The sequence below is a fragment of the Desulfobacterales bacterium genome (assembly GCA_030066985.1).
Taxonomy (GTDB): domain Bacteria; phylum Desulfobacterota; class Desulfobacteria; order Desulfobacterales; family JAHEIW01; genus JAHEIW01.
On record JASJAN010000016.1, the window covers coordinates 1 to 102027 of the forward strand.

Consider the following 102027-nt stretch of genomic DNA (forward strand, 5'->3'; position numbering starts at 1 on the left):
CCCGAAAGCCTTCATCACTCACGCGGCGTTGCTGCGTCAGGGTTTCCCCCATTGCGCAAAATTCCTCACTGCTGCCTCCCGTAGGAGTCTGGACCGTGTGTCAGTTCCAGTGTGGCTGATCATCCTCTCAGACCAGCTAACCATCGTTGCCTTGGTAGGCCATTACCCTACCAACAAGCTAATGGTACGCGGGCTCATCTCCAAACAGAAGCTTCCGAGGAGAGGCCACCTTTGATCTCAAAAACTTAAGTAATTGAGATGTCATTCGGTATTAGCATCGCTTTCGCAATGTTATCCCCAATTCGGAGGTAGATTACCCACGCGTTACTCACCCGTACGCCACTTTACTAGTTCCAGCAAGCTGAAACGTTCTCGTGCGACTTGCATGTGTTAGGCACGCCGCCAGCGTTCATTCTGAGCCAGGATCAAACTCTCCAATTAAACTATGAAATATTGTGTTGGAAACACAATACATTTACGTTGACCCGACTTACATACGCGTCACTATTTAGTTTTCAAAGATCAAATCGCCCCCAAATGAAGGGCGGTTGCAATAAACGGCGTAAAAAGCCGGCATTGCGACTTTTCAAATATACTATTTGGTTGTATTTTGTCAACACTTTTTATCGGATTTTGAGCTGTGTTGACGTCTTGTCAGTCACAGATGATAAACGGCGAATTTAGCGTTAAGAAAGAAGTTTGTCAACAAAAAAAGTACAATTTTTTAAAAAATTTGTAAAAAATGGGCGCCTAAGATTGCCCATAGTTCTTTAAGGTTTTCATCAGGGACTAACGGAGTGCTGGAGTATTGGAGTGTTGTTAAAAGACATCCAACCTCTACACATTACTCCAGTACCCAAGTACTCCAACACTCCTATTTTATTCGTTTTAAACCTACCGAAGGTGCAGCCTTATTTTAGAATAAAATAAACGGTTTGAAGGGGCTATTTTCGAACCTCAATTTTATGGAAACGCTTTTTGCCGGAACGAAGCAGAATCGTTTGACTATCGTCTACATCGGCATTGCTGACTTGATAGTCAAAAGATTCGACGCGGATACCATTTATATAGGCCCCGCCCTGCTCGATCAAGCGCCGCGCAGCACCGCCGGAATTGGCCAGTCCCACCTGATGAAACAGTTTAAAGGCGGGTATGCCGGCTTTAAGGGTTTGAAGATCCAACGAAGAAGTTGGCACTGAGGTATCATCGGCACCCACTTCGCCTCGCGGTAAGGTGCTGGAGGGTAAAATTTCAGCGGGTATTTGCCGTGCGCCAAACATACTTGCGGCGGCCTGATGCGCCTCGAAGGCCGCCTGGCTGCCATGCGCAAGATGCGTGGCCTCAAAGGCGAGAATGGCCTTGGCACTGTTTAGATCGGCACCGCTTAACTGCTCAATCCGACGAATTTCATCCATGGGCAAGAAGGTAAACAACGCTAGAAAGCGCGCTACATCTCTGTCGTCGGTGTTGATCCAGTATTGATAGTAATCATAAGGTGAGGTTTTGGCCGCATCCAGCCAAATGGCGCCTTTGGCTGTTTTTCCCATTTTTTCGCCACCGCTGGTGGTAATCAGGGGAAAGGTAATACCGAATGCCGATCCCTGGTGAACCCGGCGAATCAATTCAACGCCGGCAACGATATTGCCCCATTGATCGCTGCCGCCCATTTGGATTTGGCAGTTGTGATTCTGAAATAACTCTAAGAAATCGTATGCCTGCAGAACCATATAATTAAATTCAATAAAGGTCAGGCCCTCTTCGGAGTCCAAACGGATCTTATAGCTTTCAGCCTTGATCATGCGGTTTACCGAAAAATGGCGACCGATATCTCGCAAAAACGGAATATATTTCAATTCGGTCAGCCATTCGGCATTATTGAGCATCAGCGCCTTACCGCCTTTAAAATCAAGAAAATGGGAAAGCTGCTTTTTGATTCCCTCTGCATTTTCCGCTAAGGCTTCCAGCGTCAGCAACTGGCGCATTTCTGTTTTCCCGGAAGGATCGCCGACCATGCCTGTGCCCCCACCGATCAGAGCGATGGGACGGTGCCCCTGCCGCTGCATGTGAGCCAGTGACATGATGGGCACCAGGCTGCCAATGTGCAAACTGGCGGCCGTGGGATCAAACCCTATGTAACACGTCACGTTGCCCCCATCGAGGCATTCTCTTAGCTCCTGATCATGCGTGATCTGTTCAATAAAACCGCGCTCTTCTAAAACATCCAGAACATTGGCCATGCATACTTTCCTTCCCTAAAAAATGAATTTTAGATGATTAGCTCGGCAAGACATGTACCTTTTAATAAAGTATAATTGAAAGCTTGTCCAACTGAAAGTAAACCCATCATAGCCGCCAGCCAAAGCTTAGATCTTGTTCGAGGGCTCCCGCACTTTGCGCGGGATTTCGCATCTGAATCTAATGTAATAAGGTGCTCAAACGGCGCATTGAGATTTAACCGCTGCGGAGCAATATAAAAAAATGAATTTTCGATTTATTAATGGATTTTGAATCTCGATTTAATTGAATAATAGCCGTCAGCCAAAGCTTAGATCTTGTTCGAGGGCTCCCGCACTTTGCGCGGGATTTCGCATCTGAATCTAATATAATAAGGTGCTCAAACGGCGCAACGACGGAGCGATATGATAAATTAATTTTCGATTTATAAATGTGAGATTTTTTCGTTGAGCAAGGCCGCACAAGGGTTTTTTCCTGCGGCGTACTGTTCGTACGTCGCAGGGTAAAACCCGCGGAGAACGCAGCTCAGCGGAAAAAGATTCTATTAGAAATCGAAAATTCTATTTGTTGGCGTATTCGACTGCCCTGGTCTCTCTAATCACCGTCACCTTAATCTGCCCCGGGAAGGTCAAAGATTCCTCTATTTTTTTGGCGATATCACGGCTGACCAGAAAGGCTTCTTCATCGGAGATGATTTCGCTTTCCACTATGACCCGCAATTCCCGACCGGCTTGAATGGCATAGGTATTGGAAACACCTTTAAAGGAATTCGCAATATTTTCAAGATCCTCCAGACGTTTGATGTAGTTTTCAAGCAGCTCCTTACGTGCACCGGGCCTGGCACCGGAAAGTCCATCGGCTGCTTGAACCAGCAGGGCCAGAACCGAATTGGGCGTCACATCTTCATGGTGGGCCGCAACTGCATGAACAACTTTCGGGGATTCATTGAATTTTTTGGCCAGACGGGATCCGATAATCGCATGCGGCCCTTCAACCTCATGATCAATGGCCTTGCCAACATCATGCAGCAATCCCATTCGGCGAGCCATTTTTGCATTGAGCCCCAGCTCAGAAGCCATGATCCCGGCAAGAAAGCCGACCTCTATAGAGTGTTGCAATACGTTCTGTGCGTAGCTAGTTCGGAACTTCAACTGGCCCAGGGTTTTAATCAGCTCATTGTGAATACCATGAACGCCCAAATCAAAGGCTGCCTGCTCGCCGGCTTCTTTAACGGCGATGTCAACTTCCTGACCGACTTTTTTAACCACATCCTCAATGCGGGCCGGGTGAATTCTGCCGTCTGAAATAAGTCGCATCAACGATAAGCGTGCTACTTCTCGTCTGACCGGATTAAAGCCTGATAGAATAACGGCTTCAGGCGTATCATCGATAATTAAATCCACGCCGGTGGCAGCTTCGATGGCGCGGATGTTACGCCCTTCTCGGCCGATAATCCGGCCTTTCATTTCATCACTGGGCAACTGCACAACCGAGACGGTGCGTTCGGCAACATATTCTCCGGCATAGCGTTGAATGGCAGTTGCCAGAATCTTTTTGGATTTACGGTCTGCACGCTCTTTGGCCTCATTTTCAATTTTTTTGATGATACGCGCCCCTTCATAGCGGGCCTCATTTTCCATCGCACGAATCAGAAGCTCTTTTGCCTGTTCAGCCGATAGCCCTGATATCTTTTCAAGCTGCTGTTTTTGTTCCTCGACCAGCTCTTCGTATTGCAGTTCCTTGCGCTGAATTTCGTTATCTCTTTTTCGCAGCTTCTTTTCTTTGCGCTGAAGCTCGCGGGCTTTGCGCTCATTTTGATCGATCTTACGATCGATATTTTCCTCTTTTTGCATCAGATGCGATTCGCGCTGCTTAAGCTCTGAACGCGTCTCTTTGGTCTCCGAATCAAAATCGCTTTTCATTCTAAAATGCCGGTCTTTTATCTCCAGATCGGCTTCTTTTATAAGGGTTTCGGCTTTTCGTTTGGAATCTTCTATCAGTTGTGTGGCCTGTCCTTCAGCAACCTTCATTTTTTGGGCTGCAATCTTTCCTTTTACCCAAAAAGCAATGGCGAAACCGGCGCCGAAACAGATAATGACAATGATAATATCAAATGCGCTCATATCTTACTCCCTGAAAACCCCTAATGAAAGCGCCTGCCCTTTACAGTCGTTTTCATCAGCACGTTTTTATATGTTGGTCAGCATGCAACCATCTGCGGTTGGATGCGAACTAACGCGTTTTTACCTGCTGGGGCTGAAACCCTTTGCCTATTTGGTTCAGTATCGATAACCAAGGGCTTTGTGAAAACGCGATAGATGTTTTGATGTACTGTTGAGGTGGAGCAGATGTGCACGGAGATTCGAAGAAGAAAAAAGTTGGACTGCGAGGGTTAACCTTAAAGGCGGTCATCAGCCCAATAAGATGTCATGCAACCGCCACCGGCCAGTGGGAATTTCAATCTCGACGAACAAAAGAAGACCCCCACCAAGATGCCGTGTTGGCAGGTCTTTGAACCTAAGTTCAAAGTGGGTGCCTCATAATTTCATCAGGCTTTTCTGAACCAGCAGAACATGCACACCGAAACCAGCGAAGGCTCCCAGAAGATAGCTGTTGGGTCAAAGAATAACTCCCAATCACGGACACGGTAGGGGCAAAAATGGTATTTTAAAGCGCGCTAATCAACCGCTATTAATGGCCGCCTGAAAGGATTTTACATCTTTTCAGGATGTCTGGCGGTCTGGGTTGCGGAGAACCGACGGGCGCTTCCTTTCTTAGCTTATTCATTCTACAACTTGTCGAACCGCTTCTCACTTTTGTGAAACGCAATCATCCAACTGGCGAATCAAATTCAGCGAACGTTCTGACAAATCCTGCCAAAACTTCAAATGACGGTTTTCAAGCTCCAAATTTTGATGGGCGATGTTCAACGCTGCCAGCATCAATGTGGTCAAGTTCGAATCCGCAGAAGATTGGGCGGATCGCTGAGTTTGAATACGTGACACTTCTTTGACAAGTACATTCGCAATTTCTTTGGCCTGCTGAACGTCCGCTTCGGCCTTAAAAGTATGTTTTTTCCCAAAAAGCTCTATGGTTACAAGTTGTTCCAATGAATATTAAATCTGCCTTTCCGCTTTTACTAACCCATATCCGACGGTCAAGGTACGCTAAACTTCAATGATTTCCTCAATTCTAACCAACAAACTATCAATCTTTGAACGGATCAAAGCCTTTTCTCGCGCATGGCTTTTTTCAGCCTCGATCTTACCTAAAAGCTCCTCCTCTAGGCTTTTAATTTTATTTTTAAGTTCTAAATTGGCAGCCTCGTTTTCTCTGCAAATCGAAATCAACTGTGCAACCTTTTCTTCAATTTGGTTGAATTGGTCAGAAAGAATTGCATTATCCAAGGCTTAACCTCACAAATATTTTTTGTTACTATAAGCTGCATTCTCAAAAAAAGTCAAGCGATATTCATCACCCGTTTTTCATTGCTCGCTCAACATTTTTTAACTCACTAATCGTGTTGATACCGGTAACCTCCACAGGATCGTCACCGGTCACAACCCCCATTTGCTTTTGACTATAATAGGCAATTTTAATAATATCGGTAAGATACATTTCGCCCTGCGCATTGTCTGCCTTAATTTTAGGCAACGCTTCTGATAAAATTTGCTTTTTGACGCAAAAAATGCCCGTATTAATGAGCCCGATGCGTTTTTGCTCATCGCTGGCATCGGATTCCTCCACAATGGCCTGCAGGTTGCCGCCCGCATCCAATACCATGCGGCCATAGCCGGTCGGATCCGGCAGTTTGACCGCCAAAACGGTAATATCCCTATTTTCAGCCAGATGAGCTGCGACCAGCGTCTGGATGGTGTGCGCCTCAATCAGGGGCACATCACCGCACAGAATCGCCACCTCCTCACAGGCATCCGGTATGTAAGGCAGGGCGCACAGGACCGCATGCCCGGTGCCAAGTTGCTCATTCTGGTAGACAAATTGGAAAGCGCCCTGTTTTGACACCGTTTGGCGAACTTCGTCGGCCTGATGGCCCACCACCAGGATCACGTTGTTACCGGCAACCTTTTGGGCCGTTTCAACAACGTAATGGATCATCGGTTTGCCACAAACTTCATGTAAGACCTTGGCTTTGTTTGATTTCATGCGGGTCCCCAAACCCGCAGCCAGTATGACAACTGCAATATTTGAATTCATATCTATCAGTTTAACTGTCAAAAGGAAAAAGGGCAAACCCATTTTTCTGGGTTGCCCTTTTTTCAAGTAATCAAATGAACAAAGATAAGATTCAGCTGCGACACATATTGGCCGCCCTTAATTTACGCCTGCGACTCGGATGCGAACCGTGGCCCTTTCCAAAGCAGCGCGGGCACGCTGAAAATCGATATCTTCCCGGGAGCGATCTTCGGCCAGCCGCTTTTCGGCTCGTGCAAGCGCCTCTTTGGCCCGGCTAACATCAATGTCGTTGCTGACCTCGGCCGATTCCGCCAGCACGGTCACTTTATCCGGCAGCGCTTCGGCAAATCCGCTGCTGACAAAGACAAAATTTTCCTTTCCAGCCGCATTAGTATAGCGGATCATACCGGTCTTTAATGTGGTCAGGAAAGGGGTGTGCCCACTGAGAACGCCAAATTCCCCCAGCGACCCCGGTGAGGCAACAATCTGCGCTTCCTCGCTGACAACAATCTTTTCAGGCGTTACCACTTCTAAATGTATATTTGCAGCCATATCGTTTCCTCAGGATAAGTTTACGATCAATAACTATTCGGCTTCAGCCATTTCTCGGGCTGCTTCCAGAACCTCTTCAATGCCACCGCGCATATAAAAAGCCTGCTCGGGAATTTCATCGTGTTTGCCTTCACAGATTTCTTTAAATGCCCTGACGGTGTCCTCGATCTTAACGTAAACCCCGGGTTTATTGGTGAATGCTTCAGCAACATGGAACGGCTGTGACAAGAAGCGCTGAATCTTTCGAGCCCGTGCCACGGTGACCTTATCTTCATCGGATAATTCTTCGATTCCCAGAATAGCGATGATGTCTTGTAGCTCTTTGTACTTTTGCAGAATCTGCTGTACCTGACGCGCCACTTGATAGTGTTCGTCACCGATATAGGAAGCATCCAGGATCCGTGAGGTGGAATCTAGGGGATCGACTGCGGGGTAAATTCCCAACTCAACGATTTGCCGTGATAGAACCACTGTGCCGTCCAGATGCGCAAAGGTGGTTGCCGGTGCCGGGTCGGTCAAGTCGTCCGCCGGTACGTAGACGCACTGCACAGCCGTAATGGAGCCTTTGTCAGTGGAGGTAATGCGTTCCTGCAATTCCCCCAAGTCAACAGCCAACGTTGGTTGATAACCAACAGCGGAAGGCATGCGGCCCAGCAAGGCCGAAACTTCGGAACCGGCCTGGGTAAAACGGAAAATATTGTCGATGAAGATCAAAACGTCCTGGCCTTCTTCATCACGGAAATATTCAGCTGCCGTCAAGGCTGAAAGCGCCACACGAGCTCTGGCTCCGGGCGGTTCGGTCATCTGTCCGTAAACCAAAGCCGCTTTGGGCAACACGCCGGAATCTTTCATTTCGTGATACAGGTCGTTGCCTTCACGGGTGCGCTCACCCACGCCGGCAAACACCGAGATACCACCGTGCTGCATGGCGATATTATGCACCATTTCCATCATAATAACGGTTTTGCCAACACCGGCTCCGCCGAACATACCCATTTTGCCCCCGCGCGGAAAAGGAACCAGCAGGTCGATGACCTTAACCCCGGTCTCAAGAACTCGCACGGTGGTATCCTGTTCGGTAAATTTCGGCGCTTCCCGATGGATGGGCAACAACTTCTCCTGACTCACCGGGCCCAATCCATCAACAGGTCGCCCGACCACGTTGAGAACCCGTCCCAGCCCGGCTTCGCCAACCGGCATCATGATCGGTTTTTCGGTGTCTTTAACCGGCATCCCCCGCACCAGACCGTCGGTAACGTCCATGGCGATGGTCCGGACGACATTATCACCCAGATGTTGGGCCACCTCCACCACCAGATTGTCTTCTTCGTCGTTGATAGCAGGATTGCTAATGGTCAGTGCCGAATAAATGGTCGGCAGTTTTCCCTGCTCAAATTCTACGTCAACAACAGGTCCCAATACCTGTAAAATTTTACCAATGTTCTCTCCCATCGAAAAACCTCCGTTTTAGTTATTTGTTACTGGTTATTTGTTATTCGACGGACCATTAACAAATAACGATTAACGATTAACAATTTCTATCCTTTGAGCGCTTCGGCACCGCCGACAATATCCATTAATTCAGCCGTAATGGATGCCTGACGGGCTTTGTTATAGATCAGCGTCAGGTTTTCAAGCATATCGTTACAGGCCTTGGTGGCATTGTCCATCGCCATCATGCGCGCGGCATGCTCGCTGGTCGAGGTTTCTAACAAAGCGCTGTATAACTGGACATAAACATTTCGGGGCAGCATTTCGCCCAGTAATGCATCCGTTGACGGCTCACAGATATGTTCCGGTAAATATGCACCAGCCGTCGCACTTTCTTCGGTTTCCTCGGTTTCGATCGGCGGGATCGGCAGCAGCTGCTGCAAAACCGGTATCTGCCTCGCCATACTGACAAATTCGGCATAGATGAGATAGACCTCATCGTAAGTGTCCGCCAAAAAAGCATCGACCAGCTGTTTACCGGTCGTGGAAGCCACATTAAACCCAACAGTGGTGCCGACCACACCCAGCTGTTCGCTGTCGATCTGAAATTTTTCTTTGCGGCACCAGTCGCGGCCCTTTTTGCCGAAATTGGTAAATGAAAACGCAATGTCGGCCCCGGCTTTTTCTTTCATAAAGGCCGCGGCTTTTTCAATCAAATTGACATTGAAACCGCCGCACAACCCTCGATCGGAGGTGCACAACACCACGTGCACATTCTTGACCTGCTCCTTGGGCACCAACAGCGGATTGGTCTCTTCGCCGGCCCTTTCGGCCAAGCTTCCCAGCACCTCGGCAAATTTGCCGGCATAGGGGCGAAACGCTTCCATTGCGGTCTGGGCCCCGCGTAACCTTGAGGCTGCCACCATGTTCATGGCTTTGGTGATCTGTCGGGTCTTTTTTACCGCTGAAATCTTTAACTGAATATCTTTTAACGTCGCCATACAATCAGCCTTTGTAAGTTTGAAACTTGAAACTTGTCACTCGAAACTTTCAAAAAACCATCTTTATAAGGGCCTTAATTGGTCTCTGGGAATATCAGTTTTGATTCGATCAAGTTTCCAGTTTCCAATTTCGAGTTTCTACTTAATTGTATCTTTAAACTCTTCGTCGTAGGCTTCCAGAGCCTGTTTCATCTGGTTTTCGAGATCTTCGCTGATTTCCTGCTTTTCGGCTAACTCCGTAAAAACGGCCGGATAGCGGTCTTCAATAAACGGATACAATCCGGCTTCGTATTTAGCCAGAACATCAATCGGTAAATCATCGAGAAATCCCTTGGCCCCTGCGAAAAGAATGGTCACCTGTTTTTCCATCGGCAGGGGTTGATACTGAGGTTGTTTTAAGATTTCAACCAGCCGCGCCCCGCGGGTCAGTTGCCTCTGAGTGGCCTTATCCAGATCACTGCCGAAAGCGGCAAATGCTTCCAGTTCACGATACTGGGCCAGATCCAGGCGCAGGGTGCCGGCAACCTGTTTCATGGCCTTAACCTGTGCGGCCCCGCCAACACGCGATACTGAGAGCCCCACGTTGATGGCCGGACGCACACCGGCGAAAAACAGGCCCGGCTCAAGATAGATCTGGCCGTCGGTAATGGAGATCACGTTGGTCGGAATATAAGCGGAAACGTCACCGGCCTGGGTTTCAATGATCGGCAGGGCGGTCAGCGAACCGGCCCCCAGCTCGTCATTAAGCTTGGCGGCCCGCTCGAGCAGACGGGAGTGATTGTAGAAAATATCGCCCGGGAAAGCCTCACGGCCTGGCGGACGCCGCAAGAGCAACGACACTTGACGATAGGAGGCGGCCTGTTTGGATAAGTCATCATAGATGATCAAGGCATGCTGTTTGTTGTCCCGGAAATATTCCCCCATAGCGCAACCCGCATAAGGCGCGATATATTGCAGGGTCGCCGGGTCACTGGCACAGGCCGATACGACGGTGGTATATTCCATGGCACCGTGCTTTTCAAGTACGGCATGCACCTGGGCCACGGTGGATTTTTTCTGACCGCAAGCCACATATATGCAGTACACATCGGTATTTTTCTGAGCCAAGATTGCATCGATGGCACAGGCGGTTTTGCCGATCTGGCGGTCCCCGATAATGAGTTCACGCTGCCCTCGTCCCACCGGCGTCATGGCATCGACCGCTTTGAGGCCCGTGTAACACGGTTCATGAACGCTTTTTCTAGCAATGACACCCGGAGCAACCATCTCCACGCGGCGGTGCTCTTTTGCGTCAATCGGTCCTTTGCCGTCCAAAGGCTCGCCGACAGCCGATACCACCCGGCCCAGCACGGCTTCACCCACCGGCACCTGAGCAATACGGCCGGTGCGCTTGACGATATCGCCTTCTTTTATGTGAACGTCTTCTCCCATAATGGCCACACCCACATTGTCCTCCTCAAGATTGAGAACCAATCCGAGAATGGCACCTGGAAATTCCACCAGTTCAAGCGCCATGGCATTTTCAAGCCCATAAATTCTGGCAATGCCGTCACCCACCGATAACACGACACCGGTTTCGCTGAGCTCAACCTTTTTGTCGTAATCGGTAATTTGCTCTTTGATAATCTGACTTATTTCTTCAGCTTTTAATTCCATTAGACACCCTCACCCCTTTTTAAAGTTTCTCTCAAATTTGATAATTGCGTCTTGATACTGCCATCCCAGACAAGGTCCCCGATTTTGGTGACAATACCGCCAATCAATTCGGGATCTTTTTCAACCTGCAATATAATGTCCATATTGGTTTTTTGGGATAACGCCGTTCGAATTCGCTCCACCGTCTCTGCGGGCAGATCGGTGGCCGATACCACACTGGCCCGGCCAATGCCATTCAGCTCATCGGCCAGTTTTTTATAAAGATCGTCAATCGTACCAACAAACGCCATGCGGCCCTTGTCAAACAGCAGCAGAAGAAATGATTTCATCGTGCTGGAAAGACCCAGCTTATCTAAGACTGTTTGCAGGACGTTGCGGCGGACAGAGGCCTCATAAAGCGGGTTGGTAACCGCCTGGTTGAGCGTTTCATCTGTTTCCATGAGCTTTGCAAATCCACTGAGTTCCTTTTGATAAGCATCGGTTTGCCCATCTTCTTTGCTGATCAGCAAAAGCGCCTTGGCATAGCGCCGGGCGACAGCCAGATTTTTCATTACGCCACCACCTTATCTAAATATTCGTTTACGAGTTTATCTTGATCTTTGTCGGTGATTGTCTGTTTGAGCAACTCTTCGGCTTTGACCAGAGACTTTTCGACCACTTCCTTTTGCAGCTCTTGTCTGGCTTTGCTAAACTCATGCTCAATGTTGCGTTTTGCCTGGAGCTGCAGTTTTTCAGCCGTTGCCTCGGCCTCCTTTAATATTTTGGCCTTGGCTTCATTGCCCTGCTGGATGTAGCCTTGAACAATTTTTTCAGCTTCATTCTCCAGCTGGGATAATTTCTCATTGTATTGCGCCAGTTTTTTTTCGGCTTCGGCTTTTTGGGTTTCTAAACTCTCCAGCTGTTCCTTGATGGTTTTCACACGTGAGCTTAAGGCCTGGGAAATCGGTTTGCGCAAAACGAAAATGAGAGCAATTAGCAATACCACAAAGTTCATGAGCCGCCAGGTATCTGTTTTAACCCAGCCTTTCCCTCCACCCCCTTCACCGGATGCTGCCAGAGCGGCAACCGCAGAAAGGCACAAAAGCGAAATCAAAACGCCCATTAGAATGCGCCGCCACAATTCAGAAGTCTTCATGAGACCGTCCTCCCTAGTATTTTTTGGCAGATATCATCGGCAAATTCTTCCACTTTGGTTTGCAGTGCAGCTTTGGCGGTTTGGGCTTCCTGGGAAATCTTCTGGCGGATATCTGCCATTTCCGCTTGGGCTTTTTCATTAACTTTGGCAATAATCTCTTTTTCTTCCTCAGCAGCCGTCTGCAGCAAAGATTCCTTTTCACTCAGGCCTTTGGTCCGGGCCTCTTTTATGCCTGCGGCAAAAGCCGCATCTTTTTCCGCGGCATCATCATTATAGGTTTGGATGCTGCGCTCGAGACCGTCCATTTTTTCTTTCCGTTGGCGCAAAATATTGCGAATCGGACGGTATAAAATGCGGTTTAAGATCCACAGAATAAAGAGAAAGTTGATAATCTGAATAAAAACGGTCCAATCCGGCATGACGGTAACACCGCCGCCGCCCTCTCCCGATGCTGCCAGGGCCATAGACGCTGATAGCAACAACAGCTTAAGCAAAGTTACCACAACGATAGCGGAAAATTTGCGGTTTCCACCGAAAATTCTCATTGAGAAATCCTCCGTCGATAATTTTTTAAAAAACGGGTCTAAATGGTTTGATTCATGACAAAAGGATGGTTTGGCTCGGCGGTCTATAACATCCCGCCCAAGGGGTTGTCAAAGGATTTTTTGCAAATTTTATGGGTCTTGGGAAAGCTCTGATCTAGCGGGATTTGGCGGCGCAGATAGGGGCTTTTTAAGGGCATCCAGTTTGGTCCTCATGGCACACTTACCGTTAAATCTCCCCCCGGGTTCAATCGAAATAACCCCTGCCTGGATACTGCCGTTGAGCTGGCCCGGTGGCCGCACCTCAATTCGCTTTTGGGCGTCGATGGTGCCGGAGACTGTGCCCATGATGATGATCGACTCCACAAGGATATCCGCCTCAATGACGGCTTTCTCGCCGACAATCAGGGTACCGTTTTTGCTTGTGATTTTACCGTTCACCCGACCATCCAGTCGCATGGTGCCCTGAAATTCGACGTTTCCCTCTATGCCAGAACCAAATCCGATGAAAGTTGATATGGACTCGATCTTCTTTTCATTTTTCATCAGCTGTGCTTACCTCCCGACAACATAAGACTGCCGCATACCGGTTTTAGAAACAGGGCGATCGGATGCCGCATCTTACTTCCGTCAGTCGAGCATAAACCGTCGCATACTGACATTGAGCAACAGGCCAATGCCGATGGCAGTGGTCAATACCGAGGACCCCCCGTAACTGACAAACGGCAGCGGCACGCCCACCACCGGCAACAGACCCATGGACATACCGATATTAATGATGACCTGCCAGAAAATCATTGCCGTCACCCCGACGGCCAAAATCGTCCCGAAAGGTTCTCGGCAGGCGTGGGCCACATTCAAACCCCATATGATCAAAATGAGAAATAAAAGTATCAAGGTGGCTGATCCCAGAAACCCCCATTCTTCAGCCAAGACGGAAAATATAAAATCGGTATGTTCTTCCGGTAGAAATGACAGGGCGTTTTGTGTTCCTTTTAAAAATCCTTTTCCGCCCAGCATTCCAGATCCAATGGCAATTTTGGACTGGATGATATGATAACCGGCGCCCAGCGGGTCTCGGTCGGGATCCAAAAATGTGAGAATACGCTGTTTTTGATAGTCCTTTAAGAAAAACCAGATGAGTGGAAACATGACCGCCCCAGAGCTGATCAGATAGATAAAGGAACGGCGCTCAATTTTGACAAAAACGGTAATGGCGCCGGCAATCAGCACCACCAGGCCGGCTGTACCCAAATCTGGTTGCATCCCGATTAGGATAACCGGCAGCATGATGATCATTAAGGGACGCACCAACTCTCGCAGGGTGTATCCGCTTGATTTGGCATCCTTGGAATAATAGCGCGCCAATGCAATGATGACGGCAATTTTCACCAGCTCTGAGGGTTGAAGCGATACCGGACCAAAAATCAGCCAGCGGCGGGATCCGCCGGCATATTTTCCGATAAATAAAACTGCCAGTAAAAGGGCTATACAGCCTAAATAAATCGGCTGGGCCCAGCGATCTAACAGTTTATAGTTAAACAAAAAGGTGGTTATCATCGCCACCAGCCCAATCGAAAACCACAACATTTGCTTGAAGAACATTACTTTTTGGGGGGCCGGCGTCTCTGCCGTTACCGCACTGTAGAGTGTAATAAGACCAACGCAGCCGATCAGCATGGCCACACCCATCAAACCCCAATCAAAGTATTGTACTAATCTGCGATCAAACATTTTTTTTCGCTTTCGCTTCAAATTAGGTGCCAGGTGTCGGCTGTCAGGTGTCAGGGTCTATTAGAAGGGCTGACACCTGATACCTGACACCTGATACCTATTGGAGGCCGGTGGCCGAGCCATCTTCTCTGATGCTATTGGCCGCCGTTTGAGTTGCCATCTGCGAACCGACAGGTGGTTGACGCAAAAACGTCTTTATCATTTCTTTGGCAATCGGTGCTGCCGCACCGGAACCGTGTTCACCATGCTCGACAACCACTGCCACAGCGATAGTCGGTTTATCAGAAGGCGCATATGCGATAAACCAGGCATGCGATCGCAAATGAGCGGGCATATCTTCTTCAGCCATGGATTCATTATCTTTGCGGCTGATGACCTGGGAAGTACCCGTCTTACCGCTAATTTCGATATCGGCCAGACGGCTACCGCGGGCTGTTCCGTTTTCGCTGTTGACGACCTTCCACAAACCCAGCTTGACTAGCTCCAGATGGGCAGGACCGACCGGGAGTTTTCCAATCATTTTGGGTTGATTTTGCTGCACGCTGTCACCATCCATCTGTTTAATGTTGTCCAATATCATGGGGCGGTATCGATCGCCGCCATTGGCCACAGCACCAGCCAAAACCGCCATCTGAATAGGTGTTGCCAGATTAAACCCCTGGCCGATGGCAATCGACAGGGTTTCACCCTCTTGCCAGGGCACACCGGTGCGCCTTTTTTTCCAGGCCGCCGTGGGAATCAGACCCTGGGCTTCATGATCCAGCTGAACGCCGGTGGGAGCGCCCAGTCCAAAGGCCTTGGCATACCATGCCAGGCGATCGACACCGAGAAGCTGTCCGACCTGATAAAAATACACATCACAGGATTCCTCGACAGCTTTGACAATATCAACCTTTCCGTGTCCGCCCTTTTTCCAGCAGCGATAAACCCGATTGCCGAATCGGTAATGCCCGGGACAATGATAAACGCTTTTATCGTCGATGACACCTTCTTGCAGTCCGGCAAGCGCTGTTATGATCTTATAGGTGGAGCCGGGAGGATATTCGCCCTGGATGGCTCTATTTGACATGGGTCTGAACGGATTTGAGATCAGAGAGTCCCATTGTTCACGAGTGATACCACCCACGAATGAATTTTGATCAAATGTAGGGCTGCTGGCCAAGGTCAAAATTTTGCCGGTTGCCGGCTCAATGGCCACCGCCGCTCCAACCACGCCATCCAGCAAAGCTTCGGTACGGTGCTGCAATTTTTGATCAATCGTCAAATAGACATTGTGCCCGGGTTCAGCTTCAACGGTTTTTAAAACTCTGACCACCAGGCCATTGGCATTGACCTCAACCTGGCGCCCGCCCCGTTTGCCCCGCAAGGCGTTCTCGTACATTTTTTCAGCGCCAAACTTGCCGATCAGATCCCCGCTGCGGCAATCCGGATATGAACCGCTTTTGAGCTCAGCAGGGCTGATTTCACTCAAATAGCCAATCAGATGCGCTGCTTGGCGCTCATAGATATAGTTGCGCCGCAAATTGGTATCAACTGAAACACCCGGTAGATCGAATTTTTTGACCTCGATCGACGCCAGTGTATCGCGACCGACATCCTGTCGGAGCAATAGCGGGCTGTAAGCCGATACGCCCCGCGTCTGTTTTATCTGAGACAAAAGCGCGTCGGCGGGCGTTTTAAGATGAATTGCCAATCTCTCAAGAGTCAGGTTCAACGGATCAGCATCTTTGAGGGTAATGTTCACATCAAAGGAAGGTCGGTTGTCCACCAAAAGATCGCCGTTGCGGTCGTAGAGTCGGCCGCGGGGGGGATCGATACTTTGCAATCGGATGCTGTTGTTCAAGGACAAACGTCGGTATTCATCTCCCATGATGACCTGCAGGAAAATGAGCCGAATCATCAGCACGACAAAGACCGCCAGGGCGCAGACAATTACACCTGTAATGCGCTGTTTGTACCAGTCGGTATCTGCTGTTTTTAAGTACTTATCCATAAGCGTTGGGCGGTGGCGTAGCGCCATCCCACTGAATGTTGAACCGTTTGGCAAAAGCCAGCAGAATTAATAAAAATAGGGGGCCGGTGGCCAGCGCCCATAAAAACTGCTGGGAGATAACGATCCATGCATCTGCCGGCAACTGCTCCGCCGGCCTGAAAAATGTAAAGGTGGCAATCATTAACAGGTTTTCGATTAAAACGGCTGTGACCACAACCACCGACAAAAGAAATTTATTGCTCACCCGCAGAAACCGGATAATAAAGCGAACCCCAATAAACAACCACAAATAAAAGGTCATATGCAACCCAAATGGACTTCCGGAAAGATTGTCCATGATCAACCCCAGTACTAAAACAAATGGTAGGCTCTCGCGCAGTGGAAGGCAAATACTGATAAAGATCACAAAGGGGATCAGCAGATCATACATACCGCCCAATCCGGGAATATAAGGCAAAATGGTGGTTTGGACGATCAGCAATAGCAGGCAGGTGCCGATATAAAAACCGTATCTCATTTTTGACTCGCAAAAGTCTGCGTTGGCGAACGAAGAATAACCAAAACTTCTTCCAGTTTTTCATAATCAACAAAAGGGGTGACGCTAACGTCGTAGAAGATGTCTGAGTTGCGTTGGCTGATATCCGATACGCGCCCGATGCGCAGCCCCTTTGGATAAACACCGTCCAATCCGGATGCGATCACCGTATCGCCGATCTGCAAGTCATGTTTGCGCAAAACAAATTCAAACCGAAATTGATCGGCGGATTCACCTTTAATGATACCCCGCGCCCGCGAGCGCTGCACCAGGGAATCAACGGCGCTATTGCGATCAACAAGCAACATCACTTTAGAATAATGGCCGGCTGTTTCAATCACTTGACCGACAATACCGGTCGGCAAAACTACCGGCAATCCTTTCTGCATACCATCTGATGTGCCTTTGTCGATAATAATGGTTTTAAACCAGCCGGAGGGATCTTTTCCAATAACTTCGGCAGGCACAACTGGATTGGTCGGCGCTTTTTGGAAATTGAGCAGATCCCGCAGCCGGGAATTGGCCATATCGGTTTCAAGCCATTGATTGTTTTTTCCAATAAACTGATTTAACGATTTTTTTAGATTTTCGTTCTCATGGGCAACTGCGACCAGAAAAAAATAACGCTCCCAGATATCCCGCGCAAAACGAATTGATCGGGTAACAACCTCCTGAAACGGAGAGACCACTGAAAGGCCCACGCGACCTAATCCAAAGGTCGATTGGCTTTTGCTGGAAAATGAAAGGAGGATGACATTGACGGTAATCAGAATGATAACGCCAACGATTAGAACCATCTTTTTGGAGAACATAACGCTTTATTTATTTTAGCAACGCTATAAGAACTCAGCTGACCACTACTGCCTTAAGAATTTCAAGATTATCGAGGGCCTTCCCCGAGCCCAGCGCCACTGTAGATAATGGGTCTTCGGTGACCGTAACCGGCAAACTGGTTTCCTCACGTATGAGTTTATCCAGATTCTTCAGCAAGGCACCCCCTCCGGTCAGAATAATACCTCGATCAACGATGTCGGCAGATAATTCAGGTGGTGTCTGTTCGAGGGCAATTTTCACTGTCTCAACTATGGCATCAATCTGTTCGGAAATGGCAATTCGTATTTCTTCCGAGTCGATCGATAGGATCTTGGGAATTCCTGAGGCCAGGTCACGGCCTTTGACTTCAATGGTTTCCAGATTCTGAGAATCCGGATAGGCATTGCCGATTGAGGTCTTAATCATTTCAGCCGAGCGCTCACCAATCAGCAAATTATATTTACGTTTGATATACTGAATAATGGCTGCATCCATTTTATCACCGGCAACGCGAACCGAACGGCTGTAAACAATTCCTTTCAGCGAAATCACGGCTACCTCAGTGGTGCCACCACCGATGTCCACCACCATGTTACAGGTTGGTTCGGTGATGGGAAGACCGGCCCCGATCGCAGCTGCCATGGGCTCTTCAATCAAAAAAACCTCTCGGGCACCGGCGGATTCAGCTGATTCTCTGACAGCGCGCTTTTCAACCTGGGTGATGCCCGATGGTACGGCAATGATAATCCGCGGTCGAACAAAGGTGCGTCGGTTGTGGACCTTATGAATAAAATGACGCAACATGGCTTCGGTCACTTCAAAATCAGCAATAACGCCATCGCGCATCGGGCGGATGGCCAATATATTTCCGGGTGTTTTGCCCAACATGTTCTTGGCTTCCGATCCGACAGCCAACACGCGGTTGCGGGATCGATTTCCGGTGCTGACCGCCACTACCGAAGGCTCGCTTAAAACGATGCCTTTTCCCTTTACATAAACAAGCGTATTGGCAGTGCCCAAATCAATGGCCAGATCATCTGAAAACACACCCAAAATTTTATCGAAAAATAAATTCATTCGGAAAGGCCTCGCTGTAAAGAATAGTCTTAAAAATTAAATGGATGGTAAAACAGATTTATTGTAACATGACAAGCAAAAATAATCATTAAAAAATTTAAGACCTCAACGTATTCATGATCGTGTCGTGCAAATGGGGTCTGAACTTTTTAATACGCTTATTTTCACGTGTGGGGTGTACGCGATTGGTCAGCAATATGACAATGACAGACTGCTCAAGATCCATCCAAAAAGAAGTGCCGGTAAATCCCAGATGCCCGACGCTATAGACTGAAAAATTTTGGCCGCAACTGGCATCTTTTATGCGCGGCATATCAAATCCCATGGCCTTATCGGTACCGGGCAAACGTTTGAAAAATTGATGCAGCACTTCTTGGTCAAATAAGGTATCGTCCTTCTGCCCTTGATAGGTGCGCAGCAGTTCAGTCAAAAGCAGGTGAACATCTTCAGCGGTTCCAAAAAGACCGGCGTGACCCTCAACGCCGCCGACTGCAAACGCATTTTCATCATGCACGCGTCCGATTATAATTTCACGGCGCCAGGCACAATTTTCAGTAGCCGCAAAAGAGCCCTGGCGCTCACTACTGTTGTGGTCGATAAAATAGAGATTTTCAAGACCCAGTGGACGGTAGAATTTTGCAGTGACAAAATGATCCAGGCGCCGGGTGCTGATGTGCTCAACCAACCATGCCAAAATCATAAACCCCAGATCACTGTATAGAACTTCTTTACCGCTGGGCTGGACCAGGGGCTCGTTCACTAAAAGTTGACGCAGCTCGTCCCGGCGCGAAGCCAAGGCGATCCTATCGAGTTGCTTGTAATACGGCCGGTAGTCCGGAAGACCCGCATTATGATAGAGTAAATGTTTGAGCTTAATCTTGGCTTTATCACCTTCCCTAAATTCAGGTAACAGCTCACCAAGCGTATCTTCTAGATCGAGTTTGCAATCCTGCACCAGCCGCATCACCGCCAGGGTCGTTGCCAGAGGCTTGGTCAAAGAAGCCAGATCAAATATGGTGTTTGCGGTCACCGGCGTTTGCTTGTGGAGATGTGCCAGCCCGTAAGCCTCTGAGAAAACAACCGCTGTCTCGCTTGAGACCAGTAAAACCCCGCCGGGAAAGATCCCGCTATTAACAGCTTGTTTCATCAATCTGTCGACAGATTCCATTTCCATTTTACTACTATTTACTTTAGGTTTCAGGTGTCAGGTTTCAGGGACGAATAGAAGGGCTGAAACCTAATAGGGACATCTGAAACCAGTTTTTTCCTGACACCTGACACCTGAAACCATATTACTATTGACAACGGGCGACTAACAACTAACCGATGGTTGCCGGTTGGCTGAAAGAAAGAAGCTGCTTGTCCGTATCCAAAGTGGCGGTCATGCCAAAAGGAACGGTTTGATTTTGCGTTCCATGACCGATATCAAAACCAGCCAGAATCGGAATGGAAAGGTCCTGGAAATGCTCCTGGAAGATTTGGTAAATTCCGTCCAATGCGCCACAATCCTCAAAGTTGCCAAGAACCAGCCCGGCAATGCCGTCAAAGCACCCAGCCAATTTCATCTGAGACAGCATGCGGTCAATGCGGTAATGCGCTTCACCCCGATCCTCCAGCAACACAATATGGTTCTTGTAGTCAGTTTCAAAGGGCGTTCCCAGCAGATGACACAGGGTCGCAAGGTTGCCGCCAGTAACGGGCCCTTTTGCCCGACCCGTCTGAATCACCATGCCGGCAGCAGCGGCAATTTCAAGCGGCGCATCGGATGCAATGGCGGCCATCATAGCGCTGCGGGTTAGCTCCGGTGCGCTTGCAAGGGGAGTCACCATCGGGCCATGAAATGTCACCAACCCGGCGTGATGGGTAATTGTCGCCAGCAAGGCGGTAATATCACTGTAACCTACGAAAATTTTCGGATGACTGCGGATGACGTCAAAATCAACCAACGGCAACATCCGCAAACAACCGAATCCGCCGCGAGCGCAAACGATCGCCTGAACGTCCGGATCTTCAAAAAGCTGATGGACCAGCCGGGCTCGCTGTGCATCGGTGCCGGCCAGATACCCGGTGCGGTCAAATATTTCATCGGGGACCCGGGTCTGAAAACCCATGGCTTCCAGGGCGCTCAGGCCCTGCCTGAAAGTATCGCGCTCAAAAGGGCCGGCCGGTGCCGCAATACCAATGGTGTCACCGGGCTTTAATCGAGGCGGGCGGATGGGTTTTTTGTTTGATGGAGTCATATATTTTTTTATATTCAGAGGACAGAAGTCAGAGGACAGATGACAGGTGATGAATGTACGATGAGTCCCTCTTTCTGACCTCTGTTTTCTGTTCTCTGTCTTCTGTCAGATATTGACATCTCTTCAACCGGATGCTAATGATTAACGCCTGTGTCGGGGCGTAGCGCAGTCTGGTAGCGCACTTGAATGGGGTTCAAGGGGTCGGAGGTTCAAATCCTCTCGCCCCGACCACATCCTAGTATAACAAAAAAAGCGGTATAGCTAAATGGCTATCCCGCTTTTTTTGTTGGCTATGATTTGAGGACCTGCGACCCCGTCCCAGTATTACATGAAACCGAATTTCACACTCTATGCTGATACCAAAAGTGCAATACCAAAAGGCGGAAACGGGTGACAAGATCAGTTGATTTCTCCGGTTTGCATATACCGCGTAATCTTGCCGTCGGTGTAGGCCTGATTAAAAGCTGCAACAACAGCCGGATCAAACTGGGAGCCGTTGCCTTCATTGATGATCTTGAGAATAACCTCATCGGCCATTTTTTTACGATAGGCCCGATCGGATGCCATCGCATCGTAGACATCGGCCACGGATAAAATGCGGGCCAAAAAGGGTATATCCTCTTGCCGAATACCATCGGGATATCCGGTACCGTCAAATCGCTCATGATGGCATCGAATAATCTGTCTTTCTCTTTCCCACAATCCCAATTGTTCAAGAATGTTGGCGCCAATGACCGGATGCGCCTTAATTTTCTCAAATTCTTCCTCGGTCAATTTGCCGGGTTTTAAAAGGATGTCATCGCGGATGCCGATCTTACCGATATCATGCAGATGCCCGGCAAAATTGAGAATGTCCAACTCCTCTTTAGTACATCCGAGTTGTTTACCGATTACGATTGACAGCCCTGTAACACGGCTTGAATGCTGCTGAGTATACAGGTCTCTTGCTTCAACCGCTTTTACGAATGCGTATAGGGTGGCAAAAAGATTTTCGTAGATATTTTCGTACAGGGCCAGGTTTTCAATGGCTTGCGCGGCACTTTGGGCCAAAAAGGACAGATAATACAAATCTTTTTCGCTGAATCGTTTCGCCCCCTGCGTCACCATTGCGGTTATCACGCCAAAAACCTTGTTTCTGATCTTCAACGGCACAATCATGGCGGATTTGATCTCAGCCGGCAAACCGTTATTGGCCTTATTTTGAGCGATCAACAAGGGAATCTGATCTGAGACAACTTCCATTATCAGCGTAGAATTTACCGGTGGGGAATTGCCCCCAAACGGTATCGGCGGCACCTGACAGACCTTTGCTGAGCCGGGCCTTGTACAAAGACCGCTGGACAAGGCCGAAGACGATACCTGAACCGGTTCCTGAAGGGCCTCATTAATCACGTATAAGCCGGTCCTGTCCGCATGGGCAATCGTGAGGGCAAGATCCACGGCTCGCTTGAACACATCATTGCTAGAGCCTATGGCCGTAAATTGGCTCATTATTTTGTTAAGGATGTTCAGCTCCTTGACTTTGACCATTAGCTCCTGGTTCAGATTCTCCAGACGCTGTTTGCCTTCGACCTCTTTTTTCAGAAGGATATTTTCCACAAACATATTGCGCTGCTGCATCACACGCTGCACGCTTAATTCCATCTGTTTCAAATTGACCGGCTTGATTAGAAAATCAACCACTCCGTTTTTAATTGTCTGGATGGTATTTTCCAGGGATGGATAACCGGTCATCACAATAACCGGCATGGTATTATCGAGATTTCTGATTTTTTCGGCCAGCTCAAGACCGTTCATTTTGGGCATATTAATATCGGTAAAGCAGCAGTCGACCCTCTCATCGGAGAGAATTCTTAGGGCCTCATCACCGGTGCGGGCGGTGCGGGTTTGATACCCTTTGCGTTGAAAGTATTCACTGGATACGCTTAAAATACTTTCTTCGTCATCGACAAACAATATGGTCTCTTTTTCGGGACTATCCATGGCGTGAAACCGTCAACACCCCATTCGGCTGTTATTTTATTAATTTATTTAATTTCAAAAGGTTATAACCAGATATAGCTGTCAAAACCTCTGGATTTGATATCGACACTTTACGCAAAAACTTTAGCCGCCAGGGTCATCGGCGGTATGGTAGGTATTGCCATATGCCCGAATTCGTGCCAGAAGGTGTTTTTGAAGTGCGCCAACCAAAGATTGATAGGACAACAGCACCATTATATCGTCCTTGTGCTCGTCCTCGTGCCGGTCCTCGGAATATGGCTCGTAAAAACCTTTTGAGAACGCGGACGACGAGGAGGATGATTCGGTTAAAAAAAACACATTCTTGAACAATGAAAATGAGCGGCATAACCAAACATCAAAAATATTCAAAGGGGCCACCTGAAACATCAAAACCCTTGAACATTTGCCTCCTAAGTTATCGCTGCAATCCCCATTGCGGTGGGCAGGGCGTTTATTTAAAAAATCTGAGCCGCGCCCTGAAGGACCTGGGACATCACGTAGAGGTCGTTGTTGGCCCGCCAAAACCGCAGTTGGATGCAGATATTCCCTGCTATCAGATTCCATCGCTGGACCTTTATAATCCGGAACACTTATTCAGAACGCCGTCACTCAAAGAGCTGCGTCAGCCCATCAATTTAATAGAATGGCTCGGGGTCTCCACCATGGGCTTTCCCGAGCCATTTATATTCGGGTTGCACGCTCGCCGCTACCTGCGCACAAAGCGGCGCGTTTACGATATCATCCATGACAACCAGGGGTTGTCCTATGGCCTGCTGACCATAAAAGACTGGCTGCCCACGGTTGCCACTATTCACCATCCCATCACCATCGATCGTAAAATTGCGATTCGCTCAGCTGCAAATATATGGCGCAAGATACAGCAGTGGCGCTGGTACTCGTTTTGTGGGATGCAAAAACGCGTTTCCAGAAAAATTTCCCATATCATCACCGTATCCAGAACCGCACGCGATGATATCGCCCGTGATTTTAAAATATCAACCAGGCGATTTAGAATCGTACCCAACGGCATCCGCACCGATCTGTTTTACCCCATCCCTGAAATCGCCCGCGAAAAATACAGACTGATTGTCACTAACAGCGCCGATATGCCCCTGAAAGGACTTTTTTACCTGCTGCGGGCACTTTCAATCGTTGGGCAAACGCTGCCGGTCAAACTGACAATTGTCGGGTCAACCCACAAAAACGGATACAGCCAGAAATTAATCCAAAAACTGGGAATTGGAGATCGCGTCACCTTTACGGGTCGGATTACCCACGACCACTTTGTGCGTTTGTACGCAAGAGCAACCGCAGCAGTTATTCCATCCGTCTATGAAGGGTTTGGTTTGCCTGTCGGCGAAGCCATGGCCTGTGGTGTACCGGTCATTAGCACCACTGGTGGCGCTTTGCCGGAAGTCGTCGGAGACGCCGGTGTTTTGGTGCCCCCGGCTAACGCACAAGCGCTCGCCGATGCAATTTTAACTATTCTGCAACGACCGCAACTGGCCCAAAGATTGAGCCGTGCCGGCTATCAAAGGGTTCAGCGACATTTTACTTGGATCAAAGCCGCCCAGAAGACCGTCAACGTATATCGCGAGGCTATTGGTGCTCACCGTTAATTTTGATAGATTGAGTATCAAGCCGGGTTACCGCATTCTGGATATTGGATGTGGTTCGGGTCGTCATACCTGTGCCGCTTACCGGTGTAGAAATGCGTTTGCCATCGGTGCGGATCTAGACGCAGTCGAACTCGGCGCGGCCAAAAAGCGATTGCAGTTTCACGAAAGCATCGGCGAAAATGGCGGCGGCATGTGGGGTTTAACGCGCGCAGATGTAGGTGTTTTGCCATTTGAAGACAATTTCTTTGACCTCGTGATTTGCTCAGAAGTCCTGGAGCACGTTTCAGACGATCGTCGCGCTGCCGGTGAGATGATTCGAGTGTTAAAACCAGGGCACAATCTGGCAGTCAGCGTCCCGCGTTTCTGGCCGGAAAGCATTTGCTGGGCGCTTTCAACAGCATACACAAGCTCAGACAACGGCCATATCCGCATATATCGCAAAAAAAAGCTCATTGCTTTGCTCGAAAACTTGGGCGTAAAACACTGGGCCGTTCATTATGCCCATAGCCTGCACACCCCCTACTGGTGGTTGAAATGTCTGCTGGGGCCAGATCGCACAGACTCGACCGCCGTAAATCTTTACCATCGTTTTCTGACTTGGGATATCATGAAACAGCCAAAGCTTGTTGCCGGATTGGACAAATTGCTCAATCCGCTATTGGGAAAAAGTCTGGTGGTGTATTTTAAAAAAAGTTGAGCTGGTTTGCCCGTAAGCCGGTTAGCCGGTAAATAATATGATCTGATATGTTTCCGATTTTAACGGGCTCAATCCGCCGGAGACGGACTCAACCGGCCAGCCTGAAGGGGTGTTAGGTAATTTGGAAGACCTTTTCAGATTGATGGCTGAAGATCCCCAAAGAAGATACGGGGTTTATTTTTTGCGTTGCAACACCCCCAGGGTTCGGATCATCGCTATGGCAGTAAACTGACCGCTGGCCAACGCCAGATCGAAAACGCGACGGGGTGCCTGCCCCCCATCAGACGGGTCAATGAAAATATCATGCACCAGCAGATAGCCATCCGGTAAGATGTGGGGGTACCAGGCGGTAAAATCGCTAAGAGCAGTTTCCATGGAATGTCCTCCGTCGATAAAAACCATTCCCAGCGGTGTGGCCCAGTGCCGTGCAGCCACATCCGAACGACTGACCATTGCCACCACCGTATCCTCTATATTGGCCTTCTGAAGGGTTTTGCGAAACTCGCAAAATGTGTCCACCCTGCCCGATTGGGGATCAAACAGAACGGGATCAAAATAGGCCTGACCCGGCTGTTGTTCTTCAGAGCCGCGGTGATGATCGATGGAAAAGAGGATGCTGCTGTTCTTCTGGCAGGCCATACCGATGTAAATCGTCGATTTGCCGCAATAGCTGCCAATCTCAAGACAGGGCCCCAGTTGGCTGGCTTTGAGCGCGGTATCGTACAGGCAGCGCCCCTCATCTTCGTGGAGAAAGCCCTTGGTTGCTGAAACTAGTTCTCTGTCAATATTCATGCTCAGCTTTTATTAGGGGTGTCGGGTGGCGGGCTTTATAGTTCCGCCGTTGGCGGTTCTGGTGTCAGGTTTCAGGTTTCAGGGACAAATAGAAGGGCTGACACCTGAATCCGCCTGCGGCGGAACACCTGAAACCTGCGGCTGAAAGCCGCTAAGATTTCCGGTCATAACTGGTGACCAGAACCTCTCTGGGTTTGGCGCCGTCTGAAGGGCCGACGACACCCTCTTTTTCCATCTTTTCGATAATGCGTGCGGCACGATTGTAGCCGATTCGCAAATGGCGCTGAACCATGGAGATAGAAGCCTGTCCGTTCTTGGTGACCAGCGCCACTGCATCATCATAGCGCTCATCATATTCATCATCGTCAGCTTCAGCGGGCTGCATGGCGGCGGCCTCAGTTACCTCTTCATCGTACTCCGGTTTTTCCTGACCTCTTAAAAAAGCGGTGATTTGACTTAACTCGTTTTCAGAAATATAGGCACCATGAATACGCTGCAATTTTGCCGTGCCCGGGGGCAAAAACAACATATCCCCGCTACCCAGTAAATTTTCGGCACCGACGGTATCGATGATCGTTCGCGAATCGGTTCGAGAAGATACTTGAAATGTCAGACGGGTCGGGAAATTGGCTTTGATGATGCCGGTTAAGACATCGACAGAGGGTCGTTGGGTGGCCAAAATGAGATGAATGCCGGCGGCACGTGCCATCTGGGCCAGTCGTGTCAGCGCCACTTCGACATCCCGTGAAGCAAGCATCATCAGGTCGGCAAGTTCATCTATGACAATAACAATATAGGGCAGCGGTTCCGGTGCCTCTTTGTCAGCCGTTTTTGAGGCTTTGGCTATCTTGTTGTTATACTGCTTGACGTTACGGGCGGTCATCTCCGACAGCAGCTCGTAGCGGTGCTCCATTTCGCGCACCGCCCAGAAAAGCGCATTGGTGGCTTTTTTTGGATTGGTCACCACCGGTGTGATCAAATGGGGAATGCCATCGTAACTGGACAATTCAATGCGTTTGGGGTCGACCATGATGATTTTAACTTCACCGGGCTTGGACTTGTATAGCAGGCTGCAAATCATCGCATTTAAGGCCACACTTTTACCGGTGCCGGTGGCGCCGGCGATCAGCAGATGGGGCATTTTTTCCAATTCCGCAACGACGGGGTTGCCGACAATATCCTTTCCCAGACAAAGGGTCAGTTTAGATTTGGACTTTTCAAAAACACTGGACGCGATAATGTCTTTGAACTTAACCACCTGGCGATCGGTATTGGGAACCTCGATCCCAATGACCGCCTTGCCCGGAATCGGCGCCACGATGCGAATACTGGTTGCTCGCATGGCCAGCGCTAAATCATCCGTCAGGTTGACAATTTTATTGATCTTGACACCGGGGGCCGGTTCATACTCAAAGGTGGTAATTACCGGCCCGGGGGCGACCTCAACCACTCTTCCCTGAACACCGAAATCTTCCAATTTTTTTTCAAGCAGTTGCGACTGCATCCGTAAATTTTCACTATCGGCTGAACCAATTTGAAATTCCGCGTCTTCTAAAAAATTAATGGATGGCAACTGGAAGCCCTTGCCGGATTTCATGAACTTAAATTCCTCCTGTTTGGGCGCTGGTACGGGCTTAATGGGTTTAGGGCTCGTGGCCTTAATTTTTATTTTCTTGGCTTTGGCACGCTTGGACTTGCGATCAACTTGGGCAAATTTCTTTGACCGCTCCCGGCGTTCCTTTCCTTTTAAATAAAGGGTCTTTATGCGATCCGCGATAGCCGTAATCCACTCCCAGCAGCGCAGACAAAAGGCGATCAGCGAAAAACCGGTTGCCAAAATAAAGCCGACGATCCACAGCAAAACTAAAATAATCAAGGCGCCGGTAAAATTGGTATATTGGGTAAGGAAGGATTTTAACGGAATGCCAATAAGGCCGCCGGCCGAAAAATGGTTGCCAAACAACAGGTAGGCATCTTGACGCAAGGCCAGCAGGCTGCCGGTGGTGACAACCAGCAGGAGGCCGCCGATGAGCGTCGAAATTTTGGCCTTCATTGGATGATCGCCAAAAAAATGAATACTGGTCAACAACAACAGTAGCGGAATCCAAAATGCGCCGAGCCCAACGAGACCGATCAAAATACCGGCAAGATGCGCCCCCAGCCTGCCAAATAGGTTATGGATTTCACCCGCGGCTTTGGCATTGTGAATCGACGGATCATCTGGACTGAAAGATAACAGACTGATCAGGGTGAAAATAACTAAAAAGAAGCAAAAGATGCCGATGATTTCTTTGCGCATAGGATTGGGTCTATTGGGTGGTTACTTTTGTCTGGGCACTTTTGACGATGTTCGGTTTCAATATTCCAGTGTTGGTATGTATTAAGGTTTCGGGTGTCAGGTGTCAGGTGTCAGCGTTGATCCGAAGGACTGACACCTGAACACTGAAATCTGAAACCTTGGCTGCTGGCTAACGGCCAGCAGTCAATTACACTTCCATAATAAACGGAAGTATAACTGGCCGGCGGCCGATGGTAAAGAAAAAATATTGCCGTAACGCGGTTTTAATCTTTGATCGGATGATATCCACCCGATTTTTTATCTCCGGTGTCACCTCTTCGACGATCTCCAAAACAACACACTGGGCATCTTCCAGCAGGTGGCCGCTTTCGGTTTCAAACACAAATCCTTTTGAAATAAACTCCGGGCCATAAACCACAACACCCGTGTCTTCGTCAAATGCCATGGTGACCGCCACCATGCCGTCTTCTGACAACACGCGGCGCTCTTTTAATACGCTGCGGCCGACATCGCCAATGCCCTTGCCATCGATGAGCACCCGGCCCGTTGTGACCCGTCCGTTCAGGCGGCCACCGGTTTTGTCAAATTCTACAATTTGACCATTTTCCGTCAACAAGATATTTTCTTTGGGTATGCCGACGCCCTCGGCCAACCGCGAATGTAAAATCAAGTGCCGGTACTCTCCATGAATCGGTATAAAATACCGGGGCTGGGTTAATTTGATCATCAGTTTAAGTTCTTCGCGAAATGCGTGCCCGGAAACATGAATATCAGATATTTTCTCGTATATAACATCAGCGCCTTTGCGATAGAGATTGTTGATAATCTTGGCGATGGCCTTTTCATTGCCGGGAATGAATTTAGAGGATAACACAACCGTATCCCCCGTTTTTATGGTGATGTGCTTATGGGTGCCGGCTGACATTCGGGCCAACGCAGACATAGGTTCTCCCTGGGTCCCGGTGGTAACGATGATCAGCTCCTCATCATTATATTCGGCAAGCTCATCGATTGAGATGACATCGTAAGCGCCCGTGTCCAGATAGCCTAGCTCGGTGGCAATATGAACACTGGCTTCAATACTCTTGCCATCAAAGATGATTCTTTTCCCGTTTGCTTTGGCGATATCCAAAATGACTTGAATACGGGCAATGTTGGAGGCAAACAAGGCCACGATCACACGCCCACTGCTTTCGGTAATAATCCGCAGTAAGGCCCCGCATATTTCCTTATCGGTTATGGGATATCCTTCCCGTTCCACATTGGTGGAATCGGACAACAGGGCCAATACCCCCTCTTCCCCGAGTTTGGCGAATTTGTTAACGTCCGTGGCCATCCCATCCGTAGAACCATAACCAATTTTAAAATCACCGGTGTGGATGATGCGGCCTAAAGGTGTCTGAATGGATATGCCCACGCCGTCCAAAACGCTATGGCCCACACGTATAAAGTCCAAGGTAAACGGTCCCAATTTTAGGGTTTCATCCGGTAATATGGAATGCATGTCCATTGGACCACCGAGCTCATATTCTTCCATTTTTTTGCGAACCAAACCTAACGTAAACGGTGTTCCGAATACCGGGGCCCTGACCTCCTTTAGCAGATAGGGTAGAGCGCCGATGTGATCCTCGTGAGCATGGGTTAGGACGATGCCCGCTAAACGGGATTCGTTCTGCCGCAGATATTCAATATCCGGAATGACAAAATCCACGCCCAGCATATAATCTTCGGGAAACATCAATCCTGCGTCGACCACAAAAAGCGTGTCCCCGTATTCAAATACCATCATATTCAGGCCAATTTCACCGAGACCGCCGAGCGGAATAATTTTTAACATGCCTTCCGATCCATTTCACTGTTTTCAAGATTGTCGCAAATGACGCGACGAACACGCGCCATCAGCGCTTCTTTGGTATCGTGGGTATAGGTTGAGGTGTCGATCGGCTTATGGACTCGCAACCGAATCTGACCCGGGTTAACACGAAACTTGCCTTTGGTCATGATCGCACGTGCGCCGCTGATGACCACCGGAACAATCGGCACACCGGAATCAATGGCCATCACAAAACCGCCTTTCTTAAAAGGTTGGATCTGAGCGTCCCGGCTACGCGTCCCTTCCGGAAAAATCAGCACCGATATACCATTTTTTATTTTTTCAGCTGCCGCCTGCAGACTTCTAATGGCTGACTCTCGATCGTTGCGGTCAATACTGATATAGCCTGCCTTGCGCATGGCGTGACCAAAGATCGGCACCTTAAACAACTCCATCTTGGCCAACCATCGAAACTGAACCGTAAGATGGCCGAGCAGAACCGGTATGTCAAAGTTGCTCTGATGATTGGGCATATAAATATAAGGACGTTGCGCATCGATATCCGCAAGTCCTTCGACCGTGACCTTGATACGGCTGACCACCAGGATGGAGCGCCCCCAATAACGGGCAATTTTGTGCAGAGGATTGCCGCTTTTGACAAAAAAAGAAAGCACGATGACCATTGTGCCCAGCACAAAAGTTGCCAAAACAACCCAGACCGTGATGTAAATTGTGCGTATCATCTCAATAAGTTCCGGCACCTGAGCAACCATTTTCAGGACAACTTGACAATCACCGTGATATCGCGAGACCGACAACCTCTTTTATAATCATAATGATTGCATCGGTTTGTTCGATTCCTGATACGGGTAACCGGTCCGGTTGGGCCCAGAAAACATCAGGTGATCACGCCTAAACGTTTGAATATGGCATCCACCTGGTCGATCAACCAATTCCGTTGCCGCTCCTCCGCATATCCGATGCAGGCACACCGAATCTTTTTTTTGGTGCGCACCAACAGCTCAAGGACCAGCCGGTCTTCCTGCAGGTCAATCGCAGCATTAAAAGGCTGACAGTCCGTATGCTGTTGCTGAATATCCGTCAACATATCTGCTGCCAATGGTACCCAGTAAATACTCCCCATTTCCACCGGACCATATTTTTCATCCAGGTATTGTTTTACCTTTTGATGGTCCTCGGGTCTAAGCTCATCGATTAGGTATTGTTTCATAATACAATGCGTCCCACTTAACCGCTCGCCAACGGATTTGATTTTTAGATCATTCGCCGTTGCAATCTGCACTTTAACATCTGTCGATCGGCTGAAATGCTGGTCGACTGCGTTTCCCTGAATCCTTAGAAATCTAAACGGATTCGATCCGCCGGCAGCGGGCCAGGCCATGGGCCCCGGATACAGATTTTGAGATTACTTCTAACATAGTTTGTCCTTGCTAGCAAGGTGCAGTCAGGCCCGCAAGCATCTATTATTGATGACAATTTAGCCCAAAACAGATCCGATCTGCCATGATTCATCAGAAGTTGTCATGTCATATATGACCAAACTGGCATCGGCCCAGAGAATCATGAGGGCGCCAGCTTGTTGAGAAAACGAGGATATTGATTTGGATGCGAAGAGACAGTCGGTGGGAGTCAACATTCCCGGTCATTCGGGCAAGGAAATTATAGGGTATCCATAAAGAAGACCCTCTGATCCGGGCTGTGGAACGCAACCACGGGGCAGAGGGTCAAAAGCAAGTTAAATCTCTTCTACCGTAATCGCAGCCTCTTCACAGACCTCGACACAGCTTTCGCAGCCCAGGCATTCATCCGCATTCACGGGTTGGGATTTCCCATCTTCCAGTTCAAAAACTTCAACCGGACAAACATCAACGCATTCTTCGCAGCCTGTGCATTTTTCTTGATCAACGACAACATTAAAAGCCATTATAAAAGTCTCCTTTCGAATTTAGGATTTGATTAAGGTGATCAACCCACCTTGGATTCTATTAAAGAAAATGTCAATATACCAATTGGAAAAGCGAGTCAAGACTTGATGGCATTTTTTGCAAAAATTAAACAGAACAAACCTTTTAAATAAAACCAATTGATTGTCACTGATCAGAGTTATCAGAGGGTTACGCCCAATGCCAGCAAGTCCGTTACGGGCAGCGCTCGATGAGTCCTAGTATCGTGTTCTTAATGCCAGGCGTCTGATTGAACTTGTTAATGTCCGCGATAGGTGATTTTATAAACCGCGCAAATAATTGGGCAGGCGTACATTCAGGCCAGCGGCAAACAGAAAGCTTGAATTGGGCAGCCTGTTGTGGCAGCGGCGGCCTGGAAGCAAGGGCGTTTTCGGTGAATGGCTCTCCGGATTCAAGCCCGTTTTTTATCTGCTGGCAAAGGGCTTCCCGCCAGTCCATCAATGCCTGGTCGCCTGAGGCAAGGGCAGGCAAACCATTGAATTCAAATATTTTATTTTCCGACATCAGTTCTTCAACCAGAGAATTAAAGATCGTTGGGCTGCTGGTGACCAAAAATCCAGTATTGATCGGTTTCTCCAAAAACAGATGAATCCAGGCCTGCAGTCGATCCAGTGGCATGTAATCACCCGGTTCATGAAATTTAATTTCAGCAGTCAGCCGCGGGGGCGCAGGCTCACCATTCTTTTTGCCGCTCAAGTTTTTCAGCAAGTCTTCAGAACAGCGATCTGTTTCCTCCAATTCCTGCTGCAATTCGACATTTTGCCGATCGAATTCCTGGGCAAATTCCAAAAAAACCCGAGCTTTTAAGAGAGCCTCCGGATGCGCTAGCCCGTTATTTGGCTGCTGGTCCGTTTTCAGATCGGCCACAATTTGCGAGGCAGACGTTTCATCGAAAAATGGAATTGCGTCTGGCTGATTCCAGAATGCTTTGAGGTTTCCGGCATCAGCATGCAGATGCGCAAATTGCTCAAAAGCGCTGACAACCTCGGTAAATTTCTTATCTTCAAACGGCACCGGCACACAGATGTGCATGACATTATTTTCGGCCCAGGGTTGCATTTCAGCCGGCAGCTCCTTACCTGAGGGCTGATAAACATGAAAATGCCCGAATCCGGCCGTCAAAACTTCCGCAACCCATTGCGGCACATAGGTAAAGGGGAAATAGATCGGCTGTATCATTTCGTCTTGTCGCTCCTGTGTCTAATTGTGATCAGATAGCTTATAAAAAGGTGTCAGTGTTCAGGTGTCAGTCCCTCCGATCAACCCTGAAACCTGACACCTGACACCTGAACCGCCTCCGGCGGAACTTTTGAATTTGAAACCTTAACTCTGATCCTGAACCGGTATGCCGCGTGATTTGAGCTCTTCTCTGATTTTATCTGCCAGGTCCCATTTCCCCGCTGCGCGGGCCTTTTCTCTTTTTGTAAACAGGCCTTGTATATCTGGATCAGCATAGGCATCAAAGAAACGACATACCTTCAATACAGCGTCAATGCTGCGAAAACCATCCACGATTTTAGTGGCGTCGGTTGAATTCAGTTGTTTATTAAGGATGAGGGTATTCACTTTTTTAACAATCGTAAAAACTGCAGCCAGGGCTGCAGATATATTTAAATCATCGTCCATTGCACTCGTAAAACCGTTTTTCAGGTCATAAAGCAACTGTTCAATATCCGCATAACCATCCCCGTGCTTAACACAACGCAGACTGGAAATGCAGCGATCCAGACGATCAAGCGCACGGCCGGCATTTGCCAAGCGTTCTTTTGAAAAGGGTATGGGTTTGCGATAATGGCTGGATAATAACCAAAAACGAATGACCCGACCGGAATAGCCCATATTGACCAGATCTGCGACCGTTAAGCCGGCCGCTTGCTCATCTAGTTTCTTACCATCCATGAGCACGCGGTTACAATGGACAAAAAACCTGGCCAGCGGCTTACCGGTTATAGCAGCAGCGATCGCATTCTCATTTTCGTGGTGAGGAAAGACCAACTCCCGGCTGCTGGTATGGATGTCAAAATGCTCCCCTAAATATTTCATGGAAATGGCCGCTGATTTAATATGCCAGGAGGGTCTTGCATTTCCCCATTGCGTTTTGACAAAGATGCCCCGTTTTAGCTCTGATAGTTTAGACCGCTTAAAAAGGGTAAAATCACGTGGGTTTAGCTTTTCATAGTCTTCCAAATCAACCGTGGCCCCAACTTTGATTTTATTGATATCGATCCCTGAAAGCCGGCCGTATTCCTCGAGCCTGGAGATGTCAAAATAGAGGGAGCGCAGTTTTTCATAGGCAATGCCCTTTTGCACCAATTTCTCCCCCAAAGCCACCATGTCATCAACATGCTGACTGGCCTGGGCGTAAACATTGGCAGGGGTAACCCCTAAAACGGTTAGGTCCTTCTTGAATTTGGCAATGTTTTCTTCCGTAAATTCGTCTAGCGCAACACCCTGTTTTTCGGACCCGCTGATGGCTTTATCATCGAGATCGTTGATATCGGTCAAATGATGGACCGCATAGCCGCGGTGCTCCAGATAGCGGCATAACAAATCGGCAAATACAATCCGGCGCATTTCTCCGAGATGAGCGCGGGCATGGGCCGTCGGACCGCAGGAGTAAACCGAAACCTTTCCCGGGACCTGAGGTTCAAACACTTCTTTTTTGCGGTTGATCGTATTAAACAATTTCAGGGAAATTTCATCATGAACGGCAAACAGTGAAGTGCTTAAATAGCGCTCACCGTTGTCCGGAAAAATGACAACCAGTGTGCCTGCGGTCATTTGTTCCGCGACTTTGCAGGCGCCGGCCATAGCAGCACCGCTGCTCATTCCGACAAAGATGCCTTCTTCTCTGGCCAACCGTCTGGCCATTTCGTAAGCGGTTTCATCTTCGATGTTGATTTTTTGATCCAGACGTTTCTTGTCAAAAATTTCAGGGCAGTAGGCTTCCTTCATGTTCTTTAATCCCTGAATTTTATGGCCCAAATACGGTTCGACACCGATGATTTGTATGGTCGGATCATAAGTCTTCAATTTTTTTGAAACGCCCATTAAGGTTCCGGTCGTTCCCAAAGTGGCGACCAAAGTGGTCACCTGGCCGTTGGTCTGACGCCAGATTTCCTCCGCCGTTCCGTGGTAGTGCGCCAGCCAGTTGGCTTCATTATTGAATTGGTCGGGCAGAAAATAGGTGTCTGGATTTTCACGGGCCAGTCGATAGGCCTCGTCAATAGCGCCATCGGTGCCCAAATGGCCGGGGGTTAAAAGAATGTCGGCGCCCCGGGCCTTTAGTATCTTCTGGCGTTCAATGCTGACGGCATCTGACATGACCAGCAGCAACCGGTATCCCTTGACCGTACAAACCAGGGCCAAGCCGATACCGGTATTGCCGCTGGTAGGCTCAATGACAATTTTTTTAGGAGTGAGCTCCCCTGAGCGTTCGGCAGCCTCGATCATCCAAAGGGCGGCACGATCTTTAATAGAGCCGCCGGGATTAAAATATTCCAGCTTGGCCAGCATCGTTATGGTGGGGTTCGGATTTAGTTTTTGGATTTTAACCAGGGGCGTGTTGCCGATGGCGTCCAGTATAGAATTGCCCATTGTATCTGCTTATGATGTCAGTAGCGTTGTTGTTGTTTTCAATTTACGTCCCGAAAAGGTTCAACCTTCAGCCGGCACCTCATTTGATTAAAGGTGCTAATATCTTGCTAATGTCAGCAAAGACCCGATCCGGGCTCTGGGCAGCATCGATAAGGTGAAACCGCTGCGGTTCACGCTGTGCCAGCTCGAGGTAACCGTTGCGAACTTTTTCATGAAAGGCCAAGGCCTCATTTTCAAAACGGCTTTCATGCCCCTTCCGCTGGCCGCTGTTTAATTGCTGCCAGGCGCGCTCCAAACCCTGTTGCGGCGAAAGATCCAGCAAAAAGGTGATATCCGGTTTTAAATTATCAAACAACATGCGGTGTAAATCCAGCAATAGCTCAACGCTGAGTCCTCTGGCAAATCCCTGATAGACCACCGTCGCATCAAAATAACGGTCGCAAATGAGGGTTTTGTCTGCCGCCAAAATGGGTTCGATCATTTCATTTATATGCTGAGCGCGATCCGCTAAATACAGCAATAATTCGGTCATCGGTGACAAGGTATGATTCTCAGGGTTCAGTAAGATTGAGCGTATATGTTCACCAATAACCGTCCCCCCCGGTTGGCGGGTTGTCACGCACTCGAATCCCCTTTCGGCAATAAAACGGGCCAAACGGTCGATCTGTGTTGTTTTGCCCGAACCTTCGATACCTTCTAATGTGATAAACATGGCATTCACTGCTTTTGCTTTTGTGGTTAAACCCTAATTTTTATGCTGCTTAAGAATTTTGCCTTTTTTCAAATTTTCAAGCACATCGTAATCTGTTTGATCACACTTAATCGGCGTGATCGAAATGAAATCTTTGCACAATGCAGAGCCGTCAATATCGATAGACTTTCCCTGGGGCAGAGAATCACACCCCTGCCAGTAATAAGTTCGCTCGCGCGGATCGATGCGCTTATCGATGTATTCAGGGAAAAAATCCATATCCAGCCGACTAAACTGCACACCGGCTATTTTCGATAAAGGAAGGTTGGGGATATTCACGTTTAAAAAGGTGCCGGGCGGCAGCCCGCGGGCGGATATGTCCTGGGCCAGTTGCGCGACAATAACGGCAGCCGTATCATACGATTCCACTTGACGGCTGTGAATGGACACCGCAATTGCCAAGATGCCGTACATTGTCGCCTCTTTAGCTGCTGCCACCGTACCGGAATAATTAATATTGACCCCCACATTGGCTCCCGGATTAATACCGGATATCACTAAATCCGGTTTGGTTTTCAAAAGCTCGAGCACGGCAAATTTGATGCAATCTGCCGGCGTGCCAGAGACGGCATAGCCTTCAAAAGCATTCGGAATCGACACTTTATGCGCACGCAGGGGGTCATTTAAGGTAATACCATGACCGACCGCACTTTGTTCGCGGTCAGGAGCAATGACCTCTACATGGTGATCCGGTGACAGGTGCGCATATAACGTTGCCAAGCCCGGCGCATATATTCCATCGTCATTGGTTAACAGAATATTCATCATGATTCACAAAAATGGATCCTTTGGGTGTTGGGCCAACCCAGTTCGTGCAGGCTAGCATGGCGGGATCACCAGATTGGCACTTCAACCCGCTTGTGCAGAACCCATCGCGGGAAAAGGTTTGGCGAACCACACTTCTTGGAAACGAATTGAATGGACAATTTGGATGGGTCTTGTGAAACTGTTTAGGCAAAGACCGCTAAGATGAGCACCCAATTGACTTTCCGACGATATCTTGACATATTTAACCATTCTGGTTGTATATCCCAAATTCTAATTATATTCAAGGCATATAGACGAATCCGGGGTCTTGCGGGTGTACCCATGACCCCACAAAAATCAGAGCTGAATGGTTCATCTCAAATCGAAGCACAAATGCAGGAGAACTTAATTTCAGCTGAAACGGTTGAAACATTTGGGTTCGATTTTCTTCTATAAAATACGCTGCCTGACCGCTTTCCTCGGCTGTATGATATTGGCTGCTGTCGCCACACCGCTACCGGCGGCAGCCCAGCTATTGCAATTGGAGCCCGAACAGATTTTGGAGGATAAGCGCCGGCTACCCTGGGAACTGCATGCCGAAGAGGTGGCCTACGACCGGCAGCTGGACCAATATATGGCCAGCGGCAATGTGCAGATAGCCAGGGGCGATATCCGCTTGACAGCCGATTTTATTCGGTATGATCACAAATCTCAACGCGCATTTGCCAGGGGAAACGTCCGGCTGGTCGTTGGCCAGGATATTCTGACCGGCAGCTATCTGGAGATCGATCTTGACAACCAGGTGGGGTTTATCGAAGATGCGTATTTGTATTTAAAAGAAAACAATTTCCATATCACAGCTGAAAAAATCGAAAAAACGGGTAAAAAAACCTATCGGATGGATCAAGCCACCCTGACGACCTGCGATGGACCGCAACCCAGTTGGAAAATCAATGCCCGGGACGTTAAAGTTAAAGAGGATGGTGCCGGCACTGCGAAACACGCCGTGCTGCGCGCCAGAAAGGTACCGGTTCTGTATACGCCTTTTTTCTATTATCCGGCAAGAAAAGACCGCCAGAGCGGCTTTCTGATGCCCGAGTTTGGGCAGTCCGATCGCAGGGGATATCAATATAATCAGCCTTTTTTCTGGGCCATTTCAGAAAGCACAGATGCCACCTTTTACGGCCATCACATGTCGAACCGCGGCATAAAGCCCGGCGCCGAATTTCGCTATTACTTGAGTGAGCAAACCAAAGGTACCTTCATGTTAGATGGCTTAAAAGACGACAAGACCGATACCGGCGGTCAATCCAGCAATGACTATGGATTTAGAGACGCCGGAGAAGAAGTCTTGCGCAGAAATGACAATCGCTATTGGTTTCGCATGAGTCATCATCAACCGGTTCCGCTGGGATTTTTTGCCAAGCTGGATTTAGACATTGTCAGAGACCAGGACTATCTGCGTGAATTTAGGGAAGGCTATATGGGGTATGATGACACCAACCAATATTTTCGCGCAAGATTCAATCGACAGCTTGACGACTATAACGATCCGATTCGAACCAACCGCTTGAATTTGAATCGGCTGTGGCCCTCGTTTAGTCTTAATTTTGAGCCGCGCTGGAACGATGATATCCGACGAAACGGCAACACCAGCGGTACCCTGCAGCGATTGCCCTTGATCTCATTTGACGGTAGCAAACAAAAAATTTCGACGTCACCTTTCTATTTTGATCTGGCTTCACAATATGACCATTTCTGGCGTGACACCGGTCAACGGGGGCAGCGTTTTGATATCCAGCCCCGACTTTATTTGCCTTTTCGCGTGCAAAATTATTTGACCATTGAACCCTCTGCAGGATACCGCCAAACCATCTATCGCCTGGATAAAACAAACTTTGATGACCAAATCAACGACGACCGCTGGTCCCATCGGGAAATATTTGACACCCGCTTGGAACTCTTTAGCGAAATTGAAAAAGTATTCGATTTTGAAGGCCAATTATTTGAAAAAATTAAACATCGCATTCGACCTCAGATTACCCATGAGATCATAACCAACTCCAGACAAAGAGGTCTGCCCCGTTTTGATGCCGTCGACCGCATCGATGAGTCCAATAAATTTACCTATGGGATAATCAATACATTAACCTCCAAATCCAAAACTACCGCAGCACAAAGGTTAAAGCCATCGCTGGCTATCAATCGCGGTGCCCGGCGTCAATCTACCGCTGACTTTTTGTATAATGACCTGTTGCGTCTCCAGGTGCAGCATAGCTATGATTTTGAACAATCCACCCGGCCGTTTGCCCCCATATTTGCCAAACTGGATGTCCGGCCGGGAAGATACGTCTGGATCGATGCCGATGCGCAATATTCTGTTTATGACAACACATTTCTGACACACAACGTAGCAGGTACCATCTGGGACAACCGCGGGGATGAGCTTTTTGTGGACTATCGGTATGAAAAAAAAGCAAAAGAAACGCAGACCAAAGAAGATATCCAGTCCCTGACCGGGAAATTAAAGGTGCAGATCACAGATCGCTTTTCCGTCAATGGTGGTAATGAGTATAATTTTGAATCTGAGCAAAGAATAAAAACGACTCTCGGATTCACTTATAAAACCCAATGTTGGGCTTTTGACTTTAACTATATTAATGAGCCCAATGACTGGAAGGTAGGTTTTAGAATCGAACTAGTTGGCTTGGGCGAATTTAAATATTAAACCGTACGTTTTGGTGGCGCCTGAGCCCAATCATTAACAGCGTCATTGTCTGGGTGCTGATAAAAAATCTGGATTGGATCACAATCAATGGAAGATAAACGCTTGACACATTTGTGGTATGTGTTGCATACCAAAAGCCGATTTGAAAACGTTGTTTTTGATGGTCTAGGGAAAAAATCCATTGAGGTTTTTTTGCCGAAAGTGACCGTGCGGAGCAAACGTCGCGACCGTAAGGCCATGATACGCGTGCCGCTATTCCCCGGGTACCTGTTTGTCAAGACGGATTTGGCGCCCCAGTCCCATCTGGAGGTGGTTAAAACCGCCGGGGCAGTGCGACTGATTGGCAGCAAACAGGGACCGGTGCACGTTCCGGAGGAAACCATTGAATCCTTAAAAATCATGGTCAGCGCAGATCATCCCATCACAACCGGCACCCGATTAAAAGCCGGAGACCGGGTCTTGGTGGTTCATGGTCCGTTTGTCGGCGTTAGCGGAACGTTTATCCGCTATGGGGGAAAGGGACGGGTGATTGTCAACATCGAGGCCCTTGGCCAATACGCTGGCGTGGAAGTCAGTGAGGATGATATTGAAATCGTGCCGAAAATATTAACATAACCGCTTGACATCCAATTGTGTCTTAGCATATACATTTCAAAACGTTATTGCCGATCCGTATTTTGAACAAGGAGGTTCTATGAATAAGTTGGAGCTCATCTCCGCCTTGAAAACCGAGGCCAATATATCGAAAGCCGAAGCGGCAAAGGTTGTACAGATATTTTTCGATAACATGGCGGATGCCATGGCGAGGGGAGAACGGGTTGAAATTCGGGGTCTGTGCAGCTTTTTTGTAAAAGACTATAAGAGCTACACCGGCCGAAACCCAAAAACCGGCGAGCAAGTTACCATTAAGCCGAAAAAGCTGCCTTTTTTCAAATCAGGAAAAGAGCTGAAGGAACGGGTAGATTACTGAAGTTGTGTCCGGGTTTGAGTTGCTCATAAATCAAGAACGACCCATTAAAATAATAACCACCCTCCTTAAGAACCGGACTCTCCCACACGCCCTTCTTTTCACAGGAATAGCAGGAGTGGGCAAACAGGCTGTTGCACTTGCGCTGGCAATGGCCTGCAACTGCCAGGGCCGGCCTTCCGGTTCCAATGCGGATGATGGGTCCGGGCAGGATCCTGACCTTCCACAATTACCGGCATGCGGCGTTTGTAAATCCTGCAAAAAAATTAAAGCCGGCAACCACCCGGATATCATCCGAATCCAACCGAGCGGCCCCTTCATCAAAATTGAACAAATTCGGGCATTATTGCAAACCCTGTCCCTGAAGCCATATGAAGCGAGAACCCGGGTGGTAATCATTTCCGAGGCACAAAGCATGAATGCGGCCGCTAGCAACGCACTGCTCAAAATACTCGAGGAGCCGCCTGATCGCTCGATGCTGGTGCTGCTGGCGACCCGAAGATCTGACTTGCTGCCGACGATTGCATCCCGCTGCCAGTTGGTTAAGTTTAATCGAATTTCGGATGAATATATCGCATCATGGGTTCAAAAGGAACATGGCCTCAAACCACAAGAGGCAAAACTGTTATCAGAAACGGCCAATGGAAGCCTTAACCGAGCACAGCAGTTGATTGCGGCCAACTGGGTGTTGAGCCGCAAATGGTTACTTGCTGAAGTGCAGGCCCTTTCTTTACAGAACATAGCCCATATATTGGCGCTGGCTGAAAAATTAGCCCGGGAAAAAGAATTGCTGAATGAACGTTTTGAATTGATAAAAACCTGGTTCAGGGATTTGATCATCAACCGGCACGTCAGCCATAAAATGATCAACCAGGATATGGCCGATCAGATCACCAGCGCATCCTGTAAAACGGACATGGCAACGCTTTTGTCTAAAATGGAAACGATTGAAGATGCCCAGAACCGATTGACGGCAAATACCAATGTAAGACTCTGCATGGAACGGCTATTGATGGAACTGGCAAAATAATGAGCCTTTAGCTCACCATAGGGATCACAGCGCACTCAGAGAAAAAATCACATGACCGCCTTAAAAATTCACGGCAAAAGAGCCCATCTCTGTGATCTCAGGGTTCTGCGTGGTAAAATATAAAAGGTAACATGAAAAAAATAGTTGGCATACGGTTTAAAACAGCAGGCAAAGTATATGATTTTGACTGCGGCGCATTCGTCCTGAATAAGGGTGACCATGTTATTGTTGAAACTGAACAGGGGCTGGGTTTCGGAACAGTGGTGGTGCCGCCGAGGCCCTATGAGAAATCGCCCGGCGATAGACCGCACAAAAAGGTATTTCGACTGGCAACCGGAAAAGATTTCAAACAGCGTCAACAAAATCTGTCGGATGAAAATTCTGCCCATACCTATTGTCTGGACTGCATTCGCAAACTGGGCTTGAAAATGAACTTGTTTTCGGTTGAAAAATCATTCGACGGAAACAAATATATCTTTTTTTTCACAGCCGAAGGCCGGGTCGATTTCCGACAATTGGTCAAAATGCTGGTCAAAAAATTGGGTGTCAGAATTGAAATGCGGCAGGTGGGAATCCGCAACCAAGCCAAAATGTGCGGCGGAATTGGCCGCTGCGGTCGTGAACTGTGCTGCTCAACGTTTTTAGACAAATTCGATCCGGTCTCGATTCGAATGGCCAAAGAACAGAGTCTTTCACTAAACCCAACCAAAATTTCGGGACAGTGTGGACGGTTGATGTGCTGTCTAACCTACGAATTTGAAACTTACAAGCATTTGAAGAAAGATTTGCCACGTTTGGGTAAAGTCGTCAGGACACCCGGTGGAAAAGGCAAGGTTATTCGTCATAATGCAATTTGCAACCGGATCGCCGTCCGTCTGGAGGACAACATAGAAGTTGAATATAAAGCCGACCAAATCACCCTGCAAAAGGAATAGAAATGCCTGAGCCGTTTTACATTACAACACCGATCTATTACGTCAACGCCCGCCCGCATTTGGGACATGCTTACACCACCATTGTGGCCGATGTTATCAGCCGATTTCACCGAATGCGGGGCGCAGACGTGTTCTTTCTGACCGGAACTGACGAACATGGCGACAAAGTCGTCCGCGCTGCGCAGAAAGAAAACCTTAGCCCCAGGGAATATGTCGATAAAATCAGTCGCCTTTTCAGGGATCTCTGGCCCGAGCTCGACGTCAACAACAACTACTTTGTGCGTACAACCGATGCCGCTCATATGGATGTCGTCAGCCAAATTTTGCAAAAGATCTATGATGCCGGCGACATCTATTTTAGCGAATATGAGGGTCAATACTGCTTTGGATGTGAGCGCTTTTACACCGATCGCGAATTGGTCGACGGCAAATGTCCGGATCATGAGGTTGCTCCGGAAATCATTAAAGAGTCCAACTATTTTTTTAAAATGAGCCGCTATCAGGACTGGCTTATCGATCACATCAAACAACACCCGGGCTTTATTCGACCCAAACGCTACCGCAACGAGGTGCTGGCTTTTCTGAAAGAACCGCTGGAGGATCTTTGCATCTCTCGACCCAAGAGTCGCTTGAAGTGGGGCATCACCCTGCCCTTTGACGAAAATTACGTCACCTACGTGTGGTTTGATGCGCTCGTCAATTATGTGTCCGCCCTCGGATACCCAGACGACGACCTGTTGGGCAAATTCTGGCCGGTCGCTCAACACATTGTTGCCAAAGACATTCTGAAACCCCACGGTATTTATTGGCCAACGATGCTCAAGGCCGCTGGAATTCCGGTTTACCAGCACCTGAATGTGCACGGATACTGGAATATCGAACAGAGCAAGATGTCCAAAAGCCTGGGCAATGTGGTCGATCCGCTCCAGCTGCGAAATATTTACGGCCTGGATGCTTTCCGGTACTTTTTGATACGAGAAATGAATTTTGGACTGGATTCAAGCTTTGGAGAGATGGCATTGGTTCAGCGCATCAATTCGGATCTGGCGAATGATCTCGGCAATCTGTTCTCCAGAATTTTATCCATGGCCCATAAGTATTTTAACGGCAAAGTTCCCCAGAGCGATCCGCAGGCAGAGAAAGACTTGGGCTTCGACCTGCGTGCCGACGCCCTGCAAACCATTGATCATTTTGAAACCCACATGCAATCTTTTGAATTTCATCGAGCCTTGATGGCTGTGTGGGAATTTATCGGACAAATGAATAAAATGATCGATGTCACTGCCCCATGGGTGATGGCCAAAAAGAAATCCAGCCAGAAACAATTGGCAACCGTGATCTACCAGCTGCTTGAAGGGCTGCGCATCATCTCAGGCCTGATCTATCCAGTGATGCCCGGCACCGCACAAAAAATGCAGCAATATCTCGGACTGGATCCAGCCAGCTCCTTTTATGATCTTGATCAGCTGCGGGCCTGGAAAACGCTGCCGGCGGAAACGCAGTTGCTCAAATCAATTGTTTTGTTTCCAAGAATTGACGTCAATGAAAAGACAAGCGTTGCAGCCGAACCGGAACCGGAGGCCCCGATGGAGATCAAACCTGAAATTACCCTTGATGAATTCAGTCGAGTCGATTTAAGGGTCGCCACCATTGTGCAGGCTGAACCGATTCCGAAGGCAAAGAAGCTGCTCAAACTGGAAGTCGATATGGGCCAAAAACGCACCCTGGTGGCCGGAATCGCAGAGAAATATACCCCTGATCAATTAATTGGCAAACAGGTGATTATCGTCGCGAATCTCAAACCCGCTAAACTCATGGGCGTGTTGTCCAATGGAATGGTCGTTGCAGCAGTAGATGACACCGGCCCCACTCTGGCCACCCTGGAAAAAGCGGTGGCACCCGGTACTCCGTTAAAGTAACAACCATATGATCCAAATTCCAATCATCTAAATTTCAAATGTCTCATCTATAGTTTAGGTTTCAGGTGTCAGGTGTCAGGGTCGATTAGAAGGGCTGACACCTGAAACCTGACACCTGCTTGTGCCTTAATACCGATACCTTTGAGGTGACAATCTACCATTGTGTGTTGGGTCAGCCGCAACTGAGCACTTGACCCCCGACAGCCGATGAGAGATAATATTACTTTAACCCATGTAACCTGAGCTATCTGAATTTCAACCCTTCAGTAAAAAAATGCATATGAAACCACTCCCTTTGATCCTGTTTGTCAGGCGGTTGCGATTCATCTTAAATTTTCTCCATCGCAGCATTGAATGGCTGCGCTTGCTTTTGGCGGCCGATGTTTATGTCGGGAAATATGTCGAGCGCGTTCCTGACGGCGCCATCGTGTTTTTTCCCTGTCGCCAAACCTTGCTGTGCTGCGGCATCGCCGGCATTGTTGCATTTAAAAACAAGAAGCCGACATCCGGCAAGTTGGACCTGCAGGCGCTTGAAGATGTGATTGCGCAAATTGAAGCCAAGGGCTTTGAATCCTGTTCACAGGCGAATCATTGGCTTGACGCCTATCTGGGCGGCAGCGGAAGAATCGCAGCGCTGGGGCAAGGCGTTCAGGGGTTAAAGACCGCTGCTCAGTTTTTTTTGATTTTTTCCGACGAAAAGGCCCAGCATCAACTTCAGCAGATGGCTGCACGTCTGGCGGATCTTGCGGCTTCTGAAAGCGAGCTGCTGGCTGCACAAATGGGTCATCTTTCCGCTGAGCAGGTTAATCACATGACCCGCGCGATTGAAGAAGTTAAGGACATTCACTGGCGTCTTGAAAATGATATTCTGGCCAATACCGAGAAGATTCGCCGGCTTTTGATCCACAGCCCGCAGAAGCCTTCACGGGAAAGTGTTGTCCTGCTAAAAAAGATCAATGCAGTATTGAACAGCATCGATCGTTTGGAGGTCAGGGGTAGAGATTCAGCGGGCATTTCGATCATGTTTATGTTTGAAGCGGCGGATTTTCAAAAAGGTCAAGCTGCCCTCGAAAAAGCCGGTCAGCTGGCCCAGTTTAAAGAACGCTGCGATCCAGACCCACTGGTCAATGGTGGCATCAACTGCCAGCCCTCCAAACAGGCCGATGGTAAGGATCAAATCGCTGTTGCGGTAACGTATAAAATCGCGCTTGAAATCGGAAGCCTCGGCGACAATGTGGCTTTTTTACGGCAGCAAATTGCCAATGATGCCGTATTTCAGATTTTGGCGACGATTCCTGCTGCTTGGGATACGGTTTCAGCTCACACCCGGTGGGCTTCAGTGGGCGCCATCACTGAAGCAAACTGCCACCCTGTCGACAATCACACGAGCGGCGCATCCGTCGCAAAATGCGGTATCATTCAAACCTGTCTGAATGGCGATATCGATAATTTTCAGCAGTTAAAAGCCGAATTGGAAGGTGCCGATACCCCAATCCACAGCGACATCACCACCGACACCAAGATTATTCCGCTTAAAATTCAGCGGTACTTTCAGCAGGGTCATGCGATCGAGGAAGCTTTTCGTTTAGCCGTCAACGATTTCGAAGGATCGCATGCCATCTCCATGCATACAGATCTGGCGCCCGGAAAATTGTTCCTGGCGCAGCGCGGCAGCGGACAAGCCATTTTTATCGGAATTGCCGAGGAACATTATATGGCCAGCTCCGAGGTTTACGGCTTTGTGGAAGAAACGCCTCAATACCTTAAACTGGATGGTGAGAAAACGATCACCGGCAAGCAGGGCCGCACCCGGGGACAAATCTTTATTTTAGACCAGATAAGCAGCGGGGGATTGGATGGCATTCAGGCCCAGTTTTATGATGGCACACCGCTGGCGCTCGATGAGAAAGACATAAAATATACCGAGATAACCACCCGGGATATCGATCGCCAGCAGTATCCGCATTATTTTCTAAAAGAAATTGCAGAATCGCCGGTATCGGTTGATAAAACACTACAGAACCGATGGAAATTCAAAGAAGACGATAAAACGCAATATACGATTGAATTGGATGAGAGCATTATCCCGCAATCCCTGCAGGAAGCGCTGGCAACAGACCAGATAAAGCGGATCTTTTTTATCGGGCAGGGCACCGCCGGGGTAGCGGCCTTGGTCTGTGCCAACATCCTGAATCATTATCTGGATAACCCCGCCATACAAATCGGTGCCCTCAAAGCATCAGAATTCAGCGGTTTCCAATTAAATGAGACTGACAGCAAAGATGCCATGAGGGATGCGCTGGTGGTGGCCATCAGCCAATCCGGCACCACCACTGACACCAATCGTACCGTGGACATGGTCAAAGAGCGGGGCGCTTACACCCTGGCGATTGTCAATCGTCGGGATTCAGATATCACATTTAAAGTCAATGGGGTCATGTACACCAGCAGTGGCCGCGATATTGAAATGTCGGTGGCTTCCACCAAAGCCTTTTATTCTCAGATTGTCGCCGGTGCTGTTTTGGGTCTGTTTATCGCACGTCTAAAAAAGTGCCGCGATGATGCATTCGTAGACGCAGAAACCCGGCGGCTGCTGGACTTGCCGCAGCACATGCGCAAAGTACTCGCCATGCGAGAGACCATCCGGCAATCCGCCGAGAAGCTGGCCGTGACCAAAACTTACTGGGCGGCAGTCGGCAGCGGACCCAACAAAGCCGCTGCCGATGAAATTCGGATTAAACTCAGTGAGCTTTGTTATAAGACAATATCTTCAGATTATGTTGAAGACAAAAAACACATCGATCTGTCTTCAGAGCCGTTGATCATCGTGTGTGCTGCCGGTTCAAGAAGCACTGTAATCGGTGACATCATCAAAGATACGGCCATATTCAAAGCCCATAAAGCAACGCCGGTTGTCATTGCCAATCAAGGTGAGGATCGCTTTAATCCTTATGCTGCCGATGTGTTTCAGGTGCCGGCTGTCGAAGAGCATCTGGCGCCGATCTTAAACACCCTGGTGGGCCATATCTGGGGCTATTATGCTGCGCTATCCATCAATGAAGGCTCGCGGTTTTTATATCGATTCCAAAAAGACCTGCAAGACAGCATCCAGACGCATACGGCAGCGGGCTTAGATATCTATGAAATCATTCTCGAAAAATCATTTCAGGAAAAAGTAGCCCATTTTGATAAAGCTTTCAGGGCCCAAAAGGCCGAACATCAGTTTCCGACGGCCGTAGGCTCCGATGTGACCTCGGATCTAACCCTGCTGCTCAAATATTTATCCGGCCGTTTACCGGTGTCGGATTTTGAACTAGATTTCAGCCAAAAGGGCACTGCCGCCAATATGCTCAATTCCATATTCAACTGCCTGGGGCACGCCATCAATTATCTGGCGCGTCCGGTGGATGCCATCAAACACCAGGCCAAAACAGTCACCGTTGGAACCAGCCGGATCAGCGAGCGCCTGGAAGGTATTTTATTCGATGCTCTTGAAGCGGAAAAACTCGGCGTCGCTCAACTCACGGCCAGCAATATTATTGTCCTGAAAAATCTGCAGGAAATTATCCACGATATCAGCGGATCGATTCTCTATCGAATTAACGGCTTAAACCTATTGGGACAGCCAGTCAAAGAAACCACTATTCGCGTGGTCGCCAAACGCGGCGCTGCCGAACAGATTTCCTCACGGGTTGAATCCGACGCCCAATTGAAAGGAACCAAGCGTATTATTGTCAGACAGGGCAACGTTTATATTGGCAAAGGCCTTAAAGATGAGCGCAGCATCGCCGTTATTCCGGTCCTCTCCAATTCAGCTTCTGCTCCGAATATCATTGAAAATCTGCTTTTGCTGCATATAGTATTTAAAGAAAACATTCCGCTGAGTTCTAAAATTAAAGCATTGGGCGGCAAATATGAACACATTCAGAATATTGTGCAGGAAAACAGCGTGGTTTGGGACGATCGGCTGCTTGACGGTATTGCGGTTGAGGAACTATTCGGAAGGTCCGCCGAGAAGGTGGGAGAGTTTATTATTTCCCTGGCCAGCACGTAGTGCCAAGTCCCATAATTAAATTAAAAAGTAGTTGTGACGTGAGCGCCCCTCTGGAGCTTCAAAGCTTCGATCCCCAAACAGGTTTCAGTGGTCAGGTGTCAGCAAACAAGCGACAGAGCACAGAAAACAGAAGCATATTAGATAGCCTCGGCTTGCAGTGATTCATTAGTCGGCTAATTCTTATCATCTGAATACTGACACCTGACACCTGAAACCCCAAAATGACGAATCAAATTAGATATTGTACTCTTGAAATCTGGGTTTTGCTAAACACCTAAAACGGCTCGCACAACAAATCCACCATTTTACCGATCTGAGATAATCAATGCGCACCCGTCTATTCCAGAGGTCCTTGATGGCCCCATTTTTCATTGCCTTGCTATTGGCGACGCAGCAGCTGCCGGCCGAGGAATCGGAGCAGGCGGCCCTGCTCGAGGGTAAAGCGTTGATTCAGAAGCTGCCGTCACAACAAAAAGACGGCAGTGGCAGCGGATATGAATTGATTTACGTCGTTGACGCGCCGCTTGAGGTTTACTGGAAGTTTAAAACAGATTTCGAAAACGATTATATCGTCAGCAATAAATTTATTATCTCCCACCGACTGGTTAGCCAGCATGGAAATGTGGTAGTGACCGAGGATATTTTCAGCGAGGATTTATATACCCACAAGCCCAAGGCCAAATTTCTATGGCAAACGACCCTCTTCCTCCCCCAATATCGTCTGGATTTTGTGCTTTTAAATCCGGCGGAATGCGGCCAAAAATTCCATTACGGCTCCATTCGGCTTGAGACATTTGGCGTTTCAAGCCAGAAAACCAAAATTACCCAGAGAGCCTATTTCGATTTCTTTGGAGTATCTTTTTGGGTAAATTACCCCTGGTACGGCGGCATGAAACACTTTTTAAGATACACTGCCCGCTGGGAACAAGACACCGTTTTGCGCTTAAAACCAAAATATATTCAAAAAAGTGCACAATAACCGCGATAAAAATTGACATGATACTGAAGTATGCTATAATTCGTATACAAAAGTGAATAATTATTGCCCGATTTTCCTGGTGGCGCAACGCTCACTGATCTTTAGCTTTAATTATAAGTCATTGTAATTAATTTATAACTATATTAAAAGCATCTGAAATCGGGCTCGATGACGGCGCTAAAAGCATTTACGCATAATCAGATAAATACATTTTATAGCTGCGTCAAGGTGTATGAAAATGGATAAAATAGCAAAAGATGCCGGCATTTCCATTGATCGATTGAAAGAAATATCCACCTGGGTATCATCGGTACAAGATCTGGATCAGCTGCTGGAGCTGATCATCGAAACCGCCACGCGGATGATGGATGCCAAAGCCAGTTCGCTGTTGCTGCTAGACCCCAAAACCCAAAGGTTGTACTTTAAAGTCGCCACCGGTGAAAAAAAAGATGACGTCAAGCAGTTTGAGATCGAAATGGGACAAGGCATTGCTGGATATGTGGCCCAGACCGGTGAACCGTTGCTCATACCCAATGTATCCGAGGACCCGCGCTGGTACAAAGAAATCAGCGAAAGTATTGGATTTGAAACACGCTCCATTGCCTGTGTTCCCTTGAAGGTCAAAGGCGAAACCATCGGAGTGGTTGAAATCATCGATAAGGCCGACGGCAGCGCAATTACGGGCGAAGATTTAAAGATCTTATCGGTTTTTGCTGAACTTGCAGCCGTTGGGATCGGCAATGCCCGCAAAATCGAACATGATAAAAAGGAAATCAGAGATCTCAAAGAAGAGCTGGATTTGAAATACGAACTGATCGGTGAAAGCACAGCCCTCAGAAAAGTCATCTCCGATGCCGTTAAGGTCGCAAATTCCAAGGCCAGCACTTTAATCTTGGGAGAAAGTGGTACGGGTAAAGAGCTACTGGCACGGCTGATTCACCGCGCGGGTGCTCGCAAAGATGAGCCCATGATCGTTCTCAATTGCGCAGCGCTGCCGGAGACGTTGCTTGAAGACGAGCTTTTTGGTCATGAAAAAGGCGCCTATACCGGTGCAACCGGTCGCAAAATTGGTAAATTCGAGCTTGCAGATAAAGGGACTATTTTTTTGGATGAAATCGGTGAAATGAGCCCCGGTATGCAATCCAAACTGCTTCGCATTTTGCAGGAAGGCGTTTTTTATCGGGTTGGCGGAAACAAATCCATACCCGTGGATGTGCGGGTCATCGCAGCCACGAATCGCAATATTGCCGAAGAAGTAGCAGAAAGCCGTTTTCGCGAAGACCTATACTACCGGCTCAATGTCGTTCAGATTCATATGCCGCCAATAAGGGAGCGCAAAGATGATATCCCCTTGCTGGCTGAATACTTTTTAGGCATCTTCAAGCGCGAACGGGGTGTGTCGAATTTGTCCATATCCAAAAGTGCCATGAATGCCATGGTTCAATATGACTGGCCCGGCAATGTGCGCGAGATGAAAAATGCTATTGAAAGAGCGGTTGTCATGGGAAACGGTGGCGCAGTGATGCCTGAAGATCTGCCGCAATTTGCTGCCAAACCCAGCTATCCGGGCATGAAGGTTGGATTGACATTAAAAGAAGCCACCGACATGTTCAAAAAGGAGTTTATTGCGTTGAATCTCCGGCATACCGGTGGAAATAGAAGTGTGGCAGCCAAAACCATGAATATTCAAAGAACCTATCTGTCGCGCCTCATCAGCCGCTATGAACTGCTGGATAAATGAAACTGTTTTGCAAACGCGGAATTCGTGCTATGCTGTGCTCAGATCTGAACTTATAATCGCTGATATGAAACCCGCCCTTTTATCAAACAAGCCCCCCATCGCCTGATAAAGGCAGGACCAGATGGAAAAATACAACATTTTACTGGTAGATGATGACCCCTTTATTCTGGAAGGCATCGGTGCGGACCTTGAAAACCAGGGCTTTAATTTGACAGAAGCCAGCAGCGGTGACCTTGCGCTGGAATTGCTGAGCCAAACCCAATTTGATTTGGTGATTACCGATTTGGTCATGGAAAATGTCGATGGCATTCAGGTGCTGAAAAAAGCCAAAGCGGTCAATCCGGAAACAATGGTCATCATCTTGACCGGCTATGGCAATATGACATCGGCCATTGAAGCCTTGCGCCACGAGGCCGATGATTATCTGCTGAAACCCTGTGAATCGGCTGTTATGCTGCACCGCATCCATCAATGCCAGGAAAAAGCCGCACTGCGCCAACGATTAAAAATATATCAAAAATTGTTGCCCATGTGCTGCGTATGTAAAAAAATCAGAGACGACCGCCAGACGGCGCCCGGTAAGGGGCAATGGGTTGCGGTCGAACAATTTATTCATGATAAAGCCAAGCTGGATATCACATCAAGCTATTGCCCCGATTGCGCCCAGCAGACCATGGATGCCTTCACCCACCACACGGCAAACCCGTCTAAAAAATAGACACCCGTAATAAATTCGGTTAAGCCCGTTACCCGGATGTCCGCCTTAAGTAGGCTGTCCCGTTGGCCGGTTATTGAGAAATAACATTTGATATTATTCCATTTCAAACAGGCGCAATCCCTTTTTACGTGAAAACGGGCAAACCAGATAGCAGACGGGTTAATCCTATGCTTCGTTTCGGCTTTGTGTGTTTTTTAAGGATGCTTTAATAAAATCTCTAAATAACGGATGGGGCGTCATGGGCCGTGATTTGAATTCGGGATGAAATTGGCACCCAAGAAACCAGGGGTGATTATTGACTTCGATGATCTCGACCAGTTCTCCATTGGGTGATGTACCGCTGATGACCATTCCGCTGGCTTTGAGTTGATCCAGAAATTCATTGTTGAATTCGTAGCGGTGACGGTGCCGTTCAGAAATTTCCGTCTTTTGATAAGCCTTAAAGGCTAAAGAATTTTGGTCAATTCGACAACTGTATGCACCCAGTCGCATGGTGGCGCCTTTATCCGATAAATCATCCCGTCGCTGGACAGTCTGACTGCGTTCATCAAACCATTCGCGCATCAGATAGATAACCGGATAGGGTGTATCGAAATTAAATTCAGAGCTGTTGGCCGCTTCCAATGAGGCCACATGGCGCGCAAACTCAATTACAGCAATCTGCATGCCCAAGCAAATGCCAAAATAGGGGACGTTGTTCACCCGTGCAAAATGGGCCGCACATATTTTTCCCTCAACACCGCGCTCCCCGAATCCGCCGGGCACCAAAATTCCATCTGCATCGGCCAGCAACTGATCGCAACTTCCGCCATCTAATTTCTCGGAATCGACAAAATTCAGATTCACCTTGCAATCGTTGGCAATGCCCCCGTGATAAAGTGCTTCATTGAGGCTTTTGTAGGATTCAGTCAAATCGACGTATTTGCCCACGACCGCAATGGTCACCGTATGTCTGGGGGCTTTAATTTTTTTGACCAGCTCTTCCCAGTTGTCTAATTGCGGGTTGCGTGTCCAGATATTGAGCAGCTCAATAATTTTATCATCCAACCCTTCTTGGTGAAAGATCAAGGGCACCTCATAAATGTGATCGACATCTTTGGCCGTAATGACTTCGTCAACGCTGACATTGCAAAAAAGTGCGATCTTGGCCTTGATATCTTTGGAAAGGAATCGATCCGTGCGGCACAACAGAATATCAGGCTGGATACCGATGCTTCGCAGCTCTTTGACACTGTGCTGTGTCGGCTTGGTTTTGACTTCACCGGCGGTGCCGATATAGGGCACCAGGGTCAGGTGAATATACAGCGAATTTTCCTTGCCCACATCCGCTCTGAACTGCCGAATGGCCTCCAGAAAAGGCAGGCTTTCAATATCGCCAATTGTTCCACCGATTTCGACAATGACCACATCCACATCTTTGGCTGCTAATTTAACACTGTTTTTAATTTCGTCTGTGATGTGGGGAATAACCTGCACCGTTCCGCCCAGATAGTCCCCTCTGCGCTCCTTTTGAATGACGGAATGGTAAATTTTACCGGTTGTAAAATTGTTGTCTTTTCCCATCCGTGCGTGGGTGAAACGCTCATAATGTCCCAGATCAAGGTCGGTTTCGGTGCCGTCATCAGTGACAAACACTTCGCCATGCTGAAACGGGTTCATTGTCCCCGGATCCACATTGATATAGGGATCCAACTTTTGGATAGTCACGGATAGACCCCGGCTTTCAAGCAAGGCCCCGATTGCAGCTGATGCGAGTCCTTTGCCAAGAGATGAAAGTACACCGCCGGTTACAAAAATATACTTTGTTTCCTTTGCCATCTTCTCCCCTCATTCGGTTTCATCGGTCAAAACAGTTGACTGTTACAACCACTTTAAACAATGCATCTCCCGGTAAAAAAAGAGAAAAAGCCCTTTGTGCGACGCCCAAAGGGCCTTTTCATCCGTGCTAACTTTAAATTTTGACATAAAGCAGATTTTTAAAATGTTCGCTGCCTTTCACGTAAGGTAGGAATCGCAAATGCGATCTGTTTTTAATTTAGTAGTGTCTCAAATGAGCGATCAAATTGCAATATAAAATTTGCCCTGCGGTGCCGCTCAGATGCAGAAAGGTTTGACACCACAGGGCCTGAGCCCGGATTTAGATATGGCAAACGCCGCTGTGGCTGTGGTTTTTATTCGAATATTCTTTTAAAGTCCTGGATCGTTTTTTCAACCTCACTTAAACCTTCCTGGTTACCGGAATATTCTGGTACTTGATCCGATTGGCGGTATTCAGACATCAGGCGAGAAATGTCAAATATTTCTGCTGAAAAAGCGGTATGGATTTGATACTGTTGAACTTCAATCGCCCGCACGCGGATGCCATCCTGAATAAATTCAATTTGCATCGGATACAATGTGTTTTCGATTTTTTGCCAGTCCGTGTATCGAATTTCCAGCATACCGGTGCGGTTGTCGTGGACAGAGGGAATCACCATGCGCAGAGGGTAAAAGGTTTCTTTATCGATCCAAACCTGAGGAACGGTCTCATCGGGGAATTCTGCCCCAATCACCAGCGCAAGCTGTTCATCGTATTTTCCCAGGCTGGAGACGGTGACATCAATGCCCAGGGTCATCAATCGGGCTTCAAGCGTTTCGCGGGAGCGATACAGCAACAGATCCTTGTAGAGGTCAAAGCGCGACTCTGTAAAATTGGCAATAACGCCGTCAATCACCGTAATGGACTGCCCCTGATTATAAACATAAATGCGCTGGTTTGTATCAGAGACAATATCCGATCGAAACGCCTTTGAAAAAACATATCGAATGGACTCTTCCAGTTGGATGGGTTGGGGTTCGACAGATGTTGGGGCAGTGTCGGATAACTCCGTTGCCAGCCCGCTGGGCTGTCCGGCGGTATCGAGCTCAGCATCGGGATAGTCTTGTTGTTCCATGGCGTCAGGTTGCGGCGCAAAAGGGTAAAAGATAACGCGCTGTGAAATGAAAAGGCTCTCAGCCGGTCCCAGTTTATCGGTCATCAGCTGGATGATATGAGGTCCTTGCAGGACGTATGAATGCGCATTGAATAGCAAAAACGCCGTGAGCGTTAAGCTGATGATCGTCGCGACCATAATTTTTGGATAGGCTGTCATAGGTGTTAAAATATTTCACTGGAGAAAAACGCTGCCATGCCGAGTTCCTCCTCAATTCGAATCAACTGGTTATATTTTGCCACGCGATCGCTACGGGACATGGAGCCCGTTTTTATCTGGCCGCCGTTAACACCTACCACCAAGTCGGCAATAAAAGTGTCTTCTGTTTCACCGGACCGGTGCGAAATAACAGTCGTGTATCCCACCTGCTTGGCCAGCTCGATGGCGTCCAGCGTTTCGGTAACCGTTCCGATTTGATTCAATTTTATCAATATCGAATTGGCAATGCCCTGCTCGATGCCCTTGTTGAAAATTTTCGGGTTGGTCACAAATATATCATCACCGACGATTTGTATCCGGCTTTCGAGTCGATCAGTCATAATCTTCCAGCCATCCCAATCGCCTTCGGCAAGACCGTCTTCAATCGACAATATCGGATATTTATCAATGAGCTTTTCATAATAATCGATCATCTGCTGGGCATTCAGCTTTTTGTTTTCAGAAGCGAGGATATATTTACCCCCCTTATAAATCTCACTCGCAGCCACATCCAGCGCCAGACCGATATCTTTTCCGGGTTTATACCCGGCCGTTTCAATGGCCTGCAAAATATTTAAAATGGCATCCTCATTAGATTCCAGATCGGGAGCGAAACCCCCTTCGTCCCCAACCGCAGTACTGAGACCACGATCGGCAAGTATCTTTTTTAGATGCTGAAAAATTTCAGCACCCATCTGAATGGCTTGAGCTATGGATTTCGCGCCGAAGGGTACGATCATAAATTCCTGGACGTCCAGATTGTTGGCCGCATGTGCTCCGCCATTGATGATATTCATCATTGGAACCGGCATGTAGCGGGCATTGATACCTCCCAAATAACGGTAAAGCGGTTGTCCGTATGCCGCCGCGGCAGCCCGCGCAGCAGCCATCGATACGCCCAGTATGGCGTTGGCACCCAGCTTTGACTTATTGGGTGTACCGTCAAGCTCAAGCATTCGTTGGTCTAAAGCGGCCTGATCACTGGCATCCATGCCGCTGATGACGGGTGCAATAAGGGTGACAACATTTTTGACAGCCGCGGTCACGCCCTTGCCCCCGTAACGTTTGGATCTTTTGTCTCGCAGCTCCAGTGCTTCCCTCTTTCCGGTAGAAGCACCTGAGGGCACAGCGGCTCTGCCTACTGCACCACAGGCGAGCATCACATCCACTTCTACAGTCGGATTCCCTCTTGAATCCAGGATTTGTCTTGCTTTTACGTCAATGATTTCAGTCATATCGATCTCCCCCCTTTGGCAGCCTCAACCAGCCTCTAGACAATTCAATCCATGGGCGAAAGCTGCGGGAACCCGCCAGCAGAGTATGGATGTTGCCGCCCAACCCCTGGCAAGCATCGGATGCCAGATCTGGCATGTGGTGAACGGGTTTTGTTAAGGTGCGCTTAGGTCGACTCGGCCCCATGGTGAAATTCAAAAGGACCTTGCCATGTTGCTTGACAAATACAAATGAAATGTTACTCTGCAACAGCGTTGATGTCAAGTCAGGCCGAATTGAATACAAGGCGCTTTATATTGTCTAAAAGATCCGTGCGCTATGGAAGAAAAAGGTAAAGATTTATATGTAACAGCCCACCTTTTTGTCGCTGCTGTACGGGTGTGCGAACATCAAATGGGCACACCGCCGACAATTGGAGATATATCTCAACTTCTGACCATGTCGATGGAGCGCAGTAATTATGTTTGCAGAAAACTGAAAGAACTGGGCGTTATCGACAGCGTTGAGGGCTCATTTGGCAACCGCTTGTTCGTGTGCGATCATTTAAAAATTGAGGAAATTCCACGTGATGCGGATGGAAAGCAATTAGAAGCGGAGCTGAATAAATTTAAGGAATCCCAAAAGGCGCTATCCGATAAAATTGAAACCATTCAGGCAAAGCAGGCCCAAAAGAAAAAAGACCTCTTTGCCGAAATGGAAAAAAAGCTTAAACAGGAGCTGGATAAAAAAACTTAGTGTTTAATGCTCTCCTCGCGTATCGTCAGCTGTACCCTTTCAGGGTTGTCGGTTTGCTGTTGCAAGGCACCATACCGAGTTCTGGGCTAAGGGAATGTTTCTTCTTTCGGACATGGCAAGCCAAGCCAACTATCAAATATCATGATGATTTTTTGCTTGACATAAAATTGCCTTTATCATTAAGCTTATTGCAATAGCCATCCCATTTGTATTATTTTCAAATACATAAAATAATCTATACAAGCGAAATGCAATGACCCATCACCGTTGACCATGTGCGGCAACGAAATGTGCGGTCAAACGAATTAGCCTTATACACAGCTATGAATGGAACGCCATATGGATATTGGTAGACCTGAGCAACCAGAGATTTTTTATCGCAAAACCCATCGCAAGGATCATGACCAAGTTGCCCTTGATGCGGATATGATACGCTTGTTGATCGCTATCGATGATAAGAAGACACTATCTCAGATCGCTGCGGAAGTTCAGATGGAACCAGCAGCCCTCAAAAAGAACCTGGGAAAGCTGATTCAATTGGGGCTGGTTGAACCGATCAAAAAAGACCTGCCCGTATTGGATAAAATCTTTTTGCAGGCATTGAATATTAATTTGTCCAAAGCCATCGGTCCGATGGCTGAATTTTTGATTGAAGAGGTCGCATCGGAAATGGAAATAACCGACCCCGGCATACCCGTACATCAGGCAGCTGAAATGATTACCACCCTTTCTCATGAAATACCGGACCCTGAAAAACGGATTGAATTTAAAAAATCCATGATGGATATTCTCAATAAAAAGCGAATCTATACGGAGGTGCCCAAACCATGATGGACATTATTTGTGATGAATGCGGGAAAAAATATCGCGTTGATGATACGAAGATGAAAGGCCAAAAAGCCAAGGTTAAGTGCAAGGCCTGTAATAACATCATGGTTGTCACCAAACCCGCACCTGAAGTCCCTGCAGAACCGCCTGTGGCGCCTGAAATACCCGAGGAACAACCTCCTCCGGTGCCCCCGCCGACACCTGAGCAGGCCGCTGAACGACCCGCATCGCTGCGCCCGGATGCCGAAAATTTGCAGCGCGAAACAGCGCCGATTTATGGCGGGCAAAAAGTGCGTTTTGGACTATTCGGTAAAATTATTACCGTTATGCTGATCGTCAGCTTATTGCCTTTTGTTATATTTTGGGGAATCACCCTGCGGGAGACCAACGAACGGATTCGCACCGATACGGAAGCCTTGATGGCGCAAACCGCCTCGGGTTTGGAAAATCAAATTAACGGATGGATTAATAACAACGTTGCTATCTTGCGGACGGCAGCAAAGCTGCCCGAAATCAAATCCATGGATGGCATATTGCAAAAGCCCATTTTGGAGACCATCCAAAAGCAATACCCGTGGATGTATCTGGTGTTTACCGTAGGAACCGACGGGTTCAATGTGGCCCGCAGTGACGACGTGCCCCTTAAAGATTATTCTGACCGACAATATTACAAAGATGTCATAAGAGGTAAGGGCCTCAGCTGGCAGACGTTGATTGGCAAAACATCTAAAAAACCGGCCTTGGTATTGTCAGTACCCATTCAAATGGCCGACCAGACCGTTGGTGTTATGGCGGCCGCTATGACCATAGATGACATTTCCAAAAGTATCGCCACCTGGAAAAAAGGAAAAACCGGCTACGCATTTTTAGTGGATGAAAAAGGATACGTGGTCGCTCACCCCAACAGACAATATGTGGCCAAGCGCAAAAACCTCAACAGCCATCCATTAATCGCCAACTATCGTAAAAAAGGCTGGACGACCATCACCACACGATTTAACAACGCCAATGGCAAGCCGGCCCTGGGACATGTCCGCAGTAATAATTATGGTTGGGCACTGGCCATGCAGCAAGAAGATGGTGAGGTGTTTGCGGCGTTAGACCGGATGCAGAAGTTTGCGCTCACGCTTCTGGGGTGCACCATTTTGCTGGTATCAGTTATTGCATGGTTTTCAGCCCGGGCAATTGTCACACCGGTTATGAAGCTAACCGATGCCGCCGAGCGCATGAGCCTGGGTGAACTGAATGTCAAAATCGATATCAAATCCAAAGATGAGATCGGTTTGCTGGCCCAGGCGATTGGCCGCATGCAGACCAGTTTGAGGTTGGCTATGAATCGCCTTCGCCGAAAACGCTAAAACGGGCTCCAGAGCGCTTATCTCTTGTCCGATGGCTGTGTTGTGATCCGATTTATAATGCTCACGTACTACCGTGTACGCTCCTCTTATAAATCGAATCACGCCTTGCCCTCGAACAATATCTAACCGCTCTGAAACCCGTTTACATTCTTAAAAAATCGTTTTACGACTTACCTTGCCTGATTCTATTAAACCGCACTAACAAACTCAACTAATCGTAATTCAAACCTGATGTTCGGCCGTAGTGCCGATGATGGTGACTTCGATGCTGCGCTGACGTGAGTGGTTATCATGGTTGATGGCCACCACCTGTTGCCAGGTCCCTAATCTCAGCCGCCTATTTCGAATCGGCAAAACAATTGAGGGGCCCATCAGCGCTGCCTGGACATGGCTGTGCCCGTTGCCGTCGTGCCAGGCTTCTTCATGGGCATATTCCAATTCCGGGGGCGCCAATCGGTTGATGGCGGCAATTAAATCACTTACCACACCGGGTTCATATTCTATGGTCGTCAACGAACCGGTCGAGCCCACCATAGTGGCATTTAGACTGCCCCTTTCGACCTGCGAATCGTCAATCAACCGTTCAAGAGCCGGTGTTATGTCCCGCATATCCGGGCCCGTTTTGAGGCTGATTTCAATCGAATGACAAAAAAAGGTTAAAGATGACATGGTGTTTTCCTCCATAAAGGGTGTTACATATTTTCCTGCAGGTCATTATAATGAATGTAAAAATCGGAAACAAAAGAGATGCCATGAAAAGGCATCCCAAGATTAAAAAAATTGCCTTTATCGTGATTTCTTTGTGCATTTTTGGATTCCTTTGGATCAGCGCACACGCAGAATTGATCAAGCCGAGCCGATCATTGAAATCCACATCCGGCGGACCCGGCAGCTTGACAGTATTTAGCGAGCCACCGGGGCAAGACGTCAAATTAGATGGGTCATCGGTGGGATCGACGCCCATTCGAGTAAAAACCCTCGATCCCGGCATTCACCGCTTGCAGGTCGGCGGCGCGGCTACGGAAATTTATATCGAACCAGGCCATACCTTTCACATTAGCCTGTTTCGGGACCGCTTTATCAAATTGGACGTTACCCAAAATCAAGCCGCAGCGTCAACCGATAACGGCGGGAGGTCAGCGGTTGACCGCCGAGCCTCTCAAGAGCCGCCGCAACAATTCAGCACCAATGAAGAAAATCGCAAAGCCTGGAAGCGCTGGATGCAATTTGTTGATGGCACATCCAAGCATTTTTGAAAAACTTCCCTGTCCAACGACACCAACACCAGCTGGAGCGTTAACGCATCCGCAGCTTTTGTTGACAAATCGGCTAAATGCCTGTCAGCCCGGCGCTTATTGTTACTTCGTTACCAGCGCAGCTGCAGTCGTCTGACTGATCTGATCACAAACGCTGCAAAATGGAGCCCCTCTCTTCCATCGGTTTTCCCTAAGATTAACGCAAATGTCAAATTTTATAGGTGGTTATATCTTTTTCTATACAGTCGGTGTACGCAGGGACCCGCTAAAAAGCGTATTAAATCAGTATATTGCCGGCCATGGCAACCTGTGCGTGCACAAAAACACACAAAACTCTTGCCCATTAACTTCTTTTTTATCAAAAAATGAATGTGCTTTCATTTTTTTATAACATCATAACCATACGAAATTTATATATAAATATGTATTCAACATTCATTGGCCTGCCTCGCAACGGTAGTTTGGCAAGAAAATTGCTGCATTATTCGTCTGTGGTATTCCAATCTGTATGTGATAAATGCCAATCCAAAGAGGATAGTATGATGGAGCGTCGCAACCACCAGCGCTATGGGGTTCAGCCCGGTACTTTTGCCGTGTTGAGATCCACATCCATTGAATTAAGCAAAATAAAAGATATGAGCATGGGGGAAATCGCCTTTGCGGTGATCAAGTCCAAACCGATTAAAATGGGCCAAATTATCAATATCTCCACCGAAGGGCTGGCTTTTCATTATCTTGACCGCCAGGGGGGATCCAATGGCCTGTATAAGATGGACATCCTATTTGCCAAAGACGCCTTTTTTCTGGATCGGCTGCTTTTCAAACCGGTTTTCGATATTGAAATTAAAACCGATATCCCGCTCAACTCATTTGCGGTACGCAAATGTGGCGTGAAATTTGGAGAATTGAATCAACGCCAACGCGCCCAACTTGAATATTATATTTGTCACCACACGCTGGATTCAGATGAATTTAAAACGACATCTCAACCCTGGTATGATGAGCGATTGATGCTGTGCAACCCGAGTGAAATGGTCGAATCGCTGGCCTAAAAGCTTTAAGGCGTGATCCTTTAATCCATCGATGATAAATAAACGAAAATATCCCAGACGGTTTTGTTCAGAGTCCTCATTTTTTGCAACGCGATATGGCGTCCATGAGTGTTTCATCAAAAATTTAGGCACCAAAGGTGCGTTTATCGAGACGGATTTGTTTTTGCCGGAAGGCAAAGTTGTCACGATCGCCGTACCCACACATGGCAGGGTCAGCAGTCTTAAACTAAAAGGCAAGGTTGTCTGGACGGATCAATATGGATTTGGCGTCGAATTTGGCGAGCCAATTCTAATTTAGAGTGTTTAAAGCCGCAGTTTACCAACTTCTCCCCGTTTAAACTTCATTCTCCGTAACATCGCCCCGAACATGATATTCGGCTGCAAAAGTACTGCAGCTGAGACAAAACTTGTTCATTTTCACACCTGTGGAATTGTGCAAAAAACTTCACAAAGCCTGTCACATTTTTTACAGAACCCCATTTGACGGCAATTTAGAAGCATGTATAACTGTTTGTAATTTATTACAATGCAATACAAATCAAGATAATCCATTGTATTTGCACGCTTTTTGCATAAAAAAGGATCGAGACTTGTTTTTTCCCAATCACAGCTGTGGCGCTGTTTATTGTTCCAAACATTGAGGCACAACATTTACCCGATGAACCCTTAACGCTTAAACCGAAGACGACTTTAAAAGAAGAGGACTACAAAGCATGCGCAAAGAATTATATCGCTTAAACCAGAAAGGCTTTACCTTAATTGAAATGGTTTCTGTGATGATTATCATGGGCGTTGTCGCATCGGTATCGATTCAAAAATTTGATATCGTATCCGATACCGCCAATCAAAGAGCTTTGACGGCGGGAATTAAGGAACTCAATGTCAGAGAGTCGCTGGAGTGGTCAAACGTCAAGATATCCGGTAATGGATATACGACTGATGAGGATTTATGGACTTTGGTCGTAACCAATTTGGGATCCGATTATCAGTGGACTGCTGGGCCGGATCGCGTGTCAGGCGGAACATTGACATTTAAAACGGCATCGAGAGTCCTTAGCCGGCAACCATCAACTGAAACATCAGCGGGTAGGTGGAATTAGCTGGCCAGATCCTCTTTTTAACCTTTGATAAGACAAAAAGCAGCGCCTTTAAAGCGCTGCTTTTTTTTAACCCGATCTCAAAGAGCGGGACACGTTAACGGTTGGCCCCTTCAGCAATCAGCAATTACTTTGGCTTCAACGACCAAACCCCGCTTAGCGAGGACCTTCAGTCAGCTGAATTGGACTTTATGAATTTTCGAATTTCAGACCCTCCATGTTTACAAAACCAGCGACTCGATAAAATCCAGCAGCTGATTTAGGTTCTGGCAGGGACGCACCTCGTCACAACATTCCATGTAAGTTCGCATCTCGCTGTCGCCCGTGTACCAGAAATAGGGTGTCTCGGGATTGAGCCAGATGACCCGGCGGCTTCGATCGCGCATTTCATCCAAGATGCCTTCTTCCGGGTTGCCGTAATTGGACCGGCCGTCTCCGATAATAATCAGGGTTGTTTTTTTGTTGAGCATATCCATATGCCGGTTTTTAAACTGGCGAAATGTCAAACCGTAGTCAGTTGCCGCATTGTATTCAATGTCAGCTTCTTTTAAAATTTTTTCGATGGCCTGGTTGATCTCAAAATTTTCAAAGACATGGGTGACTTCAGCCAGACCGGCCACAAACACAAAACTGCGCACCTGAGTGAAGCATTCCTGTAACGAATAGAGCATATTGAGCATGAAACGCGCCGCTGACCAGACGGATCCGGAAACATCGCACAAGGCCACGATTTTGCTTTTGCGCAGCGGACGATTGCGATAAAACAATTCCACCGGAATACCCTGATAGCCCGCTGCGCGCCGTAATGTTTTTTTGATATCCAGAACCCCGCGGTTTTGGCGCGCATAGCGCCGACTGATGGAATCTTTCAGTTTGCGCACCAGTTGCTCGATCACCTCCCGCATGGTCGCCACTTCTTTTTGGGTCAACGATGCAAAATGGATTTCTCCCAGATGATCCAGCCGCTGTCGATAGGAAGCATTTTTATCAGCGCTAGGGGTGGTTGTGCCCTCATCTTGGGTTAATAGCCGCCGCGCGCTGTCCAAACGGTCTTTAAAATGCGCATTTAAATCGCGGCGAATTTCCCAGTCTATCTCGTCACGATGATCGGCGCTAAACTGCGCCAACGCCTTTTCGACCGCATTGAGCGCCAACATTATTTCAAGGCGTTGCGTCACCGCTCCCAGATTGGCGCCCGGCCCCTGATTGTGATCATCGGCACCGGATCCAATCTGACCTAATTGCTCAAAATAAGGCTGGGGATTAGCGTCCAAGAAATCCAGCACCGCTTGCCAGTCCTTATTTTCCCCTGCTGCCGGTGCCAGTGCTTGCAGGATATCTTGAATTTGTTGCCCCAGGGGTTCGGAGCCGGCAATGGAGGTATCCTGACGCAATTCGTGGAAATACATGTGATAGAGGCGATCAAAGTGATGCTGTTCCCGGTGGCTTTTGGCAAAATTTGCGCGCAATACCGCCGCAAATTGCGGCTCTTCGGCGATGTCGACCATTTGCATTTGGGTCAGGCAATCCAGCACCTCGGAGGTTGAAATACGCAAACCGGCCGACCGGGCGATACCCACAAATCTTAGGACAAGATTGACCATGAAGAATAATGCCTAAAGTTTGGAATGCCCAAAATGACTAAAATTTAAGAACATGCTGATAATTAAAAGATTTTAGGCATTTTAGATCATTTTAGACATTTTAGATCATTTGCTAGTTGATTAACTGAGGTAGCTTCCCTTTTATCAGATCTACATCGGCCTGGTATTTAAGGATCACATTTAAGGTGTCCCTGACCACCTCCACGCTCAAGTCTTCGACTTGCAATACAAGCAGCGATTGCGCCCAGTCCAGTGTCTCAGAAACGCAGGGTTTCTTTTTGAGGTCCAGGTTGCGCATTTTGTGGATCGCGTCGATCAGCTGGCCAGCCAGCGCGGTTTTAATCCCCGGAATTTTCAGCCGCACAATCTGCATCTCCAGTTCACGATCCGGATAATCAATGTACAGGTGAATGCAGCGCCTTTTGAGCGCATCGCTCATATCACGCGAATCGTTGGAAGTTAAAAATACAAAGGGAATGTTAAGGGCCGTGCGGGTGCCCAGTTCAGGAATGGATATTTGGAAATCACTTAAGACTTCCAGCAGAAAGGCTTCGAATTCCGGATCAGATTTATCGACTTCATCCACCAGCAAGACCACCGGCTGTTCGGATGAAATGGCCTGCAGCAGGGGCCGCGGTTGAATAAATCGTTCGGAAAAAAATGCATCCTCCTGGTCTGCAATTCGATCCACCGCTTCGGTCAGACTGCGCGCGCCTGAAACCACATCATCAATTTTTTCTTTGACCATCTGGGTATACAGCAGCTGTTTGGCATATTCCCATTCATAGAGGGCTTTGGTTTCATCCAGCCCTTCGTAGCACTGCAGGCGAATCAGCTCGCGCCCCAGGCTGCGGGCAACAGCTTTTGACAGTTCGGTTTTCCCCACCCCGGCAGGGCCTTCCACCAGCACCGGTTTCAAGGTTGCCTGGGCTAAAAAAACAACCGTGGCGATTGTTTTCGAACAGATATACTCAGCAGACGCCAGGGCCGCAACCACGTGATCAACATCCTTGAATTTTTTAAATGCTTTGCCCATTGGGATTCACCCTGATCAAAGGATTAACAGGTCACCATTTTTAACGCACAATAACACACCGAAGATGCAGATTAAAGCTTATATGCAGAAGAATATACGGACGCTTAAGACACTTTTAAAGGGGGCTGCGATAAAAGCATCGCAAAAGAGGTCTTCGATAATCGATGCGCTTTTCATCGAATTTGATTTCTACTGGATATTGTAGTACGTCAACATATCTATAACTTTAGCCTTTCAGATCCGTAAAGCCACTCGCTGGCCGTATCTTGGCCAGCGGGAAAAATCCAAATAGATCAGATCCTTTGTCCCGGGAGTCCTCCACCATGACCAAACTAAAACGCTTCCACCTTAAAAATGAAATGCTGCTGGCCAACTTTTTGGCCAATTTAATAGCCGTATCCTTTTTCCAGGTATTGATGTTTCGGGCAGAGCCCGAACCACCGGATCATATTTGGCAAAATCCGGCGGTTGAAATGATTGACATCCTGTTTACGCCAGCGGCATTCATCTTTGTTATTACAATGACACTGCGCTATGAGCGGCCGATTCGAAAATATTTAGAGGCAAAGTTTAGCGACAAACCCGTATCGAAGGATTTGGAAGAAACAGCCCGCCGCAAAGTCCTCAATGAACCTTATGTTCTGATCTGCCTGAGTCTAAGCATGTGGCTGCTGTCGGCCGTCGTCTATTCGTTGATGTGGTGGTCTCTCGATGTCGGTGCCTATTGGGTCCATCGCTCGTTGTTTATGAGTTTAAGTACCGGTTTCATTACGGTTACCCTGGCCTTTTTTTTACTGGAGCATGTGTTGCAGAAGCGCTTGGCACCCTATTTCTTCCCAGAAGGAAAGATATCAAGTATCCCCAAAACTCTGCGCATTCGAATACGAACTCGATTGGTCGCACTTCTTTTTGCCTGTAACTTGATACCCCTGTTTTCGATACTGCATATCTTTTACCGAATCACAAGCACCGAATACGACCCGATGGAGCAGCTTGAAATATTGCGGTCTACCATATTTGTGAACACATCCATTTTTATCATTGCCGGTCTATGCCTGACAATTCTCGTCAGCCGCAACCTGACCTTACCATTTGCAGAAATTATTCAAACGCTGCGAAGTGTCAAAAACGGCAGCTATGACCAAAAGGTGCGGGTGACGACCAACGATGAGATTGGATATACCGGTGATGCCATCAATGAAATGACCGAAGGGCTCATGGAACGGGAACGCTTGCAGCGGTCTTTGGATATCGCCAAGGAAGTCCAGCAGAACCTGCTGCCCAGCCAGGATCCGCAAGTTGACGGTCTTGATATTGCGGGCATAAGCATCTATTGTGAAGAAACCGGAGGGGATTACTACGATTATATCGTGACTGCAGAAAGCGACCGGAACAAACTTTGCGTGGTGGTCGGCGATGTCGCCGATCACGGTATCCCATCCGCATTGCTCATGACCACTGCCAGGGCTTTCCTGCGCCAGCGGGCATCACGTTCAGGCGAACTCGATCAGGTCGTTGCCGATGTCAATCTCCAGCTGACCCGGGATGTCGAAGAATCCGGGCGTTTCATGACGCTGTTTATCTGCGAAATCGACCGCGCCAACCAGGCCCTTCAGTGGGTCAACGCCGGTCATGACCCGGCCATCATTTATGGATTAGAAAGTGAAGCGTTTGAAGAATTAGGCGGCAATGCGTTGCCGTTGGGTGTATCCGAGGTGGCGGCTTATCAGAAATTTGACAGGAAAATTGAGCGCGGCCAGATCGTCGTGATGGCAACCGACGGCATTTGGGAAGCGCGCAGCCCCGACGGCGAAATGTTCGGCAAAGAACGTTTTCAGGATCTGATTCGCGAAAATGCCGACCGGCCGGCCAAAGAAATGATTCAAGCGGTCATCAAAGCGGTGGCCCGCTTTTGCCATCCGCTGCAAATAACCGATGATCTTACATTGGTCATCACAAAAATAACATAGAAGCTGTTTTATAGGGTTTGCCCGTTGCCGGTTAATAGGAGGAACAAATGGATAAACCGATTGAAAACTTTTGGCAAATACGACTGGCTGAGATGAAGACCACACTGGAGGCCAACAATTTTGACGTTTTTATCGCCGAAAACAAAGCAGATGCCCATAAAATTGTTTTGGAGGATCTTGTGCCCCGCTTAAAGCCCCAAACGGTATCCTGGGGCGGCTCCATGACGTTTATCGGCTCAGGACTCTATAAATCCTTGCAGGCAGAATCGAATTTGGAGATCTGGGACACCTTTGACAAAAAGGTATCCAAAGAAGAAGCCTATCAAAGACGCCGGCAGGCATTGCATGCCGATTTGTTTATCACCGGCACCAATGCTGTGACCGAATCCGGACAACTGGTGAACCTCGATGCCCAGGGAAATCGGGTCGGCGCGTTGACTTTCGGCCCCCATTGGGTGATTCTGCTGGTCGGGCGTAATAAAATTGTACCGGATCTGGAAGAAGCCATGTTTCGCATCAAAAATTATGTTGCCCCGGCCAACGCTATGCGTCTGGATAAAAAAACACCATGTGTCAAAACATCGTATTGCGAAGAGTGCAATAGCCCTGATCGAATCTGCAGCACCTGGACCATAACTGAAAAATCCTTGCCCAAAGGCAGGATAAAAGTCATACTCATTAACGAGGATTTAGGATTATAGAAAGGAGGGCAAAATGAAAATAATGGTGGGTTTCGACGGATCCAAAGTGTCTGAAGCGGCAATAGAGCTGGCTGCCAAGCATGCGCAGACATTTGGGGCCCAGATTTTTCTGGTGCAATCGATGGTCGGCGGCCCGGAGGTTCCCAAAAGAGATTTTCAAAACAATGAGCGCGAGCTGAAATATCACCAAAATGAATTCAAGAAAAAAGACATTGAATGTGAATCGTTGTTATCGGTCAGGGGCTTGGAAGCCGGTGAAGATTTAACCCGCTTGGCCGAAGAACACAAAGTGGACGAAATCATTGTCGGGGTGAGACGCCGGTCAAAAGTCGGCAAACTGGTATTTGGCTCAACTGCACAATACGTGATCCTAAATGCGCCTTGTCCGGTTGTGACGGTCAAGTAAAGTCTTTGCAAAACCGCAAGTGGCTGCGGGGTCTGTTGTGCAAAGCACAGCTTCTTTTGTACCGCACGGGTTAGTAATCAAATGAATTTGCATCGCTAGAGGTGGACGCCAGAAGAATTTCTACTTGACACGAATTTGATGGGGATTTAAGTTTTTTGACATATTGATATGGGGTGGCTTTATGAGCCTGAGATTATACCCTTGGAACCTGATCTGGGTAATACCAGCGAAGGGAACGATACGCAGATCCGCATTTCTCCGATGATTTAGCCGTTTCCTGCTGGAATCGGCTTTTTTATTGAACTGCAGCACATGGATCCGGTCAAGCCCATCCACCCCAAAGAGAACCCGACACATTTGCAAGCAAAAGAGGGACATAATGACACATTTAAACGAACAGGCCGCCCATAACCTGACGGCAGTACGCGAGCAAAAACCGCTCATTCATAACATCACCAATTTTGTGGTCATGAATTATACAGCTAATGCCCTGCTGGCCATGGGGGCATCACCGGTAATGGCCCACGCCCAGAATGAAGTCGAAGACATGGTCTCCTTTGCCGGAGCGTTGGTGCTCAATATCGGTACGCTGACCGATGACTGGATCGGGTCAATGATCAAGGCCGGCAAAAAAGCCGCCGAACAGCACACACCGATAATCCTGGATCCGGTCGGCTCCGGTGCCACCGCCCTGCGCACAGCATCGGCTAAAAACATCATCAATGCTGCCCGGATGACGGTCATCCGGGGAAATGCTTCGGAAGTGCTGTCGCTACGCGATGAGACATCCAAAACCAAAGGGGTGGATGCCATTCACTCGGTCGAAGATGCCGCAGCAGCCGCCACGGTTTTGGCTGAGGAGCTGAAAACCACCCTGGCCATCACCGGTGAGGTGGATCTGGTAACCGACGGCAGCCGCGTGCTGCGGGTGGCAAACGGGCACCCGCTGATGGGCTATGTTACCGGTACCGGCTGCACGGCCACGACCATCATTGGCGCTTTTTTAGCGGTCGATGATGATCCGCTGCGGGCAACAGCCACGGCCCTGGCCTATTTTGGCCTGGCCGGTGAAGTTGCCAGCCAAACTGCCAGCGCCCCGGGAAGCTTTATGATTCAGATGATCGATGCGCTTTATTCCATTACGCCCGAAACGCTTAAGGCTTGCTGTAAAATAGAAGCACATAGCTAGATCCGCAGGCAGAAATTTAATGTTTCGGGTGTCAGGGCCGATCAGATGGCTGACACCAGAATCCGCCTGCGGCGAAACACCTGAAACCTAAAAAACGGCCAGAGACCAGCAAACCGAAGACAAGCTTTATGACATTAACCAACATCGACTATTCCCTGTACCTGGTCACCGACCGGGGTTTGGCCCGCGGTCGCGCGACCCTTGACATTGTCACCGCAGCCGTCAACGGTGGTGCCACCGTCGTGCAATTGCGTGAAAAAGAGTGCTCCACTCTGGAGTTCATTGAACAGGCCCTGAGCATTAAAGCGTTTCTTCAGACCCGCAACATTCCCTTGATTATCAATGACCGCGTCGATGTGGCCCAGGCCGTCAAAGCCGATGGGGTGCATTTGGGGCAAACCGATATGCCGCTTGAGATGGCCAAAGGCATCTTGGGTGATTCAATGACGATCGGCATATCGGCCGAATGTCTTGAAGATGCCATCAAGGCTGAAAAAGGTGGCGCCGATTATTTGGGGATCAGCCCCATTTACGCCACCCCCACAAAAACCGATACGGCTCCGGCGCTGGGATTAGCCGGGCTGCGGGAAATTCGTCAGGCCGTAAGCCTGCCACTGGTGGGTATCGGTGGTTTAAACAAAGAAAATGCGACTGACGTCATTCGCAATGGCGCTGATGGTGTAGCAGTGGTTTCAGCAATTGTGGCTGCCGATGACCCTGAAGGCGCAGCCCGCGGATTAAGGCAAGTAATAAACGAGGCCCAAAAGATATGAGCCTGAAAGACATCGGTGAATTTGGTTTTATTAAAAAAATCAGCCGCGGCTGCCTGATTCGGCCGGACAATATTGTCAAGGCCATCGGCGATGATGCCGCTGCTTTCAGAAGCGACCCCGAACAGCTGGCGCTGATCACAACCGATTTACTGGTGGAGCGTATTCACTTTTTACGCGATGCCATCGCGGGATTTGATCTGGGTTTCAAGTCACTAGCCGTCAACCTGAGCGATATCGCCGCCATGGGCGGCACCGCCCGGGAGGCTTTCATCAGTATTGCCATTCCCGATGATTGCCGGTTGGATTACCTGGATGAAATTTATAACGGAATCAAAAAACTGGCCGCCGAATTCGATGTCAATCTGCTGGGGGGCGATACCACCCGCTCAAAGATCGATCTGATTATCAATATTGTGGTGCAGGGCATGGTTCCGCAGGCGGAGCTTTTATGCCGTAATGCCGCCCGGCCTTCGGATATTATTTGTTCGACTGGTTTTTTAGGCGACAGCAAGGCCGGTCTGCATCTCGTACTCAATAAAATTACCGCCGACACGCATGGGCTCAAATCATTGCTTAAGGCCCACAATCTGCCGCAGCCGCATCTGCGGGAAGGCCGTTTTCTTGCCCAGCAGTCCGGGGTTCACGCCGCCATCGACACCAGCGACGGCTTGAGCTCTGATCTGGGCCATATCGCTGAAGACAGCCAGGTCGGCGCCCTTCTGTATGCCGATAAAATTCCGCTTTCAGTGAACCTGAAAGATTTTTGCGCACGCTTTGGCTTTGACCCGGTCGAATACGCCCTTTCCGGCGGCGAAGATTATACCCTGTTGTGCACAATTGCGCCGGACCACGCACAGGAAATTGCGCGTGGATTTGAGAATAAATTTAAGCGCCCGCTGTTTGCCATTGGCAAAATCACAGCGGACAAAGATATGGTGCTGATCAATCCGGATGGCACCACCCAACCCATCATCCCCTCAGGCTGGGATCATTTTAGGATTAAAGAAAATGAATGAAGCTGCCCAAAATCAGAAAAGCCCTAAACAATATCATAAAGTGCTGACGATCGCCGGCTCCGATAGCGGCGGCGGCGCCGGCATTCAGGCCGATCTGAAAACCATTTCCGCCATTGGCTGCTATGGCATGTCGGTCATTACCGCCCTGACGGCCCAGAATACACGCGGTGTTTTTGGCATTCACGCTGTTCCACCCGCTTTTGCCGTGGAACAAATTGATGCGGTCATAAGCGATATCGGCGCCGATGCCATTAAAATTGGAATGCTGTACTCAGCCGAGCTGATCGAGGCCGTGGCCGCAGCGCTCAAAAAACACAACGCCGCCCGAATCGTGCTGGATCCGGTCATGGTGGCCCAGAGCGGGGATAAACTGCTGCAGGATGATGCCGTTGAAGCCATCAAGACCCATTTGATGCCATTGGCTCAGGTGGTCACCCCGAATATACCGGAGGCTGAGGTCCTCAACGGCCAGCACATCCAAACTCAGAAAGATGTTGAAAGTGCTGCCAAATTGCTGGCCGCGCACCGCAGCCGCAGCATTTTAATTAAGGGCGGGCACGGGGATGATCAGCATAGTAGCGACCTTTTGTACCTGACCGACGGGGACCGCCTGATGTGGTTGCCGGCGGAGCGTATTGCGACCCAAAACAACCATGGCACCGGCTGCACGCTTTCATCTGCGATCGCCAGTTATCTTGCCCGGGGTCACGACACCCAGGCGGCGGTTCAAAAAGCCAAAAGCTTTATGAACAGCGCCATTGCGGCCGGCGCCGCTTTTAAAATCGGCCACGGCCACGGACCGGTGCACCATTTCTTTAATTGGTGGGATTAGATATGCAACTGCGGCAGGGATGAGATGAAACACATATGAACACCGGCCAGTGGTCAATTTCCGGTCAGCGCCGGCACGATACGCAATGCGGCCGATATTAACGAAAATGCGATTCTTTGAAAGGTCAACCCCATGGCACCACCACAGGAGGGCACAATTCTCGATCGCGATATTCGCCACTTCATTTATCGGTCTTTTGCCACAACCGGCCGGCCGCCGACCACAGCCGAAGCAGCGGATCATTTTAAAACTTCAATTGCCGCAGTTGAGTATGCCTATGAAAATCTAGCCAACGCACACCACATTGCGCTTGCCCCGGGATCTTATTCAATCTGGATGGCACACCCTTTTTCAGCCCTGCCAACAAATTATGTGGCTGAGGTAGAAGGCAAACGGTTTTGGGGCAATTGAGTTTGGGATATCTTCGGCATTGCGGCCATATTGGGCAAAAATGCCAGAGGACATGCTCCGTGTGGGTGTGGAGAGTGTGACGAAAAATTGAATTTAGAGATTCGCCACGGGCTGCCGGTGGCATCAGATTGGCTGGTTCATTTTGTTGTACCAGCCGTCAAGTTTTGGGAAAACATCGGCTTTACCTGAGCAACGATACTGGCTTTCAGTTTGGAAGACCATCTTAAACTTTGGTTATCCAGGCGAAAATTAAAGGCCGGATATTCGATGATGATTCAAAAATGTTGGGAGCTTGCGCAAAGCTGGTATACCGGCCGCCTGGATGTTGACTGGCAGCGCCTAAACCCGCAAGAAATGCAGCAGCTATTTGACCGCTTAGGGCTCAAAGGATCGTTTTGGGATCTGGGTCATACGCACTGAGTCGGATGCGCATACCTGACTTTTTAAACCACGCCATTTTAGACCATAAAACGAATATATATTCCCGATAAAACCGCCCAGCCCAGAATGAGAAGCGTTAAAACCGCCAGCCCGCCGGCCAGTAGTTTGTGTACGATATTCTCCCTTTTGCGTTCCTGATACCCCAGCAAAAACCCGAGACCGATACCGGCCGCAAGCCCACCGGCGTGTCCCCAGTTGTTGATGATCGGTACCAGAAAACCGAACACAAACAGCAGCAGCATCCAGATGCCGATTTGTTTATAGAGCGCCCGTCCGTATACACCTCCCCGGCTTTTGCCGTAATACAGCAAGGCGCCGGCCAGGCTGCAGACCGAGGCGGAGGCACCGATCGTCCATGGCACGGCCGCTATAACCGATACCCCAAAGCCCATCACGCCGCCCAGGGTGTAAATGATAAACATGCGATACACACCGAATTCCCGCGCCACCAGCAACCCCAGCTGGCGGAAAGCCACCATGTTGAAGAAAATATGCAAAATTCCGCCATGCAGATAATTGGCGGAAATCAGGGTCCAGTATCGCTGGTCGGCATCGATGGGTTCGCTTCCGGTTGCCCCCAGTAATTCAAGGATTTGCCCTGAGGGTGATAAGAATGTCAGCGGATTCATACCCAGGCCAAATCCTCTGGGATTCAACAACAAACAAATTGCGTAAATGCCGATATTGATCCCGATCATCACTTTGACCAGCCGATAGGGGTCGTTAAAACCGCGGGTCCAGATGTTGTTTTTCCACCAGGCCGCCGGGTGCGCTGTACCGCAATATGGACAGTGCTTTTCAGACGTGCTGATCAGTTTTTTACAGTTGGGGCAAAGCAGAGATTGTCTTTTTTGAGCAGGCATAAGTTGAAAGGGGTATAAATGTTTTGAGATTTTATAATGTGGGTTTCCATTCAGAAGTGAGTCCGCCAAAGGCGCACTGAGCCGGAAAGAAAACCAGAGTTGATTGCTTTTTAACCGGCAAACGGGAAAACGGGTAACGGGCTCAACCTTTGTCCATTTCTGAGCGAAACCTACTTTGATACCCAGGCTAACGAATCCGGAATCACCGGTCCGCCGACATTCTCAGACAAATTTTTCAGGGACTGCTGCAATTGCGCCATTTTGGCATCAAGATTTTGCCGGTTGGGTGACCAGTCGGCCGGGCATGCGGATCGCAGCTGTTCGACTTCGGCGTCGATTTGATCCACAATCGAATACAGCCCTCGGATTGATGGAAACGCCGTTTCCTTTTCTGCTTCCGGCAGGCGGTCGACAATTCGGATGGCATCGTACAGTTTGGCTTTCCATTTTGTCAGATGTTCTTCCAGTGTATCACAATATGCAGTCGCATCCATGGCATCCTCCTAACTGACAAGGAATTGACAAAGGCAAACCGGTATTGTCAATCGGTTACGATACCTTTATCAGCTACTTCGGTATTATTTATATTAAGACGCCAGCCCCGCGGGTCAAGTTTCGTTTCACAGGAAAACCGGCCACCTACTTGCTCGGACCCGATCAAGGTATCACAGCGTGACACGGCTTTCCAATTGACACATTGCCTGCTTTTTTTTATGATGGCAGCGATTCATGAATTGTCTGTAAATTCCCATCCACAATTCTGCAACCGTCATCGGGAACAGACACACTTCTCAGCCATTGGTTTTCTCTTGATCATTTCAACCATTAAACACTTGCATACGGTGTGATGATTCGAGGATTGCGTGGAGCAGGACATCAAAACCAAAGCAGCTTCAAAACAAACCCTTGTGAGCCTGATCATACTGGGTGTCCTTGCAGTAGTCGCCGGCGGCGTCTATATGGCGCAGTTTAACTACTATCCGGCGGTTGAGCAGTTGGCTTCAAGTTTGCCGGCCGCTGGCCAACGTGAACCGACGCCCGCAGGTAATGCTGAGCCGTCACTGATCACACCGCCAGCCGGTCAGACGCCAATGACACCCATGGAGGCCTTTGATGCCGCCACGCTTTCAGATAAAATTAACGGTAAAGCCGAGCTGTATCTGGCATCCGGCTTCAAGCGCCTCCACAGCCAGCGGCTGCAGGTGGAAACGATCGATGGAATATGGATGGAAGTTTTTGTTTATGACATGCAGACACCGCAAAATGCATTTGCGGTTTTCAGCGCGCAGCGCCGATCCGATGCCGCAAAAGTCGATATCGGGCAATATGGCTACCAGACCGCCAATGCGCTGTTTTTTGTACATGGCCCCTTTTATGTTGAAATTGTCGCCTCCGATAGGTCTGAGACCATCACAGCGCCCATGCGCACCCTGGCCGAAACATTTATCAAAGACCACCCTGTTGAGACCCAGACCATTGACGAGAAAGCGCTTTTCCCTGCGCAGGGGCTAATGGCAGACAGCATTGCATTGGTGTCTGCCGATGCTTTCGGATATGAGCGTTTTGATCAAATATTCACCGCTACCTATCAGCTGGAGGGCACAGAGCTGATGGCATATGTATCACGTCGCCAGTCACCCGCTGAAGCGCAGGAACTGACCTCTGGTTATGCCGATTTTCTGATGGCATTTGGCGGCTCGGCGGTTAAATCGGATCTTTCCATCCCTGAGGCCAGGATGGTTCATATCCTGGATACCTATGAAGTCGTGTTTTCCCAGGGTCCCTATCTTATCGGTGTGCGCGAAGCCGCTGATCAGCAGTCAGCACAGGATTTGGCCTTGCAAATGTTTGATCGCATCAAAGAGGTTGCCCGTGAATAACCCAGCAGATCATCACATAAGCCGGCGTCAATTTATGGTGCGCTCCGCCAAAGCCGGTGCCTCGGTTGTGGCCGCCGGCGCTATCGGTTTCTGGTTTTATGACAGCGTTGGGCCCGGCCGGCCGTCAACGGATGCAACCGCACTTCAGATACCCGATTTTTCGATGCCTGAACTGGACGCGCGCATGGGTATCGTTCGCGGCAGCAACCGATCCGAGACGCTTGAGCTGGCTTTGAAATCCATTGGGGGGCTGGAAGCGTTTATCAAAAAAGGGGACCGGGTGCTGCTGAAAGTCAATGCCGCCTTCGCATCGGCCCCCATGCTTTCTGCTACCACCCACCCGGAAATGGTTACAGCGCTAACCCGTTTATGTTTTAAGGCCGGCGCCGCATCGGTTGCGGTCACCGACAATCCGATCAATGATCCGGCCAGTTGTTTTCGATTGACCGGCATCGAACAGGCCGCCCGCTCTGCCGGCGCTGCTGTTTTAATGCCGCAGGAAAAATTATTTAGACCTTTTACGCTGCCGCAGGCAAATCTGATTCGCAGCTGGCCGGTTTTATACGAGCCGTTGAGCCGGGTTGATAAGATCATTGGGACCGCCCCGGTAAAGGACCATCATCGCAGCGGGGCCTCGATGATCATGAAAAACTGGTACGGATTGCTGGGCGGGCGGCGCAATATTTTTCACCAGGATATTCATACGATCATCAAGGAGCTGGCTATGATGATCAGACCGACCCTGGTGGTTTTGGACGGCACCACCACCATGATGCACAACGGCCCGACGGGCGGCTCGCTCTCAGACCTGAAAGAAACCAACACCGTAATCGTCAGTACCGATCAGGTTGCCGCCGATGCCTTTGGCGCCACTTTGCTCAATAAAACCGTCGCCGACCTGGCGTTCATTAAAAAAGCGGAAGCCGTCGGACTCGGAACCGCCGATTTCAGGTCCCTGAATCCGGTGATGGCGTCTATATGATGGAGGTTCTGGGTTCAGCGTTCCGGGTTCAGAGTTGTAACCCTTGAACCCCTGAACCTTTGAACCTGTTGAAGATTTGAACGGATTTCAAACTACCAATACGTAAAAATAGCCAAATATGAATATCCTGACAACCAGACGAATTAGCCAGGTATTTTTCCTCATACTGTTTCTTTGGTTTTGCCTGGCAACGACCCTGGGGCAGCGCTGGTTTCAGCTGCGCGGGTGGCCGGTGAACTGGATCATACAACTTGACCCGCTGGTGGGTTTGGGCACTCTTCTGACCACCCGCACGCTATTTGCCGGTCTCCTGTGGGGTCTGGCCACGGTTGTTTTGACGATCCTGCTCGGCCGGTTTTTCTGCGGTTGGTTGTGCCCGTTTGGAACGATTCATCAATTTGTGGGTTATCTGGCCCGGCGCAAGCGCAAAATTAAAGTCAAAATGGCCCTCAATCGCTATCAGCCGGCGCAATCCATTAAATACTGGATACTGGTTTTCCTGCTTGTCATGGCGGTCGCCGCACTGGCTGCCGACCTGACCCGCTTGCCGCGCACCACTCCGGCGGGATTTGTGATCTTGTTGATCCTGGGCCTGATCGCTGTCATTGTAATGGCCGTACGACAGGCACGGTTAAATACCGCCAGGGCCACTTTGGCGGTTGGTATCATTGGCAGCGCCTGGCTGTTGACCAGCTTTTTGTTTTATGGCGACTGGCGCCCGGCGGCATCACTTCAAATCGGGTTATTGGACCCCATTCCGTTGCTATACCGCTCGATTAATTTAACACTGTTGCCGCTGTTGGATCACACTGCGCTCGCAACCGCAGGCAGCCCGCGACTGTATGCGGGCACCTGGCTGATTGCCTCATTATTTGTGGCCGCGGTGCTGCTTAACCTGATTCGGCCGCGTTTTTATTGCCGATTTGTGTGCCCCCTGGGGGCGCTGTTCGGCGTGCTGGGCCGCTTTGCCATCTGGCGCATCGGCAAATCCAGAGACGAATGTATTGATTGCCATTTGTGTGAAAAAAACTGTGAGGGGGCCTGCCAGCCGACCGGTCAGATCCGGCTGGCGGAATGTGTGCTGTGCCTGAATTGCATTGCCGACTGCCATCATGGCCTGATGGGTTACCATACCGCACCGTCTGCCGGCGGCGAAATGGTATCACCGGATCTAACGCGCCGTGAACTTTTGACGGCCGCCGTCTCCGGTGCCGCTGCCATACCGCTGTTGCGAATTGGCGGCCAACCTGGGCCCAACTGGAACCCCCATCTGGTGCGCCCACCGGGCAGCCTGCCTGAAGACCAGTTTCTTTCCCGCTGTATCAAATGCGGGCAATGTATGCGTATCTGCCCGACGAATGTCATCCATCCAGCCGGGCTGACAGCCGGACTCGAAGGTCTGTGGACGCCGGTGCTCAATTTTAGAATCGGCACCAGCGGGTGTCAGCACAATTGCATTGCCTGCGGCAATCTGTGTCCGACCGCAGCGATCCGGCCGATCAGCCTAACGGAGCGCCGGGGTCTGGGTCCATATGCTAAGCAGGGACCCATAAAGATCGGCACCGCCTTTATCGATCGCGGCCGCTGCCTGCCCTGGGCCATGGATCGTCCCTGTATTGTCTGCCAGGAGAATTGTCCGGTCAGCCCCAAGGCGATCTTTACCCGGGAAGTGTTCAATGATGTACGCATCCTGCAGCCGCTGGTCGTCAAATCGGCCGATAACACTCGAATCGAATTTCAAACCGATGTGCTTATCGCACAGCAGTTTGCTACCGGTGATTATTATTGTGCTGTGCCGGGACGTTCGGACCTGCAGAGACATCAAATTATTGCCAATACAAGCCACAGCTTAACCATTGACGCCAAACATCCGTTTGATCAGCCGCCGGCGGCCCAAAAGAGGGTATCGATTCTAATTCGGCTGCAACAGCCTTATGTCGATCCCGCTTTATGCATTGGCTGCGGTGTCTGTGAGCATGAATGCCCGGTGCAGGGTAAAAGGGCTATCCGAGTGACCGCTGAAAACGAGTCGCGATCCCGCAAACATGCGTTAATTCTTTCTTAGAAGACAAAACATAAAACAAAGGAGTATATGATCATGAAAAAAAAGAAATCCAATTATACGCGCAGAGATTTTTTAAAGACCGCCGGCATAGCCGGCATGGGCTCGGTTGTAGCCCCGGTGGCGGGGCGGCTAAACGCTGCAGAAACCAATGGCACCATTGCCACCCGCCCTTTTGGCAAGACCGGTCAGGAAGTCTCGATTCTGTCTCTGGGGGGAATGTTTGATATCGAATCCAATCATCTGATGCTCAAACAGGCCATCAATTGGGGCGTAACATACTGGGATACCGCCCATAGTTACGGCGGCGGCAGAAGCGAAATAGGCATCGGCAAGTATTTCGCCAAATACCCACAGGATCGTCAGAAAATCTTTCTGGTGACCAAATCCGGTGCCTGGAGCATCAAAGGCATGACCCGTGAGCTGGATGAATCCCTTGAGCGCATGCAGACCGATTATGTGGATCTTTTCTTTGTTCACGCTATCAGCAGCATCAGCGAAATGGACGCGGATACCAGAGCCTGGGCTGAAAAAGCCAAGGCCGCCGGCAAGATCCGGCTGTTTGGATTCAGCACCCACAGCAATATGGAAGGCTGTCTGCAGGGTGCCCCCAAATTGGGCTGGATAGACGGCATCATGATGACCTACAATTATCGGCTGATGCATTCAACTGACATGCGGCGCGCAGTCGATGCCTGTGTCGAGGCGGGTATTGGCCTGACGGCCATGAAAACCCAGGGCGGCGGACAGATTCGAACAAACTCGGAAACCGAGCTTAAACTGGCCGGGCGCTTTTTGCAAAAAGGGTTCAGCGACGCCCAGGCCAAACTCAAGGCCGTGTGGCAAAATCCTCAAATCGCCAGTATTTGCTCGCAAATGCCGAATATGAGCATCCTGATGGCCAATGTGGCCGCGGCCCTGGATAAGACCCAGCTGTCTGTCCGGGATAACGAATTGATGCAGCGATATGCCCGGGAGACCCGCTCGGCCTACTGTGCCGGTTGCACGGATATTTGCGAATCGTGCGTGGATGGAGAAGCCCCCATCGGGGATGTGATGCGCTACCTGATGTACGCCAACAGCTACGATGACGATGCCCGGGCGATAGCGGAATTTAAAAAATTGGCGCCCGGCGTTGCAGCACGCCTGGACCGTCTGGATTATTCAAAGGCAGAGCGCAGGTGTCCCCAGGGGTTGTCGATTGCCAAACTGATGCGTGAAGCCAAAAAGAGGTGGATTGCATAAAACGGGGTGAGGCCCACTTTAGTTCAAAAGCCGCTATATTGGCAAATCGATATTAGGATATTGAATTTCAAAAACTATTACCTGAATCTTGCACGAGTCGGAGGCTTCCATAGACAAGGCACTTAAGGGCAAAGCCATAGTGGGACTATGCTTTGGCCTTAATAACGCAGCATATGGGAGCCTCCGACTCGCCCGAAGGGTGAAAATAGATGAGAAATAAAAAGGTTATTATCCGATTTACCTTTTAAGTGAATGATTCTCATCTATTTTCATGTAAAATTCAGGGATGATAACATTGCAGCATGCTTTGCGCTTCGGAAATCATTTCATCCCGCAAGCTTACGGGTCGCAGAACTTCAGCCTTGCCCCCCCAGCTCATCAGCCAGTATTTGATTTCATCGGTTCCGGCCACGCGGGCTTCAAAAATAATGGACCCGTCTTTTTGCGGTGTAATTTTTTGAGTTTGGTGCCAGGTTTTTTCTTTAATATATCCGGCAATGTCAGCCGCAAACCGGATTTTCACATCCTCAGGTTTGCCATGAAAAACCCCAAAACTGGTCTGCATAAAATCCTCGACCTTAAAATCTGTGGGCATCTCAAACGCTTCATCGGTCACCTGCAGCGATTTAATCCGATCCAGGGCAAAAATACGGATATTTTCACGTAGGCCGCAATTACCAACCAGGTAAAAAGCACCGTCAAAAAACCAAATTTTATATGGCGCTACTTTGCGACGGGTCTTTTTTTTACGGCTCATGGTGTAATAGTCAATCTCAATGATCTGGCGATCAACGGTTGCTTGGCTGATTTGCTCGACCGCATCTCGCAGGTGATCATAGCGTTTATAGGGCTTTGAGCCGATCTCAAGACTTTGCTCGATCTTTTCCAGATATTTAATGGTTTCGGACGGCAGCGTGGCTTTGATCTTTTGAAAAAATGACTCCAAAGATGCATAAAAAACCGTATCCTTTAAAACCCGCATCAACCCCCGGCTAAAATACAGCGCCATCACTTCTGTGAGGTCCAGGGGAATCGGGATATGCTGCCGGGCACTTTCCAGAATCGACCAGCGGTTTTTGCCGTCCACCCGATCGGTAAATAACGGAAAGCCGGCCAGCTGTAAGGCTTCCAGATCCCGGTATACGGTGCGCCAATGGTAGTCGAGTTCCTCGGCCAGATCGGCAGCCGTCTTTCCTCTGCGTGATGCGATCAAACTTTGCAAAATCCGCCACTGCCGGGCCAGTTGATCTCCGCGAGCCATTCATACCCTCCAATTGATTAAATGGTTGACAAAACTATCGTCTTTCTCAAAAAAGGCAAGTCACGTCATCAGGTTAGCCGGTTGCCGGTTTAGCCCGTTGAGACCGTTAAAAATGAATGCAATCAAATTTTATCTGTTACCGGCAAACGGGCCAACGGGCTCAACCTGTACCAGTTAAACCTGCTTTCAGCTAAATGGTCAAGCGTCTGAAAAAATTATATAGCCTGCGTTTTGTCCGTATCTGACAAACCACCATGCTAACGTGGTCTTAAAATGAAAGCGTTTTTAGCTGCAAACCGCGGACAAAACCCTAAAGGAGGATCAAAAAATGACCAAGCACAATTTCAGTCCGGACTATGATGATTGCTACGAATACCATGGCAATACGACGATCGAACTGACGCGCAGACAGGGCGATATCACCGTATGGCGGGACTGGATCACCTTCGATACGGTCCAGGAAGCTGCTGAATACTTTAATGAGCACTGTAGCACCGTATACGATTAGGTTTCAGGTGTCAGGTGTCAGTATCTGGCTGCTGGCTGAAAGCAGTTGATTCTCTGCATCAAGCCAGCCTGCGACGAGCTCAGCCGAGTCGAAGCAAGAAGCGAGAAGCCAGAAGCTTAAGAAAGGGACATCTTAAACCATAGTCACTATAGTTTATATGACATTAACACTGTCTAAAAACGGGGGTAACAATGAACGATACGACCTATAGGGTGGGTATGGGTTGCTTTGCCAAAAGCCAGACCCTGCAGCAGCGGTTTAAAAGAGCGCTCAAGGATCTGACCTGGCTCAAATATGAAGATTTATGCCCTGCGGTGGAACGGATGTTTACCGGTGAGAGTGGTAAGCGTTTTTTTAGAGCGGTGATTCGGTCCGGAACAGAAAAGCCCGATCAAATCGATCGGGCTTCAAAATTGGTTTCGGCTGCTACCAAAATCAATGGCTTTTATCTGGGCATGGACGAGGTATCCTTGCACTTAATTGTGTTTTATCAGGATGCGGATTGTCAACCAGCAAATGTGACCATTCGGCTTGAAAAATTCAGTCGGCTAAAACGAATTCGCCTGCACTGAGGTTTACAGATACAGATGGATATGATGAATGGTTTTATGCGCCCCTTATTCTTCTTTCGGATGGCACCCGATACAGCTGGTAGGCCCGGGGTTGGGCAATGGACCGTCAAGCTTTTGGCCGGACATCTCAATTTTTCTGTTTTTAAGCTTCATGACCTTGTGGCATCCGATGCATGATTCATGATAGGCTTTTTTGAAGTATCGGATTTCATCAGCTCTCAACGGCGTCCCTTGTTTGGTTTTGGTTGCCGCTTCCTTGACATCGTGACAACCCGAGGTCATGCACCCCTGAATCTGAGAGGTATTGTCCCATTTATGATGACAGGTCTGGCATTCAAAACCAAAATGCTGAGCATGCGGAAAGCCCACCGACGCCCTCTTCTGCTCCACGCCATCGGGGGCGCTGAGCTCGATGGTTCCCATCGGAACGCACATATCTTCAGCATCTTCCTCACCGGATACGATCATCACCGATCCCAAAATTAGCGCCATCACCAAACTCAATAGTAAAAAACCCACCTTCTGCATTTTGAACTCCCCTTTTAGATTAACATACAGGCTTTGACTCAAACTGTCGCAAGGCAGAAACAACATACCCCTATCGTCAGATCAATGATTTAGAATTAAGGGGAAATTAATGCGCTATAAATCAAAAAATTTCAACCCTTAATTTTAATTTTTAGCTAAAGATGGCCAAATTTATCATTTTCGCGCGAAAACCAGTACGTGACATCCAGATGGTACGATTTTGTCAATTCAGACACACTGGGGTAAAGGGGCTTGATTTAAACGGTGTATTTGGCTGACGGCGCTCGCCCACCTGCATCATCGGCATGCGGCACCATAATACTTGCAGTGAAACATCTTCTGATTTTCGAATAGGGCATCTTAAAAATAGCAGGAAAAATTTGACAATTGACAATGAATTGCGTTATAAACTAATTAGAATTATTACAAATTTTTAACCCAACCATTTAGGAGCATTGGGGTGAAACCGTAAAAAGCGCATACATTGGCACTGTGGGGATGTATGCGTTTTCTTTGGGGCGCCACAGCAGCATAGCGAGCAAGTTTATCTGAGATGTTGATGCAGGAGATTGAATGTCAAAACCCACCCGCGATGAATTGATCGAACGCAACCGCACCCTGGAAAAAGAACTTAAATCCAGGAACACCGATGCGGCTGCCCCCAAAATGAGTACAGCCTTTCAAATCATTACCGAGCAATCCCCCAACATGATTTTCATCAACAAAGGGGGGCGGGTGGTATATGTCAACCGCCGCTGCACCCAGATAATGGGGTACAGCAAAGAAGAATTAGGCGCCCCGGATTTTGATTTTTTAACCTTGATTGCTCCGGAATCCGTTGATTTGGTCAAATCCAATTTTGCCAAACACATGCAAGGGCAGGAGGTGTCCCCCTATGAGTATTTTCTGGTCACCAAAGCGGGCAAAAAGATTGCGGCCATTATCACGACCAAATTGATCCGCTATCAGGGTGAGGTGGCCATTTTGGGCATTATCACCGACATCAGCGAGCGCAAACGCGCCGAAGATGAGCTGCAATATCGGCTCGAATTCCAAAACCTGATCACCAAGATTTCCAGCCAGTTTATCAACCTGCATCCGGCCCAAATTGATGACGAAATTGACCACACCCTGCAGCAAATCGGTCAATTTGCCGATGCGGATCGCAGCTACGTGTTTCAATTCTCAGCGGATCAAAAAATGGTTTCCTGCACCCACGAATGGTGCGCCGATCAAATTGAAGCGACCATTGATCGCATCCAGAACGCACCTGTAGAGCATTTTGCCTGGGCGATGAAACGCTTTTTAGACGGCGATATGGTATCCATCCCGCGGGTTTCAGAGTTGCCTGCTGAAGCCAACTCCGTCAAAGAGGAGCTTGAGCAGCAGGGTATACGATCATTGTTGTGCGTGCCGATGGTCATCAGCGGCAAGGTGCTTGGATTTATCGGTCTGGACTCGGTTCGTGAGGGAAAAATGTGGGCCGAAGACACCAGTTCGCTGCTCAATATTGTCGGCCAGGTATTTGCCAACGCCCTGGAAAATAAAAAAACCCGCCAGGCCCTGCAGGAAAGCGAAGAACGCCTGCGGACGGTCTATGAGACCTTTCCGGATCCGGTCACCATTATTCAGGCCGATGACGGACGCTGCATTGACGTCAACAGTGCCTTTTCGCGGGTGACAGGCTGGTCCGCCACCGAGGTCATCGGAAAAACCGCTGCCGAGCTTGATATTTGGGAAGACCCCGGCGAGCGACAAAAACTGGTGGAAGGGATTTCTGAATACGGCAAAGTTGAGAACCTGGAAGCCCGATTTCGCCTGAAAGATTGCAGCATCATAACGGCCCTGATGTCTGCGATTTTGATCCAGCTTCATGGCCGTCCCCACATTTTGACCATCACCCGGGATATCAGCGAACTGAAATCCGCCCAGGAAGAAAGCGAGCAGCTCAAAACCCAGCTGATCCAGGCACAAAAAATGGAGGCCATCGGCACCCTGGCCGGCGGTATAGCGCATGATTTCAACAACATTTTGGGGGCTATCATTGGCTATGCGGAAATGGCCCTTTACGATACCCGTCAGGATTCTATGGAGCATTACAACATTGATCAGGTGCTCAAGGCAGGCCATCGGGCCAAGGATCTGGTCAAACAAATTTTGGCTTTCAGCCGCAAAAGCGAACAAAACAAGCAAGTCATTTCTTTAGCGCCCATTATCAAGGAAGCCTTGAATCTATTGCGGGCTTCATTGCCAACTACCATTGAAATCAAGCAGCACATCGAATCCAACCTGGATGCCATTTATGCCGATCCCACCCAAATCCATCAGGTCATGATGAATTTGTGCACCAATGCCGCCCATGCGATGGCCGATACAGCTGGAATTTTGAACGTCAGTCTGAAAAATGTCGATTTGAAAACCGAGGCTGCCGCTCTGCATCCGGATCTCACAGCCGGGCCGTATGTGAAGCTCAGCATCAGCGATACCGGCCACGGCATGGACAATGGCACCATGGATCGTATATTTGATCCGTATTTTACCACCAAAACGCAGGATAAGGGTACCGGGATGGGTTTGGCCGTCGTGCATGGCATCGTCAAGGGACACGGTGGGACTATTCAGGTGGAAAGTGCCCCTGGCAAAGGCAGCTGTTTTGACATTTTTTTCCCTATTATGGAAAGGCAGACGGTCTCAGAAACCGAAGAGATAAAATCATTGCCGACCGGCAGCGAATGCATTCTGCTGGTTGATGATGAAGACAGCCTGATTGACCTGGGCAGAAACATGCTTAAAAAGCTGGGCTATCAGGTCAAGACCTGGACCCGGCCGATTAAAGCCCTTGAGGCCTTTCAGGCGGATCCGCATCAATTTGATCTAGTCATTTCAGACATGACCATGCCCAACATGACCGGTGATATCCTCACAGAGGAATTGCGGCAAATCCGTCCCGACATCCCCATTATCATCTGCACCGGCTACAGTGAACGAATAAATGAGCAGCGCGCCGAAGAATTGAACATCCAGGGATTGATCATGAAACCCTTTACCATCCGCAGACTGGCCAAAGCGGTGCACGAGGCATTGGGTCAAAAGGTTGATTAATAATCAACCTTTTTCGTTATTGGTTATTTGTTATTCGCTATTTTTCAATATATTCATTAATTTTCTTCACCAATAACCAATAACAAATAACCATTAACGATTTCCTGGTATTAATATTTCAAATATTTGTATAGTCTCCGCACCCAAACTACCCGCCCTTACAATTATTCAGCCATAGGTAAGGAAATCATTATGGTACAGCCCGCCTCCGGATTGTTTGCGGCAGTGACCTGCCCCCCCATCAGATGGATAAACTTTTTCACCAGGGCCAGACCAATACCGGTGCCGCGGGTCGTCTGTGTAAGTGAATTGTCCACCCGGTAAAAATCATCAAATATTTTCTTGAGCGCCCGCCGCGGAATGCCGGGTCCGCAATCGGATACTGCAATTTTCACCCAGCGGCCATCCTCGTATGTTCGGATCAAAATTTCTTTGCGTATTGCTGCCCGGCCAAATTTCAGGCTGTTTTCAATCAAATTGATCAACACCTGGATCATGGCCTCCCGATCGTAGTTAAACGGCCGAATGCCCTCATTTTCAGATGTCAGGGTATAGCCTTCCTGCTGCAGCTTGGCCTGCATCACCGTTTGCACCTCGGCCACCACCTCCTCAAATGTACCCGGCTTGAGGTCAAGGACACGTTGCTTTTTCTCAAGTTTGGCCAAATCCAGCACGTTGTTGATCAGACGGGTTAGACGCGAACCTTCGGAATCGATAATTTGAAAATATTCCTGTTCCCGCTCCGTATCTTTGGCAATTCCCTGTGCGAGCATCTCGATGTACATGCGGATATTGGTCAACGGGGTTTTTAATTCGTGGGTGACCGATGACACAAATTGGGCCCGGCGCTCGGAAAGGTCTACAAGGGTTTGCGCACTTTTATAGATCGCAAACAAACCCAGCAAAAATATGGCCGCCAAAACCCCCATCATCACCATCAGGGTCTGGCGCCCGGCAGAACGTGGAATTTCAGCGCTGCTCAATGTCGCGTTTAAAAAAGCAAAGGGTGGCGGAAAGGCGCGTTGTATGACCAGTTTAGGATCTTGCGCAGCTACGCCGGCTTCAGCCATATTAATCACCTGGCCCTGATCCAGCACCTGAAGTCGCAGATTGGCAAAACCGGCCATTGGCTGCTGGTGAAAGTAATCTTGGACAAGGTGCTCTAAAAACGAACGAATTTTGAGGACAAAGCCCTGCCGGTAGATTTTCTGGTTGATCATGATGCGGCGAAAAATAAAAATTTGATCGCCACCAATCAAAACCGATTGCAGAGGCGCCACTTCCACCTGAAAACTTTCCGCTTCCCGGGACACGGCTGCTGCCTGGCCGGTGGCATCGGCCTCGCTGGCCGCCATTTCCGATGACAATTCTTCGGCGGGCTTGCCGGCGAAACCGCGGTCGGCAAACGGTGCTCGCGCGGACGGGCGACGACTGTATCGTTTTTTGGGCACAACCGTGGTTGAGGTCTCGGGGCTGCGGCCCCCTTCGCCGGCTTGCTGCCTGGCCACATTTTGGGCTTGCGCCGCTGTTACCGACTCCAATCGCTTTTCTTTTTGACCTAAAGCGGCCTTGGATTTCTTTGCGCGGCTTAAATCCAGATACTTTTCCGCAAATACGTCTCCTTTCTTTTGCTCGCTGGTTACAGTCACTTTCGTCGGTGCAGGGGCTATTTTATCGGTCACCGTTGTCCGGATACGGTTAAATTCACGATTGGCCGTTTCCAGCTGAGCGACAGCATCTTTGCGATCGGCAGCCACAGTCTGCCCTTCCTGTGCCAGCGGCGTTTGAAACGAGCCATCCGGATTGTTCTGAAAATATCCCATAATATAATTTTCAGCCGGCAGGCGCGAAAGCGGCGAGCGATTCGTATCTGTGCCGTCCCGCAAACGACTGGAAGGGCTCATAAAATAATTATATTCGTCTATGACCCGCCCCTCCTCGCGCCGCACAAGGGTCTCGAGGGCTTGCTCGATCTCGTCAAACAGGGTATTGGCAAAAAACCTCAGGGTAGCGGCCTCCTCCTGCGCCAGACCGCGATAGGTCTGCCATACGAAATACCCCAGCGGCACCGAGACGCACACACAAAAGATAGCGATGAGTATTTTTAAGCGTTTCATTTTTCAGGCTCCAAGCGGTAACCTTCACCCCGGATGGTGTTGATCAAAGGCGCATCGCCCATCAGCTGCGACATCTTTTTACGCAGCTTCAACATATGGATGTCAACTGTTCGGGTTTCAATATCGGCATCGGCATAATGCCACACCTCGGTCAGCAACTCCTTTTTCGAGACGATGCGGTCCCGATGACGATGCAAGTAGGCCATGATATCCATTTCTTTGCGCGTCAGTTCGATGCTTTGGTTTTCCGCTTGAGCAATCAGATTCTTGCCATTAAAAAAGATATTGTGAAATTTAAATTCAACATCACCTGGATCTTTACCGGTCCGCCTCAAAACCGCTTCGATCCGCACCATAACTTCTCTGAGGGAGAAAGGTTTGCTGATATAGTCATCAGCACCGGCATTGAATCCGGTGACAATATCATCTTCGGCGCCTTTGGCGGTAATCATGATGACGCCCTGGGCGGGCTTTTTTTTGCGGATTTCTTTGCAGATGGAAAACCCATCCAGGGTCGGCAACATCACATCCAGCAAAAGCAGATCAAAGGCCTCGTGCAAACCGGCCTTCAGGCCTTGTCCGCCGTCCTCGACACCTTTAACCTCGTAGCCATTGTAGACCAGGACATCCAGAAGCCCGCGCAACAGCGCAGGATCATCTTCAACGACAAGAATGCGTGCTTTCGGTCTTTCCATCTAGTATTCCCCCCGCTTCTAACTGAGCTTCTATTGGCCACAAAGGCACAAAGGTCACAAAGAATACAAACTATTATTCCTAAAAGTAGTAATACTTGGTGTCTTCGTGGCGACATCGAGGTGAATGTTCGTCTGCAAAAGAACAATCTCTTTGTAATGACAGTATATCAGATCCTGCCAATTTCAAAGTAAAAGTTATGTAAAAAAATGGCCATTCCTTTTTACATTTCTTTGAATTGTGTTTCGGTCGCCTTGGATTACAATGGTAGACATAAAGCAATTAAATTTTATGATGAAGTCCTAAAAACTGAAAGGAGTATCCCATGAATCCAACGCGTCTAAAATCTTTGATTTTAATTGTGGTCCTGATCGCTGCAACCGGAGGCGCTCTGGCCTATTCAACCGGAATTGCAAAAACATGGCTATCGGACCAGTTCAGGCCGGTACCACGCGGGTCTCAATCTGTTTCCGCTCTGGTGAGCCTTGGCGGCCATCTGGTGCAGCATAAGGTCCTGCAGGGATCTTCCGGCCGCGTCAACTTGTCCTTAACCCTGGTTGCTGCCGACGGCCTCTATGCGGAGACCGCCGTTGAGCGCAATGTCGATATGGTCATCGTCCTGGACCGCAGCGGTTCTATGAAAGGCCGCAAGCTCATTGATGCCCGACAGGCGGTGTCGCAGCTTTTAGCGATGCTGACTGCCAAAGACCGGTTTGCGTTGGTTACTTACTCGGACAGGGTTCAGCGGGTTTCAGCGTTGACACCCGTCAGCGCCGCTAAAAAACAGCAGCTGGCAAGCGCCATCGCCGGTGTGACCGCCGGTGGCGGCACCAATCTGGGCGCCGGTCTACAGGCCGGAATCGATGTTCTGCTGGCCGGCCAAGAAATAGGGAATGCCCGCAAGCTGGTGCTCATATCCGATGGCTTGGCCAATAAAGGCATCACCGATACTGCCCGCCTGGGCGCTATGGCCAACATCGCCGTTGAAAAAGAGTTTGCCGTCAGCACCGTGGGGGTGGGCCATGATTTCAATGAACACCTGATGACCGCCATTGCCGACCGTGGTGCCGGCAACTACTATTATCTGGAAAATCCGATGGCGTTTTCAGAAGTATTTCAAAAGGAGTTTTTCTACGCGCAGGCAACCCTGGCGTCAAATGTGTCCATCTGGATTCCCAAAGCTGACGGCCTGACGGTGGTTGATGCAGCCGGTTACCCGATTACCCGGAAAAAAGATTATGCCGTCTTTTATCCGGGAAATTTGCGCATCGGGCAAACCCGCAAACTGTTTCTGACCCTGCAGGTGCCCACCGCTACGACAACAAGTTTTGAAATCGGCAGCATTAAAGCCCGCTATCGTTTTAACGGGCAGTCAATGGAAACGGTACTGGACCAGTCTTTTAAAATTGCCTGTGTGGAGAATAAAAAAGATGTGCAGGCGTCGATTGATAAAGCTGCCTGGACGGAAAAGGTTATTCAGGAAGACTACAACCGTCTCAAACAGGAAGTGGCCGCAGATGTAAAAGCCGGTAAAAAAGAAAACGCCCTGAAGAAAATTCAGCGCTATTACCGGGAGCAGGAGTCGATCAATGCAACTGTGGGCTCGGCTGAAGTCCGTCAAAACCTGGATCGGGACCTCACAAATCTGCGCCAACGCGTGGAAGATACCTTTACCGGGGAGCCGGCAACGGTTATGCGAAAGCAAAAAGCCAGTTCAAAAGCCCTGCAGTATGAAGGCTACAGGGGCAGGCGTTAACACTGCTGTTGGTCATTTTCCAATTCATCAATAGAGTTAATATCTGGAGGAAATAACAATGGGACTTTTAACACGCATGATCAGACTATGTAAGGCAGATCTGCATGGCGTCATGGATCAGATTGAAAGCCAGGAACTGCTGCTCAAACAACACCTCAGAGATATGCAAACATCGCTGATGCAAAAAGAGGCCCAACTTAAACACATATGCCGGGCCCGCGATCAGGCCCGCCAGGATTATGAAAAGGCCGAGCGAAAGCGCATTGGTCTGGAGACCGATCTGGAAATCGCTCTAAAAAATGATAAAGATGATATCGGCCGTATGCTGATTAAAAAACTCAAACCCTTAACCGCCATTCAATCCGATCGCCACCAGTATATCGACCGTCTCTCACAAGACATCAAACAGCTGCGGGAGCATATCGGTCAGCAGCGATTGCAGCATGAAACCCTGCAGCAAAAAGCCACAGAATATTTTCACCGCGCCGAACAACAGCGTTGGGAGGAATCGGCGCCGATAACACCATCCGGTTTTGGGGGGCACGATGTCAGCGCAGAAGAAATTGAACTTGAGCTTTTGCAAAGAAAAGAGGCCATCAAAGGAGGGGCAACATCATGAAAAGCAAAGCCAAACCCATACGGTCGACTATCGTTTGGGGTTTACTCAGCGGGCTTTTTTATTTACTTTTGAGTATATCCGTAAACGCTATCATAACCTGGCCGCTGGGTGATCATCTGTTGATCGGTGCCTTGCTGGCCGGATACGGCATCTTGCTGTCCCGCTGGGCATGCAGACCGCTTTCAGCGGTTGCCTGGCCGATCATACTGCTGCTCACTGCTGCACTTTTAATCCAATCCACCGTGGCATTTATATGGGTGGGCCTGGGAATCTTAAGCTGGATACGCAGCGGCGCCTGCTTTAACCGGACGCCAGCCTTAAAGCGCTGGGCTGTCGAAATCGGATTGGGGCTGGGTACAGGTCTGACGCTTTCGGCTGTTCTGCCTGCCGCAATGGTTTCTGAGGCGCTGGGCATATGGCTGCTTTTTCTAATTCAGGCGCTATATTTTGTAGTATTTGAACACCGCAAAGATTCAACCGACCGGGTTGAAGTGGACCCCTTTGAGTGCGCTCGCATGGCAGCCGAGCAGATACTGAATAGCTGACAGAGCAAATCATTTCAGGACGAGGCTATCTGCCTCAGGCGGACCGATGGAAGCCTGCGGCCCGCCCTGTTGAATGCCGCTTCGCGGCCCCCGCAGGGGATTCAACAGGGCCCGCCCGTCTTGTTGGGGCGTAGCTGAAAGCGAAGCCCAAAGGGTGAAAATGAATGAGATAAAATGATTTTTATCCTTTAATTTTGAGATTCTTAGAATTGATAAAATCAATATTGGTAAACATCGCCATAGGTAAATAGAGCTTAAATCTCTCATTCATTTTCATGCAAAACGCAGAAGCCAATCTTGTTTTGCACGAGTTGGAGGTTTTCATCTGCAAGGCTTTAAGGGCGAAGCTATAGTCAACTATGCTTCGCCCTTTATAACGAAGCAGATGGAAACCTCCGGCTCGCCCATCGGGTAAAAATTAATGAAATAAAATGATATTTATCCTTTATCCTTCAAACGCGAGTTTAGACCATAATGTGATGATTAATAAACGCGTAGTCAATTATTGGAGCTACGGCTTTTCATTAATTTTTATGCAAAACAAGATTTAATTGTCTTCCCCCCTGGACTCTGCTAAAAAAGAAATTATTATTTAGGTGCCGTTCGGTAAAAGAGAAACGTGATGACAAAGAGAAGTTATCGCTAAATCATTAATTCTTTGGGCGAAATAATATAAAGCAATGACCCGTAAGAAAAAACAGCAAAAATTATCCACTGAGTCTGAGCTTGATCAGAAATTGGAAATTGTTCTCAAATGCGATGTGGCCGGCACAGCAGAAGCAATTAACGCCAGTCTGGCTGAAATTGATGTGCCCGGTGTTCAGATTAAAGTTATCCAATCCGGTGTCGGGAACGTGTCAAAATCGGATGTGCTAATGGCGCGAACCGGAAGCAAGCTGGTGGTTGGATTCAGCGTGGATACGATGCCGAAACTGGAGCAGGAAATCAAAGAATTTGGCGTTGAGGTGCGCCTGTATGACACGATTTATAAATTGACAGAAGACATTCGTAAAATTGCACAAAGCTTTAAAAGCGCCGAACCCAAAGAGAAGGTTACCGGTAAAGCCAAAGTCATTGCCACTTTTAACATTAGCTCAAAAGGAATGGTGATCGGATGCGAGGTGCTTGAGGGTGTCATTGAGACGGGCAAAGATTTCCGGGTGATTACGGCAATGGGGCCCGCCTATTTCGGGAAAATAGCCTCCCTGCAGATCGAAAGGCAAAATGTCAAGTCTGCCAAACCGGGCAACCAGATTGGTATCCAGCTGGACGGCTGGAACAAGGCCAAGGTCGATGATCTGGTGGAATGTTTTGAAACCTTGCCGGTCAAAAGCGGAAGCCGTTGGAAGGCTGGTAGTGGCATTGTTCGCTCTATTTCATAACCCATCATAAAAATGCATCTAATCCGCCGGAGGCGGACCCTTGGACGTAATCTACTATTTTTAAGATGGGTTATAGTTTCAAATTAAACGAAAATTTACCTTACAAAATTCATTGAAAAAGGTAATATTCCAATGGTAGTGAACTTTATCTATATGACCGCCGGCAGCAAAGCCGAAGCTGAAAAAATCGGCAACGCGCTGGTGGAATCGCACCTGGCTGCGTGTGTCAATGTCCTGGATGGCATGCAGTCCATATATCGCTGGGAGGGCAAGATTCAGCAGGACTCAGAAGTGGTCCTAATTGCCAAAACCACAGAGGCATTAGTTTCACAACTCATCGAAAAAGTTAAATCCCTCCACAGCTACGATTGCCCCTGTATCGTCAGCCTCCCCATCTCGGACGGTTATCCGCCCTTTCTCGACTGGATCCAATCAGAAGTCAAAAAATAACTTTTAAGGTGACATAGCGGAAAGCTTTAGAAACCTCGGCCGATACAAGCGCGTATCATTGACGATGCGATCAAATTCAACCGAATTGGCAACATAGGTGACAATCAGCTGGTCGGGGCGTCCGGACAGCGCGCTGTGGGCCTTGGCGGCGTAACAAAAAATGGATTCATCCCACTCGGCTTCCGGACACTCAAATATCGGAATCGGTTCGCCCCAGGGGCCCTGGGGGTTGGGTGACAGACGCAGCATAATGCGCTTCGACAATCCATCTTGTGAGTAAACAGCAGCAAACTGATTCAAAGCCGGCAGATAGGTGACGGAATATTCATGGGGCATGTTCGGGCTCAAACGACTGGCGCGTTGTTGATCCGCCACCCAGTGGTCTTCGGCAAAAAAGCGCCACTGCGAAAAATCCGCCAGCGAAGAGGTGGGTACCCGTGCTAAAATCATATGTTTCTGCGATTTATCTTCACGGATTTTTTCAGCCGTTCCGTAGATATAGTAAAAATGATCGACCAGCAGTATGGCCGACCCCCACAGCATTCCGCCGGCAGGCGAAAAGGCCGACCACGGGACTTTTGATTGGGTGATCTGCCAGCGTAACGGCGATTCGTCCGGGTTGACAACGTGTCCCAACCAGTTTCCCACCACCTTAAAATCAAAGATCATCTGGCCGGTTGTGCGCTCTATTTGGGCCAGAAAAACGTAAAGCCCCTGCGGAGTCATCACGCCATCAAAAATCCAAAACCATCCCCGCCCATCATCGGGTTGGATCAGGGCCGCCGGTTGGTTGTCGGCAGTGTGCCCATAATAAAAGCGCATGCTGGCGGTGGCCGCATCTTTGCCCTGCTGAATGGCCACTGAGTTATTAACCAGTGTCGCGTTTGGATGTTGCTGGTTTTTGATTCGTTCAATCCGCGTGTCGCCAAAAAACCAGGCAATGGTGCTGGTATTCAATGCCGCCGAATAAACGCCGTCACCACCGGTCCAGCCTTCGGAGTTTGAAAATAGCGCATCATATTGCGGCATTGGTTCAACGGCAAACCGCGGCGTCGTGCTGCAGGCCAAAACCGACAGCACCACCAATATAAATAGGGGCCAGATGGATATCTTTTTATTTAAAATCGCCATGGTCCGCCTGCTGGGGAAAACGTGTTGAGGGGCTGGTGCGCCAGTTTATTACAGCATCAACTACCCTTCAGATAGTGTCGTTTGACCGTCGTACAGGGTGACGCCCTTGGGGGTTTTATCCAGGTCAAGTCCAATGGGTTTGGTGAAGAACTGATCTTCATAAACATAGCGCGTCAAATCCTCGCTGAAGCGCGGATGGGCAATCCGGGCAATGGCCATGGCTTTTTCGCCGGTGGTCAAGCCGCGCAAATCGGCAATTCCGTATTCGGTCACGATCACAAGGCCGTCATAGGCGCTGGCGGTCAAGCTGATTCCGCCCGGATGCATCTTGGTGATCTTTGATTTACCCCTGTGGGTTCGGCTTTTGATGGCAATGATGGGCGCCCCGTAAGCATGATCGTTTAAGGCCCGGATAAAATCCGGCTGCCCGCCCACCCCGCTGTAGTAGCGCCGGGGATCAATGAAATCGGCCCACACATTTCCCTGCAGATCAACTCCGATAGCGGTGTTCACCGATATAAAGGGGCTGTTTTTCCGAACCGTTTCCGCCGAATTGGTATAGGCCGAGGGCCGCATTTGAACCCCGGCCCGCATGTGCACAAAATCGTAGAGCTCTCGCGATCCCATAATTATGCTGGTGGTGCTGTAGCCCATATTGGCCTTTTTCTTGCGATTGGTGACGATGCCCTCTTTTTCCAGCAGCATGAGCCCGTCACCATATAATTCGGTTTGAACCCCGAGATCTTTGTATTGCGCATCCCGGATGGTGCCGATCACCGCATCCGGGATTTTGCCGATGCCCACCTGCAGGGTAATCCCGTCCTGGATAAAATATTCGGTGATCAACTCTCCAATGCGTCTTTCTTCGGGCGTTAGGTTTTCAAAATCCGGTGCCGCAAAATCATAAACCGGCTTAACCCCTTCCTCGATGATGTAATCAATTGAGCTGGCGTCCACCACGCTCTGTCCCTGGGTAAAGGGCATTGAGGGGTCCAGCTCGGCGATTACAATTGTGGCATGGTCAATGGCCGTGTGAAGGGCTTCCACTGTTAAACCCAGACTGAATTCTCCGGTGAACTCATTCTGGCATACTTTCATCAGGACCACATCGGGTTCATAGGCGTGCCCTTCGCCGATCAAACTCTCCAGGTTTGCCAGCGTGCAGGGCAGGTAATAAGCGCGCCCCTCATTAGCCGCCTGTCGCACCTCACCCCCTGAAAAAATGGAATAGGTCATGACGCGATCCTGCAATCCCTTTTCGACATACGGAACCGGGCCCTGCAACAGCAGATGAACCATCTTGATAAACGGCAGACGCGGCTTTTGAGATTTGATCGAGCGCGTCAGGGCTTCAATCGAGGCTGTGGGCGTGGCGGCATTCGATCCCAGGTAGCATACAATGTCGTTTTGGTCCTTGTAGGAATCGGCAATAAGGGTGGCAATTTGTTCTGCTTTAATTTTTGTGGGCTGCATTTGGATTCCTTTTGTCAGTTGGCAAGCAATTGGAAGGTGTGTAAAAAGTATAGGCCGAAACCATTGTCTTTTCAAGTGCGGGCGACATGACGCGCCGTCAATCTGTCCGCCGGGCTAAAAAACTTACCAATTCCGAAACTGCATACCTGAACTTTAGGCATTTTAGATCACTTCAGTCACTTTAGCTCACTTGCTTTTACACCCCCCTCTATCGCAAAAGCCCCTGAATGCGTTAAACATTTACAGAGAATATATATGGAACTCTCTATATATCTATATATGTAGCGTCCCGCAACTGCCTAAAACAACGGCTTTTTCTTGACGTGTCACCCTAAAATATAATACCATTAAATCAGATTTTTCTGTGCCGGCGACGGCCGGCACAACCCTATGTACCGAACCCCAAAATTGCCAAAAATTAAGGATGCTTACAAAAGCTTGTCCCCCACAGCGCTATCAAAACGGTTTCACGCTGGTTGAAATCACCGCTGTTTTGGTGATGATTGCCATCATTGCCGCTTATGTTATCGGTCGCTCGGCAACCACCGATCAGGTCGATGTGGTCGGCCAGACCGACCGGATCCGCAATCAGATTCGCTATGCCCAGGCCTCTGCAATGAGACAGAGCAATCGGGTCTGGGGCGTTAAATTCGATACCAGCACAAATCAGTACTGGTTGTTCTCCATAACGCCTGATACTGAGGGCGGCGAGATAGAGCCGGATATAGAAGCCGGAGAAGAAGATCTGGCCGCAAATCGCAGAGAATTTCCCGGTGAAAACACTGACATCATCAGTTTTGCCGACCTTGATCTGGATGATATTACACCGTCATTTACCCTGTTTTTTAATCGAATTGGAAAACCGTACACCGCCTATTTTAAGGAAAATGATCCCGGCAATGTCGCACTCGCCAATAATCTGGTTATTACCGTTTCGGCCAAAGGAGAGAGCCGAACGATCACCGTTATTCCGGAAACCGGTTTACTGCAATGACGTTTTTCAAGACCATACATAGCGGCTCAAAAGGCTTTACCCTGGTGGAAGTCATTGTCACCATCATTGCGGCCGGCATTTTGGGCGCCATTTTTGTTAATTTTATGGGCACCGCCTTAAGCTCCGGCTGGAATGCCATCGAGACCACCCGGGACGAGGCCAACGCCGAGGCGCTGCTGGAACAAATTGTGGCTGAGTATGTCGCCGCCATCAACAGCAACCCGGATACCGCCCTGGTCAACATCGCCGCCACTTACGGGGGCCAGACCATCAATGGCGTCAGCATCACAACCGAATATATTTACTTTAACAGCAGCGGCGACGAAACGTCCGGCGGCTCAGACTACCTAAAAATCGTGCTGCAGCCGACAGGTCTGAGTGCACCGGCCATTGCCGGACGCCACAGGCTTACGGCCATTTTAGCCAAAAACAGGGAGACCGATGACCACTTTGTCACTTTTTAAATTCCGCTTTGCATGTGGATCACAAAAAGGCTTTACCCTGGTAGAGCTGATCGTCACCATTGTTTTGGTGGGGATTATCGGTGTGTTTACCACCCTGTTTGTCTATACCGGTTTGAATGGTTACTTGACCGCCAGAGATACGACCGAAGGGGCCCTAAGGGCCCAAATCGCCCTCGACCGTCTTAGCGAAGAACTGCGGGACATCGATATCATCGATACCGGCACCTATGCGGCCAACAGCCGCATGGATTATACCAGCCGCACCTTAACCGGCAATCGACAGATTCTTTTCAGCAACGGTATCATATCCGTGAACGGCGGCAATGGACCGCAACCGTTGTTGGATGATGTAAATACCTTTACCATGGCCATCACAAAATCAGACCTGAATGGTGACGGCAATGATGATGTTGAGGCCATTGATATCAGCTTTGATTTCATAGCGGAACGTAGTGTCACGCGGCAGTTCAGTGCCCGCATTTTTCCGCGAAATCTGGTGCCGGCGCCATAAAACGAGCGCTGCAGCATTGCTTCGATTTGTTTGAATCTCCAACAAAACCGGGGATAAAAAATAAACGGCAGCATATGGCCATAAAAAAAGATATGAAACGGCTTATACACCCGAATTCCAAATGCACTTTTTCGTTGTTGCCGAAACAGCAGCACCTCGGCCCGGCGGGCAATGTGCTCGTCTATGTGGTGGTCCTGATGCTAATCTTCGGCGTTCTGGGTGTTGCCATGGTTTCCCTGTTTTCAACCTCTATGGCCAGCACTGCTAACCGCAATGATAGCCGCCGGGCCCGCTATCTGTCTGAATCCGGTGTACGTTACGCCATCCTCGAGATGCGTGCAGCGGATTTCGACGAAGACAATATCATCGATCCCCTCAATACGCTCACCTACACGGTCACTGATGCGGGCACCTTCAAACCCAATATTTTCACCCCCTGGTTTGATTCAGACGCTGATGTCGATGCGCCGGATGTGGTCTATGCAACTCCGCGCCTCGGAGAGATACCGGTTGACTTTACCACCGATCCTGCCAGCCCGCTAAACGATGTTTGGCTGATCAATTACGATTATATTACCGGTACCGGACCGGACATCCTTACCATGCGCGATGAAGCCTATAGCTTGGCCATAAGCGGCACCAGCCAGGAGATCGATATTGCCGGATCCAGTTTTCTGGCCCTAACAGGCGAGCAGCTCGTGCTTGGGGTTGAGCCCACCGAGGATCGGACCATCAATGAAGGCGGGAGCCTGTATGTTGCCCGGGATGCCAGGCATTTTTTTCCTAAATTTAATGGAGCAATTAATATCAACCGGGTGGATTACGCCTATGCGCGCCTGGTCGACGACGGCAGCAAGGTGATCCTTGAAAATGTGACCGCTTCCCAGTTTCCACCCCCAACACCGCCTCTGAGCGCATTTCCGCTAACAGTTGACGCGGATTCTGGCGGTACCTACGACGGCGATTTTGTCATCCTCTCACCACGCAACTACATGGTCATGGCCGAAGGCGAATCAGATGGGGTCGCTGTGGGCGATTCCTATGCCCTGGGCATGAACGTGTACAACGACTCTTTGATCCCACCCGAATCCCGTAAACCGGACATAACCTCTGAAGATTTTGTCTCCAATTTGCGCCAGCAGGAAACCGACAGCCGTTTTTTTGACCCCAATCTGACTGATTTCGAGCTAGATATCGGCGGTGGGGGTACAGATGAGTTCGGATCGGCCTTTTACGACGCCACCCGGGATTTTGGTGGTGAGCGCGATTACTGTGAGCAGGGCGCCTGCCTGTTTGCGATAGGGATACGGACCTATTTTCTGCTGGATTTTAGCTCACAGGGCGACGGCATTACCTTTACCCTGCTCAATGCCGCCGACAATACCGCCAGCTCGGCGGGCGGGGATGTCGACCTCAGCGAATTAATCGGCTATGCCGGAGACAGCCGCACCAACTCTGCCGGAACCGCTTTTTTGGCCACCGATGCCGCAGACCGCGGTCTGGATCCGCCTAAAATTGCCGTTGAATTCGACACCCGCACCAATAACGACACCCTGGCTTACTGCAACGGGGGCAGCGTCAACCAGAACACCCGCGATGACCCCCTGGATAGCAACCAGGATGCCGTCCAGTATGTCTTCTGGGGCCGCGAGGCCAATGTTGCCCAGCCGTGCCGCGATGATCCTTCCTACGACGACAACCGTCATGGGCCGGGACTGTGGCAATTTGACGCGCCTTCCGGCAGGATCGACTCTTCAGCCGGGGTGGATCCCAGCACCGGCACGATTTATATTGGGTCCAACGATAACAATGTGTATGCCATCAATCCGGACGGCACCCAAAAATGGGTATTTACAGGTGCATCGGGTGATATCATCTCGTCTCCGGCAGTGGATCCCAACGACGGCACAGTTTATGTGGGCTCCAATGATAACAATGTCTATGCCATCAATCCTGCCACCGGTAACCAGAAGTGGGTGTTTGCAACCGGTGGAGATGTCCGATCTTCACCGGCTATTGCCTCCGATGGAACCATCTATGTGGCCTCAAATGACGGAGTTCTTTACGCGCTAAATTCAGCTCAGCGTCAGTCAGGGGCACCCTTCCCGGCAGCAGGCGAATGGCAAAGACCCAATCCCGTGAATCCGGGCGCCGAATATTCCCTCGGACGCCCGGCTATTGGCCCTGCACCGAACCGCACCATCTATGTCTCGGATCGCGTCAATACGTTATTTGCCGTCAGACCATCGGACGGAGCGGTCCTATGGACATTTAATACGGTTGATGCCAGTGAATATATGCCGGGCGTTGATTCAAGTTCAGGCGTAATTTATACGGACGTTTTCGGCAACTCACTGGTGGCCGTCAATACCGGCGGTTCGGAAAGATGGCGTCTGGGAGTTGGATCTGATATTGACTCAACGCCGGTTGTTGGCTCGGACGGTACCGTATATATCGGCACCGACGCCAGAGACGCGCTTCTGGCCATCAGGGAAATCAATCCAAGTCTAGGACAGATCATATGGGAGTTTCCCGCCGGAGGTGACGTCAATATCATACCGGCCCTCTCACTGGACGAAAGTGTTGTCTATGCGATTTCCAACGGAATTGACAACGCGGATGGTTTTGTGTATGCCGTCGATGCAGCCACCGGAACCGAGAACTGGAGTTTTGAGCTTGTCACTGAAACCGGTCAGCCGCCGGGGAATGTCACCTCCTCCCCGGTTGTGGATCCAACCACGGGCAACATTTATGTGGGCTCAGACGACACCAACGTCTATGCCTTAACGCCTTTTGACGAGGAGCCGCGCAATGAGCAGAGCCTCCTGCTGACCTCGGCCGATTTGGGGGGCACGGTTGACAGTGCCGTCAACTGGTTAAATGGCGCCAGCACCAAAGGCCCCTGGGCCGTGCGGCTGGAAGTTGATCGCACGACGCAGGTGGGCGGAGAAGGTGATTATGAGCTGCGCCTGTGGATGAAACAATGTGACAATCCGGCCTGCGATACGCTCAATGGCGCTGATGATCCCTTTTTCAGTGACACCCGCATTATTTATGAGGTGAGCCCGCCGGATTTGGAACAAATTTTTCAACTGGACGCCTTGAACAATGCCAAATTTGACCGCTTTCTGTTCGGATTTACCGCTGCTGCCGGCGCCCAGGCGCAAAACGTGAGCATCGCCAATTTTACCCAAAGTTTTAGCCGCCCTGGAGATTCGGTCATCACCCCCTGATGTCACACCTTCCGGTGCCTTAAGACCCCTATGGG

Annotated in this window: 89 protein-coding genes, 1 tRNA gene, 1 rRNA gene, 1 other RNA gene and 1 riboswitch; of the genes, 45 read left to right on the forward strand and 47 right to left on the reverse strand. The window is 49.1% G+C overall.

What is annotated here, in order from left to right; all coding sequences use genetic code 11:
• The 22 genes from QNJ26_09140 to QNJ26_09245 form a co-directional block, all read right to left on the reverse strand.
• Positions 1-441, reverse strand: a 16S ribosomal RNA gene (locus tag QNJ26_09140); the annotation flags it as partial.
• Between the two features lie 503 nt (positions 442-944).
• On the reverse strand, positions 945-2237 hold the full coding sequence (gene tyrS, locus QNJ26_09145; GenBank protein ID MDJ0985697.1) for a tyrosine--tRNA ligase: 1293 nt from the start codon (positions 2235-2237) through the stop codon (positions 945-947).
• 558 nt (positions 2238-2795) lie between these two features.
• Positions 2796-4358 carry a ribonuclease Y gene (gene rny, locus QNJ26_09150; protein MDJ0985698.1) on the reverse strand — a complete coding sequence of 521 codons (1563 nt, stop codon included), beginning with the start codon at positions 4356-4358 and terminating at the stop codon, positions 2796-2798.
• Positions 4359-4712: 354 nt separating this feature from the next.
• Positions 4713-4892: non-coding RNA, 6S RNA (ssrS, locus tag QNJ26_09155), on the reverse strand.
• A gap of 153 nt (positions 4893-5045) precedes the next feature.
• A complete protein-coding gene (locus QNJ26_09160; protein MDJ0985699.1) occupies positions 5046-5345 on the reverse strand; it encodes a cell division protein ZapA in 300 nt (99 codons plus the stop codon).
• Between the two features lie 57 nt (positions 5346-5402).
• Positions 5403-5642 carry a hypothetical protein gene (locus tag QNJ26_09165; protein ID MDJ0985700.1) on the reverse strand — a complete coding sequence of 80 codons (240 nt, stop codon included), beginning with the start codon at positions 5640-5642 and terminating at the stop codon, positions 5403-5405.
• 67 nt (positions 5643-5709) lie between these two features.
• The gene (locus QNJ26_09170) at positions 5710-6450 is read right to left on the reverse strand and encodes an NTP transferase domain-containing protein (protein MDJ0985701.1); all 741 of its coding nucleotides are present in this window, start codon (positions 6448-6450) and stop codon (positions 5710-5712) included.
• A 117-nt stretch (positions 6451-6567) separates the two neighbouring features.
• On the reverse strand, positions 6568-6981 hold the full coding sequence (locus tag QNJ26_09175) for a F0F1 ATP synthase subunit epsilon (protein MDJ0985702.1): 414 nt from the start codon (positions 6979-6981) through the stop codon (positions 6568-6570).
• 33 nt (positions 6982-7014) lie between these two features.
• On the reverse strand, positions 7015-8433 hold the full coding sequence (gene atpD / locus QNJ26_09180) for a F0F1 ATP synthase subunit beta (protein ID MDJ0985703.1): 1419 nt from the start codon (positions 8431-8433) through the stop codon (positions 7015-7017).
• Between the two features lie 86 nt (positions 8434-8519).
• Complete coding sequence (gene atpG, locus QNJ26_09185) at positions 8520-9413, reverse strand: ATP synthase F1 subunit gamma (protein MDJ0985704.1); 894 nt, start codon at positions 9411-9413, stop codon at positions 8520-8522.
• Between the two features lie 138 nt (positions 9414-9551).
• Positions 9552-11069 (reverse strand): F0F1 ATP synthase subunit alpha, encoded by a 1518-nt coding sequence (gene atpA, locus QNJ26_09190; protein ID MDJ0985705.1) that lies wholly within the window; start codon positions 11067-11069, stop codon positions 9552-9554.
• Positions 11069-11620: an ATP synthase F1 subunit delta gene (atpH, locus tag QNJ26_09195; GenBank protein MDJ0985706.1), complete on the reverse strand. Its 552-nt coding sequence runs from the start codon at positions 11618-11620 to the stop codon at positions 11069-11071. Before atpH ends, atpA begins: the two co-directional genes overlap by 1 nt.
• Positions 11620-12204, reverse strand: a complete 585-nt coding sequence (atpF, locus tag QNJ26_09200; protein MDJ0985707.1) for a F0F1 ATP synthase subunit B — start codon at positions 12202-12204, stop codon at positions 11620-11622. Before atpF ends, atpH begins: the two co-directional genes overlap by 1 nt.
• On the reverse strand, positions 12201-12749 hold the full coding sequence (locus QNJ26_09205; GenBank protein ID MDJ0985708.1) for an ATP synthase F0 subunit B: 549 nt from the start codon (positions 12747-12749) through the stop codon (positions 12201-12203). The genes atpF and QNJ26_09205 overlap by 4 nt, the downstream gene beginning before the upstream one ends.
• A gap of 129 nt (positions 12750-12878) precedes the next feature.
• Positions 12879-13292: a polymer-forming cytoskeletal protein gene (locus QNJ26_09210; protein MDJ0985709.1), complete on the reverse strand. Its 414-nt coding sequence runs from the start codon at positions 13290-13292 to the stop codon at positions 12879-12881.
• 84 nt (positions 13293-13376) lie between these two features.
• Positions 13377-14480, reverse strand: coding sequence for a rod shape-determining protein RodA (gene rodA / locus QNJ26_09215; protein ID MDJ0985710.1), 1104 nt, complete (start codon positions 14478-14480; stop codon positions 13377-13379).
• Between the two features lie 97 nt (positions 14481-14577).
• On the reverse strand, positions 14578-16473 hold the full coding sequence (mrdA, locus tag QNJ26_09220; protein MDJ0985711.1) for a penicillin-binding protein 2: 1896 nt from the start codon (positions 16471-16473) through the stop codon (positions 14578-14580).
• Complete coding sequence (gene mreD / locus QNJ26_09225; protein MDJ0985712.1) at positions 16466-16990, reverse strand: rod shape-determining protein MreD; 525 nt, start codon at positions 16988-16990, stop codon at positions 16466-16468. Before mreD ends, mrdA begins: the two co-directional genes overlap by 8 nt.
• Positions 16987-17820, reverse strand: coding sequence for a rod shape-determining protein MreC (gene mreC, locus QNJ26_09230; GenBank protein MDJ0985713.1), 834 nt, complete (start codon positions 17818-17820; stop codon positions 16987-16989). The genes mreD and mreC overlap by 4 nt, the downstream gene beginning before the upstream one ends.
• Positions 17821-17854: 34 nt before the next feature.
• Positions 17855-18898: a rod shape-determining protein gene (locus QNJ26_09235; GenBank protein ID MDJ0985714.1), complete on the reverse strand. Its 1044-nt coding sequence runs from the start codon at positions 18896-18898 to the stop codon at positions 17855-17857.
• A gap of 97 nt (positions 18899-18995) precedes the next feature.
• The gene (locus QNJ26_09240) at positions 18996-20045 is read right to left on the reverse strand and encodes a serine hydrolase (GenBank protein MDJ0985715.1); all 1050 of its coding nucleotides are present in this window, start codon (positions 20043-20045) and stop codon (positions 18996-18998) included.
• A gap of 172 nt (positions 20046-20217) precedes the next feature.
• Positions 20218-21138 (reverse strand): LD-carboxypeptidase, encoded by a 921-nt coding sequence (locus QNJ26_09245; protein ID MDJ0985716.1) that lies wholly within the window; start codon positions 21136-21138, stop codon positions 20218-20220.
• 154 nt (positions 21139-21292) lie between these two features.
• On the opposite strand from QNJ26_09245, the gene QNJ26_09250 reads away from it, so the two are divergent.
• Positions 21293-21369: transfer RNA gene (locus tag QNJ26_09250), tRNA-Pro, on the forward strand.
• 168 nt (positions 21370-21537) lie between these two features.
• On the opposite strand, the gene QNJ26_09255 is transcribed toward QNJ26_09250, so the two are convergent.
• Complete coding sequence (locus tag QNJ26_09255) at positions 21538-23121, reverse strand: response regulator (protein MDJ0985717.1); 1584 nt, start codon at positions 23119-23121, stop codon at positions 21538-21540.
• A 356-nt stretch (positions 23122-23477) separates the two neighbouring features.
• Between QNJ26_09255 and QNJ26_09260 the strand changes: the two genes are divergently transcribed.
• Positions 23478-24761, forward strand: a complete 1284-nt coding sequence (locus QNJ26_09260) for a glycosyltransferase family 4 protein (protein MDJ0985718.1) — start codon at positions 23478-23480, stop codon at positions 24759-24761.
• Positions 24748-25458 (forward strand): class I SAM-dependent methyltransferase, encoded by a 711-nt coding sequence (locus tag QNJ26_09265; GenBank protein MDJ0985719.1) that lies wholly within the window; start codon positions 24748-24750, stop codon positions 25456-25458. Before QNJ26_09260 ends, QNJ26_09265 begins: the two co-directional genes overlap by 14 nt.
• Positions 25459-25632: 174 nt before the next feature.
• Here QNJ26_09265 and QNJ26_09270 read toward each other — a convergent pair whose 3' ends face one another.
• From QNJ26_09270 to surE, 10 genes are all read right to left on the reverse strand, one after another.
• A complete protein-coding gene (locus tag QNJ26_09270; GenBank protein MDJ0985720.1) occupies positions 25633-26250 on the reverse strand; it encodes a class I SAM-dependent methyltransferase in 618 nt (205 codons plus the stop codon).
• Between the two features lie 151 nt (positions 26251-26401).
• Positions 26402-28549: a DNA translocase FtsK gene (locus QNJ26_09275; protein MDJ0985721.1), complete on the reverse strand. Its 2148-nt coding sequence runs from the start codon at positions 28547-28549 to the stop codon at positions 26402-26404.
• 187 nt (positions 28550-28736) lie between these two features.
• The gene (locus QNJ26_09280; protein MDJ0985722.1) at positions 28737-30386 is read right to left on the reverse strand and encodes a ribonuclease J; all 1650 of its coding nucleotides are present in this window, start codon (positions 30384-30386) and stop codon (positions 28737-28739) included.
• Positions 30380-31105, reverse strand: a complete 726-nt coding sequence (locus QNJ26_09285) for a lysophospholipid acyltransferase family protein (GenBank protein MDJ0985723.1) — start codon at positions 31103-31105, stop codon at positions 30380-30382. Before QNJ26_09285 ends, QNJ26_09280 begins: the two co-directional genes overlap by 7 nt.
• Positions 31106-31260: 155 nt before the next feature.
• Positions 31261-31593 carry a hypothetical protein gene (locus QNJ26_09290; GenBank protein MDJ0985724.1) on the reverse strand — a complete coding sequence of 111 codons (333 nt, stop codon included), beginning with the start codon at positions 31591-31593 and terminating at the stop codon, positions 31261-31263.
• Positions 31594-32118: 525 nt separating this feature from the next.
• Entirely contained in the window at positions 32119-32307 is a 189-nt protein-coding gene (locus QNJ26_09295) for a 4Fe-4S binding protein (protein ID MDJ0985725.1), read from the reverse strand.
• A gap of 214 nt (positions 32308-32521) precedes the next feature.
• Entirely contained in the window at positions 32522-33526 is a 1005-nt protein-coding gene (locus QNJ26_09300; GenBank protein ID MDJ0985726.1) for a hypothetical protein, read from the reverse strand.
• Positions 33527-33670: 144 nt separating this feature from the next.
• Entirely contained in the window at positions 33671-35944 is a 2274-nt protein-coding gene (locus QNJ26_09305; protein MDJ0985727.1) for a cysteine synthase, read from the reverse strand.
• A 79-nt stretch (positions 35945-36023) separates the two neighbouring features.
• On the reverse strand, positions 36024-36656 hold the full coding sequence (gene tmk, locus QNJ26_09310; protein ID MDJ0985728.1) for a dTMP kinase: 633 nt from the start codon (positions 36654-36656) through the stop codon (positions 36024-36026).
• A gap of 33 nt (positions 36657-36689) precedes the next feature.
• Positions 36690-37463: a 5'/3'-nucleotidase SurE gene (surE, locus tag QNJ26_09315; GenBank protein MDJ0985729.1), complete on the reverse strand. Its 774-nt coding sequence runs from the start codon at positions 37461-37463 to the stop codon at positions 36690-36692.
• A gap of 403 nt (positions 37464-37866) precedes the next feature.
• On the opposite strand from surE, the gene lptD reads away from it, so the two are divergent.
• The 10 genes from lptD (at position 37867) to QNJ26_09365 (ending at position 52513) form a co-directional block, all read left to right on the forward strand.
• A complete protein-coding gene (gene lptD, locus QNJ26_09320) occupies positions 37867-40170 on the forward strand; it encodes an LPS assembly protein LptD (protein ID MDJ0985730.1) in 2304 nt (767 codons plus the stop codon).
• 87 nt (positions 40171-40257) lie between these two features.
• Entirely contained in the window at positions 40258-40785 is a 528-nt protein-coding gene (locus QNJ26_09325) for a UpxY family transcription antiterminator (protein ID MDJ0985731.1), read from the forward strand.
• Between the two features lie 79 nt (positions 40786-40864).
• Complete coding sequence (locus QNJ26_09330) at positions 40865-41140, forward strand: HU family DNA-binding protein (protein ID MDJ0985732.1); 276 nt, start codon at positions 40865-40867, stop codon at positions 41138-41140.
• A 4-nt stretch (positions 41141-41144) separates the two neighbouring features.
• On the forward strand, positions 41145-42167 hold the full coding sequence (gene holB / locus QNJ26_09335; protein ID MDJ0985733.1) for a DNA polymerase III subunit delta': 1023 nt from the start codon (positions 41145-41147) through the stop codon (positions 42165-42167).
• 131 nt (positions 42168-42298) lie between these two features.
• Complete coding sequence (locus QNJ26_09340) at positions 42299-43102, forward strand: stage 0 sporulation family protein (GenBank protein MDJ0985734.1); 804 nt, start codon at positions 42299-42301, stop codon at positions 43100-43102.
• 2 nt (positions 43103-43104) lie between these two features.
• The gene (gene metG, locus QNJ26_09345; protein MDJ0985735.1) at positions 43105-45021 is read left to right on the forward strand and encodes a methionine--tRNA ligase; all 1917 of its coding nucleotides are present in this window, start codon (positions 43105-43107) and stop codon (positions 45019-45021) included.
• A gap of 280 nt (positions 45022-45301) precedes the next feature.
• Positions 45302-49075 (forward strand): SIS domain-containing protein, encoded by a 3774-nt coding sequence (locus QNJ26_09350; GenBank protein ID MDJ0985736.1) that lies wholly within the window; start codon positions 45302-45304, stop codon positions 49073-49075.
• A 355-nt stretch (positions 49076-49430) separates the two neighbouring features.
• On the forward strand, positions 49431-50054 hold the full coding sequence (locus QNJ26_09355) for a hypothetical protein (protein MDJ0985737.1): 624 nt from the start codon (positions 49431-49433) through the stop codon (positions 50052-50054).
• A 238-nt stretch (positions 50055-50292) separates the two neighbouring features.
• Positions 50293-51795 carry a sigma 54-interacting transcriptional regulator gene (locus QNJ26_09360; protein ID MDJ0985738.1) on the forward strand — a complete coding sequence of 501 codons (1503 nt, stop codon included), beginning with the start codon at positions 50293-50295 and terminating at the stop codon, positions 51793-51795.
• A 121-nt stretch (positions 51796-51916) separates the two neighbouring features.
• Entirely contained in the window at positions 51917-52513 is a 597-nt protein-coding gene (locus QNJ26_09365) for a response regulator (GenBank protein MDJ0985739.1), read from the forward strand.
• Positions 52514-52678: 165 nt separating this feature from the next.
• Here QNJ26_09365 and QNJ26_09370 read toward each other — a convergent pair whose 3' ends face one another.
• The 3 genes from QNJ26_09370 to eno all read right to left on the reverse strand — a co-directional run bounded on the left by QNJ26_09370 (position 52679) and on the right by eno (position 56918).
• A complete protein-coding gene (locus tag QNJ26_09370) occupies positions 52679-54331 on the reverse strand; it encodes a CTP synthase (GenBank protein MDJ0985740.1) in 1653 nt (550 codons plus the stop codon).
• A gap of 353 nt (positions 54332-54684) precedes the next feature.
• Positions 54685-55644, reverse strand: a complete 960-nt coding sequence (locus QNJ26_09375; protein ID MDJ0985741.1) for a hypothetical protein — start codon at positions 55642-55644, stop codon at positions 54685-54687.
• A 5-nt stretch (positions 55645-55649) separates the two neighbouring features.
• Entirely contained in the window at positions 55650-56918 is a 1269-nt protein-coding gene (gene eno / locus QNJ26_09380) for a phosphopyruvate hydratase (GenBank protein MDJ0985742.1), read from the reverse strand.
• A gap of 316 nt (positions 56919-57234) precedes the next feature.
• Here eno and QNJ26_09385 point away from each other — a divergent pair, with 316 nt between their 5' ends.
• From QNJ26_09385 to QNJ26_09395, 3 genes are all read left to right on the forward strand, one after another.
• Entirely contained in the window at positions 57235-57651 is a 417-nt protein-coding gene (locus tag QNJ26_09385) for a hypothetical protein (GenBank protein MDJ0985743.1), read from the forward strand.
• Between the two features lie 339 nt (positions 57652-57990).
• The gene (locus tag QNJ26_09390; GenBank protein MDJ0985744.1) at positions 57991-58482 is read left to right on the forward strand and encodes a hypothetical protein; all 492 of its coding nucleotides are present in this window, start codon (positions 57991-57993) and stop codon (positions 58480-58482) included.
• Positions 58479-59837, forward strand: coding sequence for a cache domain-containing protein (locus QNJ26_09395; GenBank protein MDJ0985745.1), 1359 nt, complete (start codon positions 58479-58481; stop codon positions 59835-59837). The genes QNJ26_09390 and QNJ26_09395 overlap by 4 nt, the downstream gene beginning before the upstream one ends.
• A 222-nt stretch (positions 59838-60059) precedes the next feature.
• Here the strand turns inward: QNJ26_09395 and QNJ26_09400 are convergent, their stop codons facing one another.
• Positions 60060-60506 carry a secondary thiamine-phosphate synthase enzyme YjbQ gene (locus tag QNJ26_09400; protein MDJ0985746.1) on the reverse strand — a complete coding sequence of 149 codons (447 nt, stop codon included), beginning with the start codon at positions 60504-60506 and terminating at the stop codon, positions 60060-60062.
• A 50-nt stretch (positions 60507-60556) separates the two neighbouring features.
• On the opposite strand from QNJ26_09400, the gene QNJ26_09405 reads away from it, so the two are divergent.
• The 4 genes from QNJ26_09405 to QNJ26_09420 all read left to right on the forward strand — a co-directional run bounded on the left by QNJ26_09405 (position 60557) and on the right by QNJ26_09420 (position 63245).
• A complete protein-coding gene (locus QNJ26_09405; protein ID MDJ0985747.1) occupies positions 60557-61093 on the forward strand; it encodes a PEGA domain-containing protein in 537 nt (178 codons plus the stop codon).
• Between the two features lie 539 nt (positions 61094-61632).
• Positions 61633-62145 carry a hypothetical protein gene (locus QNJ26_09410; GenBank protein MDJ0985748.1) on the forward strand — a complete coding sequence of 171 codons (513 nt, stop codon included), beginning with the start codon at positions 61633-61635 and terminating at the stop codon, positions 62143-62145.
• Between the two features lie 31 nt (positions 62146-62176).
• A complete protein-coding gene (locus QNJ26_09415) occupies positions 62177-62443 on the forward strand; it encodes a PilZ domain-containing protein (protein ID MDJ0985749.1) in 267 nt (88 codons plus the stop codon).
• Between the two features lie 415 nt (positions 62444-62858).
• The gene (locus QNJ26_09420; protein ID MDJ0985750.1) at positions 62859-63245 is read left to right on the forward strand and encodes a prepilin-type N-terminal cleavage/methylation domain-containing protein; all 387 of its coding nucleotides are present in this window, start codon (positions 62859-62861) and stop codon (positions 63243-63245) included.
• A gap of 218 nt (positions 63246-63463) precedes the next feature.
• Here the strand turns inward: QNJ26_09420 and QNJ26_09425 are convergent, their stop codons facing one another.
• Both QNJ26_09425 and QNJ26_09430 read right to left on the reverse strand, forming a co-directional pair.
• Positions 63464-64846, reverse strand: coding sequence for a VWA domain-containing protein (locus QNJ26_09425; GenBank protein MDJ0985751.1), 1383 nt, complete (start codon positions 64844-64846; stop codon positions 63464-63466).
• Between the two features lie 112 nt (positions 64847-64958).
• Positions 64959-65882: a MoxR family ATPase gene (locus QNJ26_09430; protein ID MDJ0985752.1), complete on the reverse strand. Its 924-nt coding sequence runs from the start codon at positions 65880-65882 to the stop codon at positions 64959-64961.
• Positions 65883-66205: 323 nt separating this feature from the next.
• Here QNJ26_09430 and QNJ26_09435 point away from each other — a divergent pair, with 323 nt between their 5' ends.
• The 9 genes from QNJ26_09435 to QNJ26_09475 all read left to right on the forward strand — a co-directional run bounded on the left by QNJ26_09435 (position 66206) and on the right by QNJ26_09475 (position 73600).
• Positions 66206-67852: a PP2C family protein-serine/threonine phosphatase gene (locus QNJ26_09435; protein MDJ0985753.1), complete on the forward strand. Its 1647-nt coding sequence runs from the start codon at positions 66206-66208 to the stop codon at positions 67850-67852.
• A gap of 47 nt (positions 67853-67899) precedes the next feature.
• A complete protein-coding gene (locus tag QNJ26_09440) occupies positions 67900-68553 on the forward strand; it encodes a lactate utilization protein (GenBank protein MDJ0985754.1) in 654 nt (217 codons plus the stop codon).
• A 13-nt stretch (positions 68554-68566) separates the two neighbouring features.
• Positions 68567-68959: a universal stress protein gene (locus QNJ26_09445; protein MDJ0985755.1), complete on the forward strand. Its 393-nt coding sequence runs from the start codon at positions 68567-68569 to the stop codon at positions 68957-68959.
• 159 nt (positions 68960-69118) lie between these two features.
• Positions 69119-69213, forward strand: a riboswitch (TPP riboswitch).
• 125 nt (positions 69214-69338) lie between these two features.
• A complete protein-coding gene (gene thiM / locus QNJ26_09450) occupies positions 69339-70148 on the forward strand; it encodes a hydroxyethylthiazole kinase (protein MDJ0985756.1) in 810 nt (269 codons plus the stop codon).
• A 128-nt stretch (positions 70149-70276) separates the two neighbouring features.
• The gene (thiE, locus tag QNJ26_09455) at positions 70277-70921 is read left to right on the forward strand and encodes a thiamine phosphate synthase (GenBank protein ID MDJ0985757.1); all 645 of its coding nucleotides are present in this window, start codon (positions 70277-70279) and stop codon (positions 70919-70921) included.
• Positions 70918-71937 (forward strand): thiamine-phosphate kinase, encoded by a 1020-nt coding sequence (thiL, locus tag QNJ26_09460; GenBank protein ID MDJ0985758.1) that lies wholly within the window; start codon positions 70918-70920, stop codon positions 71935-71937. Before thiE ends, thiL begins: the two co-directional genes overlap by 4 nt.
• Positions 71930-72769, forward strand: coding sequence for a bifunctional hydroxymethylpyrimidine kinase/phosphomethylpyrimidine kinase (thiD, locus tag QNJ26_09465; GenBank protein MDJ0985759.1), 840 nt, complete (start codon positions 71930-71932; stop codon positions 72767-72769). Before thiL ends, thiD begins: the two co-directional genes overlap by 8 nt.
• Before the next feature lie 132 nt (positions 72770-72901).
• Complete coding sequence (locus tag QNJ26_09470) at positions 72902-73180, forward strand: hypothetical protein (protein ID MDJ0985760.1); 279 nt, start codon at positions 72902-72904, stop codon at positions 73178-73180.
• Between the two features lie 267 nt (positions 73181-73447).
• Entirely contained in the window at positions 73448-73600 is a 153-nt protein-coding gene (locus QNJ26_09475; GenBank protein MDJ0985761.1) for a hypothetical protein, read from the forward strand.
• A gap of 38 nt (positions 73601-73638) precedes the next feature.
• Here QNJ26_09475 and QNJ26_09480 read toward each other — a convergent pair whose 3' ends face one another.
• Complete coding sequence (locus tag QNJ26_09480) at positions 73639-74484, reverse strand: rhomboid family intramembrane serine protease (GenBank protein MDJ0985762.1); 846 nt, start codon at positions 74482-74484, stop codon at positions 73639-73641.
• Positions 74485-74654: 170 nt separating this feature from the next.
• The gene (locus QNJ26_09485) at positions 74655-74978 is read right to left on the reverse strand and encodes a hypothetical protein (GenBank protein MDJ0985763.1); all 324 of its coding nucleotides are present in this window, start codon (positions 74976-74978) and stop codon (positions 74655-74657) included.
• Positions 74979-75347: 369 nt separating this feature from the next.
• Here QNJ26_09485 and QNJ26_09490 point away from each other — a divergent pair, with 369 nt between their 5' ends.
• The 4 genes from QNJ26_09490 (at position 75348) to QNJ26_09505 (ending at position 80653) form a co-directional block, all read left to right on the forward strand.
• Positions 75348-76364: a hypothetical protein gene (locus QNJ26_09490; protein ID MDJ0985764.1), complete on the forward strand. Its 1017-nt coding sequence runs from the start codon at positions 75348-75350 to the stop codon at positions 76362-76364.
• The gene (locus tag QNJ26_09495) at positions 76357-77346 is read left to right on the forward strand and encodes a DUF362 domain-containing protein (protein MDJ0985765.1); all 990 of its coding nucleotides are present in this window, start codon (positions 76357-76359) and stop codon (positions 77344-77346) included. The genes QNJ26_09490 and QNJ26_09495 overlap by 8 nt, the downstream gene beginning before the upstream one ends.
• Before the next feature lie 118 nt (positions 77347-77464).
• Positions 77465-79411: a 4Fe-4S binding protein gene (locus tag QNJ26_09500; protein ID MDJ0985766.1), complete on the forward strand. Its 1947-nt coding sequence runs from the start codon at positions 77465-77467 to the stop codon at positions 79409-79411.
• A 33-nt stretch (positions 79412-79444) separates the two neighbouring features.
• Positions 79445-80653, forward strand: a complete 1209-nt coding sequence (locus QNJ26_09505; GenBank protein ID MDJ0985767.1) for an aldo/keto reductase — start codon at positions 79445-79447, stop codon at positions 80651-80653.
• Positions 80654-80933: 280 nt separating this feature from the next.
• On the opposite strand, the gene QNJ26_09510 is transcribed toward QNJ26_09505, so the two are convergent.
• Entirely contained in the window at positions 80934-81914 is a 981-nt protein-coding gene (locus tag QNJ26_09510) for a WYL domain-containing protein (GenBank protein ID MDJ0985768.1), read from the reverse strand.
• Positions 81915-82242: 328 nt separating this feature from the next.
• Between QNJ26_09510 and QNJ26_09515 the strand changes: the two genes are divergently transcribed.
• Together QNJ26_09515 and QNJ26_09520 are read left to right on the forward strand one after the other, a co-directional pair.
• The gene (locus QNJ26_09515; GenBank protein MDJ0985769.1) at positions 82243-82422 is read left to right on the forward strand and encodes a hypothetical protein; all 180 of its coding nucleotides are present in this window, start codon (positions 82243-82245) and stop codon (positions 82420-82422) included.
• A gap of 191 nt (positions 82423-82613) precedes the next feature.
• Complete coding sequence (locus tag QNJ26_09520) at positions 82614-82994, forward strand: hypothetical protein (protein MDJ0985770.1); 381 nt, start codon at positions 82614-82616, stop codon at positions 82992-82994.
• A 45-nt stretch (positions 82995-83039) separates the two neighbouring features.
• Here the strand turns inward: QNJ26_09520 and QNJ26_09525 are convergent, their stop codons facing one another.
• The gene (locus QNJ26_09525; protein ID MDJ0985771.1) at positions 83040-83522 is read right to left on the reverse strand and encodes a cytochrome c3 family protein; all 483 of its coding nucleotides are present in this window, start codon (positions 83520-83522) and stop codon (positions 83040-83042) included.
• 573 nt (positions 83523-84095) lie between these two features.
• On the opposite strand from QNJ26_09525, the gene QNJ26_09530 reads away from it, so the two are divergent.
• Positions 84096-86624, forward strand: coding sequence for a PAS domain S-box protein (locus QNJ26_09530; protein ID MDJ0985772.1), 2529 nt, complete (start codon positions 84096-84098; stop codon positions 86622-86624).
• Positions 86625-86788: 164 nt separating this feature from the next.
• Here QNJ26_09530 and QNJ26_09535 read toward each other — a convergent pair whose 3' ends face one another.
• Entirely contained in the window at positions 86789-88741 is a 1953-nt protein-coding gene (locus QNJ26_09535; protein ID MDJ0985773.1) for a HAMP domain-containing sensor histidine kinase, read from the reverse strand.
• Positions 88738-89436 carry a response regulator transcription factor gene (locus QNJ26_09540; protein MDJ0985774.1) on the reverse strand — a complete coding sequence of 233 codons (699 nt, stop codon included), beginning with the start codon at positions 89434-89436 and terminating at the stop codon, positions 88738-88740. The genes QNJ26_09535 and QNJ26_09540 overlap by 4 nt, the downstream gene beginning before the upstream one ends.
• A gap of 323 nt (positions 89437-89759) precedes the next feature.
• On the opposite strand from QNJ26_09540, the gene QNJ26_09545 reads away from it, so the two are divergent.
• From QNJ26_09545 to cutA, 5 genes are all read left to right on the forward strand, one after another.
• Entirely contained in the window at positions 89760-91190 is a 1431-nt protein-coding gene (locus QNJ26_09545) for a VWA domain-containing protein (protein MDJ0985775.1), read from the forward strand.
• Between the two features lie 58 nt (positions 91191-91248).
• Entirely contained in the window at positions 91249-91809 is a 561-nt protein-coding gene (locus QNJ26_09550) for a PspA/IM30 family protein (GenBank protein ID MDJ0985776.1), read from the forward strand.
• Positions 91806-92354, forward strand: coding sequence for a hypothetical protein (locus QNJ26_09555; GenBank protein MDJ0985777.1), 549 nt, complete (start codon positions 91806-91808; stop codon positions 92352-92354). Before QNJ26_09550 ends, QNJ26_09555 begins: the two co-directional genes overlap by 4 nt.
• A gap of 680 nt (positions 92355-93034) precedes the next feature.
• On the forward strand, positions 93035-93736 hold the full coding sequence (locus tag QNJ26_09560) for a hypothetical protein (GenBank protein ID MDJ0985778.1): 702 nt from the start codon (positions 93035-93037) through the stop codon (positions 93734-93736).
• 132 nt (positions 93737-93868) lie between these two features.
• Positions 93869-94186 carry a divalent-cation tolerance protein CutA gene (gene cutA, locus QNJ26_09565; GenBank protein ID MDJ0985779.1) on the forward strand — a complete coding sequence of 106 codons (318 nt, stop codon included), beginning with the start codon at positions 93869-93871 and terminating at the stop codon, positions 94184-94186.
• Positions 94187-94189: 3 nt separating this feature from the next.
• Here the strand turns inward: cutA and QNJ26_09570 are convergent, their stop codons facing one another.
• Positions 94190-95317 (reverse strand): DUF4185 domain-containing protein, encoded by a 1128-nt coding sequence (locus tag QNJ26_09570; protein ID MDJ0985780.1) that lies wholly within the window; start codon positions 95315-95317, stop codon positions 94190-94192.
• Positions 95318-95377: 60 nt separating this feature from the next.
• The gene (locus QNJ26_09575) at positions 95378-96790 is read right to left on the reverse strand and encodes an acetyl-CoA hydrolase/transferase C-terminal domain-containing protein (GenBank protein ID MDJ0985781.1); all 1413 of its coding nucleotides are present in this window, start codon (positions 96788-96790) and stop codon (positions 95378-95380) included.
• Between the two features lie 424 nt (positions 96791-97214).
• Here QNJ26_09575 and QNJ26_09580 point away from each other — a divergent pair, with 424 nt between their 5' ends.
• The 4 genes from QNJ26_09580 to QNJ26_09595 all read left to right on the forward strand — a co-directional run bounded on the left by QNJ26_09580 (position 97215) and on the right by QNJ26_09595 (position 101992).
• Positions 97215-97784 (forward strand): type II secretion system protein, encoded by a 570-nt coding sequence (locus tag QNJ26_09580; GenBank protein ID MDJ0985782.1) that lies wholly within the window; start codon positions 97215-97217, stop codon positions 97782-97784.
• Complete coding sequence (locus tag QNJ26_09585; protein MDJ0985783.1) at positions 97781-98248, forward strand: prepilin-type N-terminal cleavage/methylation domain-containing protein; 468 nt, start codon at positions 97781-97783, stop codon at positions 98246-98248. The genes QNJ26_09580 and QNJ26_09585 overlap by 4 nt, the downstream gene beginning before the upstream one ends.
• A complete protein-coding gene (locus tag QNJ26_09590; protein MDJ0985784.1) occupies positions 98226-98759 on the forward strand; it encodes a type II secretion system protein in 534 nt (177 codons plus the stop codon). Before QNJ26_09585 ends, QNJ26_09590 begins: the two co-directional genes overlap by 23 nt.
• Before the next feature lie 74 nt (positions 98760-98833).
• Positions 98834-101992 carry a PQQ-binding-like beta-propeller repeat protein gene (locus QNJ26_09595; protein MDJ0985785.1) on the forward strand — a complete coding sequence of 1053 codons (3159 nt, stop codon included), beginning with the start codon at positions 98834-98836 and terminating at the stop codon, positions 101990-101992.
• The last annotated feature ends 35 nt before the right edge of the window (positions 101993-102027 follow it).

Bases quoted from the DNA above. Each gene is read 5' to 3' on its own strand.
- QNJ26_09245 (MDJ0985716.1), bottom strand. From the start codon at position 21,138: ATGACTCCATCAAACAAAAAACCCATCCGCCCGCCTCGATTAAAGCCC.
- QNJ26_09505 (MDJ0985767.1), top strand. From the start codon at position 79,445: ATGAAAAAAAAGAAATCCAATTATACGCGCAGAGATTTTTTAAAGACC.
- QNJ26_09540 (MDJ0985774.1), bottom strand. From the start codon at position 89,436: ATGGAAAGACCGAAAGCACGCATTCTTGTCGTTGAAGATGATCCTGCG.
- thiM (MDJ0985756.1), top strand. From the start codon at position 69,339: ATGACACATTTAAACGAACAGGCCGCCCATAACCTGACGGCAGTACGC.
- QNJ26_09435 (MDJ0985753.1), top strand. From the start codon at position 66,206: ATGACCAAACTAAAACGCTTCCACCTTAAAAATGAAATGCTGCTGGCC.
- QNJ26_09445 (MDJ0985755.1), top strand. From the start codon at position 68,567: ATGAAAATAATGGTGGGTTTCGACGGATCCAAAGTGTCTGAAGCGGCA.
- thiE (MDJ0985757.1), top strand. From the start codon at position 70,277: ATGACATTAACCAACATCGACTATTCCCTGTACCTGGTCACCGACCGG.
- atpF (MDJ0985707.1), bottom strand. From the start codon at position 12,204: ATGAAGACTTCTGAATTGTGGCGGCGCATTCTAATGGGCGTTTTGATT.
- QNJ26_09440 (MDJ0985754.1), top strand. From the start codon at position 67,900: ATGGATAAACCGATTGAAAACTTTTGGCAAATACGACTGGCTGAGATG.
- metG (MDJ0985735.1), top strand. From the start codon at position 43,105: ATGCCTGAGCCGTTTTACATTACAACACCGATCTATTACGTCAACGCC.
- QNJ26_09205 (MDJ0985708.1), bottom strand. From the start codon at position 12,749: ATGAGAATTTTCGGTGGAAACCGCAAATTTTCCGCTATCGTTGTGGTA.
- mreC (MDJ0985713.1), bottom strand. From the start codon at position 17,820: ATGTTCTCCAAAAAGATGGTTCTAATCGTTGGCGTTATCATTCTGATT.
- QNJ26_09580 (MDJ0985782.1), top strand. From the start codon at position 97,215: ATGCTTACAAAAGCTTGTCCCCCACAGCGCTATCAAAACGGTTTCACG.
- QNJ26_09470 (MDJ0985760.1), top strand. From the start codon at position 72,902: ATGGCACCACCACAGGAGGGCACAATTCTCGATCGCGATATTCGCCAC.
- QNJ26_09260 (MDJ0985718.1), top strand. From the start codon at position 23,478: ATGAGCGGCATAACCAAACATCAAAAATATTCAAAGGGGCCACCTGAA.
- QNJ26_09525 (MDJ0985771.1), bottom strand. From the start codon at position 83,522: ATGCAGAAGGTGGGTTTTTTACTATTGAGTTTGGTGATGGCGCTAATT.
- QNJ26_09330 (MDJ0985732.1), top strand. From the start codon at position 40,865: ATGAATAAGTTGGAGCTCATCTCCGCCTTGAAAACCGAGGCCAATATA.
- QNJ26_09425 (MDJ0985751.1), bottom strand. From the start codon at position 64,846: ATGGTCAATCTTGTCCTAAGATTTGTGGGTATCGCCCGGTCGGCCGGT.
- QNJ26_09555 (MDJ0985777.1), top strand. From the start codon at position 91,806: ATGAAAAGCAAAGCCAAACCCATACGGTCGACTATCGTTTGGGGTTTA.
- eno (MDJ0985742.1), bottom strand. From the start codon at position 56,918: ATGACTGAAATCATTGACGTAAAAGCAAGACAAATCCTGGATTCAAGA.
- QNJ26_09575 (MDJ0985781.1), bottom strand. From the start codon at position 96,790: ATGCAGCCCACAAAAATTAAAGCAGAACAAATTGCCACCCTTATTGCC.
- QNJ26_09295 (MDJ0985725.1), bottom strand. From the start codon at position 32,307: ATGGCTTTTAATGTTGTCGTTGATCAAGAAAAATGCACAGGCTGCGAA.
- QNJ26_09510 (MDJ0985768.1), bottom strand. From the start codon at position 81,914: ATGGCTCGCGGAGATCAACTGGCCCGGCAGTGGCGGATTTTGCAAAGT.
- QNJ26_09355 (MDJ0985737.1), top strand. From the start codon at position 49,431: ATGGCCCCATTTTTCATTGCCTTGCTATTGGCGACGCAGCAGCTGCCG.
- QNJ26_09500 (MDJ0985766.1), top strand. From the start codon at position 77,465: ATGAATATCCTGACAACCAGACGAATTAGCCAGGTATTTTTCCTCATA.
- mrdA (MDJ0985711.1), bottom strand. From the start codon at position 16,473: ATGGATAAGTACTTAAAAACAGCAGATACCGACTGGTACAAACAGCGC.
- QNJ26_09590 (MDJ0985784.1), top strand. From the start codon at position 98,226: ATGACCACTTTGTCACTTTTTAAATTCCGCTTTGCATGTGGATCACAA.
- QNJ26_09400 (MDJ0985746.1), bottom strand. From the start codon at position 60,506: ATGTCATCTTTAACCTTTTTTTGTCATTCGATTGAAATCAGCCTCAAA.
- QNJ26_09325 (MDJ0985731.1), top strand. From the start codon at position 40,258: ATGGAAGATAAACGCTTGACACATTTGTGGTATGTGTTGCATACCAAA.
- QNJ26_09480 (MDJ0985762.1), bottom strand. From the start codon at position 74,484: ATGCCTGCTCAAAAAAGACAATCTCTGCTTTGCCCCAACTGTAAAAAA.
- QNJ26_09235 (MDJ0985714.1), bottom strand. From the start codon at position 18,898: ATGAATTTATTTTTCGATAAAATTTTGGGTGTGTTTTCAGATGATCTG.
- QNJ26_09585 (MDJ0985783.1), top strand. From the start codon at position 97,781: ATGACGTTTTTCAAGACCATACATAGCGGCTCAAAAGGCTTTACCCTG.
- thiD (MDJ0985759.1), top strand. From the start codon at position 71,930: ATGAATGAAGCTGCCCAAAATCAGAAAAGCCCTAAACAATATCATAAA.
- tmk (MDJ0985728.1), bottom strand. From the start codon at position 36,656: ATGTTTATCACATTAGAAGGTATCGAAGGTTCGGGCAAAACAACACAG.
- cutA (MDJ0985779.1), top strand. From the start codon at position 93,869: ATGGTAGTGAACTTTATCTATATGACCGCCGGCAGCAAAGCCGAAGCT.
- QNJ26_09175 (MDJ0985702.1), bottom strand. From the start codon at position 6,981: ATGGCTGCAAATATACATTTAGAAGTGGTAACGCCTGAAAAGATTGTT.
- surE (MDJ0985729.1), bottom strand. From the start codon at position 37,463: ATGATGAATATTCTGTTAACCAATGACGATGGAATATATGCGCCGGGC.
- QNJ26_09595 (MDJ0985785.1), top strand. From the start codon at position 98,834: ATGGCCATAAAAAAAGATATGAAACGGCTTATACACCCGAATTCCAAA.
- QNJ26_09420 (MDJ0985750.1), top strand. From the start codon at position 62,859: ATGCGCAAAGAATTATATCGCTTAAACCAGAAAGGCTTTACCTTAATT.
- QNJ26_09285 (MDJ0985723.1), bottom strand. From the start codon at position 31,105: ATGATACGCACAATTTACATCACGGTCTGGGTTGTTTTGGCAACTTTT.
- QNJ26_09300 (MDJ0985726.1), bottom strand. From the start codon at position 33,526: ATGATACAGCCGATCTATTTCCCCTTTACCTATGTGCCGCAATGGGTT.
- QNJ26_09255 (MDJ0985717.1), bottom strand. From the start codon at position 23,121: ATGGATAGTCCCGAAAAAGAGACCATATTGTTTGTCGATGACGAAGAA.
- atpG (MDJ0985704.1), bottom strand. From the start codon at position 9,413: ATGGCGACGTTAAAAGATATTCAGTTAAAGATTTCAGCGGTAAAAAAG.
- QNJ26_09305 (MDJ0985727.1), bottom strand. From the start codon at position 35,944: ATGGGCAATTCTATACTGGACGCCATCGGCAACACGCCCCTGGTTAAA.
- QNJ26_09365 (MDJ0985739.1), top strand. From the start codon at position 51,917: ATGGAAAAATACAACATTTTACTGGTAGATGATGACCCCTTTATTCTG.
- QNJ26_09385 (MDJ0985743.1), top strand. From the start codon at position 57,235: ATGGAAGAAAAAGGTAAAGATTTATATGTAACAGCCCACCTTTTTGTC.
- QNJ26_09475 (MDJ0985761.1), top strand. From the start codon at position 73,448: ATGATGATTCAAAAATGTTGGGAGCTTGCGCAAAGCTGGTATACCGGC.
- QNJ26_09485 (MDJ0985763.1), bottom strand. From the start codon at position 74,978: ATGGATGCGACTGCATATTGTGATACACTGGAAGAACATCTGACAAAA.
- QNJ26_09340 (MDJ0985734.1), top strand. From the start codon at position 42,299: ATGAAAAAAATAGTTGGCATACGGTTTAAAACAGCAGGCAAAGTATAT.
- QNJ26_09350 (MDJ0985736.1), top strand. From the start codon at position 45,302: ATGAAACCACTCCCTTTGATCCTGTTTGTCAGGCGGTTGCGATTCATC.
- atpA (MDJ0985705.1), bottom strand. From the start codon at position 11,069: ATGGAATTAAAAGCTGAAGAAATAAGTCAGATTATCAAAGAGCAAATT.
- rny (MDJ0985698.1), bottom strand. From the start codon at position 4,358: ATGAGCGCATTTGATATTATCATTGTCATTATCTGTTTCGGCGCCGGT.
- atpH (MDJ0985706.1), bottom strand. From the start codon at position 11,620: ATGAAAAATCTGGCTGTCGCCCGGCGCTATGCCAAGGCGCTTTTGCTG.
- QNJ26_09560 (MDJ0985778.1), top strand. From the start codon at position 93,035: ATGACCCGTAAGAAAAAACAGCAAAAATTATCCACTGAGTCTGAGCTT.
- QNJ26_09390 (MDJ0985744.1), top strand. From the start codon at position 57,991: ATGGATATTGGTAGACCTGAGCAACCAGAGATTTTTTATCGCAAAACC.
- QNJ26_09170 (MDJ0985701.1), bottom strand. From the start codon at position 6,450: ATGAATTCAAATATTGCAGTTGTCATACTGGCTGCGGGTTTGGGGACC.
- QNJ26_09275 (MDJ0985721.1), bottom strand. From the start codon at position 28,549: ATGCGCAAAGAAATCATCGGCATCTTTTGCTTCTTTTTAGTTATTTTC.
- QNJ26_09395 (MDJ0985745.1), top strand. From the start codon at position 58,479: ATGATGGACATTATTTGTGATGAATGCGGGAAAAAATATCGCGTTGAT.
- QNJ26_09545 (MDJ0985775.1), top strand. From the start codon at position 89,760: ATGAATCCAACGCGTCTAAAATCTTTGATTTTAATTGTGGTCCTGATC.
- QNJ26_09550 (MDJ0985776.1), top strand. From the start codon at position 91,249: ATGGGACTTTTAACACGCATGATCAGACTATGTAAGGCAGATCTGCAT.
- QNJ26_09405 (MDJ0985747.1), top strand. From the start codon at position 60,557: ATGAATGTAAAAATCGGAAACAAAAGAGATGCCATGAAAAGGCATCCC.
- QNJ26_09210 (MDJ0985709.1), bottom strand. From the start codon at position 13,292: ATGAAAAATGAAAAGAAGATCGAGTCCATATCAACTTTCATCGGATTT.
- QNJ26_09360 (MDJ0985738.1), top strand. From the start codon at position 50,293: ATGGATAAAATAGCAAAAGATGCCGGCATTTCCATTGATCGATTGAAA.
- thiL (MDJ0985758.1), top strand. From the start codon at position 70,918: ATGAGCCTGAAAGACATCGGTGAATTTGGTTTTATTAAAAAAATCAGC.
- QNJ26_09415 (MDJ0985749.1), top strand. From the start codon at position 62,177: ATGATAAATAAACGAAAATATCCCAGACGGTTTTGTTCAGAGTCCTCA.
- QNJ26_09280 (MDJ0985722.1), bottom strand. From the start codon at position 30,386: ATGTTAAAAATTATTCCGCTCGGCGGTCTCGGTGAAATTGGCCTGAAT.
- QNJ26_09530 (MDJ0985772.1), top strand. From the start codon at position 84,096: ATGTCAAAACCCACCCGCGATGAATTGATCGAACGCAACCGCACCCTG.
- QNJ26_09410 (MDJ0985748.1), top strand. From the start codon at position 61,633: ATGATGGAGCGTCGCAACCACCAGCGCTATGGGGTTCAGCCCGGTACT.
- QNJ26_09535 (MDJ0985773.1), bottom strand. From the start codon at position 88,741: ATGAAACGCTTAAAAATACTCATCGCTATCTTTTGTGTGTGCGTCTCG.
- tyrS (MDJ0985697.1), bottom strand. From the start codon at position 2,237: ATGGCCAATGTTCTGGATGTTTTAGAAGAGCGCGGTTTTATTGAACAG.
- QNJ26_09430 (MDJ0985752.1), bottom strand. From the start codon at position 65,882: ATGGGCAAAGCATTTAAAAAATTCAAGGATGTTGATCACGTGGTTGCG.
- QNJ26_09375 (MDJ0985741.1), bottom strand. From the start codon at position 55,644: ATGACAGCCTATCCAAAAATTATGGTCGCGACGATCATCAGCTTAACG.
- QNJ26_09290 (MDJ0985724.1), bottom strand. From the start codon at position 31,593: ATGAAACAATACCTAATCGATGAGCTTAGACCCGAGGACCATCAAAAG.
- QNJ26_09270 (MDJ0985720.1), bottom strand. From the start codon at position 26,250: ATGAATATTGACAGAGAACTAGTTTCAGCAACCAAGGGCTTTCTCCAC.
- QNJ26_09570 (MDJ0985780.1), bottom strand. From the start codon at position 95,317: ATGGCGATTTTAAATAAAAAGATATCCATCTGGCCCCTATTTATATTG.
- atpD (MDJ0985703.1), bottom strand. From the start codon at position 8,433: ATGGGAGAGAACATTGGTAAAATTTTACAGGTATTGGGACCTGTTGTT.
- mreD (MDJ0985712.1), bottom strand. From the start codon at position 16,990: ATGAGATACGGTTTTTATATCGGCACCTGCCTGCTATTGCTGATCGTC.
- rodA (MDJ0985710.1), bottom strand. From the start codon at position 14,480: ATGTTTGATCGCAGATTAGTACAATACTTTGATTGGGGTTTGATGGGT.
- QNJ26_09520 (MDJ0985770.1), top strand. From the start codon at position 82,614: ATGAACGATACGACCTATAGGGTGGGTATGGGTTGCTTTGCCAAAAGC.
- QNJ26_09515 (MDJ0985769.1), top strand. From the start codon at position 82,243: ATGACCAAGCACAATTTCAGTCCGGACTATGATGATTGCTACGAATAC.
- QNJ26_09240 (MDJ0985715.1), bottom strand. From the start codon at position 20,045: ATGAAACAAGCTGTTAATAGCGGGATCTTTCCCGGCGGGGTTTTACTG.
- QNJ26_09370 (MDJ0985740.1), bottom strand. From the start codon at position 54,331: ATGGCAAAGGAAACAAAGTATATTTTTGTAACCGGCGGTGTACTTTCA.